Annotated in this window: 91 protein-coding genes, 3 tRNA genes and 4 pseudogenes; 40 read left to right on the forward strand and 58 right to left on the reverse strand. The window is 68.9% G+C overall.

Annotated features, from left to right (window positions below):
- The 9 genes and pseudogenes from GP2_RS09115 to GP2_RS09155 all read right to left on the reverse strand — a co-directional run.
- Positions 1-842 (reverse strand): annotated as a pseudogene (locus tag GP2_RS09115) (hypothetical protein); the annotation flags it as partial.
- Positions 839-1,465 (reverse strand): MspA family porin, encoded by a 627-nt coding sequence (locus GP2_RS09120; protein ID WP_006900208.1) that lies wholly within the window; start codon positions 1,463-1,465, stop codon positions 839-841. The gene GP2_RS09120 and the pseudogene GP2_RS09115, both read right to left, overlap by 4 nt.
- Positions 1,466-1,797: 332 nt before the next feature.
- On the reverse strand, positions 1,798-2,103 hold the full coding sequence (locus GP2_RS22095) for a hypothetical protein (RefSeq protein ID WP_006900209.1): 306 nt from the start codon (positions 2,101-2,103) through the stop codon (positions 1,798-1,800).
- A 558-nt stretch (positions 2,104-2,661) separates the two neighbouring features.
- Positions 2,662-3,126: a hypothetical protein gene (locus tag GP2_RS09130; protein ID WP_051997196.1), complete on the reverse strand. Its 465-nt coding sequence runs from the start codon at positions 3,124-3,126 to the stop codon at positions 2,662-2,664.
- Positions 3,127-3,186: 60 nt separating this feature from the next.
- Complete coding sequence (locus GP2_RS09135; RefSeq protein ID WP_006900211.1) at positions 3,187-3,990, reverse strand: SMI1/KNR4 family protein; 804 nt, start codon at positions 3,988-3,990, stop codon at positions 3,187-3,189.
- On the reverse strand, positions 3,987-4,634 hold the full coding sequence (locus GP2_RS09140) for a hypothetical protein (protein WP_006900212.1): 648 nt from the start codon (positions 4,632-4,634) through the stop codon (positions 3,987-3,989). The genes GP2_RS09135 and GP2_RS09140 overlap by 4 nt, the downstream gene beginning before the upstream one ends.
- Before the next feature lie 87 nt (positions 4,635-4,721).
- Positions 4,722-8,843: pseudogene (locus tag GP2_RS09145) on the reverse strand (type ISP restriction/modification enzyme); the annotation flags it as partial.
- Positions 8,844-8,941: 98 nt separating this feature from the next.
- Positions 8,942-10,987 (reverse strand): CocE/NonD family hydrolase, encoded by a 2,046-nt coding sequence (locus GP2_RS09150; RefSeq protein WP_006900214.1) that lies wholly within the window; start codon positions 10,985-10,987, stop codon positions 8,942-8,944.
- Between the two features lie 203 nt (positions 10,988-11,190).
- Positions 11,191-11,784: a YqgE/AlgH family protein gene (locus tag GP2_RS09155; RefSeq protein WP_006900215.1), complete on the reverse strand. Its 594-nt coding sequence runs from the start codon at positions 11,782-11,784 to the stop codon at positions 11,191-11,193.
- Positions 11,785-11,987: 203 nt separating this feature from the next.
- On the opposite strand from GP2_RS09155, the gene GP2_RS09160 reads away from it, so the two are divergent.
- Positions 11,988-13,292 carry an MFS transporter gene (locus GP2_RS09160; RefSeq protein ID WP_006900216.1) on the forward strand — a complete coding sequence of 435 codons (1,305 nt, stop codon included), beginning with the start codon at positions 11,988-11,990 and terminating at the stop codon, positions 13,290-13,292.
- Here GP2_RS09160 and GP2_RS09165 read toward each other — a convergent pair.
- Complete coding sequence (locus GP2_RS09165; protein ID WP_006900217.1) at positions 13,273-13,851, reverse strand: hypothetical protein; 579 nt, start codon at positions 13,849-13,851, stop codon at positions 13,273-13,275. The genes GP2_RS09160 and GP2_RS09165 overlap by 20 nt on opposite strands.
- Positions 13,852-13,965: 114 nt before the next feature.
- Between GP2_RS09165 and GP2_RS09170 the strand changes: the two genes are divergently transcribed.
- Positions 13,966-15,057: an aminotransferase class V-fold PLP-dependent enzyme gene (locus tag GP2_RS09170; protein WP_006900218.1), complete on the forward strand. Its 1,092-nt coding sequence runs from the start codon at positions 13,966-13,968 to the stop codon at positions 15,055-15,057.
- 75 nt (positions 15,058-15,132) lie between these two features.
- Here GP2_RS09170 and GP2_RS09175 read toward each other — a convergent pair whose 3' ends face one another.
- Both GP2_RS09175 and GP2_RS09180 read right to left on the reverse strand, forming a co-directional pair.
- Entirely contained in the window at positions 15,133-16,674 is a 1,542-nt protein-coding gene (locus GP2_RS09175; protein WP_006900219.1) for a glycerol-3-phosphate dehydrogenase/oxidase, read from the reverse strand.
- A gap of 13 nt (positions 16,675-16,687) precedes the next feature.
- Complete coding sequence (locus GP2_RS09180) at positions 16,688-17,269, reverse strand: TetR/AcrR family transcriptional regulator (RefSeq protein WP_006900220.1); 582 nt, start codon at positions 17,267-17,269, stop codon at positions 16,688-16,690.
- Between the two features lie 44 nt (positions 17,270-17,313).
- On the opposite strand from GP2_RS09180, the gene GP2_RS09185 reads away from it, so the two are divergent.
- Entirely contained in the window at positions 17,314-18,222 is a 909-nt protein-coding gene (locus GP2_RS09185; protein ID WP_006900221.1) for a diacylglycerol/lipid kinase family protein, read from the forward strand.
- A gap of 7 nt (positions 18,223-18,229) precedes the next feature.
- Here GP2_RS09185 and GP2_RS09190 read toward each other — a convergent pair whose 3' ends face one another.
- The gene (locus GP2_RS09190) at positions 18,230-19,714 is read right to left on the reverse strand and encodes a CCA tRNA nucleotidyltransferase (RefSeq protein ID WP_051997197.1); all 1,485 of its coding nucleotides are present in this window, start codon (positions 19,712-19,714) and stop codon (positions 18,230-18,232) included.
- Between the two features lie 192 nt (positions 19,715-19,906).
- Here GP2_RS09190 and GP2_RS09195 point away from each other — a divergent pair, with 192 nt between their 5' ends.
- Genes GP2_RS09195 through GP2_RS09205 form a run of 3 tightly spaced genes read left to right on the forward strand, consistent with a single transcriptional unit; the run spans position 19,907 to position 27,727 of the window.
- A complete protein-coding gene (locus tag GP2_RS09195) occupies positions 19,907-21,124 on the forward strand; it encodes an NUDIX hydrolase (protein ID WP_040526694.1) in 1,218 nt (405 codons plus the stop codon).
- Complete coding sequence (locus GP2_RS09200) at positions 21,117-23,795, forward strand: DUF6049 family protein (protein ID WP_006900224.1); 2,679 nt, start codon at positions 21,117-21,119, stop codon at positions 23,793-23,795. The genes GP2_RS09195 and GP2_RS09200 overlap by 8 nt, the downstream gene beginning before the upstream one ends.
- On the forward strand, positions 23,792-27,727 hold the full coding sequence (locus GP2_RS09205; RefSeq protein ID WP_255218606.1) for a murein biosynthesis integral membrane protein MurJ: 3,936 nt from the start codon (positions 23,792-23,794) through the stop codon (positions 27,725-27,727). Before GP2_RS09200 ends, GP2_RS09205 begins: the two co-directional genes overlap by 4 nt.
- Here the strand turns inward: GP2_RS09205 and GP2_RS09210 are convergent.
- Positions 27,711-28,688 carry a sterol desaturase family protein gene (locus tag GP2_RS09210; RefSeq protein WP_040526704.1) on the reverse strand — a complete coding sequence of 326 codons (978 nt, stop codon included), beginning with the start codon at positions 28,686-28,688 and terminating at the stop codon, positions 27,711-27,713. The two genes, GP2_RS09205 and GP2_RS09210, sit on opposite strands and share 17 nt — an antisense overlap.
- Before the next feature lie 128 nt (positions 28,689-28,816).
- Between GP2_RS09210 and GP2_RS09215 the strand changes: the two genes are divergently transcribed.
- The 6 genes from GP2_RS09215 to GP2_RS09240 all read left to right on the forward strand — a co-directional run bounded on the left by GP2_RS09215 (position 28,817) and on the right by GP2_RS09240 (position 34,813).
- On the forward strand, positions 28,817-29,569 hold the full coding sequence (locus GP2_RS09215; protein WP_006900227.1) for a TetR/AcrR family transcriptional regulator: 753 nt from the start codon (positions 28,817-28,819) through the stop codon (positions 29,567-29,569).
- A 788-nt stretch (positions 29,570-30,357) separates the two neighbouring features.
- On the forward strand, positions 30,358-30,933 hold the full coding sequence (gene sigM, locus GP2_RS09220) for an RNA polymerase sigma factor SigM (protein ID WP_006900228.1): 576 nt from the start codon (positions 30,358-30,360) through the stop codon (positions 30,931-30,933).
- A gap of 130 nt (positions 30,934-31,063) precedes the next feature.
- Positions 31,064-31,825 carry an RsmA family anti-sigma factor gene (locus GP2_RS09225; RefSeq protein ID WP_006900229.1) on the forward strand — a complete coding sequence of 254 codons (762 nt, stop codon included), beginning with the start codon at positions 31,064-31,066 and terminating at the stop codon, positions 31,823-31,825.
- Positions 31,826-32,005: 180 nt separating this feature from the next.
- Positions 32,006-33,019 (forward strand): thioredoxin-disulfide reductase, encoded by a 1,014-nt coding sequence (gene trxB, locus GP2_RS09230; RefSeq protein ID WP_006900230.1) that lies wholly within the window; start codon positions 32,006-32,008, stop codon positions 33,017-33,019.
- Between the two features lie 54 nt (positions 33,020-33,073).
- Complete coding sequence (gene trxA / locus GP2_RS09235) at positions 33,074-33,412, forward strand: thioredoxin (RefSeq protein WP_006900231.1); 339 nt, start codon at positions 33,074-33,076, stop codon at positions 33,410-33,412.
- Between the two features lie 267 nt (positions 33,413-33,679).
- Positions 33,680-34,813, forward strand: coding sequence for an N-acetylmuramoyl-L-alanine amidase (locus tag GP2_RS09240; protein WP_006900232.1), 1,134 nt, complete (start codon positions 33,680-33,682; stop codon positions 34,811-34,813).
- Here the strand turns inward: GP2_RS09240 and GP2_RS09245 are convergent.
- The 9 genes from GP2_RS09245 to rpmH all read right to left on the reverse strand — a co-directional run bounded on the left by GP2_RS09245 (position 34,758) and on the right by rpmH (position 44,149).
- A complete protein-coding gene (locus GP2_RS09245; RefSeq protein WP_006900233.1) occupies positions 34,758-35,630 on the reverse strand; it encodes a hypothetical protein in 873 nt (290 codons plus the stop codon). The two genes, GP2_RS09240 and GP2_RS09245, sit on opposite strands and share 56 nt — an antisense overlap.
- A 146-nt stretch (positions 35,631-35,776) precedes the next feature.
- Positions 35,777-36,817: a ParB/RepB/Spo0J family partition protein gene (locus GP2_RS09250; RefSeq protein ID WP_006900234.1), complete on the reverse strand. Its 1,041-nt coding sequence runs from the start codon at positions 36,815-36,817 to the stop codon at positions 35,777-35,779.
- A 67-nt stretch (positions 36,818-36,884) separates the two neighbouring features.
- The gene (locus tag GP2_RS09255) at positions 36,885-37,745 is read right to left on the reverse strand and encodes a ParA family protein (protein ID WP_244941186.1); all 861 of its coding nucleotides are present in this window, start codon (positions 37,743-37,745) and stop codon (positions 36,885-36,887) included.
- 314 nt (positions 37,746-38,059) lie between these two features.
- Positions 38,060-38,764, reverse strand: coding sequence for a 16S rRNA (guanine(527)-N(7))-methyltransferase RsmG (gene rsmG, locus GP2_RS09260; protein WP_006900236.1), 705 nt, complete (start codon positions 38,762-38,764; stop codon positions 38,060-38,062).
- A 2,470-nt stretch (positions 38,765-41,234) separates the two neighbouring features.
- On the reverse strand, positions 41,235-41,825 hold the full coding sequence (locus tag GP2_RS09265) for a Jag family protein (protein ID WP_040526695.1): 591 nt from the start codon (positions 41,823-41,825) through the stop codon (positions 41,235-41,237).
- A 49-nt stretch (positions 41,826-41,874) separates the two neighbouring features.
- Complete coding sequence (yidC, locus tag GP2_RS09270; RefSeq protein ID WP_006900239.1) at positions 41,875-43,059, reverse strand: membrane protein insertase YidC; 1,185 nt, start codon at positions 43,057-43,059, stop codon at positions 41,875-41,877.
- Between the two features lie 28 nt (positions 43,060-43,087).
- Complete coding sequence (gene yidD / locus GP2_RS09275) at positions 43,088-43,531, reverse strand: membrane protein insertion efficiency factor YidD (RefSeq protein ID WP_006900240.1); 444 nt, start codon at positions 43,529-43,531, stop codon at positions 43,088-43,090.
- Entirely contained in the window at positions 43,528-43,959 is a 432-nt protein-coding gene (gene rnpA / locus GP2_RS09280; protein ID WP_006900241.1) for a ribonuclease P protein component, read from the reverse strand. Before rnpA ends, yidD begins: the two co-directional genes overlap by 4 nt.
- A gap of 46 nt (positions 43,960-44,005) precedes the next feature.
- Positions 44,006-44,149 (reverse strand): 50S ribosomal protein L34, encoded by a 144-nt coding sequence (gene rpmH / locus GP2_RS21170; protein WP_006900242.1) that lies wholly within the window; start codon positions 44,147-44,149, stop codon positions 44,006-44,008.
- A 516-nt stretch (positions 44,150-44,665) separates the two neighbouring features.
- Here rpmH and dnaA point away from each other — a divergent pair.
- The 9 genes from dnaA (at position 44,666) to GP2_RS09325 (ending at position 56,243) form a co-directional block, all read left to right on the forward strand.
- On the forward strand, positions 44,666-46,213 hold the full coding sequence (gene dnaA, locus GP2_RS09285; RefSeq protein WP_006900243.1) for a chromosomal replication initiator protein DnaA: 1,548 nt from the start codon (positions 44,666-44,668) through the stop codon (positions 46,211-46,213).
- Positions 46,214-47,038: 825 nt separating this feature from the next.
- Positions 47,039-48,208, forward strand: coding sequence for a DNA polymerase III subunit beta (gene dnaN, locus GP2_RS09290; RefSeq protein ID WP_006900244.1), 1,170 nt, complete (start codon positions 47,039-47,041; stop codon positions 48,206-48,208).
- Positions 48,209-48,245: 37 nt separating this feature from the next.
- On the forward strand, positions 48,246-49,424 hold the full coding sequence (gene recF, locus GP2_RS09295; protein ID WP_006900245.1) for a DNA replication/repair protein RecF: 1,179 nt from the start codon (positions 48,246-48,248) through the stop codon (positions 49,422-49,424).
- Complete coding sequence (locus tag GP2_RS09300) at positions 49,421-50,011, forward strand: DUF721 family protein (protein ID WP_006900246.1); 591 nt, start codon at positions 49,421-49,423, stop codon at positions 50,009-50,011. Before recF ends, GP2_RS09300 begins: the two co-directional genes overlap by 4 nt.
- A gap of 374 nt (positions 50,012-50,385) precedes the next feature.
- Complete coding sequence (gene gyrB, locus GP2_RS09305) at positions 50,386-52,446, forward strand: DNA topoisomerase (ATP-hydrolyzing) subunit B (protein WP_006900247.1); 2,061 nt, start codon at positions 50,386-50,388, stop codon at positions 52,444-52,446.
- 47 nt (positions 52,447-52,493) lie between these two features.
- On the forward strand, positions 52,494-54,989 hold the full coding sequence (gene gyrA, locus GP2_RS09310; protein WP_006900248.1) for a DNA gyrase subunit A: 2,496 nt from the start codon (positions 52,494-52,496) through the stop codon (positions 54,987-54,989).
- Between the two features lie 116 nt (positions 54,990-55,105).
- Positions 55,106-55,969 carry a DUF3566 domain-containing protein gene (locus GP2_RS09315; protein WP_006900249.1) on the forward strand — a complete coding sequence of 288 codons (864 nt, stop codon included), beginning with the start codon at positions 55,106-55,108 and terminating at the stop codon, positions 55,967-55,969.
- A gap of 67 nt (positions 55,970-56,036) precedes the next feature.
- Positions 56,037-56,110: transfer RNA gene (locus tag GP2_RS09320), tRNA-Ile, on the forward strand.
- Positions 56,111-56,167: 57 nt separating this feature from the next.
- Positions 56,168-56,243 (forward strand) — tRNA-Ala (locus tag GP2_RS09325).
- A 120-nt stretch (positions 56,244-56,363) separates the two neighbouring features.
- Here the strand turns inward: GP2_RS09325 and GP2_RS09330 are convergent.
- Entirely contained in the window at positions 56,364-56,930 is a 567-nt protein-coding gene (locus GP2_RS09330) for a dihydrofolate reductase family protein (RefSeq protein ID WP_006900250.1), read from the reverse strand.
- A gap of 74 nt (positions 56,931-57,004) precedes the next feature.
- Here GP2_RS09330 and GP2_RS09335 point away from each other — a divergent pair, with 74 nt between their 5' ends.
- The gene (locus GP2_RS09335) at positions 57,005-57,574 is read left to right on the forward strand and encodes a TetR/AcrR family transcriptional regulator (protein WP_006900251.1); all 570 of its coding nucleotides are present in this window, start codon (positions 57,005-57,007) and stop codon (positions 57,572-57,574) included.
- 566 nt (positions 57,575-58,140) lie between these two features.
- Here GP2_RS09335 and GP2_RS09340 read toward each other — a convergent pair.
- The 6 genes from GP2_RS09340 to GP2_RS09365 all read right to left on the reverse strand — a co-directional run bounded on the left by GP2_RS09340 (position 58,141) and on the right by GP2_RS09365 (position 67,636).
- A complete protein-coding gene (locus GP2_RS09340; RefSeq protein ID WP_006900252.1) occupies positions 58,141-58,875 on the reverse strand; it encodes a type 1 glutamine amidotransferase domain-containing protein in 735 nt (244 codons plus the stop codon).
- Between the two features lie 66 nt (positions 58,876-58,941).
- A complete protein-coding gene (locus GP2_RS09345; RefSeq protein ID WP_006900253.1) occupies positions 58,942-59,778 on the reverse strand; it encodes an SDR family NAD(P)-dependent oxidoreductase in 837 nt (278 codons plus the stop codon).
- Entirely contained in the window at positions 59,768-60,016 is a 249-nt protein-coding gene (locus tag GP2_RS09350) for a hypothetical protein (protein ID WP_040526696.1), read from the reverse strand. Before GP2_RS09350 ends, GP2_RS09345 begins: the two co-directional genes overlap by 11 nt.
- A 332-nt stretch (positions 60,017-60,348) precedes the next feature.
- The gene (locus tag GP2_RS09355; RefSeq protein ID WP_006900255.1) at positions 60,349-65,832 is read right to left on the reverse strand and encodes an ATP-binding protein; all 5,484 of its coding nucleotides are present in this window, start codon (positions 65,830-65,832) and stop codon (positions 60,349-60,351) included.
- 312 nt (positions 65,833-66,144) lie between these two features.
- Positions 66,145-66,522: a DUF4190 domain-containing protein gene (locus tag GP2_RS09360; RefSeq protein WP_006900256.1), complete on the reverse strand. Its 378-nt coding sequence runs from the start codon at positions 66,520-66,522 to the stop codon at positions 66,145-66,147.
- 934 nt (positions 66,523-67,456) lie between these two features.
- Complete coding sequence (locus GP2_RS09365) at positions 67,457-67,636, reverse strand: hypothetical protein (protein WP_040526697.1); 180 nt, start codon at positions 67,634-67,636, stop codon at positions 67,457-67,459.
- A 123-nt stretch (positions 67,637-67,759) separates the two neighbouring features.
- Between GP2_RS09365 and GP2_RS09370 the strand changes: the two genes are divergently transcribed.
- Both GP2_RS09370 and GP2_RS09375 read left to right on the forward strand, forming a co-directional pair.
- The gene (locus GP2_RS09370) at positions 67,760-68,281 is read left to right on the forward strand and encodes a peptidylprolyl isomerase (protein ID WP_006900259.1); all 522 of its coding nucleotides are present in this window, start codon (positions 67,760-67,762) and stop codon (positions 68,279-68,281) included.
- A 203-nt stretch (positions 68,282-68,484) separates the two neighbouring features.
- The gene (locus tag GP2_RS09375; RefSeq protein ID WP_040526706.1) at positions 68,485-69,198 is read left to right on the forward strand and encodes a rhomboid family intramembrane serine protease; all 714 of its coding nucleotides are present in this window, start codon (positions 68,485-68,487) and stop codon (positions 69,196-69,198) included.
- Between the two features lie 109 nt (positions 69,199-69,307).
- Here GP2_RS09375 and GP2_RS09380 read toward each other — a convergent pair whose 3' ends face one another.
- Both GP2_RS09380 and crgA read right to left on the reverse strand, forming a co-directional pair.
- Entirely contained in the window at positions 69,308-69,766 is a 459-nt protein-coding gene (locus GP2_RS09380) for a PH domain-containing protein (RefSeq protein WP_006900261.1), read from the reverse strand.
- Between the two features lie 118 nt (positions 69,767-69,884).
- Positions 69,885-70,175, reverse strand: coding sequence for a cell division protein CrgA (gene crgA, locus GP2_RS09385; protein ID WP_006900262.1), 291 nt, complete (start codon positions 70,173-70,175; stop codon positions 69,885-69,887).
- A gap of 163 nt (positions 70,176-70,338) precedes the next feature.
- On the opposite strand from crgA, the gene GP2_RS09390 reads away from it, so the two are divergent.
- A complete protein-coding gene (locus tag GP2_RS09390; RefSeq protein ID WP_006900263.1) occupies positions 70,339-70,998 on the forward strand; it encodes an aminodeoxychorismate/anthranilate synthase component II in 660 nt (219 codons plus the stop codon).
- A 37-nt stretch (positions 70,999-71,035) separates the two neighbouring features.
- Here GP2_RS09390 and pknB read toward each other — a convergent pair whose 3' ends face one another.
- The 7 genes from pknB to GP2_RS09425 all read right to left on the reverse strand — a co-directional run bounded on the left by pknB (position 71,036) and on the right by GP2_RS09425 (position 80,865).
- Positions 71,036-72,985 (reverse strand): Stk1 family PASTA domain-containing Ser/Thr kinase, encoded by a 1,950-nt coding sequence (pknB, locus tag GP2_RS09395; protein ID WP_006900264.1) that lies wholly within the window; start codon positions 72,983-72,985, stop codon positions 71,036-71,038.
- Positions 72,986-73,056: 71 nt separating this feature from the next.
- Positions 73,057-74,439, reverse strand: a complete 1,383-nt coding sequence (locus tag GP2_RS09400) for a protein kinase domain-containing protein (protein ID WP_006900265.1) — start codon at positions 74,437-74,439, stop codon at positions 73,057-73,059.
- Positions 74,436-75,935 (reverse strand): peptidoglycan D,D-transpeptidase FtsI family protein, encoded by a 1,500-nt coding sequence (locus GP2_RS09405; protein WP_006900266.1) that lies wholly within the window; start codon positions 75,933-75,935, stop codon positions 74,436-74,438. The genes GP2_RS09400 and GP2_RS09405 overlap by 4 nt, the downstream gene beginning before the upstream one ends.
- On the reverse strand, positions 75,932-77,365 hold the full coding sequence (locus GP2_RS09410) for an FtsW/RodA/SpoVE family cell cycle protein (RefSeq protein ID WP_006900267.1): 1,434 nt from the start codon (positions 77,363-77,365) through the stop codon (positions 75,932-75,934). Before GP2_RS09410 ends, GP2_RS09405 begins: the two co-directional genes overlap by 4 nt.
- Entirely contained in the window at positions 77,362-78,867 is a 1,506-nt protein-coding gene (locus tag GP2_RS09415) for a PP2C family protein-serine/threonine phosphatase (protein WP_006900268.1), read from the reverse strand. The genes GP2_RS09410 and GP2_RS09415 overlap by 4 nt, the downstream gene beginning before the upstream one ends.
- A complete protein-coding gene (locus GP2_RS09420) occupies positions 78,864-79,325 on the reverse strand; it encodes an FHA domain-containing protein FhaB/FipA (RefSeq protein ID WP_006900269.1) in 462 nt (153 codons plus the stop codon). The genes GP2_RS09415 and GP2_RS09420 overlap by 4 nt, the downstream gene beginning before the upstream one ends.
- Before the next feature lie 265 nt (positions 79,326-79,590).
- The gene (locus GP2_RS09425; RefSeq protein ID WP_006900270.1) at positions 79,591-80,865 is read right to left on the reverse strand and encodes an FHA domain-containing protein; all 1,275 of its coding nucleotides are present in this window, start codon (positions 80,863-80,865) and stop codon (positions 79,591-79,593) included.
- Positions 80,866-81,155: 290 nt separating this feature from the next.
- Between GP2_RS09425 and GP2_RS09430 the strand changes: the two genes are divergently transcribed.
- Positions 81,156-81,238, forward strand: a tRNA-Leu gene (locus tag GP2_RS09430).
- Positions 81,239-81,536: 298 nt separating this feature from the next.
- Here GP2_RS09430 and GP2_RS09435 read toward each other — a convergent pair.
- Positions 81,537-82,820 carry a DUF7373 family lipoprotein gene (locus GP2_RS09435; protein WP_051997198.1) on the reverse strand — a complete coding sequence of 428 codons (1,284 nt, stop codon included), beginning with the start codon at positions 82,818-82,820 and terminating at the stop codon, positions 81,537-81,539.
- A gap of 348 nt (positions 82,821-83,168) precedes the next feature.
- Here GP2_RS09435 and GP2_RS09440 point away from each other — a divergent pair, with 348 nt between their 5' ends.
- Genes GP2_RS09440 through GP2_RS09450 form a run of 3 tightly spaced genes read left to right on the forward strand, consistent with a single transcriptional unit; the run spans position 83,169 to position 88,251 of the window.
- On the forward strand, positions 83,169-84,977 hold the full coding sequence (locus tag GP2_RS09440; RefSeq protein ID WP_006900272.1) for a dynamin family protein: 1,809 nt from the start codon (positions 83,169-83,171) through the stop codon (positions 84,975-84,977).
- Positions 84,974-86,425, forward strand: coding sequence for a GTPase (locus tag GP2_RS09445; RefSeq protein ID WP_006900273.1), 1,452 nt, complete (start codon positions 84,974-84,976; stop codon positions 86,423-86,425). The genes GP2_RS09440 and GP2_RS09445 overlap by 4 nt, the downstream gene beginning before the upstream one ends.
- Positions 86,422-88,251 carry an Hsp70 family protein gene (locus GP2_RS09450; protein ID WP_006900274.1) on the forward strand — a complete coding sequence of 610 codons (1,830 nt, stop codon included), beginning with the start codon at positions 86,422-86,424 and terminating at the stop codon, positions 88,249-88,251. Before GP2_RS09445 ends, GP2_RS09450 begins: the two co-directional genes overlap by 4 nt.
- 39 nt (positions 88,252-88,290) lie before the next feature.
- Here GP2_RS09450 and GP2_RS09455 read toward each other — a convergent pair whose 3' ends face one another.
- Complete coding sequence (locus tag GP2_RS09455; protein ID WP_006900275.1) at positions 88,291-88,926, reverse strand: hypothetical protein; 636 nt, start codon at positions 88,924-88,926, stop codon at positions 88,291-88,293.
- A 271-nt stretch (positions 88,927-89,197) separates the two neighbouring features.
- Here GP2_RS09455 and GP2_RS20935 point away from each other — a divergent pair, with 271 nt between their 5' ends.
- Together GP2_RS20935 and GP2_RS09465 are read left to right on the forward strand one after the other, a co-directional pair.
- Positions 89,198-89,572, forward strand: a complete 375-nt coding sequence (locus tag GP2_RS20935; protein WP_051997199.1) for a hypothetical protein — start codon at positions 89,198-89,200, stop codon at positions 89,570-89,572.
- A complete protein-coding gene (locus GP2_RS09465) occupies positions 89,572-90,153 on the forward strand; it encodes an RNA polymerase sigma factor (protein WP_006900277.1) in 582 nt (193 codons plus the stop codon). Before GP2_RS20935 ends, GP2_RS09465 begins: the two co-directional genes overlap by 1 nt.
- A gap of 65 nt (positions 90,154-90,218) precedes the next feature.
- Here the strand turns inward: GP2_RS09465 and GP2_RS09470 are convergent, their stop codons facing one another.
- Entirely contained in the window at positions 90,219-90,707 is a 489-nt protein-coding gene (locus GP2_RS09470; RefSeq protein WP_006900278.1) for an FBP domain-containing protein, read from the reverse strand.
- A 227-nt stretch (positions 90,708-90,934) separates the two neighbouring features.
- On the opposite strand from GP2_RS09470, the gene GP2_RS09475 reads away from it, so the two are divergent.
- From GP2_RS09475 to GP2_RS09490, 4 genes are all read left to right on the forward strand, one after another.
- Positions 90,935-91,690 (forward strand): DUF72 domain-containing protein, encoded by a 756-nt coding sequence (locus GP2_RS09475; protein WP_006900279.1) that lies wholly within the window; start codon positions 90,935-90,937, stop codon positions 91,688-91,690.
- Between the two features lie 38 nt (positions 91,691-91,728).
- Complete coding sequence (locus tag GP2_RS09480; protein WP_006900280.1) at positions 91,729-92,241, forward strand: RrF2 family transcriptional regulator; 513 nt, start codon at positions 91,729-91,731, stop codon at positions 92,239-92,241.
- Between the two features lie 64 nt (positions 92,242-92,305).
- Positions 92,306-93,487 carry a globin domain-containing protein gene (locus GP2_RS09485; RefSeq protein WP_006900281.1) on the forward strand — a complete coding sequence of 394 codons (1,182 nt, stop codon included), beginning with the start codon at positions 92,306-92,308 and terminating at the stop codon, positions 93,485-93,487.
- Positions 93,484-93,918, forward strand: a complete 435-nt coding sequence (locus tag GP2_RS09490; protein WP_040526698.1) for a hypothetical protein — start codon at positions 93,484-93,486, stop codon at positions 93,916-93,918. Before GP2_RS09485 ends, GP2_RS09490 begins: the two co-directional genes overlap by 4 nt.
- A gap of 39 nt (positions 93,919-93,957) precedes the next feature.
- On the opposite strand, the gene GP2_RS22105 is transcribed toward GP2_RS09490, so the two are convergent.
- Both GP2_RS22105 and GP2_RS22110 read right to left on the reverse strand, forming a co-directional pair.
- Positions 93,958-94,815 (reverse strand): FAD/NAD(P)-binding protein, encoded by an 858-nt coding sequence (locus GP2_RS22105; protein ID WP_006900283.1) that lies wholly within the window; start codon positions 94,813-94,815, stop codon positions 93,958-93,960.
- Positions 94,806-95,426 (reverse strand): FAD/NAD(P)-binding protein, encoded by a 621-nt coding sequence (locus tag GP2_RS22110; RefSeq protein WP_006900284.1) that lies wholly within the window; start codon positions 95,424-95,426, stop codon positions 94,806-94,808. Before GP2_RS22110 ends, GP2_RS22105 begins: the two co-directional genes overlap by 10 nt.
- 192 nt (positions 95,427-95,618) lie before the next feature.
- Between GP2_RS22110 and GP2_RS09500 the strand changes: the two genes are divergently transcribed.
- Complete coding sequence (locus GP2_RS09500) at positions 95,619-97,190, forward strand: hypothetical protein (RefSeq protein WP_006900285.1); 1,572 nt, start codon at positions 95,619-95,621, stop codon at positions 97,188-97,190.
- A 60-nt stretch (positions 97,191-97,250) separates the two neighbouring features.
- On the opposite strand, the pseudogene GP2_RS09505 reads toward GP2_RS09500, so the two are convergent.
- Positions 97,251-97,635 (reverse strand): annotated as a pseudogene (locus tag GP2_RS09505) (polysaccharide deacetylase family protein); the annotation flags it as partial.
- A gap of 294 nt (positions 97,636-97,929) precedes the next feature.
- On the opposite strand from GP2_RS09505, the gene GP2_RS09510 reads away from it, so the two are divergent.
- Positions 97,930-98,898, forward strand: a complete 969-nt coding sequence (locus tag GP2_RS09510) for an alpha/beta hydrolase family protein (protein ID WP_006900287.1) — start codon at positions 97,930-97,932, stop codon at positions 98,896-98,898.
- Between the two features lie 36 nt (positions 98,899-98,934).
- Here the strand turns inward: GP2_RS09510 and GP2_RS09515 are convergent.
- Positions 98,935-99,971: pseudogene (locus tag GP2_RS09515) on the reverse strand (cupin domain-containing protein).
- 224 nt (positions 99,972-100,195) lie between these two features.
- Here GP2_RS09515 and GP2_RS09520 point away from each other — a divergent pair.
- Positions 100,196-100,996 (forward strand): SDR family oxidoreductase, encoded by an 801-nt coding sequence (locus GP2_RS09520; RefSeq protein ID WP_006900289.1) that lies wholly within the window; start codon positions 100,196-100,198, stop codon positions 100,994-100,996.
- Positions 100,997-101,009: 13 nt separating this feature from the next.
- Here GP2_RS09520 and GP2_RS09525 read toward each other — a convergent pair whose 3' ends face one another.
- From GP2_RS09525 to GP2_RS09560, 10 genes are all read right to left on the reverse strand, one after another.
- On the reverse strand, positions 101,010-101,969 hold the full coding sequence (locus tag GP2_RS09525; RefSeq protein ID WP_006900290.1) for a phosphotriesterase family protein: 960 nt from the start codon (positions 101,967-101,969) through the stop codon (positions 101,010-101,012).
- Positions 101,970-102,098: 129 nt separating this feature from the next.
- Positions 102,099-103,397, reverse strand: a complete 1,299-nt coding sequence (locus GP2_RS09530) for a TY-Chap domain-containing protein (protein ID WP_006900291.1) — start codon at positions 103,395-103,397, stop codon at positions 102,099-102,101.
- A gap of 173 nt (positions 103,398-103,570) precedes the next feature.
- Positions 103,571-104,176 (reverse strand): hypothetical protein, encoded by a 606-nt coding sequence (locus GP2_RS09535; protein WP_006900292.1) that lies wholly within the window; start codon positions 104,174-104,176, stop codon positions 103,571-103,573.
- A gap of 374 nt (positions 104,177-104,550) precedes the next feature.
- Positions 104,551-105,720 (reverse strand): TY-Chap domain-containing protein, encoded by a 1,170-nt coding sequence (locus tag GP2_RS09540; protein WP_006900293.1) that lies wholly within the window; start codon positions 105,718-105,720, stop codon positions 104,551-104,553.
- 310 nt (positions 105,721-106,030) lie between these two features.
- Positions 106,031-106,360, reverse strand: a complete 330-nt coding sequence (locus tag GP2_RS22400) for a hypothetical protein (protein ID WP_006900294.1) — start codon at positions 106,358-106,360, stop codon at positions 106,031-106,033.
- A gap of 113 nt (positions 106,361-106,473) precedes the next feature.
- On the reverse strand, positions 106,474-107,508 hold the full coding sequence (locus GP2_RS22405) for a DUF6777 domain-containing protein (protein WP_006900295.1): 1,035 nt from the start codon (positions 107,506-107,508) through the stop codon (positions 106,474-106,476).
- A 60-nt stretch (positions 107,509-107,568) separates the two neighbouring features.
- Entirely contained in the window at positions 107,569-107,751 is a 183-nt protein-coding gene (locus GP2_RS22410; protein WP_006900296.1) for a hypothetical protein, read from the reverse strand.
- 242 nt (positions 107,752-107,993) lie between these two features.
- Positions 107,994-109,499, reverse strand: a complete 1,506-nt coding sequence (locus GP2_RS09550; protein ID WP_006900297.1) for a flavin-containing monooxygenase — start codon at positions 109,497-109,499, stop codon at positions 107,994-107,996.
- Between the two features lie 346 nt (positions 109,500-109,845).
- Positions 109,846-110,502, reverse strand: a complete 657-nt coding sequence (locus GP2_RS09555) for a fasciclin domain-containing protein (RefSeq protein ID WP_006900298.1) — start codon at positions 110,500-110,502, stop codon at positions 109,846-109,848.
- Positions 110,503-110,611: 109 nt separating this feature from the next.
- Positions 110,612-111,187: a mycothiol transferase gene (locus GP2_RS09560; RefSeq protein WP_006900299.1), complete on the reverse strand. Its 576-nt coding sequence runs from the start codon at positions 111,185-111,187 to the stop codon at positions 110,612-110,614.
- Between the two features lie 176 nt (positions 111,188-111,363).
- Here GP2_RS09560 and GP2_RS09565 point away from each other — a divergent pair, with 176 nt between their 5' ends.
- Entirely contained in the window at positions 111,364-111,981 is a 618-nt protein-coding gene (locus tag GP2_RS09565) for a pyridoxamine 5'-phosphate oxidase family protein (RefSeq protein WP_040526699.1), read from the forward strand.
- 208 nt (positions 111,982-112,189) lie between these two features.
- Here GP2_RS09565 and GP2_RS09570 read toward each other — a convergent pair whose 3' ends face one another.
- Positions 112,190-113,803, reverse strand: coding sequence for an AMP-binding protein (locus GP2_RS09570; RefSeq protein ID WP_006900301.1), 1,614 nt, complete (start codon positions 113,801-113,803; stop codon positions 112,190-112,192).
- A 94-nt stretch (positions 113,804-113,897) separates the two neighbouring features.
- Here GP2_RS09570 and GP2_RS09575 point away from each other — a divergent pair, with 94 nt between their 5' ends.
- Positions 113,898-114,704 (forward strand): helix-turn-helix transcriptional regulator, encoded by an 807-nt coding sequence (locus tag GP2_RS09575; protein WP_006900302.1) that lies wholly within the window; start codon positions 113,898-113,900, stop codon positions 114,702-114,704.
- 282 nt (positions 114,705-114,986) lie between these two features.
- Here GP2_RS09575 and GP2_RS09580 read toward each other — a convergent pair whose 3' ends face one another.
- Positions 114,987-115,262 (reverse strand): DUF7218 family protein, encoded by a 276-nt coding sequence (locus GP2_RS09580; protein ID WP_006900303.1) that lies wholly within the window; start codon positions 115,260-115,262, stop codon positions 114,987-114,989.
- Positions 115,263-115,343: the final 81 nt, after the last annotated feature.

Consider the following 115,343-nt stretch of genomic DNA (forward strand, 5'->3'; position numbering starts at 1 on the left):
CCGCTATACCCTTCTCTCTCAGGTTTCTGCAATTCAGTGACCTCGGGGTTGGCCAGGGTCTCCTTAATCGACATGTGCATGAGATCCATCCACTTGTCGCCAGTGAGGTCGGCTTTGGTCTCCCACTGATCCCCGTGTTTTCCCTTGATGTGTTCGAACGAGTATTTCTTGTTGCCGCACCGCATGAAGGCCCGCCGATCACCGGCTACTTCGTAGTCCTGGATCTCTTTGCGTTCGTCGGACGACCCGCACGCGGCGAACGGAGGCAGTCCGGAATCTGGTGTCCAGTCACGGGCGAAGGTGCGGCCGGGAAGCGGGATACGCGGCACGGGGGGCAGCGCCGGGGTCATCGACGGTGGGGTCGATCGCGGCACGACTGGCACGTCACGATCTGCGCCCGGTACCGGAACGATCGGCGTTTGGCCGGCTTCGGGGATGTCGGTGGGTGCGTGTGCGCCCACGTTCGGGCCACCGGTGTCGGGGCTGTTGGTCTCGGTCGGGATGGCCGGTGCGGTCACCGAGGGTGGCGGGGTGGTCGACGACGTCGGCGGGCCGGGGTCGACACACACATACGGCACTGGTGGTGGGGGTGCCTGGTCGGCGGGTTTGCCGTTCGACGCCGCCCACGATTGCGCCCACGCGCTGTTGTAGGCGGCGGTCTCCCGTGCGCACCGCTCGGCGGGGGTTTCTGCATTCGCCGACGGGGTGCTGATCAACACCAGCGCCGAGACCGTCGCGATACCGATCGCCACCAGCACCGCCAGGATCGACATCCACCCGGACTGCGGCTGATGCGTCTGCGCCGGTGGCATGGTCGCCTGTTCGCGACCGTTGGTCGTCACAGCCACATCCGTGCCGAGTAGAGGTTGAGGGTGTCATCGGCGGTCGGGGTGGACACCGACAACCGCACGATCACCCGGACGGTGACCGGGCCGGCACACCCATCCACCCGCACGTGCACGCGTTTGGCGCGGATCGACGCCCGATTGGTTTGCAGGGTCTTTTTGCCCAGCGAGATCTCGTTGATGGTGCCCGGTTTGAGTTTCGACGAGATCGACGGCGACACCGATGCCGAACCACCCACCGACACGCCAGGTTGCCCCGAAATGGTGACGTTGGCGTTCGGGCCGAACGACGACCCCAACCCGAACGTCGCCCCATCAGAGATGTCGATCTGGCAGCCGACGACCAGGAACTGTTCCAGCACACCCGAACTCACCGGCTGTGACGGTGTACGCCCGGCGGCGGGGGTGACCAGTGCACCTACCCGCGCTGATACCCAGCCTTCGCGGGAGGCGAAACTGTTGGCGATGTTCGACATCGGGTTGACCACCAACTCCGAGGCCCGCAACTCGATCTTCCACCCGTCATCGGTCACCAGCCGGTCATAGGTCGACGCCAGCGGAGTGGGTGCCGCCGCCGCGGCCCCGGCGCCGGCGATCAGGACCGCCAGGACGGCGCACACTCCCGTCACGAACACCGTGGCAGATCGGCGCAGCGGCCGAACATCCAAATCTTGCACCACCATGTGGCCCCCAAGCCGTCAGGTCGAAACACACTGTTCACCGGGCCGAAGGCGCAGAGAAGCGCCGTACGAGACACGAAAGTCTCAGCGCACCAACAAGAACTGTCCCCGACCCAACCACCGAGGGTCGCCGCGTTATCGAAAGGTCCAGATACCGCGGAATCGACCACCAGATAGTGAATGCACTATGGCACACTCTATCTTTGCCAGCAATGAATGTGAGGGTGGTCACGTCAAGTGTTGCGCCCGATCGCGGCTGCGGGAACCGGTGTTCAGGTGAGGGCGTTGAGGGCGGTGATCGCATCGGCGCGGCCGGCGGCGACGATGGTGCGCCAATCGGATTCGGCGGGTGCGCCGGCGGTGATGGTCTGGGTGAGGGTGGCCTGGATGCGGCCGTGGCCGGCGGCGGTGCGGCCACCGAGGTGCCCCCGGGTGGCGAAGTGCTCGAGGATGTCGGCCAGCAGCGCGTACTCCACCCGGGTGGCGTGGGTGAGGCGGATCTGTCCGGACAGGCGGGTGCCGGCGATGAGAGTTTCGGTGTCGAGGCGGATCGGGACTGAACCCCTCCCCGGCGTCACCGTCGACGGTGACGCCGGCGGCGGACAGGTCATTGCTGTGGCTGGTGGATTCCTGCCCGAGGACGGTGTGCACCGACGCCGGTATCGGAGCATCCGGCGGTGGGGCTGTCGGGAGTAGGTGCAGGGTGTCGGCGGTGACCGGAACAACCTTGGATACCACCAGTTTTCCGGACATGACCCGCGCGTTCGCCGCTCCGCCGAACAGCCCGATCAACGGCACCAACGTCTTGAGTTCGCGTTCGTGTTCTGGGGTCATCTCGCGGGTTGATTTGCGCAGGAACCCGCCGTTGCGCAACAGGTGCGCGGCCGCCGGGGTCAGCTGACCGGCGTAGTCGAGGACCTCGGCGAGGAGTGTTTCGCCGGTGCGGCGCAGGATGCCGCGCCAGGCGTTGCCGGAGATGATCGGCACCACCGCCACCTCTCCGGTCGGGGTCAGAGTCTTTTCGCGGCGGAACAGCGACTGGATCGAGGAGCTGTTGCGGGTGTCGTCGCGGTGCACGATCGATGTCGTGGCGGTGATGTCGACATCGACTACCGCGCTGATCAATGGCTCCCCCATCAGTTCTCCCCTGCGCTCGCAGCTGCGCGGCGATTGTCGGCGACGGTTTCGGCGATGATCCGCACGCGCAGGATCAGGGCGGGTAGTTGGTCGCGGAGCAGGGTGAGGACCGGCGCTGAGGGTTCGGTGAGTAGCTGGGCGACCTCGAGGCGGCGGGCTCGGTCGGTGACCGTGATGGGGAGGGCTTGGGCGAGCAGGGACCACCAGGTGGCCAGGCTGTCGGCGCGGTAGGTCGCCGCCCGCAACCGGGCCGGGAGCAGCTCGTCCCAGTAGCGGTGGCGGTGATCGCCGATCCAGGCGTCCCAGTCCAGGTCGTAATGCACCAGCAGCAGCAACCGTTCGGCGCAGATGGCAGCCGGGTCGGTCAGCGCCGGCGGTTCCGGGACCTCGGCACGCCACTGATCTGTCGGAACAGACAGCGGCGCAGGGGTTTTGGTGGGGTTCACTCGGTGTGCCAGGTCCATGAGTCGATGCGCCACACGTGCTGTTCGATGACGGCGCCGAGGGTGGCGGTGATGGCGGGATCAGCCCAGCCGGGCCGGGTGAACTCGAGGGTGACGGTCGCTGGGGAGGTGGGCGGGTCGGGTACCGGCGCTGTGGGGGTCGGGCGGGAGCCGTGGGGGCCACAGCTGAGTGCGTAGATCGTCGAGCATCTCGATCGGGGCGTGCTGGTCGTAGGTGGCGCGCCAGCGGGCCGACAGACAGCGGCGAGCGCCGACGACGTTATCGACGGTCACCGCGTGCTGGAGCGTCATGATGGTGTCGTGGAGGGAATCGAACGGCGCTCCCCCGTACTCCCGGTCAAACTGTTCGGCCTCCTCCACCCACGACGCGACCGTGCGCTCAAGCGGGCCTGTCAGGTTCGGTTCGCAGCGGCACTCGGCGACCTCACCAGGTTCGGCGTCGGGGTCGTCGAGGGAGAAGTTGCACACCACCTGTGTGGGAGAGCCTTCGTTGTAGCCGAGTGTTACTGGCCGGCGTCCCGCTGGTGGCGGGTAGAACTCGGGTTCGACCATCGTGTCGCCGCGCATCTCAAAGCTCGGGGTGTAGAGCAGGAAGTACTCGAAATACATGAACTGGTGCGCGTCGCGCCAGCGTTGTGAGGTGCCGAGTTCATCGACGGAGAATAGGGTCATCTCTCCGAGGCGTTCGATGCCGTTGCATAGGGTCATCAGTTGCCGGTAGGAGCGGTCGAACCGCACCCCGAGGCGTTGTTCGGCCGCGGCGATCTGCTCGGGTGAGGCCCACAGGCCGGTGCCGGCGCCGACTGCGACCGCCCGCTCAATCAACTCCTCGAGGCTGGGGGTCTCCACCCTTGGCTGGGTCACTGGCGTCTCCTCGATCGTGGATTCCTCAGTGCGGGAGTCTGCGGTGTCGCTGTGGGTGTGGGCGCGGGTGTGGACAGGGCGATCGCGGCGTCCCACCACGCACCAGGGTGGCTGCGCCACACCGCCAGGGCATCCCAGGCCGCCAGCAGCTGGGGCCACTGGTCGGCCGGCACAGTGCGCATCAGCGTCATCGGTGGGACGGGGTCGGTGAGCATGGCCGCACGCACCCCGGGCAGGGCGCGGAGCCATCGCAGATCGGTCAACAACGCCACCGCGGCATCATCCCACCGAACCGCTGTGTCGTCGGTGCAGACATGCCCCCACCGTGCGGTCGGGAGGATGTGGCGGCGACCACGGACCGGCACCACCACCATCCGGTCGACCGGTAGCGGGCCTGCGGCCAGCAACTCCCCCAGCTCGGTGCGCTCCACGATGGTGCGGGCGGTGCGGTGTTGGTCAACGAGGTAGACGCTGCGTCGTAGTTCGGCTGTGCCATACGCCCATCCGCAGGCGGCGCATAACCAGTCCCCGCCGTACACCCAGGATTCGGCGTCGGTGAACTTGCGGGAGACCACCGACAGCGCGGCCACCAGCGCCACGTCGGTGGCCCCGCAGCAACAGCACCACTGTCCTTGCTCGGGCAATTCAGCGGTGGGTGGGATTGGTCGGCCGGCGGCAGTCCAGGCCGTGAACGCCGCAGACCCAGGCGGGACTGCTTGACGCCCTGGGTTTCAGGGAAGAGAGTCGATGATCTTCATTGTTTCCACGGCTACGGTGGTCACCTTGCGGATCAGGTCGACGATGTAGGTCGGGTCGTCGTGTTCGTCGCACCAGTCGTTCGGGTCGTTGGTGATCTTGGAGTCTTTGTCGGTCTTGATCTGGTACCGCTCCAGAATCCAGCCCAATGCTGTTCGGGAGCCGAGGAGGTATCGTTCGGCGTCTTCGGGGATGCCGGAGATGGTCACGTAGGGGTTGTAGATGATGGTGGAGTGGTCGGTCTTGGAGCGCCACTTCATCTTCTGAACGCGCCACGTATCGGGGTCGTCGACGCTGCGGCCCTTCTTCACTGATACCTCTAATGGGTACGGCTCTGCGTCTTCGTAGTCGGCGTGCAAGGCCAGTAGGCGCTGGCCGGCGTTGGTGCAGGCGTCGAAGTCGTCGCGGGATTCTGGTGTGGGGATGCGTGGCAGCATCTTTTTCAGATCGGCGGCGTAGGTGTTGCGGTAGGCCGGCGAGTGTAGGAGGCCGTAAACGAAGCAGAAGATGTCGTCCTTGGTGACTTCTTCGCCAAGTTTCGCACAGTACAGATCCGCGATCTCATCACTGATGTTGTCGACGCGCTCGTACCCCCACTCATCGACAACGGCAGTCCCAGTCGCGAAGTCAAGAGTGCCAGCGTCCTCCTCCGGCTTGCGGTACGTGTACCGAGGGAAGAACTGACCCGTGTCCAATGTGTGAAGGTTTGGCAATTCCCTCGTGGCGAACGGCGTGAACTCGAAGTGCGACGCCGGCGCCGTCAAAACGATCCCGATATTCGTATGGTGTGGGGTGGGAAAGATGGCCGGGAGCTGGTAGGTGCGCTCGTTGAGTTTTCGGTCGAAGTACACCCAGCGTTTCTCAAAGGGACGGTAGGCCCCCAATCGAATTGCCTGGTTGTCGAACGCGTAGGTGACGTTGCGTGCGAGGTCGTGTTTCGTACTCGCGTTCCAGCTGATCTTGGTGGGGTCGGTGTCGATGAACCTGTCAACCGCCTTGGCGCGTTCCTTTCGGTCTGCAGGTGGCGTAGTCTGCGCGAACTCGTAGACCTGCTTGTTGTAGAAGTCGATCATGCGGTGCATGGTGTCTACCAGCGCCTTGCGGGACGCGTTGTAGCACCACACGTCACGGTTCGTCTTCAGCCCCCCGGAATACGTTTCGAAGACACGGACACCTGTCCCGTCCTTGTCGCCGATGACGGGGTAGGTGCTGAAGGTGTCGTCGCGTTGATTGATCCAGTCGCCTGCGATGTTGGGGGTGATGGTGTCCCAGTCGATGGCGGGGAGGGGGTCGGTGTCGAGGATGCGGAGTTTGTCGTCGCGGGTGAGGTAGTCACCGATGTCGCGGTAGTGGATGGTGGCGGGACCGGTGTGGGTGGGGTCTTTGACACCGACGAAGATCGCTACCGTGTTGCGGCTGCCGCCGCCGAAGACTTTGCCGCCCTCTTTTCGGCTGAGTTCGCCTGCGGTGCGCTGGTTTCCGCGGAGGTTGTAGACGTAGATGCTGCTGTAGTCGTCGGCGAGGGTCAGGCGCATGCCGTCGTGGGCGTTGCCGTCGATCCAACCGCCGTTAGAGACGAACGCGACGATGCCCTGGTCGCCAATACGGTCTGTGGCCCAGCGGAATGCGCGGATGTAGGAGTCGTAGAGGCTGTTCTTGTTGGTTGCGGTGGATTTGGCTGCGTAGGTGTTTTCGATGTGGCCGTCGAGGGTTGGGTATTTGAGGTTGGCGTTGTTGTCGTTGGCGCTGTCTTGGCCGACTGAGTAGGGCGGGTTGCCGACGATGACGTTGATCTTGGTGTCGAGTTGGCGGGTGATGCGGTCATTGTTCGCGGGGAACATTTCGGCGTCCATGGTGTCGTCGGCTTCGCTGATCTGGAAGGTGTCAGCGAGTACGATCCCGGGGAATGGCTCGTAGTCGGCGGTGTCGGCTTTACCGGCGAGAGCGTGATAGGTGGCTTCGATGTTCACGGCGGCGACGTAGTACGCGAGCAGCATGATCTCGTTGGCGTGCAGTTCCCGGGTGTATTTGCGGGCCAGGTCATGTGGGGTGATCAGGCCGGTCTGCATGAGTCGGGTGATGAAGGTGCCAGTACCCGTGAACGGGTCGAGGATGTGGACGTTGTCAGCGGTGAGGCCTTTACCGAAATGCTCACGGGAGACGGTGTCGGCAGCGTGGAGGATCCAGTCGACAATCTGGACGGGTGTGTAGACGATGCCGAGGGCATCGGCCTGTTTCTTGAACCCGATCTTGAAGAACCGTTCATATAGGTCAGCGATGATGCGCTGTTTACCCTCGGCGCTGGTGACCTGGGAAGCGCGCAACCGCACCGAGTCGTAGAAGCTGTCGAGGCTGGCAGTTTCGGATTCGAGTCCGGTGTCGTCGAGGGTGTCGACCATGCGTTGCATGACGATCGAGACCGGGTTGTGGGAGGCGAAGTCGTGTTCGCTGAACAGAGCGTCGAAGACGGGTTTGGTGATCAGATGCTGAGACAGCATGCTGATCGCGTCATCATCTGTGATGGAGTCGTTGAGGTTGTCACGCAGCCCAGCAACGAACTTGCCGAACTCGCGTTCGATGGTTGGATCGCCTTGGGCGAGAATCGCTTTGATGCGAGTGATCTGGGCGGCGGAGATGTCGGCAACATCGTGTGCCCAGTCTTCCCAGTAGGTGCGGGTGCCGACTTTGTCGACAATGCGGGCGAAGATCGCTTGGCGCCACTGCGACAGGGAGAACAACGCCAACTGTGAGGTGAAGTCCGCGTCGTTGGTTGTGGTTGCCTGGCTGTCATCGGACGGGCCGATCGTCTCGGTCTCGTCGTCGGCGGTGGGGCCGATATGACCGCCCATCAACGAGTTGGTGCCTGTGCCGAGTTTCTTCGTGTCGGCGGCGTTGAGGTTGATGGCGTTGACGTGGGCGTCGAACCGTTCGTCGTGGGAACGCAACGCGTTGAGTACTTCCCACACGACCTTGAACCGTTTGTTGTCCTGCAATGCCTCCGACGGGCTCATCTCCGCCGGCACAGCCACGGGAAGGATGATGTAGCCGTAGTTCTTGCCTTCCGACAAGCGCATCACCCGGCCGACGGCCTGGACAACATCGACGATCGAATTGCGTGGATGCAAGAACAGAACGGCATCAAGTGCTGGCACGTCCACACCCTCGGACAGGCAGCGGGCGTTGGTGAGGATGCGGCACTCGTTGTCCGACAGCGGCGAGCTGATGCCTTTGAGCCAATTGATCCGTGATGTGCGTTCCAGCGCGTTATGGGTGCCGTCGACATGTTCGACCGAGCAGTACAAATCCGTGTTGTTGGCTGCCGGGTCATCGCTGTCGCCTTCGTCGTCGAGGGTGTCGCGGTAGGCGTCGACCACTGCGGGAAACATGTGGGCAATGGACTTGGAGGTGGCGATGTCCTTGGCGAACGCGACAGCACGCCGCATGGGGTTTTCGCCGGGAGCGAAGGTGGAGCCATCGATCGTGGCGCCGGCACGTTTGGCCAGCCCGTTCCAGCAGCCGACGATCCGGGTCGCGTCATCGAGGTTGAGTTCGCTGTCCGGGCCGGCGAGTTGTTCCTGCATCGGGCCGGCCACCAGTGACTGATCCACGGTCAGGACGAGGACTTTGTAGTCGGTGAGCAGCCCTTTTTCCACGGCTTCGCCGAAGCCGAGGTGATGAAACTCCGGTCCGAACAATTCCTCGTTGTCCATTGACGCCACTTCAGCAGAATGCTCTTCGGCTTTGTCCTTGAGCTTCTGGTCGTAGATGCGTGGTGTGGCGGTCAGATACAACCGACGAGCCGACTTCAGAAAATCCGGGTCGTGCACTTTGACGAAGTTCGACTCATCCGAACCGGTCAGTGTAACGCCGGTGGTGCGGTGGGCCTCGTCGCACAGGATCAGATCAAAATCGGGCAGCCCGAGAGCCTGCGCGTCGGAAACCACCGGAAGGGACTGGTAGGTGGTGAACACCACGGTCAACCCGTCGGCATCGTCATCAATGTGGGTGAGGGATTCGGCCAGTTTCGTGGCGTTGGTGGTCACCGGGATAGCCACATCGTAGGTGCGGGAATCCTCGGCAGCCCGGGACACCGGGGTGTGTGCGGGTGTGTTCGTCGGCGTGATCCCACGCCGCCAGCGTGTCGGCACGCGGCTTGCGGGTGATCGAACCCCCAGCGCCCTCAGCACCGCCGGGCTTATCCGCCGATCGGCTCCGACAACGGCAGGTTCACGAAGCTCGGGCGGCTCGGGTCCAGCTGAATGTGCTGCGGCTTCAACCCCGACTCGTTGAGAAGCGGGCGCAGCGGGAGTGCCCGCGGGAAGTTCATCGCGAACACGTCCACCCGGAGACGATGACCCGGCTTCACGATCGCCTCGGTGGGCAGCAGGCCGATGTCGACGGCCACCGGGCGGCCCGGCGCGACGCGCTGCCGCGACGACAGGGTGAGGTGGTAGACCGGATCGATCACGTCCCCGTTCGGGGCGAACTGCGAAGCGGCGCGGTCGTATCCACGCAGCGAGGCCATCACCTGACCGGAGCTGATCACCTTCGACGTGCCGTCGGGCGCGACGTCGTTGAGGGTAGCCGTCCAATAGCCGTCGGTGGCGTCGAGCACCGCGTTGAGACGGACGTTCGCGTATCCGGACACGCTGCGCGCCTTGGTCAGCGGTGCTGTGGTGAACGACAGCGCCGCGCGTTCGGAGATGCGCGCATCGTCGGAGCAGAACGGGAAGATCGCCAGGGCGCCGGCGAACTGCTGCGCGGCGTCGCGGGAGCACATAGGCGCGAGACCCGGCGACACGGTCAGCCGCGCATGCGACTTCGGGGCGGCGGGGCTGAGGCTGCCGTCGCGGACCGCATGGGGCGCGGTGCCGCTACGACGATCCGACAGGTACAGGCGCTGGCGCTCCATGCCGGCGCGCGGGAACTGCTGCGCGGTGATCCAGGAGTCGCCCACCTGCTTCAGCTGAACGGGCCCGTACTCGTCGATCCCGTTGTCGATTCCCTTGAGCCACTTGTCGAACCACGCCTTCTGCAGGACGTCGAGACGCGGGGGAGTGCCCGCGCGGCCCTGCTGGCCGCCACCGATGGTGAGGTGGTAGCCGTCGCCCATGATCAGCTGCTTCTTGCCCGGCGGCAGCGGGATCTTGTTGTACATCCGGACCTCGGAGTTGGTGAAGAGATCGAACCACCCGCCGTAGATGAACGTCGGGGTGGTGATCTTCTCCGCCCGGTCGAGCCAGGCGGTGCGGGGTTCGGAGTTCTTCTCCAGCAACGCCTTCAGGTTCTCCGGCACCGAGGGGATGTCGGGCGTCAGCAGCGCCGCCATCAGCTGCGGGTAGAAGGTCAGGGGGTCGGAGATCCTGTCCGCCAGCCACTTCCAGTCGAAGGTGCCGTTGAGCATCGACGCGACGTTGGGGATCATCTTGGTGCCGTTGACGAGTCCCAGCCACATCGGCAGGAAGCCGACGCCCAGTCCGCCACCGGGAGCGACGATGTCGCGGATGAGGTCGCCGCCCGGCTCGACCGGGAAGATCGCCTTGAGCGCCTTCGGGTTCTTGTTGGCCGCCTGGATCTGGTTGATCGCCGAGTACGAGACGCCTGACATGCCGACCTTGCCGTCGGACCACGGTTGCCTCGACGCCCAGTCGATGACCTCGACCGTGTCCTGCTGCTCGCGGTTCTGGAAGACGTCCCACTTGCCCTGGGAGAAGCCGGTCCCGCGGACGTCGACCACCACCTGCGTATAACCGCTGCGCACGAGGTCGAAGTCGACGGCGAAGGTCTTGGCGCCGCCGTCGCGGATGGTGTGGGCGATGTCGTTGATGCCGTCGATCGGCGTGCCCCGCAGGTTGATCGACCGCGCGATCTGCAGCAGCCACGGCTCGAGCACCGGGTGCTGGATGACCGCCGCGCTCAGCGCGGTGACCAGCTTGGTGTACGGGGTCATGGTGACGATGACCGGCGTCTTCTTCGAGGTCGGCCGCTCGCGGGCGTCGGCGGGCCGGTAGACGTTGGCGCGCAGGACGGTGCCGTCGCTCATGCGGATCGGGACGTCCCAGGTGGTGTTCACCCCGGCATACGGCTGCGGTCCGTCGTGGCTCGCCTGCCAGCGTGCTGCGGCCGCCCCTCCGGTGGGGCCGGTCGGCGCGGCGCCGGCCACGACCGTCGGCGCCACCAGCACCGCCACGAGCGCCACGACCCCCGCCAGCAGACGGACACTTCTCGACGACCTGCTCATTCACATCCCCCGCGTGTGAGCGCCGCGGCGGCGTTCGCATCGCCGCGGCAGAACCGTTCAAGCGCTCACAACGTAGCACTGGCGGTGACGCGGGTCACGGGTCGGTTTCGGGAGGGGGCGGTTCGGCAGTCGCGGTTGCGACCAGATCGGCTCGTCGCCGGCGATCGGCGCACCTCGGGGAACGACCGGGGACCGGTGGGCGGTCAGTTGAGGCTGAGGTCGATCGGATGGGTCGCGAGCAGCGGCAACGGCCAGGGCTGTCGACGCAGGACGTCGAACCAGATGTCGGTGCCGGGCGGGACCAGCACGTCGCGGGGGAGGGCCGAGGCGAGCATCCAGCTGAACCGGTCGAGTTCGTCGTCGAGCTGCCCCGCACCCCAGCCCGCGTAACCGGCGAAGATGCGCACGCCCTCGAGCAGGTTCTCCAGCGACTCGGGGTCGGCGTCGAGATCGACCAGGACGACGCGGCCGTCGACGGGCCGCAACGCCGGATGGGCCTCGACGTCGACGCCGTGCTTGCAGACGCCGAGGCACAGGGCCGCGTCCTGCTTGACCGGACCCCCCACGTACAGCGCCCGCGGCGACGCGGCGATGTCGGTCCACCGGGGGAGGAGGTTGTGCACCGCGGTCTGGCTCATGCGGTTGAGGACGACGCCGAGGCTGCCCTCCTCGTTGTGTTCGATGATGTAGACGACGGTCCGCGCGAAGGTCGGCTCGATGAGATCGGTCGAGGCGATCAGCAGTGTTCCGGGACGGACGCGCTGCGTCGGATCCTCGTCCCACGGCACGCCGGGCATGCGGCCACCGCCACCGCTTCCCGCCGGGAAGTCTCCGGGACGGAATTCCGGTGTGGGATCGTCTGCGTCGTCACCGCCGGCCACGTCACCATCATCGCACGACCGGCGCCGGAGGGGACCCACACGTTCGGGACGGACCGGTGCCGCTGAGTACGCTTGAACGGGTGAACCGCACCGAGGAGGACCGCCCGAGAGGGTGGTCGGTGTTCGTCGACTCGCTTCGGCATTCCCCGGGCCTCGGACGCCTCCTCTCGGTCCGTCTCACCAGCCAGATCACCGACGGCATCTTCCAGGCCGCACTGGTCGGCAGCATCCTGTTCAACCCCGAGCGGCACGCCGATCCGCTCGCCGTCGCCGGCGGCCTCGCGGTCCTGTTGCTGCCCTACTCGCTCATCGGCCCGTTCGCGGGTGCACTCCTCGATCACTGGGATCGGCGCAACGTGCTCCTGTACGCCAACGTGTTGCGGGCGGCGATCATCGGGCTCGTCGCGATCTCGGTCGCCTCGGGAGCCCCCGACGTGGTGGTGCTGATCTCGGCCCTCGCGGCGACCGGCGCGAGCCGATTCGTGGCGGCCGGCCTGTCCGCGGGTCTGCCACACGTCGCGCGGCGGGAGGTCATCGTCGCGATGAACGCGCTGTTCACCACCCTCGGCGGGGCGATGCTGACCGTCGGACTCGGCATCACCCTCGGGCTGCGGGCGATCTTCGGCGACGACAACTCCGGCAGCGCGCTCACGATGATCGCGGGGATCGTGCTCGCGCTGGTGTCGGGAGCGCTCGCGCACGGCTTCCCGCCGCTGCAGCTCGGCCCCGACGAACCCGACGATCCCGGACGGTCGGCGTTCCATGCGGTCTCGGTCGGGCTGTGGCACGGCGCCCGCGCGGTCGCCGAGCACAAGACGGTCGCCGCGGCGCTGTCGGCCATCGGCGCGCACCGGCTCGTGTTCGGCATGAACACCCTGATGATCCTGGTCTTCACCAAGCAGATGGGACCGGGGGACGGCCTCGACCGGGTCAGCCTGATCATCGGCTTCACCGGTGCGGGGGCGTTGCTCGCCGCCCTGGTGACGCCGATCGCGGTGGACCGCGTCGGTCGCTACCGGACGCTGATGTGCGCGTTGGCTGTTGGTGCCGTCGCCGAGGCGACGGTGTTCGGCTTCGAGTTCGCGGTGCTCTGCGGGTCGGCGTTCGTGCTGGGGCTGATCGGCCAGGTGGCCAAGCTCTGCGGCGACGTCGCGATGCAGGTCGACGTCGGCGACATGGTTCGCGGCCAGGTCTTCTCGGTGCAGGACGCGGTGTTCAACGTCGCCTACGTGGTCGCGGTGACCGCCGCCGCCCTGGCGATCCCGGCCGACGGGCACGCGCCGGTTCTGGTGGCGTTCGGGGTGGTGCTCTACATCCTCGGCATGATCGCCGTGCGCGCCCTCTACCGGCGGGTGACCATACCGGCCCTCACCCCGGAGGAGCCCGCGGCCGACGGCCGGGCCATCACCGACCGCGCCGGCTGAACCTCGGATCCCGGCGGTCGTAGGCGGCATCGGCGGTGCCGTCGCCGTCGCGATCCACCAGCACCACGTCGGTCGTCCCGTCGCCGTCGGAGTCGACGTAGAGCCGCTCGCCGGCCAGGCGCCCGGCCTTCTCCGTCCCGACGAGTTCGGCGTCGGTGGTGCCGTCGGCGTCGAGATCGAGACGGAGCACGCGGTCGGCCGGGCGCTCGGAGGGCTGCGGGCGGTGCTCCGGCGACTCACGCGGCGTGGCGGACGGGGCGCCGGCGCCTCCTCCGCGCACCTCACCGACATCGACCGGACGGTCCCAGAGTCCGGCACCCGAATCGCGGTAGAAGGCATCGAACTGGTCGTCGTCGTCGAGGTCGAGCGCCACCGTGTCGGCGATGCCGTCGCCGTCGGAGTCCCACATCGCATCGTCGCGACGGCCGTCGCCGTCGAAGTCGAGCCGGATGGCGTCGGGACCCGGGGCGTCCACTCCGACGGTGGTGTCGGCGGGGTCGGTCCAACGGGTCGTCGAACCGTCCCCGGGCCCGAAGAAGTACTCGATCACCGGGTCCATGAGAGTTTGGACGCAGCGGGGACCGCTCCGGTTCCACCGGACTCCGCGAACATGCGTGCCGTGACACCCCCGCGCTGTGACCGGGGTCGCCCCGACCCGGTAAGTTGAGGCTTCATGTACGTCAGCGAGCTCGGCGAGCAGTGGCACGCAGCGCGGCTGAAACCCGCCCTGGCGCATCTCGACTCCGCTACTGCGGGACGGTCGTCGTATGCGGTGATCGGCGCGATGACCGCACACCTGTGGCGCGAGACCGAGCGCGGCTCCTACGTCGCCGCCGACGACCGGTCCGAGGAGATCGTCCGCGACACCCGGAATCTCGGCACCCTCATCGGACACACCCCGGACGAGATCGTCTTCCGCGAGAGCGCCCGAGCCGCCCTGCGTGCGTTGCTGACCAACTGGCGACTGCCTGTCACCTCGACGGTGTGGGTGGCGAAGAACGAGTTCGGACCGAACCTCGAGGAGTTCGAGCGCCGCGGCTACGTCGTGCGCACGATGCCTGACGCCGACTACCACGGCCACGTCGACACCGACGCACTGGAGAACATGCTCCAGTTCGAGCAGCCCGACTTCATCCACATCTGCCACATCGGCTCGATGTCGGGCGTGGTGCAACCGGTCACGAAGATCGTCGAACTCGCCCACAACGCCGGGGTCCCGGTCGTCGTGGACATGGCCCAGTCGGTCGGCCACGTCCCGACCGTCACCGGTGCCGACGTCGTCTACGGCACCAGCCGCAAATGGCTGACCGGCCCGCGCGGCGTGGGTTTCGTCGCGGTGCGCCGGGACTCGCTGCGGCCGGTCGAGATCGACGGCTCGGACGCGTTCATCGCCGGCCGCCTCGGACTCGGCGTCGCCATCCGCGAGCTCCTCGACATCGGCCAGCAGCGCGTGTTCCGCGAGCTCGCCAAGATCGGCAAGGCCACTCGCGAACGCCTGCACGGCATCGCCAGCTGGGAGGTGCTCGAGCCGATCGACGAGCCGTCGGCCATCGTGACGCTGGCCCCGCCGCCCGGGTGGCAGTTCGAGGACGTCGCCGCCGCGCGGGACAAGCTCCTCGACCTCGGCATCCTGGTGACCGCCGCCGACGTCTGGCGGGCGCCGCTGTCGACCGAGACCCCGGTCCTGCGGCTCAGCCCGCACCTCGACGTGCAACGTGAGGATCTCGACCGGCTCGCCGACGCCGTGCGGACGATGGGTTACTGAGCGCGGTAGGGGTTCCGGCCCGGGGCAGGCGGCACGCGCCGCTCGTGGTCCGATCGACGTGTGGCGACGGCTTGGTCAGCCCACCCGGTCCAGCGCGCTCGCCACGATCTCCTCGACCGCGGGCCGTGCGGCCTCGCCATCCCGGGCGACCAGGCCGATGCGCGTGCGCCGGTGCAGGACGTCGTCGGCGTCGAGGGCACCCTCGTGGGTCACCGCGAACTCGACCTCCGCACGGGTGACGTCGATGCCGGGCGCGATCGGATCCAGCGGCCGCTCCACCGTCGCCGCGTCGACGACGGTCGGCGCCTCGCCCCCGAAGCGAGCCACCAGCGATGCGGGCAGGCCCTGCTCGCGGGGATCGCGCAGCGCGCCGACGAGGGGTGTCGTGGTGGTGACGCACTCGGACACCGACAGCGCGGTGGTCGACAGCGCCGCGTCGACGGCGTCCTGCGCCATCCGCCGGTAGGTGGTGAGCTTGCCTCCGACCACCGTCACCAGGCCGTCGCCGCGCACGCGCACGTGATGCCGGCGCGACACGTCGGCCAATCCCTCCGACGACTCGCCGTCGAGCGCGGACGGATCGTGGATGAGCGGCCGCAGACCCGCGAAGGCGCCGATGACGTCGGCGCGGTCGAGCGGTCGGGCGAGTGCGGGGTTGATCGCGTCGAGCAGGAAATCGATCTCGGAGTCGTCGGGCGCCGGGATGTCGGGGATGGGTCCGGGTGCCGCGACATCGGTGAGGCCGATGTAGACCCGTCCCAGCTGGGCCGGCAGCGCGAATACGTAGCGCGACAGCGAATCCCCCAGCGGGACGGTGAGAGCGGCGGTCGGGTTGCCCAGCCGCGCCGCGTCGACGACGAGGTGTGTTCCGCGACTTGGTGAGACGGCGATCGACGAGTCGACGGTCGCCGACCACACGCCGGTCGCGTTGACGACCATGCGCGCGCCGACGTCGAGGCTCTCGCCCGTCCGGAGGTCGGTCAGCGTCGCGCCGCGGCCGTCGACCCGGTCGGCCCGCGTGCGGGTGCAGATCAGTGCGCCGTACGCGGCCGCGGTACGGGCGACCGCCACGACGAGACGGGCGTCGTCGACGAGCCGGCCGTCCGTGGTCGAGATGCCCCCGCGCAGTCCGTCGGGGGCGAGTGCCGGGCACCGCCCCAGGGTCTCCATCACCGACAGCCGCGCCGGCGACGGCAACAGCTCACCCGGTGTTCCGGCGTTGCGCCGCAACACATCTGCCGCTCGCATCCCGAGCAGCATGACCCTGCCGCGGCGGCCGCCGCGATCCGGCAGGATCTGACGCATCGGCGAGATCAGGTGGGGTGCGATCGAGGTCATCAGGTGATGGCGCTCGACGGCGCTCTCGCGGGCGATCCGGACGTCCCCCTTCGCGAGATAGCGCAGGCCGCCGTGGACGAGCTTGCTGCTCCACCGGGACGTGCCGGACGCGAGATCGCCCTGTTCGACGAGCGCCACGCGCAGGCCGCGGGTCACCGCGTCGAGCGCGATCCCGACGCCGGTGATGCCGCCGCCGACGACGAGGAGATCGAGGGGCGCGGCCGGATCGGCGAGCGCCTCGAGGGCCAGCCGGCGGGTGCGGGCGGACAGGGTGGCCATCAGCGTCGCCCGGTCATGCGACCGGCCGGAGGTAGCCGGTGATCGCGTCGTGGAGCTCGGCGCTCCAGCCGTCGGCCAGGATGTCGGAGACGAGGGGCTCCGACTGCAGGAAGGACTGGGCGATCAACAGGACCATCGACGCCATGCGCTTGGCGTCGCCGCGCCGGACCCGCCCCTGCTCCTGGGCGTACGCCAACATGTCGGACAGCGTCGCCAGGACACCCTGCTGGCTGGTGCCCAGGCGTTCGAAGACGTAGGGGGACATCAGGTCTCGCTGTTCTCGCCACAGCGACGAGAGGAGTTCGCTGTCCCGCAGCGCCGAGACCACCTCGATGATCAGGTCGGCCAGGGCGTCGAGATCGGCCGGCGGCCCCGCGTCGCCGACGACCGCGTCGACGATGGAGAGCACCTCGCGCGTCAGCAGGCCGCGCAGGATCTCGGAGATGTCCGGCCAACGCCGGTAGACAGTGGGACGGCTGACCCCGGCCCGCCGTGCCACCTCCGAGACGGTCACCCTGCGACCGCCGCTGCGGAGCAGGCATTCCCGCGCCGCGTCCAGTACGAGATCGCCGATCTCTCCGTTACGGATTGACATGATGTGTAAAACTGTAACGGATCACACAACCGGCGGGGGGCTGGATGACCATCCGACACGCCACGATCGTGGCCAGCCCATATGCCAGGCACGGCACGGGCCTGCGACTCGCGCATCGTGCTGCCGATCTCCTGCGCGCCCACGGCGTGGAGGTGGAGGTGATCGTCGGCGAGGACATCGCCGACGCAGCCGAACGCGCCGGCAAGGCCGCCAGGGCAGACACCGACGTCCTGGTGATCGCCGGCGGCGACGGAACCGTCCGCCTCACCGTGGAGGCCGCCTACGGCTCCGGGAAACCCCTCGCCGTCATCCCCGCGGGCAGCGGCAACGACTTCGCCCGCAACCTGGGGATCCCCCTCGACGTCGACTCTGCCGTGCAGGTCGTCCTCGACGGACACCGGGAACCGGTCGACCTCGGACGCGTCACCTTCGCCAACGGCCGCACCGCCCTGTTCAGCACGGTCGCCGCCACCGGATTCGACGCCGCGGTGACCGCGCGCGCCAACGAGATGCGGTGGCCCAAGGGACAGGCCCGGTACACGCTCGCGGCCCTGCTGGAGCTCATCGGGCTACGGCCGCACCACTACCAGGTGCGCGTCGACGACACGACGATCGAGGACGACCTCGTCTTCGCCGCCATCGGCAACACCACCTCCTACGGCGGGGGCATGCGGATCACGCCGAAGGCCACGGTGTCCGACGGGCTGCTCGACATCACGCTCGCTCGGACCCCCGCCCGGCTTCCGCGGCTCACGCTGGCCCGGGTGTTCCCGAAGGTGTTCACCGGCAAGCACGTCGACCACCCGCTGGTGCGGACACTCCGGGGCGCCGAGATCGAGCTGTACAGCGATCCCCCCGCGCTCGTGTCGGTCGACGGCGACCTCGTCGGCGGACTGCCGGCGGTCCTCGAGGCGGTCCCTCGGGCGATCGAGGTGTTCACCCCCGCCCGGTGAGCAGGCGTCAGCCCTGGTTCTCGGGGCGCGCGGCCCACCATTCCCGCAACGCCTGCTCGGCCTCCTCCGGGCTGAGCGGCCCGCGGTCGAGGCGGAGTTCCTTGAGGTACCGCCACGCCTGGCCCACGATCGGGCCCGGCGGCACGCCCAGGAGTTCCATGATCGCGTTGCCGTCGAGGTCGGGACGGACCTTCTCCAGGTCCTCCTTCGCCTTCAGGTCCGCGATGCGCTTCTCGAGGTTGTCATAGTTCTGCTGCAGCCGGCGGGCACGCCGCTTGTTGCGGGTCGTGCAGTCGGCGCGGACCAGCTTGTTCAGCCGGTCGAGCAGGTGCCCGGCGTCGTTGACGTAGCGGCGCACCGCCGAATCCGTCCAGGCGCCGTCGCCGTAACCGTGGAACCGGAGGTGCAGGAACACCAGGTCCGCCACGTCCGAGACGACCGCCTTCGGGTACTTCAGCGCGCGCATGCGTTTGCGCACCATCTTCGCGCCGACGACCTCGTGGTGGTGGAAGCTCACGCCGCCGCCGGGCTCGTGGCGTCGGGTGGCGGGCTTGCCGATGTCGTGCAGCAGCGCCGCCCAGCGCAGGACGAGGTCGGGATCACCGTCCTCGAGGTCGATCGCCTGCTTCAGCACGGTCAGCGAGTGCTGGTAGACGTCCTTGTGCTGGTGGTGCTCGTCGATGGTCAGCTTCATGCCGGGGATCTCCGGCATGATGTGCTCGGCCAGCCCGGTCTCGACCATCGCGTCGATGGCCTCGAGCGGGTGCTCGCCGCAGATCAGCTTGTCGAGTTCGGCGCGGACGCGCTCGGCGGTGATGCGCTCGATCTCGTCGTTCATCTCGGTGATCGCCTGCCACACGCGGGGAGCGAGCTCGAAGCCGAGCTGGGAGATGAAGCGGACGGCGCGCAGCATGCGCAGCGGGTCGTCGCCGAAGGACTGCTCCGGCGTCGCCGGCGTGTCGATGACGCCGGCGAGCAGCGCGCTCATGCCGTCGAGGGGATCGCAGAAGTCCTCGGCGCCCTTCGGGCCGATCCGGACCGCCATCGCGTTGACCGTGAAGTCGCGCCGCACCAGGTCGTCTTCGAGGGTGTCGCCGAAGGTGACCTCCGGGTTGCGGCTCACCTGGTCGTAGGTGTCGGCGCGGAAGGTCGTGATCTCGATGAGGTGTTCGCCCTTGCGGACCCCGACGGTCCCGAACTCGATGCCGACGTCCCAGAACGCGTCGGCCCACCCCTTCAGCAGACGCGTGACCTGTTCGGGGCGCGCGTCGGTGGTGAAGTCGAGGTCGTTGCCCAGGCGGCCGAGCACGGCGTCGCGCACCGAACCGCCGACCAGGTACAACTCGTGGCCCGCCGACGCGAAGAGCTCACCGAGGGGAGCCAGGACGTCGTCGAGCTCCCGGAGCGCGATCGCCGCGGCGGCCAGCAGCCGCACCCTGCGGTCCGGATCCGACGCCGCCGGTCGTGCATCCGACGGAGAAGAGTCATTCACGGCTTGTCACCCTACCGTCGTCGACCTCGCCACCAAGACGCCCTGGACGGCTCCGGCACGCGACCGCGTCCTCGGTGGTCGCCGTGTCCGGTCCCACGCGGCGGACCATCCGCCCGCGCGCGGTTTCCACATCCGCGCCGTACTAGTAGGCGTCCGGGCAAACAGCAGGTGACCAGCCGCTAGCATCGTGGAGTGTCCACCGATTCCTCGACCAACCCTTCAGACGTGAGTGACGTCTCGTCGGGTTCGCGTGGCGAAAACGGCGGACAAGCAGGTCAGAGCGCATCCGCCCAGGGGCGACGGACGCGGCGGGGCCGTCGTCGGCGAGGCCGGCGCAAGGGCGACGGAGGCGCGAACACCACCAACGGTCGCACCGTCGACCCGAAACAGCCCGCTCACGCGAAGAAGCCGGGCGGCGGCCGCTCCGATCAGGCCGGTCACAAGGCCGGCGCCCACAAGCAGGGCGGCCCCGGAGCCGCGCCCGCGCCGCACAAGCAGCACAACCCGGCGTCGCAGCCCGCTCCCACGACCGGCCGCCCGACCCCGAACGACCTCGTCCGCGCCCGGACGAACGACCCCGCGCGCCCGGATCCGGTCGAGGCGGAATCGGTGGAGAAGCTCCCGGTCGATCCCGACCGCGCGCGCCCGCGGGTGACGCCGCCCAAGCCGTCCGACATGGCGGCGGTCCCAGCGACCATCACCACCAAGGGCCTCGCCAAGAGCGGATCCAAGGCCGCGGGCAAGGGCAGGCGTCGGGGACGGCCCGAACGCCCGGGCGGCGAACGCTCCACCGACAAGCTGCGCACCGTGCGCGAGACCTCGGCCGGCGGCCTGGTCATCTCCGACCTCGGACTGCCGATCGACGAGCTGTCCGCAGCTCTCATCGGACGGGTGGACCGTCGCGGCCGGATGATGTGGTCGCTGCCCAAGGGCCACATCGAGACCGGCGAGACCGCCGAGCAGACCGCGATCCGAGAGGTCGAGGAGGAGACCGGCATCCAGGGCACCGTCGTGGCGCCGCTCGGCAAGATCGACTACTGGTTCGTCAGCGAGGGCCGCCGCATCCACAAGACGGTGCACCACTATCTGCTGCGGTGCGTCGGCGGCGAACTCTCCGACGCCGACTACGAGGTCAGCGAGGTCGCGTGGGTGCCGTTGTCCGAGTTGCCCCGTCGTCTCACGTACTCTGACGAACGGCGACTCGCCCGGATGGCCCGCGGTGTGATCGCCGAGCTCGCCGCCGACCCGAACCGGCTGGCCCAGTCCGAGGCCGAGAGCATTCGCACCGAACCCAACGCCTATGAGAAAGCCGCCGCCGCGCGCAACCAGCGTCGCAACGAGCCACTGCCCCCGGCTCGTCCGCGCCGGCGCCGTCGCCGTCCCCGTCGGCCCGCGGCGGGCGATGGCTGAGTCCCGGCTGAGGGTCGCCACCGCACTCGCCGCCGTCCTGGGCGTGCTCGTTCTCCTCATGCTGCCCGCGACGGCCGGGCCGGCCTCCGCGGCCCCCGAGACCACCACCTCCGGTCCGGCGGGTTCCGACGCCGAGGCCCCGTCGCGGTTCGCGCGCATCGACATCGACTCGATGACGCCGTCGATCGTCACCACGACGAGCCGCCCGGTGGTCAGCGTCAGCGGACGCGTGGAGAACATCGGCGACCGCTCGATCAGCAACCTGACCATCCGGCTCGAACGCGGCGACCCGATCGCGTCCGCGTCCGGGCTGCGCACCGAGCTCGCCGACGACGACCCGGCGGTCGCGGTCGCCGGGCCCTTCGAGGAACTCACCGACTCCCTCGAGCCCGGCGAGAGCATCCAGTTCCAGATGTCGATGCCGCTGTCGGACGGGCCCGACGCCACCGTGCCGGGACTCGGCATCTCCCGGACCGGCGTCTATCCGGTGCAGGTGAACGTCAACGGCAAGCCGGACTACGGCGGCATCGCGCAGGTCGCCGGGTCGCGGATGCTCCTGCCCGTGCTGTCGCTGCCGCCCGACGAGAACCGCGCGCGAGACTACGTCGACCCGACCGCGGGTGAGGCGGGTCCCGGCGGCGCACCCGGCCTCGGACCGGACGGCTCGGTGTCGGCGAACCTGTCCAGCCCCGCCCGGATGACCCTGCTCTGGCCGCTGGCCGCCCCGCCGCAGCTGGCACCCGGGGTGCTCGGCGGCAACACCGAACCCGTCCGGCTGGTCAGCGACGACCTCGCGCGCTCGCTGAAGGCGGGCGGACGGCTGAGCGAGCTGCTCACCGCACTGCAGAGGGTCGTCGGCGCGCCGCCCTCGGAGACCGTCGGTCCCGCCTCGGAGGCCCCGTCGGCCGAGACCTCCGCCGAACGATCCCCGGGAACCGCGCTGCCCGGCTCGGAGAAGCTCGCCGAGAGCATGTGCCTGGCGGTCGATCCCGACCTGCTGGTCACGGTCCGCGCGATGTCGCTCGGGTACGAGGTGTCGGACAATCCGGCCGACCCCACGTCGTCGACGCGACCCGGCACCGGCGCCGAGGCCGCGGCCCGCTGGCTCGACACCCTGCGCTGGACCGCGGGACGGATGTGCGTGGTCGCACTCCCGTTCGCCCAGGCCGACCTGACCTCGCTGGCGCGGATCGGGAACCCCGGCCTCGGCGCGGCCGCACTGCAGACCCCGTCGGACGTCGTGGACGCGATCCTCGGCGTCAAGAGCGTCCGCGGTCTGTCGATCCCCGCGCTCGGCGCGATCGACGCCGCCGGCGCCGGGGTCCTCGAACAGGCGCGGGTCCAGGCGACGGCCGTCGCCTCGAGCTCCCTCACCCCGACCGGCCGCCGCGACCAGTCGGGCCGCTACCGCATCGGCGGCCTCGCCGCCCAGACCTACGAGGCGCCCATCACCGCGGCTTTCGCCGCGCTGGGCACGGTTCCGCGCACACCCGCCCTGACCCCGCCGTCGCAGCGCGTGGATCTCGCCGACGAGTCGATCGGCAGCCGCCGTCAGACCGCGGTGGCCGCACTCGCGTACCCGGCGATCTCCGCGCCGCGCGCCGACCAGCCGGACGACACCGACCGGCGCGAACCGATCGTCGGCCGGTCCGCATTCCTCATGCCGTCGACCTACTGGTCCCCGACGATCGGCGACTCCGAGGCCCTGTTCGCCACCGCCCGCCTGCTGCTGGAGTCCGGTGCGGCCACCCCGACCCCGCTGACCGCCGTCGTCGGCGAGCTCGACGCCGCACGGGAGTCGGCCCGGCTCACCGATCCACCCGGCATCGGACCGGTCGGCCGCGTGGGTTCGGCGCTGACCTCCGAGGCGACCGATGCGATCCGCCGGAACGTCGAGGACAGCTGGCAGTTCGAGGGTGCGCTCATGCGGGCCGCCGACGTGGCGGCGACCCCCGCGCGGTACATGTCGCCGCTGCGGGAGGACCAGTTGCGCGCGATCCGATCGCCGGACAGCGCCGGCTCGGCCGTCTACACGCAACTGCGCCGGCAGCAGGAGGAGCGCATCCGGGCGGTGGCGTCCACCCTGCACCGCATGACGCGTTCGGTGAACATCCTCGATCCCGGCGGGCGGTACACCCTGGCGTCCGAACGCAGTCCGGTGCTGCTAGCGGTCCGCAACGACCTCGCGCTGCCCGTGCGCGCCCGGCTCGGCATCTCCGCCCCCGAGGGCGTCGAGATCGGCGACCTCGGCGTGATCGAGATCCCGGCCCGCGGCACCCGCCAGATCCAGCTGCCCACCCGGGGCGACAGCTCCGAGGCCGTCACCATCGACATCCGGCTGGACACGGTCACCGGCGTGCCGCTCGGCGACCCGATCAGCCTGCAGGTGCACACCAACGCCTACGGCAAGCCGCTCTTCTACATCACGATCGCGGCGGGCGTGGCGCTGATCCTGCTGACCGCACGCCGCCTGTGGCACCGATTCCGCGGCCAGCCCGACCCCGCCGACGCCGACCGCCCGGAGCCCGACGAGCTCGAACGCATGCTGGCCGGGAGCGGGTACCAAGAGCGACGCCGTACCCTTCAAGGCGAGGGTGCTCCACCCGGCGAGGATGCCGGGACCGAGCCCCACGACCCACGACGATCCGAGGACGGCGGAAGCAGCACGTGAACTGGAACGATGAGCCGCGGGCACCGCGGCCGGGCACACCCGGAGGGGTGCCGCCCCAGCGTCCGGATCGCGCTGCCCCGCGTCGGGTCCCGCCGAGCCCCGGGCCCCGCCACGCCCGTGGGTCCGTTCCACCGCCTGCCGCCGGTCCGTCGCCGGATCCCGGTCGTGGACCCGAGGGCGGGGTCCGGGTCGAGCCGCGGGCGGATCGGCCGGGCCGGATCGACGAGACCCGCTACCGCCAACGCCACAGCGGCGAGACCGACGCCGTCGACTCCCGCGCGTCGCGCAACGCCGGCGACGAGGAGGCCTCGCCGACGGGTCTGGCCCGCGACTCCGACTCGAGCATCCTGCGCACCAGCGGCTCGATCGCGATCGCGACCCTGTTCAGCCGGATCACCGGCTTCCTGCGCACCGTCCTGATCCTGGCGATGCTGGGTTCGGGGATCGCCTCGGCGTTCCAGGCCGCCGACGTGCTGCCGAACATGATCGCCGAGGTCGTCCTCGGTGCGGTGCTGACGGCGATCGTCATCCCGCTGCTCGCGCGCGCCGAGGCCGAGGACCCCGACGGCGGACAGGGCTTCATCAACCGGATCTTCACGATCACCGTCGTCGTCCTCGGGACGGCGACGGTCTTCGCGGTGATCGCGGCGCCGGCACTCACCTACATGAACCTCGGCGACGGACAGGTCAACCGGGACCTGTCCACACACCTCGCCTACCTGCTGTTGCCCGAGATCCTCTTCTACGGCCTCTCGGCGCTGTTCATCGCGATCCTCAACGTTCGCGGCCTGTTCAAACCCGGTGCGTGGGCGCCCGTGCTCAACAACGTCGTGCAGATCACGACGCTGGTGCTGTACGCGCTCGTGCCCGGCGAGATCACGCTCAACCCCGTCCGGATGAGCGATCCGCAGCTGCTCGTGCTCGGCGTCGGCTGCACGCTGGGTGTCGTCCTGCAGGCGATGGTCCTGGTCCCGTTCCTGAAGAAGGCGGGCGTGCACCTGCGGCTGGAGTGGGGCATCGACGCGCGCCTGCGCCAGTTCGGCAACATGGCCGTGGCGATCGTCGCGTACGTGGCGCTGCTGCAGGTCGGCCTGGTCGCCACCTACCGGATCGCCTCGTCGGCCGAGGCGTCGGGCGTGTCCATCTACTTCACCCACTGGCAGCTGCTGCAGCTGCCCTACGGCGTGCTCGGCGTGACGATCCTGACCGCGATCATGCCCCGGCTGTCGCGCAACGCCGCCGCCGACAACGCGAAGGCCGTGGTCGACGACCTCTCGCTGGCCACCCGCCTGACGATGGTCGCGCTGGTGCCGGTGGTGTCGTTCATGACGTTCTTCGGACCGGCCATCGCGATCGCGGTGTTCAACTTCGGCCGGTTCGAGGCCGCGGACGCCAACCAGCTGGGTTCGGTGCTCGCGTGGGGCGCGTTCACGCTGATCCCGTACTCGATGACGTTGGTCCAGCTGCGCGTCTTCTACGCGCGGGAGGACGCCTGGACCCCGACGTTCATCGCCCTCGGCATCACCGTGGTCAAGGTCGGCTCGTCGTACCTGGGCCCGGTGCTCTTCGACAACCCGTCCAACGTCGTGCGCTGGCTCGCGCTCTCGAACGGCCTCGGGTACCTCGTCGGCGCGATCGTCGGCCACTTCCTGCTGCGCAGTCGCCTCGGCGGCGCACGCATGACGAACGTCGTCCGCACGACGCTGGTGACGTTCGCGGTGTCGATCGGCGTCTCGGCGACGGTGTGGTTCGTCGCGAAGACCACCGGGCTCGACGGGATGATCGGCTGGGCGGGCAAGCTCGGCTCGCTGATCTACCTCGCCCTCACCGCCGCGGTGGTGCTGGCCGTGACCTACGCCGGCCTGGCCGCCGCCCAGGTGCCCGACGTGGTCGCCATCGGCAACTCGGTGCGCCGCGTCCTCGGCCGCTTCATCCCTGCGCTCGCCCCGCCGCCGGAGCCGGAACGCGAACAGTCCCCGGCGATCACAGTTGCATTTCCGCGGGTCTCTGCCGACGAATCGCTCCCGTACTCTGGTCAGGTACAGGTGCTTCGCCGCTTCGACCGGGGAACCGCGACGTGGCAGTCCTACTCGGTACACACCGGTGGTGCCATCGGTGCCGGCCGGGGTCCGCGTCCCATCCCACCGCGCGCACCGGTTCCGCGTGACATCAGATACCGGAGGAAAGGAGTCCGTCGCGTGAGTGACAGCGAGTTCGACACGACTGCAGCCGTCGGGTCGCCCGCCGATTCCGGCCCAGGCAGCACGTCCGGTCATTCACCCACCGACGTCCAGCCTCCCGAGAACCCGGTCCACGCCAACCCCGCCACCGAAGCGACCGGTGCGCCGACGCCGCCCGTCCCGCCGCGCCGCGTGCGTCCGCGCGGACCCCGCCTCGTGCCCGGCGCGGTGGTGGCCGGTGGCCGCTACCGACTCCTCGAGCGGCACGGCGGCTCGCGCGGTCTGCAGTTCTGGCGGGCGCTCGACATCAACCTCGACCGCGAGGTCGCCCTGACCTTCGTCGACGCCGAGCAGCTGGCGCCGCCGCCGGAGCCCGGCCAGGAGATCAGGCCCACCGATCAGGGCCCGCAGGCCGTGCTCACCCGCACCCTGCGACTCGGCCAGATCACCCACGACGGTGTCGCGCGCGTCCTCGACGTCGTGCGCGGCTCGTCGGGCGGCATCGTGGTCGCCGAGTGGGTGCCGGGGTCCTCGCTCGCGGAGGTCGCGCGGACGAAGCCGTCGCCGATCGGTGCGGCGCGGGCCGTGCGTTCGCTGGCCGCGGCCGCCGAGATCGCTCATCGTTCCGGTGGGGCGCTGTCGATCGATCACCCGGACCGCATCCGCATCAGCCACGACGGCAACGCCGTGCTGGCCTTCCCCGGAACACTTGCCGGCGACGACAAGGCCTCCGACGTCCGCGGACTCGGAGCCGTCCTCTACGCGCTGCTGCTGAACCGGTGGACCCTCGACCCGGAGACCGGTTCGCGACTCATCACGACCGACGACGTCACCGAGCCCGTCGGCGGGATCCCGGTGGCCGAGCCCGGAGACGACGGCCGCCCCCGCGAACCCCGCGCCGTCGACCCCGAGATCCCCTTCGAGATCTCCGCCGTGGCCGCCCGCGCACTCGACGGAACCCGCGGCATCCGCACCGCGGCGACGGTCCAGCACGTCCTCGACCAGGCAACCGTCGTCGACCTGAACACGGACATGCTGCCGGCGATCACCGACGCCGACGCGGCTCCTCCGGTCTCGGTGACACCGCGGATCGGCAGCAACGAGGGCTCGCCGAAGCGACGCAACACCGCACTGCTCATCGGTGCCGGGCTGCTCGCGATCTTCGTGGTCATCGCGCTGATCGTCGGGGCGACCAACGTCTTCGGGGGCGATGAGGGCTCCAGCGACATCGACTCGATCATCCCGACCTCGGAGCCGGCTCCGGCCGGTCAGCCGGCACCCGGGGCCGATGCACCCACGGCCGGACCGACCCAGGAGATCCCGCTCCAGGCGGTGAGCGTCCTCGACTTCTCGGCGCAGACCCCGGACAACCCCGCCAACGTGGCGAACGTGATCAGCGGGCAGGTGCCGGTGTGGCAGACCGACAACTATCGGGGCCGGCCCGACTTCGGCGGCCTCAAGCAGGGCCTGGGGCTGATGTTCGATCTCGGCGCCGAGCGTCCGGTGAAGTCGGTGACCATCGACAGCCCGACGCCGGGATTCGATGTGGAGATCCGGACCTCGCCGAGCGCGACGCCCGCCTTCGCCCGCACGACGCCGGTCGCCGCCGCACGTGTCGATTCCGACTCGAAGACCATCGAGCTCGCCGAGCCCGCGACCTCCCGGTACGTGATGGTGTGGATCACCTCGCTGCCGGAGTCGCCGAACGGCGGCTACCAGGCGCAGATCTCCAAGGTCACGATGGAGGGCTGACGAGCTTCTCGTCGGCTCTCCCGGCATCGGTGTCCCGGGACTCGGTCTTCTCGCCGCGGGCCGCCGCCTCGGTGTCGGGGCGGGTGGCGTTCTCGGGCGTCCACCCGGGCGGACCGAGGATGTAGCCGAGGCGTGCGCGCCAGGTGTCGGCGGCCTTCACGTCGCGGGCGATCGACACGTACTCGTGGGTCTCGAGCGTCCAGATGTTGTAGGTGTCGATCGGTTTCGTCAGCCCGTAACGGGGGCGATGGCGCTCCGGGGTGAACGAGCCGAAGATCCGGTCGAAGATGATGAACACGCCACCGTAGTTGCGGTCGAGGTACTCCGGGTCCGAGCCGTGGTGGACGCGGTGATGCGACGGGGTGTTGAACACGAATTCGAAAGGCGCCCACATCTTCCCAATGTGCTCGGTGTGAATCCAGAACTGGTAGATCAGATTCAGCGAGTAGGCGAAGAAGACCAGGGCGGGCGGTACGCCCAACAGGGGGAGCGGCAGCCACATCACGATGGCGGCGCTGATGTTCCACTTCTGCCGCAGCGCGGTCGCGAAGTTGAAGTACTCGCTGGAGTGGTGCGCCTGATGCGTGGCCCACACGATTCGGACACGGTGCGAGATCCGGTGGGTCCAGTAGTAGAGGAAGTCCACGCCGACGAAGGCGATCACCCACGAGTACCACTTGTCCATCGGCAGGTGCCACGGCGCGAGGTAGGCGAAGATCGCGGTGTAGGCGAGGAGGCCGAGAATCTTCCAGAACGCACTGGTGAAGATCGAGACGACGCCCATCAGCACGCTGGCCCGGGCATCCCGGGTCTCGTAGGCGCCGGGTGCGGGCCCATCCTTCTCGTGGTCGTCGTGCTCGAGTTTCGCCGCGGCGAACCACTCGATCGCCAGCATGGTCAAGAAGAAGGGGATCGCGAGCACGGTCGGCTCGCGCATGGGATCCGGCAGCAGCTCCAGCACCGTCCACACCTCTCGAACTATCTGACACGGGGGCATGTCAGTTTGGTTCTGACAAGCTATCGTGTCAGAAGTCGTCCTGTAAAGAGTTCGCTCGACGGAGAGCAGTCCGTCGTCGGAGGGGAGTACCCGTGGTCGTGCCGACATCCGCCAGCTCGGAGACGGCCACGACCGCGTCGACCCCGGCATCGGCGCCGACCGACACATCGAGCCGCGGGCGGCGGTACGGGGGAGTAGACCCGGACGAACGCCGGGCCCGCCGGCGCAGTGCACTCGTCGCCGGCGGCCTGGAGGTGTTCGGGACCGAGGGATACGCGCGGGCCTCGGTGAAGAGCATCTGCGAGCAGGCGGGCCTCACCCAGCGGTACTTCTACGAATCCTTCTCCGACCGCGCCGATCTCCTCGTCGCGGTATACGACGACTGCGTCCGGCACGCACGAAAGGCGACGCTGGCCGCCGCCGCGGAATTTCTCGACGGTGAGGCCGACCTCGGCGACGTCGAGTCGGGCATCGAGCCGACACGTATCCCGGAGGCGGCGCGCGCCACGCTCGGCGCGTTCATGCACGCCCTCGCCGACGACAGCCGACGTGCCCGGGTGATGCTGGTCGAGGTCGTGGGTGTCTCACCCGAGATCGAACGGGTCCGGATGCGTGCGATCCACGACTGGGCCGATCTCGTCCTCACCCTCGCCCGGGGGAATCGTCCGCCGACCTCCAAGCAGCGTCTGGCTTCGGTCGGACTCGTCGGCGCGGTGACCCAGCTGATGGTCGATTGGTACGTCGCCGGACAAGGTGAATCGGACATCGCCCGTGAGCCTCTCGACGACGTCCTCGACGTCTGCGTCGAACTGTTCGTCGCCGCACACGGCCGCTTGCTGACCTGACGCCGGGTGTCGTTCACCGGCTGTCCTGACCCGGGACGCCCTCGCCCGGTTCACGACATTCGTGCAGAGATGGATTGTTGAATCATCAATCCGTTCAACAGATTTGAATGTCGAACGGGGGACGCTCCGCGTGGCCGACGGGCACGAAGGACCTCGTAGGGTCTCGCCGATATTGCTGATCCTCGTGCTGACAACAGCTTTCAGGATTGCGGTGACTCCTGGGCGATCCACGATGTCGGCTGGACCACCCGCCGGTCGTGGATCGACAGCTCGATCATGTGCCGACAGGCGATTTTCGTTGCGATGTCGATGATTTCACGGCGTAGTCGATGCGCAGCGGTAGGAATGCACAGCACCAGAGTGGTTTTCGGCGCGCGAACCGGACCCGGGTGCGAACTGCAACGTGCGATACCAGCCGCTCGCGCGACCGGCGGTTCGATCCGCCGGCACGGGAACCCGAACCACGACGTTCGCGAATGGAATCCACCGCGTCGAGTCCGCCGACGAGATCTCCCGCCGCCGAGGCCGCTCGCCGCCGAGCGGATGTCACGCCACGGAACGTGTTCGGCGGGATCGTCGCGACACCGTGAAAGGCACCGCGGAGATGGCTAGCCACGAAGGCCATACAGTCGTCTTCGAACACCCCATGTCCCCAGAATCGGTGACACCATAACCGAGGGCATCGCGTCGATGGCTTTGCGACAGAACGTTGTCCACACTTCTGCCGCCATTGTTCACAATCGGTCGCCTGTCGCCGGCCGCCCTGACTTCTCGGTTAGTCTCAGCGAATGGCCGGGGGGACAGAAGCAGTGGATCTGCGCACCGACGAGCAATTGCTACGCGCTCACGCAGCGGGCGATCAACACGCATTCACCGATCTGATCAACCGGCATATCGACTATCTCTGGTCGGTCGCCCTCCGAACCAGTCGCAACCCGGAGGACGCGGCCGACGGGCTGCAGGATGCGCTGCTCGCCGCCCACCGCACGGCAGCCGACTTCCGGTCCGACGCGAAGGTCACGAGCTGGCTGCATCGCATCGTGGTGAACGCCTGTCTCGACCGGATCCGGCGCAACAACGCTCGCCGGACGATCCCGCTGCCGGAGTGGGATGACCTGTCGATCGCCGACCCCACCGACGAGATCTCGTCCATCGATCTGTCGGTGTCCATCGGACGGGCGTTGCACGTGCTCCCGAAGGGGCAGCGCCAGGCGATCGTCGCCGTCGACATCGAGGGTTACTCGGTGGCCGAGGCCGCGACACTGCTCGGCGTGGCCGAGGGAACCATCAAGAGCCGATGCGCCCGCGGGCGTCTCCGGCTGGCGCAGGTGCTCGGACATCTGCGAGCACCGGACGACTCGTAATCTTCTCCGCTACAGAAAACTCCGCGAAAACGCAGATTCCAGGGAACCGGATCGGCACCGCGTGCGTCCAAGTACCGAGAACACACCGACGAGCCACCGCCGCCCGAATCCGGAATGGAAGACTGAGACCATGACCCCGCGGGGAACTGACGACGCCGACTTCGGTGAACGACCCGAGCCCCCGTACTCGGCGGAGACACTCGCCGACTTCCACGCCGGACTACTGTCCGCGCGAGCTGCCGAGCACATCCGCTCTCGGATCCAGGACGATCCCGAGGCCCAGCGGATCCTGGCGGCGCTCGACCGGACCGTCGACGACCTGAGAGGCCTGCCGCCCGAACCGGCCTCCATCCCTGACTCGGTGCGCTCCGGCATCCAGGCGACCCTGTCCTCTCTGCCCGCATGTCCACAGGGCACGACTCCCGCGCCCGAGGCCATCCCGGCACCCGTCGACCTCGATACCCGACGGCGCAGCCGCGTCCTGTCGATGCTGCTCGCGGCTGCCGCGGTCGTGGTCGTCGCCGCGGGCACGTTCGGCCTCGTCCGCCAGATGTCGCCGACCACCGACCCGGCGCCATCCACCCTGGCCCAGCCCACCTCACCCGCAGACACGCTCGACCCGGGTTCCTCGGCCTCGGCGCTGTCGGTGATCGGACGCCAGGACGGCGCTCCATTCGGTTCGGTCGCCGCGCTCCGGCGCTGCACCGCCGCCCACCTCGTCCCCGCCCAGGTCGCCGTCGTCGGCTCCGGGCAGATCACCTACCAGGGCAGACCCGCCGCGGCGATCCTGCTGTCGACCGGTGTGGCAGGCCTGTTCGACGCGCTCATCGTCGGACTCGACTGCGACACCGACACCCCGTCGCTGCTGGCGCGCGGAACCATCGGCGGCTGACGCTTGGCCCGACCGCATCGACCAGGCAATACTTTCGGTCGCCACTGCGCGTAAGCTGCGTCACCACGCTGCACGGGCCCGCCCTGACCGGGAACATCTCCGCATAGTCTTGTGTTGAAGCAGCGTGACCGCGCCGGTACGTCCGGCGTATCCCGCACATCCCACCAGCACGGAGGACGTATGAGCCAGGCAGAGACCCCGCAGATCCACGAACTGATCATCATCGGATCGGGTCCTGCCGGGTACACCGCGGCGATCTACGCCGCGCGCGCCGAACTCTCGCCCATCGTCTTCGAGGGGACCCAGTTCGGCGGCGCGCTGATGACGACCACCGAGGTCGAGAACTTTCCCGGCTTCCGCAACGGCATCCAGGGTCCCGAACTCATGGACGAGATGCGTGAGCAGGCCATTCGCTTCGGCGCGGACCTGCGCATGGAGGACGTCGACACCGTCCGCCTCGAGGGCGACATCAAGGAGGTCGAGGTCGGCGGCGAGGTGTTCCGCGCCCGTGCGGTGATCCTCGCCATGGGTGCCGCGGCCCGCTACCTGGGGGTCGAGGGCGAGCAGGAACTGCTCGGCCGCGGCGTCTCCGCCTGCGCGACCTGCGACGGCTTCTTCTTCAAGGACCAGGACATCGCCGTCATCGGTGGTGGCGACTCGGCGATGGAGGAGGCCACCTTCCTCACCAAGTTCGCCCGCAGCGTCACCCTGATCCACCGCCGCGACGAGTTCCGCGCGTCGAAGATCATGCTCGAACGCGCACGCGCCAACGAGAAGATCCGCTTCGTGACCAACGCCGCGGTGCGGAAGGTGATCGGTGACGGCTCCGTCCAGGGTCTCGAGATCGAGGACACCCGCACCGGCGAGGTCAGCACGCTGGACGTGACCGGCATGTTCGTCGCGATCGGTCACGATCCGCGCAGCGAGCTCGTCCGCGGACAGGTCGAGCTCGACGACGCCGGCTACGTTGTCGTGCGGGGCCGTACCACCTACACCTCGCTGCCCGGCGTGTTCGCAGCCGGTGATCTGGTCGACCACACCTACCGCCAGGCGATCACCGCCGCAGGCAGCGGTTGTTCGGCGGCCATCGACGCCGAGCGTTGGCTCGCCGAGCAGGGGGAGGCGCCGGCCCACACCGTCGATTCCGAGGCCGCGTCGGTCTCCGATGTCGACTCGGTCCAGGCCCCTGCCTGACCCGTCCCGACCAGACTTCTTCGAACTTTCCTCGTCCACCAAGGAGGACACATCATGGGTGCACACACCGTCGTCGTGAACGACACCACGTTCAAGGACACCGTCCTGAACGCCGACAAGCCGGTCCTCGTCGACTTCTGGGCGACCTGGTGCGGCCCGTGCCGCATGGTCGCGCCGGTTCTCGAGGAGATCGCGCGTGATCACGGCGACAAGCTGACCGTCGCCAAGCTCGACGTGGACGAGAGTCCCGCCACTGCCCGCGACTTCCAGATCATGTCGATCCCGACCATGATCCTGTTCGAGAAGGGTCAGCCGGTGAAGACGATCGTGGGCGCCAAGGGCAAGGCCGCACTTCTTCGCGAACTCGACTCGGTGGTCGGCAAGACCGCCTGACCTGCAGAGCTCATCACTTCGACGACGAGCGTCCGACGGGTGAACGACCTGGTCGTCCGCCCGCGGGCTCTCGTCGTTGGTAGTCTCGGCCCGGGTCTCACCCGTCGGGGGCGTATCTCCGGCGTCACTGCTGTCGCTCGGCGGTGAGTTTGGTGTAGTGAACTTCAGCTGAGACAATTCTGGCTGATACCGACCGGTGCCGCCGACGCGGACCACCGGACCTCGCGAGCAGGAGATATCTGCGGCGAACGTATGAGGGGTGACGACATGCCATTGTTCCGACTCGGGGATCACGGCTCGGCAGTTGCCGAGATCCGCGCAATCCTGGTCGGGCTCGGACTGTTGCCCGGAGGTGAAGGAGACGTCTTCGACGACGAGTGTGACCGTGCCATCCGTGCGTTCCAGCAGCAGCGCGGCCTGATCGTCGACGGGATCGTCGGTCCCCAGACCTACCGGGTCCTGCGCGAGGCGTCCTACCGTCTCGGCGCCCGTGTGCTCTCGTACCAGCTCTCGGCACCGATGGTCGGTGACGATGTCGCCACCCTGCAGAGTCGTCTCCAGAACCTCGGCTACTACACGTCGCTCGTCGACGGCATCTTCGGCCCCAACACCCACAACGCGGTCTGTCTGTATCAGAGCGAGTACGGCCTCGCGTCCGACGGCATCTGCGGACCGGCCACGCTCCGCTCCCTCGAGCGCCTGGGCACCCGGGTGACCGGCGGGTCGCCGTACGCCATCCGCCAGGAAGAAAAGGTCCGCCGTTCCGGCCCCCAGCTGTCCGGCAAGCGGATCCTCATCGATCCCGGCTCGGGCGGGCTGCACCCGCTGTCTACTGGCGAGCTCGCCGAACGCGAGTCGGATCTGCTGTGGGATCTCGGCGCCCGCCTCGAGGGACGGATGTCCGCCGCCGGCATGCAGACGTTCCTGTCACATGACGGCCGCGGTCGTCCCACGGACAACGAACGTGCTCGCGTCGCCAACCTCATGGACGCGGATCTGATGATCTCGCTGCGCTGCGCGCACTACAAGAACGAGCGCGCCAACGGCGTCGCCAGCTTCTACTTCGGGAACAACCACAACTCGTACTCGACCATCGGGCGCAATCTCGCCGGATTCATCCAGCGCGAGATCGTCGCCCGCACACCGCTGACCGACTGCCGTACCCACGAACGGACGTGGGATGTCTTGCGGCTCACCAGAATGCCCGTCGCGCTCATCGACGTCGGGTACATCACCAATCCGCGCGACGCGGCGATCCTCGCTGATTCGGACTGGCGCAACGTGATCGCCGATGCGATTCTGGTCGCGGTGAAGCGCCTGTACCTGCTCGATCAGGACGATCGCCCTACTGGCACTTACACTTTCGCGGAACTACTGGCCGCGGAGAACGCCTCGCACTGACCCGCGGCCGTCCCGCGCCCACCGGGACCGCCGTGCGCTCTTGGCTGGTCAGCTCGATCTCGGCCATGATCACCAGCTTCTCCAGCGCGCTCTCGACTTCGAACTTCCAGCCGAGACCCGCATCGAGTTCCAGACGGAATCGCGGGAACCTCGGATGCGATGCCACGACATCGAATCCGGAATCCTTCAGGAACGCCGCGTCGATCATGCATTCCGGGCAGAGATCGGACCTCGGACCCTCCAGGATTTCGCGAGCCACCTCGATGATGACCTGATCGGTCCAGAAGTCGAGGTCGGGGAGAGCACCTGTACTGGTGAAGCTCGTAGACGAGATGGAGACATTTTCGACCGAGGCCGATTCGCCCGTCCCGGGGTCGTCGGCGGTACCGGCGTCGGAACCCCCACGCACCAGGCCGAACGACTCCACTGCTCGCACACCGCGGCGGATGAGGTCACCGACCACGGCGTCGAGCAGGATCGGTGCCACCTCCTCATGACCCGGCTCCGTACGAAGACTGGTGAGCAAGACCGCGTCGGGGCTCACCGGGGATGTGGGGAAGTACTGCGACCGTGGCACCCGGCCGGGAGGTGCATAGAACGCAGTTCCGACGACCGCGTTGGTCGTCGACTCGATTGCCACCTGCCCGCACGCGCCCCACTCGAGGAGCAGACCGGAGAACCACGCCTCCTTGTCGAACTCGCTCTCGTACGGAGCTCCGTCGGTGGCCGGCTCGACCTCCCAGAAGACACAACGGCGAGTGTGCTGGGGTAGGGACTCGAAGGATCCGAGTTCCAGGCGCACGATCGACACGCTCATGTCAGCGAACTCCGGCCCGACAGCACGACGCTACGAAAGTCATTGCGTTGCAACCGTTCTGGGCGTACCAGCGGGTGCCGGGTCCATCTATCGTCACAGTGACATTACTTCCGCGTGTGCCTGGTTGGAGAAACCTCGCCGTGAGATCACTTCTTCGGGTTGATGAACTCGACGATGCGCTCCAAGTCATCGACCGACCCGAACTCCACGACGATCTTCCCCTTCCTCTTCCCAAGACTGACTGTAACCCGGGTGTCCAGGGTGTCGGAGAGTCGCTCGGCGAGGTCTTGCAGGCCGGGCATCTGCATCGGCTTGCGCTTCTGGGCCGGCGACTTGGCCTCGGGACCGTCACCGCGGTTCATCAGGGTGACCGCCTCCTCGGTCGCCCGGACGGACAGGCCCTCGGCGACGATGCGGGCCGCGAGAGCCTCCTGCGCCTCGCTTCCCGCGTCCAGAGCAAGCAGGGCACGGGCATGACCCGCAGACAACACACCGGCCGCGACGCGTCGCTGGACCGGAATCGGCAGCTTCAGCAGCCGGATCATGTTGGTGATGAGCGGCCGCGACCGTCCGATCTTCGCGGCGAGTTCCTCGTGGGTGACCCCGAACTCCTCGAGCAGCTGCTGGTACGCGGCAGCCTCTTCGAGGGGATTCAGCTGTGCCCGGTGAATGTTCTCCAGCAGCGCATCGCGTAGGAGGTCGCCGTCGGGAGTCTCACGGACGATCGCGGGGATGGCGTCGAGGCCGACCTCTTGGCTCGCACGCCAGCGACGCTCGCCCATGATGATCTGGTACTTGATGCCCTCCGGAGTCGGCTCCTTCAGGCGGCGCACCACGATCGGCTGCATGAGGCCGAACTCGCGGATCGAGTGGACGAGCTCGGCCATCTGCTCGTCGTCGAAGACGGTGCGCGGCTGCTTCGGGTTCGGCTGGATCTCCGCCGGTGGGATCTCGCGATACACCGCACCGGTCTCCTCGGCCGACAGGGGAGTGGTGGCCGTGGGCACATCGGTCGTCGGTGCGGCGGCACCATTCGCCGTTGCACTCTTGCCCCCGATGACGACGTCGGCAGCCGCATTCCCGAGACGCGGAGCGTTGCTCTGATCCTCCGTCGGACCGGTCGGGATGAGGGCCGCCAGTCCGCGACCGAGTCCGCCACGCCGCGTCGCAGTGTCTCGTTGACTCATGCCTCTACCTCCACTCGGAACAGCAAGACCGGGGTGAACTGAAGTCTCGGACTCATCGGCTCATCGCTCATGCCGAGGTCTCCGAGGCGCCGCGCAGAGCGAGCTCACGTGCGGCGTCGAGGTAACTCATCGCGCCACGTGAACCGGGGTCGTACTCGATGATGGTCATCCCGTATCCGGGCGCCTCCGACACCTTGACGCTGCGCGGAATGATCGTGCTGAGCACCTTGTCGCCGAAGTGGCTACGCACTTCCTCGGCCACCTGATCGGCAAGCTTGGTCCGGCCGTCGTACATCGTGAGGATGATCGTGGAGACATGGAGTTCGCGGTTGAGGTGCGCCTGGACGAGCTCGATGTTCCGTAGAAGCTGACCGACACCTTCCAGCGCGTAGTACTCGCACTGAATGGGGATCAGAACCTCACGCGCGGCAACCATCGCGTTGACCGTCAGCAGCCCCAGCGACGGCGGGCAGTCGATGAACACGTAGTCGATCTCGTACTCGGCGAGAAGCTCGTCCGAGAGGGCATTCCGAAGTCGGTTCTCGCGGGCGACGAGGGACACGAGCTCGATCTCCGCGCCGGCCAGGTCGAGCGTCGCCGGCACGCAGTAGAGCCCCTTCTGGCTTGGGGACTCCTGGATGGCCTCCCTCAGCGTCACCTCGCCGAGGAGTAGTTCGTAGACCGACGCGATGTCCTGCGCACGATGGTCGATCCCGAGCGCGGTGCTGGCGTTGCCCTGGGGATCGAGGTCCACGACCAGAACACGGAGACCGCGGAGCGCGAGGCCTGCCGCGAGGTTGACGGCTGTCGTGGTCTTGCCGACGCCGCCCTTCTGGTTCGCGACGGTCATGATGCGGGTGTGAGCGGGGCGGGGGAGTTGCCCCGCGCCACCGGGAGTCAGCACCTGGCTCGCACGGGCGGCCGCCATCGCGATGGGGGTGTCGGCGTACGTTTCGTCGGCGATCGGCGAGCCTCCGGTGGTCGTCGTTTCACGTGAAACTTTCCGGGTTTTGTCGACCACGCGGGCACTCCTTTGACCGACCAGATGGGCGTGAGGGTCGTCGGTTCCGGCAGTGGTGGCGCCGGCTTCGACGGTTGCAGAATCGTCCACGGGGGCGGGCTGGACCGTGCCTCCGGAACGCTTCTTATTCTGCGCCTTGCGCGGACTCCACACCAATTCGGATCTCCTCTGTGCGCGCCGTCTTCGGGCCGAACCCAGACGGATGGGTCTGTCGGTGTCGGTCAGCGCCGACGCGACTTCTTGGATCGGACGGCTTCGGTCTTCGTGCCGATGACGACCGTGGTCGGCGTCTCCAACGATTCACCGCAGGTTGACACCCGTAGATCGGTGATCCCGGTACGCCCGACAACTGCACGATCGCGCTCGATCTCGTCTGCCGCCGATGACCCCTTGATGGCGATCATCTGGCCGCCGGCGGCCACGAGGGGAGCGCACCACTTCGCCAGACGTTCCAGCGGAGCCACCGCGCGGGACGTGACGACTTCTGCAGTTCCCACCTCGGAACGAACCGCCTTCTCTTCTGCTCGCCCCCGGACGACACGAACGTTCGTCAACCCGAGCGCTTCGACGGTTCGCTCGAGGAACGTACTCCGACGGAGCAACGGCTCGATCAGGGTGATCTCCAGGTCTGGCCGGGCAATCGCGAGAGGCACACCTGGGAGGCCCGCCCCGCTACCGATGTCGAAGATGTTGACGCCGTCGGGGATCAGTTCGGCTACGACCGCGCAATTGAGAATGTGACGATCCCACAGTCGCGGCACCTCTCGGGGTCCGATCAAACCATGGTCGATGCCGTCAGTCGCGAGAATGCGCCAGTACCCTTCAGCCAACTCCAGTCGGTCACCGAAGACGCCTCGGGCACTACCCGGCGGAACCTGCAATGCGTCAAGGTCGGAATGGTCTTCGGGTTGAGCGTCTGCCGACACCGGGCCTCCGTTTCTGATCGGGGTCAGACTCTAGTGTTTCACGTGGAACCGACGGCTCCACAGGGTCCGTCCAGATCCGCACGGAACGGCACTGTTTCACGTGAAACACACGGATGTAAGACGCTCCGGTCGAGGACTCGGTTCCGAGACAAGGATCGACAGAGCGCGGAATCCAACTGCCTGATCAGGCCGCTCGAAGGTCGTCATCTCGCCCACCCTCGGCATCCCATCTCGATGGTCTTGCCCGCGACAAGTCCCACCGCACATTGCTGAATCGACCGCAGTCGCGTGGGACCCGGACCCGTCACTCAGGGAGAGTCCCGCCGAGCACGCTCTTCACATCCAAGCCCAGCACACCGACCGAGTCCTTCCTCGACGATCTGAACCTCAGCCCGGCCGACGTCGGCCAGTCCCCAGTAACCGTCACCTCGGCATCGGGGACAACAAGCGACGCGGGAGCCTTGCCGAGCACCCTCCGGTCCGTGCACCACGGTGCGTCGGTGAACGCTGCGAGGGAGGCCACCGCGCCGGCAACTCGGCGCAGCCACCCCCGCTTGCACAGCCTGCCCGTCGACGGATCGGTCCCCGGCTCTATCACTCGGGGAGGGGAGCTCCCGCTCCGGAACCGTGATGCCGGCGATCTCAGCCGCTCGCCGCGGCGTAGGTGCTCGCGCGATCGGCAAGACAGGCCTGTGCGTCAAGGAGAGCCCGCCGGCGTGGGACCGAGCATGTCCGTCCGAGACACGCGGACGGGAGACATGCTCCGGTTGCGGCGGATCCGACACCCACAGCACGGCAGCGGCGGAACCGCGCGCTGGTCCGCGCTTCTGGTGCCACGCGATCGGCGCCGAGGCTTGACCGTTCCGCCGACGGTGATGGCGTTGCGCGCGCAGCAGTCGTGGCAGGGCTCGGAGTTCACCCGTCCTCTATCCCGATTCCGCCGACTCTGCCATCTCCTGACCTATGTGCTGTCCGCCTGCCACGTGTCGGCACCATGCACTGGAACAGACTCACCCACCGGCAGGGGCGGGTGTTCCCGTCGGCCACAGAGGACGACGCGTAAGTCTTCGGCCGGGCGACGAACCGTCCACAAACGTGACAGCAACTTTCGTCCACCTACTTACACCGATGTGTTTCACGTGAAACACCGACCGAATTCTCCCGGGACGGCCCACTCGACCGGGGGAGGGGAGACCCGGCGCGACAGGTCTCCGAACCCGCCTCAGTCGCCACTCACGCGGCCTGCGGAGAACCCCCGCTGGGCCATCGGCGGGCTTCGACTCATGAAGACACCCACCGACGGGACCCCGGCCAACCGAGCACCAACCGACCCCGGCACCGTCCGAACCGCAGACCAGGGGAGCGGTAGCGCACCACCGCCTTCGCGGTAGTCCCGGGCAGTCGGTGGTGGTATTGCCCATGCCTCACGCCCCGTCGATGCACCACGGTCGCCAGGATCCGCTCGACCCACGCACACCACTCCGCACCGCGCCGCACCGCGCCGCACCGCCCCATACCGCCCCAGGGAGACACGACCGGACGCCAGCGCGTCCGAGCAATCGACGTCGCGCACGGTCGACGTCGGTCATCTACACGGAACCCACCGGCGCCGTCACTTTCGGCAGGTCGAGCCTCCGAGTCGCGGCCCGCAAGCGACCCCGCATCCCGCGATCGTTCGTGCGGACCAGTCCGTCCAATGTCCCGCAGGTCGGCTTCGGTTCCACCGGGACTGCCACCCGTTGACCGGTCGAAGAGTCACGACTTCACGGGACATCATCCTCGAGCCGAGGCCCTCGGGTATCGAAGGTCGGCCGATCTCTGTCGCCCGACATCCTCACCGTTTCAACGGCAGCGGTGTCGCTGTGCCGCCGCGAGAGAAGCGGCCCGCCGCCGTCGCCGGGGTAACCCGGGCACGACGCGCCCTGACGCCCGTCCGTGTGCCGTGCCCGTGTGCCGTGCCAGAGTTCCTTCCGCCCCGACCCGCGCCGACGGGCTTCGTCGACGACTCGGTACGCCGTGCGGTGCGGGCGGCTCACCCGGAGGGTGGGCACCGAGGTCGACCGCCAGGTCGGCATCGACGCGCCTCCGTGTCGCACGCGATCCCCGGTCGCTATCCGAGGAAGGGACTGAGCAATTGCCGGCGACATCTATGCCCGATCTATGTCGCCACCGACGACGATCGCAGAGTCGGCCCACCGCGTTTCGTCACGTGATGATTCGAACCCCTAGTGGTAGGAACACCCGTCAACGGCGCCGAAATGTCCGGTTCTGCGACTCCGGCTCCCACCAATCCCGCTGTGCACAGCCGTGCTGGGGGAGGGAAGCGGTGACAGAGACGACCCCGGTTTCACGTGAAACAAGCCGCCGAACAACACCGATGTAATTCAGCCGCGCACACCCCCTACATACACTTCAGGCCCCGACCTGTTCGGTCGGGGCCTGAAGAGGGCTTCCGGTCAGCCGTGGGACATCACTCGGGGAGGACGACGACTCGGCGCTTCGGCTCCGCACCCTCGCTCTCGCTGATCACTCCGTCGACGGCGGCGACGGCGTCGTGCACGATCTTCCGCTCAAACGGGGTCATGGGATCGAGGGCCTCACGCTCGCCCGAGTCGCGAACGCGCTCGGCAACCTCGCGACCCAGACGCGCCAGACGCTCTCGGCGATCAGCGCGCCAGCGCGAGATGTCGAGCATCAGGCGGCTGCGCTCGCCGGTCACCTGCTGAACCGCGAGCCGGGTCAGTTCCTGGAGAGCGTCGAGCACCTCGCCCTTGCGGCCCACGAGCTTGGTGAGATCGTCACCCCCGTCAATGCTCACGACCGCACGGTCACCGTCCACGTCGAGGTCGATGTCGCCGTCGAAATCGAGGATGTCGAGCAACTGCTCGAGGTAATCGCCGGCGATCTCACCCTCTTCGACGAGCCGATCCTCGTCGTCTTCGAAGTCGTCGTCGGCCACATCCTCGACGCCGGTGTCGGTCGTCTCGTCGATATTGGTCTGGTTCTCGGCGTCCTGCGCCTGTGGCTTCGAACCGGTCTGAGTTGCAGTCTCAGCTGTCATCTCAATCACCTAACTGTGTGCTTCTTCGAACAAGTCTTGTGCGGTCGCGTCACCGCTTGCGTTTGCCGCCGCCGCGCTTCGCGTTGGGCTTGCCGCCCTTGTTGCCGGATTGCTTCTTGGAACCCGGACCGGCTCCCGCGCCGGAGCGGTTCGGTTTCTGACCGGGCTTGGGCTTGCTGCCGGCTGCGCCACTGGTGGGGGAGTCCTCGGTCTTCGACGACGCGTCGGCCTCCGTCGCCGACTCCTCCTCGCCACCCTTGGCCAAGGAGACCGACCCGGACTGCTTCGGCTGGGCGCCGCCCTTCTTCTTCTGCGGATCCGGACGCGCACCCGGCTTGGGGGCGTTCGCCTTCAGCTTCTCCTGCTTGAGGCGACGGGCCTCTTCCTCTTCCTTGGCGATCTTGCCGAAGACCAGGTGCTGCTGGCCGTAGGTCCAGATGTTGTTGCTCATCCAGTAGAGCAGGATCGCAACCGGGAAGAACGGGCCGGTGACGAGGATGCCGATCGGGAAGATGTACAGCGCGAGGTTGTTCATCATCCGGGTCTGCGGGTTCTCGAGAGCGGCCTCCGGCTGGCGGGATACCGACGCACGCGAGTTCATGTGGGTCGCGATCGAGGCGATGATCATCATCGGCACGACGACATACGCGATGTTCATGCGCGTGAAGTCGACCTCGGCTCCCGGCGTCACGAACGCCTGGAACTCGGTGACCGGCTCGGTCAGGTAGGCCGACAGCGGGACGCCGAACAGACGGGCGTCGAGGAAGTTCTGCACCTGGTCGGCACTGAAGACGTAGTTGCCGGTGGAGCGGGTCTCCGCGGCACTCATGCCGAGCTGCCCCATGCCGGTGCCCATGCGGTTGAACGAACGCAGCACGTGGAACAGACCGATGAACACCGGGATCTGCAGGAGCATCGGCAGGCAGCCGAGGAGGGGGTTGAACCCGTGCTCACGCTGGAGCTTCTGCATCTCCTCGGTCATCTTGACCCGGTCCTTGGCGTACTTCTTCCGGATCGCCTGGAGCTGCGGGTTGATCTCCTGCATCTTCTTCGTGGTGCGGATCTGCTTCACGAAGGGCTTGTAGAGGATCGCGCGCAGGGTGAAGACGAGGAAGACCACCGACAGTGCCCAGGCGATGCCGTTGCCACCGGGCGTGTCGGGCGTGACATGGCTGAACAGCCAATGCCAGACCCACATGATCCCGGACACCGGGTAGTAGATGAAGTCGAGCACGGGTCAGATACCCCTCACTTGTTGTTCTCTAGGTGGAATCATCCCGTCGGGACGGGTGCTGTGTGTCGTGGCCGCTCCCACCGGTGCGGAGACGGCTCACCAGGTCATGCCACAGATCGCGAGGCCCCCGTTCAGGGACCGGGTCGTATCCGGGCTTGTGCCAGGGACCGCACTTCAGGAGACGGATGACCGCCAGCGTGGAGCCGTACACGAATCCGTGCCGTTCGAGGGCTTCGACCGCGTAGCCCGAACATGTCGGCTCGAAGCGGCAGGTCGGCAGCCGCATCGGCGAGATCCAGGTCCGGTAGAGCTCTATGAGAAAGATGACCGTCCGCCGGGGCAGGAGACGCATGCCCGTCCTCAGCCGTGCGGCGAGCGAGGGCGTGTCGGTGGACGGATCGTGCCGAGCGGCAGGTGTCGACGAGGAAGTGGGGGAGTGGTCCGCCCGGTCGTCCAGCTCGGCGTCGATCATCGTCCGACACCCACGTCGACCGGGGCGGTCATCGTTCGCGTCAGCTCCGCGACCTTCCGGCCGGTGAGCACCGAACGGAGCTGCTCGGCCAGTTCGTCACTGCTCGACTCGGCCGCACTACGACGAGCCCGGAGCACCACGAAGGTCTCCGGGCTCGGGCAGAGGTGTCGGGTCGCCGCGAAAGCGGCTCGCAGGCGTCGGGCCACCGTGTGACGGACCACCGCGTTTCCCACGGACTTGCTCACGACCAGGCCCAGCCATGGACCACCGGTCATGGCCACGTCGCGTCGCAGACCACTCGGGTCCGGCCAGCGCGGGCCCACCGGGGCGAGGTGGACGACGAAGTCACGAGCGTTCACCCGCGCACCGGACTTCAGGGTGCGTGAGAAGTCGGATCCGCGAGTGATCCGATGAGAAGACGCAGTCATCGATCAGCTGACCGGATCCGCTGCGAATCCGGTGGGAAGCCGACGATCAGGCGGTGAGCTTCGCGCGGCCCTTGCTGCGACGAGCGCTGACGATGGCGCGGCCGGCGCGGGTCCGCATGCGAAGACGGAAGCCGTGCTTGCGAGCGCGACGACGGTTGTTCGGCTGGAAAGTACGCTTGCCCTTGGCCACGGTGACTCCTTGGTGCTCCCTGTGAGCACGGCGGTTGCCCGCACGTGACCCACATGTTGTCGTTGGTCGGTTGATCCAGGACGGTGCCGAACTGGTGTCGGTGATGAACTCGGCGAACATGACAAATCGCCGCGCAAATCCGCAACCTGGATGACCAGTCGAGACTACTGAGAGCGGCCGCTCAAATCAAACGCGGTCCCCGGACCCGGGGAATGGCCCCTCACCAGGTGTGTTCTGCACCACCTCACCCGCGGCGCCCGATCACCCCGGACCAATTGCACCGAACTCTTTGTGACCGTCCCGTCGCTCTGCTAATTTGCTCAGAGCGTCGGCCGCGGTGGACCGCGGGCACTGACAGGGACAGATGCCGCAGGAGCCGGGTGACCGACCGAAGTCCTCAGCTCGTCAACCCTTTGTACACAGGTGTGGATAACTCTGTGGACAGTTGGGTTCGACGACGTCGATGCCACTGCCCTCGTCAACGCTGGTAGTTTTCCGGGTCAGGAGGCCAGCCCCGTGACTTCAGACCGCGACACTTTCGGCGAGGTGTGGCAGCGAGTCGTCGCCGAACTCAACGACGACGAAGCCGCACGCGACCACGAACCACTGACCCGCCAGCAGAAGGCCTGGCTGTCACTGGTTCGACCCCTCACGCTCACCGAGGGTTTTGCACTGCTGACGGTTCCGACCGCTCTCGTGCAGGAACAGATCGAGCGCAACCTGCGCGAGACCATCCGATCGGTGTTGAGCCGACACCTCAACGAACCCGTCGACCTCGGCGTCCGGGTCGCCACCCCGCGCAATGACGAGCCGCCGGCCGATCCGGCACCGCCCACGCCTCCGGATCCCCGGGTGAACGCCGTGGGCGCCGGCATCGACCACTCGGCGGCGCCGCCCGGGACCACTTTCGGCGCCGGCTTCACCGCGGGTGCGGCCGCCGGGCCGACCGCCCCGGGCACCGACGCCCACCGGCCCTCGGGCGATTGGGCGTCCTACTTCGCCGAGCGGCCCACGAGCACACCGTCGACCTCGGGGGCGAACCTCAACCCGAAGTACACGTTCGACACCTTCGTGATCGGTGCGTCGAACCGCTTTGCCCACGCTTCCGCGGTTGCGGTCGCCGAGGCGCCGGCCCGCGCGTACAACCCGCTGTTCATCTGGGGTGAGTCCGGCCTGGGCAAGACCCACCTGCTCCATGCCGCCGGGCACTACGCGCAGCGGCTGTACCCCGGCATGCGGGTCAAGTACGTCTCGACCGAGGAATTCACCAACGACTTCATCAACTCGCTGCGTGACGACCGGCGCGTGGCGTTCAAGCGGCGCTACCGCGACGTCGACATCCTGCTGGTCGACGACATCCAGTTCCTGGTGGGCAAGGAAGGTATCCAGGAGGAGTTCTTCCATACCTTCAACACCCTCCACAACGCGAGCAAGCAGATCGTCATCTCCTCGGACCGTCCACCGAAACAGCTTGCGACACTTGAGGATCGACTCCGCACGCGGTTCGAGTGGGGCCTCATCACCGACGTGCAGCCGCCGGATCTGGAGACGCGGATCGCGATCCTCCGCAAGAAGGCCCAGATGGACAACATCTCGGTGCCCGACGACGTCCTCGAGCTGATCGCGTCGAAGATCGAGCGCAACATCCGCGAACTCGAGGGCGCCCTGATCCGCGTCACCGCCTTCGCCTCGCTCAACGACGCCGCACTCGACAAGTCGCTCGCCGACGTCGTCCTGCAGGCGCTCCTGCCCAACTCCGGCACCCTCGAGGTCAGTGCGGCGAGCATCCTCGCCATCACCGCCGAGTACTTCGACGTCTCCGTCGAGGAGCTGCGCGGACCGGGCAAGACGCGCTCCATCGCCCAGGCTCGCCAGATCTCGATGTACCTGTGCCGTGAGCTCACCGACCTGTCGCTGCCGAAGATCGGTGAGACGTTCGACCGCGACCACACCACGGTCATGTACGCCGAACGCAAGATCCGCAAGGAGATGGCCGAGCGCCGCAAGGTCTACGACCACGTCCAGGAGCTCACCGCCCGCATCAAGCAGCGCGCGATCGGCTGAGACCGCCACGATCGCTTCAGACGTACACGTGCCCATCACCCCGGCGGGGTGGTGGGCACGTCTGTATCGGGCGCCCACGCGCCGCAGAGGCCCAGGGGAGGGGAGTAGGCCCGAGGGCGGGCATCGGCCTGGACGGGGGAGCGCCCCAGCGGGTCCTCGGCGTGCGTGTGCTCACCGGGTTCCGGTGGGACGACGCCCCGGCGGCGCAGGCCTCTCGACGACGACCGCGGGGGTCGACAACGACAACCCTCGCGCTCCACTCGAGACTCCTTCTCACCCGGATCCGCACCGGATCCCGGGTGTCAGCCCCCTCCCGCCGCGATCGGCGACCTGCGAAATCACATCGTTCACAGTTGTGGACAACTCTGGGGATAACCGTGGATGACCTGTGCAACGACAGTGGACGGCCGGCGAACAACGAGAGTTGTCCACAAACTCTTGTGATTCTGCTCGACGTCAGTCCACCGATCATTCACATCGCCGAACCCGCTCCGACTGGGCGGATCCGCCGGTTGTCCACAGATTCCACACTCCCTACTACTGAGATGGATCCTTCTCTAAAGGAAACTCTTTTGTAAGAAGGTCTGTGTACACACCGGCCGCCGCGAGCCGTCCCCGACCGAGCCGCGGCCGGCGAATGACAAGCACCCTCGACTTGGCCCCAACCATCCCGGTCTCGGGGTGGGCGTTCTACAGTGGGATTCCCGGAAGTGGGACGTGATCGACGTTGCGCGGATCCGAGCCGAGTGATCGGGCTGTGGTCGACGCACGTCCCGACCACCGGACACCGGCGATCCGCACGAGAGAGAAGGGCAACCACCCAGCATGAAGTTCCGTGTCGCACGTGACGAGTTCGCTGATTCCGTCGCCTGGGTCGCCCGCAGCCTGCCTTCTCGTCCGCCCGTGCCGGTTCTCGGTTGTGTGGTCCTGAACGTCGGCGACACCGGCCTGACCGTCTCCGGCTTCGACTACGAGGTCTCGGCCCAGGAGAACCTGGGCGCCGAGGTCGCCGAACCGGGTCAGGTGCTCGTCTCCGGACGCCTGCTGGCCGACATCACCAAGGCCCTTCCCAACAAGCCCGTCGACGTCACCCTCGACGGCGCGCGTGTCGCGATCACCTGCGGCAGCGCCAAGTTCTCCCTGCCGACGATGCCGGTCGAGGACTACCCGCAGCTCCCGGACATCCCGGCCATCACCGGCACCATCCCGTCCCAGCTGTTCGCCGAGGCGATCTCGCAGGTGGCGGTCGCCGCGGGCAAGGACGACACCCTGCCGATGCTCACCGGCATCCGCGTGGAGATCGAGGGCAACTCGGTGGTTCTCGCGGCCACCGACCGTTTCCGTCTCGCGGTGCGTGAACTCCAGTGGGAGCCGACGGATCCGGACACCAAGGGCGCCGTGCTGGTGCCGGCCAAGACGCTCGCCGAGAGCGCGAAGACCGCGGGCGCGGAGGGCACCGGCATCGTCTCCCTCGCCTTCGGCTCGGGCGCCAACATCGGATCCGACGGCATCCTCGGCATTCTCGGCGAGACCAAGAAGACCACCACGCGGTTGCTCGACGCGGAGTTCCCGAAGTTCCGCCAGCTGCTTCCCGCGAGCCACACCTCGGTCGCGACGATCGAGAGCGCCCCGCTGATCGAGGCGATCCGCCGTGTCGCGCTGGTCGCCGAGCGCGGTGCGCAGGTCCGCATGGAGTTCACCGAGGGATCCGTGCTGCTCACCGCCGGCGGCGACGAGGCAGGCAAGGCCGAGGAGGAGCTGCCCGTGCAGTTCCACGGCGAGCCGCTGACCATCGCGTTCAACCCGGGTTACCTGCAGGACGGCCTGTCGGCGATCAACGCCGACACCGTCGACTTCGGCTTCACCACCCCGAGCCGTCCGGCGGTCCTGCGGCCGGCGAGCGGCGAGGATCCCGTCGCCGACGAGTCCGGCGCCTTCGTCGCGCCCGAGAGCGCGTTCAGCTACCTGCTGATGCCGGTCCGCCTGCCGGGCTGATCCGCACCGGATCCCCGCCGACCACCCGCACCGACCCGTGTTCGTTCGTGAGCTGCATCTGAGGGATTTCCGCTCGTGGCGGGCCGTCGATCTCGACCTGCGGCCCGAACCGACGGTCTTCACCGGGCGCAACGGCTTCGGCAAGACAAACCTCCTCGAGGCCCTGTTCTACCTGTCGACGCTGCGGTCGCACCGGGTGAGCTCCGACGCCCCGCTGGTCCACGCCGGGGTATCGTCTGCGCTGGTCACGGCGACGGTCGAGAACGACGGCCGCGAGCTCACCGCGGAGTTGCGGATCAACGCCGAGGGAGCGAACAAGGCGTCGATCAACACCAGTCCGGCCCGTCGTCCGCGGGATCTGCTCGGGATCCTGCGCACGGTGTTGTTCGCACCGGAGGACCTGTCCCTGGTGCGCGGGGATCCGAGCGACCGTCGCCGCTTCATCGACGAACTCGTGGCACAGCGGGGACCTCTGTGGGTCGCGGCACGGGCCGACTACGACCGGGTGCTGCGGCAGCGGGCGGCGCTGTTGAAGACGGCCGCCGCCGCTCTTCGTCGCGGCGGCGACCAGGCGGCGTCGGTCATCAGCACACTCGACGTGTGGGACGCGCAGCTCGCCGACCTCGGCGGCCAGGTCACCTCGGCCCGGCTCCAGGTCCTGGCCGAACTCGAACCGCATTTCGCCCGCTCGTACGCGTCGATCGCCCCCCATTCCCGCCCGGCGACGCTGCGGTACCGGGCCGCGGGTGGGGCCGAGTTCCCGTCCGCCGACGCCGCGGACATCCGCGACATCCTGGCCGCCCGCCTGGTCGACCTCCGCGACAAGGAGATCGAACGGGGCATGTGCCTGGTGGGTCCGCACCGCGACGATATCGACATCGTGCTCGGCAAAGATGTGGCGAAAGGCTTTGCCTCCCACGGTGAATCGTGGTCGCTCGCACTGGCGCTGCGACTCGGATCCGTCGAGCTGACCCGCGCCGAGGGCGTCGAGCCGGTCATCATGCTCGACGACGTGTTCGCCGAGCTCGACGCCAAGCGGCGCGAGAAGCTCGTGGCCTTCACCGCGGGGGCGGAACAGCTGCTCATCACCGCCGCGGTCGCCGAGGACATCCCGGCCGAGATCGGCGGACGTCGCATCCACGTCGACGTCGTCGAGGACGAGGAAGGGCGTCGCTCGACAATCGTCGCCGACGAGTCCGCAGGGGGTGCCGAATGAGTGATCAAGGACACGTCCCGCCGGAACCGAACGACACGCCGGACAAGTCGGGCCGCCCGCTCGAGCCCGGTGAACTGGGTGGATACGAGCGCGCGCGGCGTGCGCTGGAGGAGGCGCGGGCGGCGGCGCGGGCCGCCGGCAAGTCGGTGGGCCGCGGTCGCGCCTCCCCGGTGCGTCGCACGAATCGCGGCTCCGGGACCCGTAAGCGGTGGTCGGGGGCCGGCCCCGACGGCCGGGATCCGCAGCCGTTCGGCCGCCTCGTGTCCAGCATCGCCAAGGAGCGTGGCTGGCAGGAGAAGATCGGCGAGGGCACGGTCTTCGGCATGTGGGAGCAGATCGTGGGTGCCGACATCGCTGCCCATGCAAAGCCGGTTGCGTTGCGCGACAACATCCTTCACGTCCAGGCGGAATCCACGGCATGGGCGACGCAGTTGCGGTACGTGCAGTCGCAGATCATCGCGAAGATCGCGGCGGCCGTGGGCGACGGGATGGTCAAGCAGTTGAGGATCAGCGGACCGAAGGGCCCGTCCTGGCGCAAGGGGGAGCGCCACATCCGTGGTCGGGGTCCGCGCGACACCTACGGCTGAGGGGCGGTCGCGACCGACGGCCGGCACCGGCCTAGCAGACTCGGCCGCACATTACTAGTCAATGGCCGCTGTGAGCCGTTTTTCCTCCCCGGACCACGGTCGAATGGGGGCGGACCCGAAAAAATCGGTCTGAGGGCCTGTTAGCGGCCCCGGATGCGCGTTCCAGGGCGGGTCAGGCAGTACAATGGTGGGAGTTGTCCCGACAGGGGCGCGCCACGGCAACCGACACCGCCGCATCCAGCCCGTCCGGGGAGTCCCCCGACGGGGGTCCGCGTGCGCGTGTGAGCCACCGCGTCCCGGGTCGAGTAGATCGACGGCGGATCCCGGGGCCTTCCCGTTTCCGCCGGTGAGCAGAACAGGAGCGGACGCACCTCGTGGCCGACACCAACGACACCGGACCGAAGAAGCAGAAGAAGGCGGCCGAATACGGCGCCGACTCGATCAACATCCTCGAAGGTCTGGAAGCCGTCCGCAAACGACCCGGCATGTACATCGGTTCCACCGGTGAGCGCGGACTGCACCACCTGATCTGGGAGGTCGTCGACAACTCGGTCGACGAGGCGATGGCCGGCTTCGCCACTCGCGTCGACGTCACCCTTCTCGAGGACGGCGGCGTGCAGGTCGTCGACGACGGCCGCGGCATCCCGGTGGAGATGCACCGCACCGGCGTCCCGACCGTGGAGGTCGTGCTCACCCAGCTGCACGCCGGCGGCAAGTTCGACTCCGACTCCTACGCGGTCTCCGGCGGTCTGCACGGTGTCGGCATCTCGGTGGTCAACGCGCTGTCGACCAAGGTCGAACTCGAGATCGAGCGCGACGGCCACCACTGGGAACAGACCTACACCAACGCCAAGCCCGGCGAGCTGATCAAGGGCGAGCCGACCAAGAAGACCGGCACGGTCGTCCGGTTCTGGCCGGACCCGGAGATCTTCACCGAGACCACCCGGTTCAACGCCGAGACCGTGGCGCGCCGCCTGCAGGAGATGGCCTTCCTCAACAAGGGCTTGACCATCACCCTGACCGACCAGCGTCCGCAGGCGGTCGAGGCCCCCGGCGACGGCAACGGCGACAGCGAGCCGAGCACCGCCGAGGTCGCCGAGGCGGTCAAGAGCGAGACGGAGAAGGCGGAGGCAGCGGCCAAGCCGAAGACCCGCACGTACTACTACCCGGACGGCCTCGTCGACTACATCAAGCACCTCAACCGCACCAAGCAGCCGATCCACAACACGGTGATCGGCTTCTCGGCCAAGGGCGAGGGGCACGAGGTCGAGATCGCGATGCAGTGGAACGCCGGCTACTCCGAGTCGGTGCACACCTTCGCCAACACGATCAACACCCACGAGGGTGGCACCCACGAAGAGGGTTTCCGCGCGGCGCTGACCAGCACGGTCAACAAGTACGCGCTGGAGAAGAAGCTCATCAAGGAGAAGGACGGCAAACTCACCGGCGACGACATCCGCGAGGGTCTCGCGGCGGTCATCTCGGTGAAGGTCTCCGATCCGCAGTTCGAGGGCCAGACCAAGACCAAGCTCGGCAACACCGAGATCAAGGGCTTCGTCCAGCGCACCTGCAACGAGCACCTGGGCCACTGGTTCGAGGCCAACCCCGCCGAGGCGAAGGTCATCGTCAAGAAGGCGGCCGACTCCGCGCAGGCGCGCATGGCCGCACGTCGCGCGCGAGAGATGGTGCGGCGCAAGACCGCAACCGACATCGGCGGCCTGCCCGGCAAGCTCGCCGACTGCCGCAGCAACGATCCCACCAAGTGCGAGATCTACATCGTGGAGGGCGACTCGGCAGGCGGTTCGGCCAAGTCGGGCCGCGACTCGATGTACCAGGCGATCCTCCCGCTGCGCGGCAAGATCATCAACGTCGAGAAGGCCCGCATCGACCGCGTCCTGAAGAACGCCGAGGTGCAGTCGATCATCACCGCGTTCGGCACCGGCATCCACGACGAGTTCGACATCTCCAAGCTGCGGTACCACAAGATCGTGCTCATGGCCGACGCTGACGTCGACGGCCAGCACATCTCGACCCTGCTGCTGACGCTGCTGTTCCGCTTCATGCGGCCGCTCATCGAGAACGGTCACGTGTACCTGGCACAGCCGCCCCTGTACAAGCTCAAGTGGCAGAAGTCCGAGCCGGAGTTCGCCTACTCCGACCGCGAACGCGACGGCCTCCTCGAGGCCGGACGTGCCGCCGGCAAGAAGATCAACCCCGACGACGGCATCCAGCGCTACAAGGGTCTCGGCGAGATGAACGCCAAGGAGCTGTGGGAGACCACCATGGATCCGGCGGTCCGCGTGCTGCGGCAGGTGACCCTCGACGACGCCGCGGCGGCCGACGAGCTCTTCTCCATCCTGATGGGCGAGGACGTCTCGGCTCGTCGAAGCTTCATCGCCCGCAACGCGAAAGACGTTCGCTTCCTTGACGTCTGATCACGCCAGTCGCACGACTCGCGCAGTGATCGGAGAAAGAACACATCATGACTGACACCACCCTTCCGCCCACCGGCGGCGAAGGCGACCGCATCGAACCCGTCGATCTCGGGCAGGAGATGCAGCGCAGCTACATCGATTACGCGATGAGCGTGATCGTGGGCCGTGCGCTGCCCGAGGTGCGTGACGGCCTCAAGCCCGTGCACCGGCGCCTGCTCTACGCATCCTTCGACGCCGGGTTCCGTCCGGACCGCTCGTACGTGAAGTCGGCGAAACCCGTTGCGGAGACGATGGGTAACTACCACCCGCACGGCGACTCGGCGATCTACGACGCCCTCGTGCGTCTCGCTCAGCCGTGGTCGATGCGCTATCCGCTCATCGACGGCCAGGGCAACTTCGGTTCCCGCGGCAACGACGGCCCGGCGGCCATGCGTTACACCGAGGCCCGCCTGACGCCGCTGGCGATGGAGATGCTCCGCGACATCGGCGAGGAGACCGTCGATTTCATCCCGAACTACGACGGCAAGACCCAGGAGCCGACGGTGCTGCCGTCGCGCATCCCGAACCTGCTGATCAACGGCTCGGGCGGTATCGCCGTCGGCATGGCGACCAACATCCCGCCGCACAACCTCAACGAGGTCGCCGAGGCGGTCTTCTGGGCTCTGGAGAACCCCGACGCCGACGACGAGGCCACTCTCGCGGCGTGCATGGAGCGCGTGAAGGGACCCGATTTCCCCACGGCCGCACTGATCGTCGGCAGCCAGGGCATCAAGGACGCCTACACCACCGGCCGCGGCAGCATCAAGATGCGCGGCGTCGTCGACATCGAGGAGAACAAGGGCACCACCACCCTCGTCATCACCGAGCTGCCCTACCAGGTCAACCCGGACAACCTCATCCAGTCGATCGCCGAGCAGGTCAACGAGGGAAAGCTCAAGGGCATCAGCCGGATCGAGGACCAGTCCTCCGATCGCGTCGGCATGCGGATCGTCGTCACGCTGCGTCGTGACGCGGTCGCGAAGGTCGTGCTGAACAACCTGTACAAGCACAGCCAGCTGCAGACCAGCTTCGGCGCCAACATGCTCTCGATCGTCGACGGCGTGCCGCGGACCCTGCGCCTCGACCAGATGATCCGCCTGTACGTGGCCCACCAGATCGACGTCATCGTGCGTCGCACCCGGTACCGGTTGCGCAAGGCCGAGGAACGCGCACACATCCTGCGCGGTCTGGTGAAAGCCCTTGACGCGCTTGACGAAGTGATCGCGTTGATCCGCCGCTCGGCCAACACCGAGACCGCGCGGACGGGCCTCATCGAGTTGCTCGACATCGACGAGATCCAGGCCGACGCCATCCTGGCGATGCAGCTGCGTCGCCTGTCGGCCCTCGAGCGTCAGAAGATCGTCGACGAGCTCGCCGAGATCGAGCGCGAGATCGCCGACTACAAGGACATCCTCGACAAGCCGGAGCGTCAGCGCGCCATCGTGCGCGACGAGCTCAAGGAGGTCGTCGACAAGTACGGCGACGAGCGTCGGACCAAGATCATCGCCGCCGACGGCGATGTCACCGACGAGGACCTCATCGCCCGTGAGGACGTCGTCGTCACCATCACCGAGACCGGCTATGCCAAGCGCACCAAGACCGACCTGTACCGCAGCCAGCGTCGCGGCGGAAAGGGCGTCAAGGGAGCCGATCTCAAGCAGGACGACATCGTCAAGCACTTCTTCGTGTGCTCGACCCACGACTGGATCCTGTTCTTCACCACCAAGGGCAGGGTGTACCGGGCCAAGGCCTACGAGTTGCCGGAGGCCAACCGCACCGCCCGCGGCCAGCACGTCGCCAACCTGCTGGCCTTCCAGCCGGAGGAGCGGATCGCCCAGATCATCCACCTCAAGTCCTACGAGGATGCGCCGTACCTGGTGCTCGCCACCCGCAACGGCCTGGTGAAGAAGTCGCGCCTGCAGGACTTCGACTCCAACCGGTCGGGTGGCATCGCCGCGATCAACCTCCGCGGCGAGGACGAGCTCGTCGGCGCACAGCTGTGCAGCGCCGACGACGATCTGCTGCTGGTCTCGCAGAAGGGCCAGTCGATCCGCTTCCACGCCGACGACGAGACCCTGCGCCCGATGGGCCGGCAGACCTCCGGCGTCCAGGGCATGCGGTTCAACGCCGACGACACCCTGCTGTCGCTCAACGTCGTGCACGAGAACACCTACCTGCTGGTGGCGACCTCGGGCGGCTACGCCAAGCGGACCGGCATGGACGACTACCCGGTCCAGGGTCGCGGCGGCAAGGGTGTGCTCACCATCGCCCACGATCGCCGGCGCGGTGAACTCATCGGCGCGATCATCGTCGACGACGATTCGGAGCTCTACGCGATCACGTCCAACGGCGGCGTCATCCGCACCGCGGCCAAGCAGGTCCGCAAGGCGGGTCGCCAGACCAAGGGCGTGCGCCTGATGAACCTCGACGAGGGCACGACTCTCATCGCGATCGCCCGCAACGCCGACGAGCCGGATGAGCAGGAGCAGGAAGCCTCCTCCTAGGTAGGGTGAACATCACGTGCAGCCGACGCGTCGGGGACGGTGCAGACCGACCCCGGCGCGTCGGTCCAAAGTCGACGCAGCCCCCCGGAGGGTGACGCCAGAGTGAGGGATTGCCTGTGAGCACACCGAACGAGCCGAACCAGGACAAGAACGGACGCCCCGCAGAGGGTCAGTCCGGTCCGGGCACGGGCACCCCCGGCGGTGGGCTCGTGCCGCCGTGGCAGCGGGGACCGGCCGAGGACTCGTCCGGCTCGGCGCCCACGGAGGCGTTCGACCGCAGCCCCCAGGAGACCCGCAGTGGCCAGGAGAATCGGGGCGGCCCGCCGCCGCGCGGCATCGTGACGACCGCCGACGGTCCCGCCGCCGGGGGCCCGGGCGGGCAGCAGGCACCGGTCACCAAGCTCGACAGCCCCCGGCGCCCCGCGCCCGCGACGGCCACCGAGGACACCAGGTTCGTCGAGTCGCCCACCAGCACCATCGAGCGCGACGACCTGCCCGAGGACGATCTGCCCGATCTCGACCGGATCCATCACACCGCCGATCTGGCGCGCCCGGCCGGGGCCGCGACCGGAGCGAAGGCAGCGCCGCGGTCGGCACCCCGCCAGGTCGGTGCGGGCACCGCACTGCGCGCGACCGTCCAGGTGCGCCGGATCGATCCGTGGGCGACCTTCAAGATCTCCGCGGTGCTGTCGGTGGTCGGGTTCTTCATCTGGATGATCGCCGTCGCCGTGCTGTATCTCGTCTTCGACGGCATGGGCATCTGGGATCAGCTGAACAACAGCTTCGGAACGCTCGTGGCCGAGGAATCCACCTCGTCCGGGGACATCATCGGGGCGGGCACCGTTTTCGGGCTGGCGGCGCTCCTGGGGGCCGTCAACGCCATCCTCATCACCGCACTCGCGACGGTCGGCAGCTACATCTACAACATCTGTGCCGACATGGTCGGCGGGGCCGAGGTGACCCTCGCCGATCTCGATTGAAACGGGCCTCTGACCAGCCGTTTTGGTTGGTTGGGGATCCGTCGGGTAATCTCACTGCTCGGTTCAAGGGCCTATAGCTCAGGCGGTTAGAGCGCTTCGCTGATAACGAAGAGGTCGGAGGTTCAAGTCCTCCTAGGCCCACTGCGACGGTAGATCCACAGCTCCGATTCGCACCCGTCGACCGATCCCGGTCGGCACGGGGCCTTAGCTCAGTTGGTAGAGCGCCGCCTTTGCAAGGCGGATGTCAGGAGTTCGAATCTCCTAGGCTCCACCACTGAACACGAACCGGCAACGCACCACTTCCCACGGGGTGGTGCGTTTCGCTTTTCCGCTCACCTTCTCCGCTCCCGCTCACGCCGAACGGGTGAGCAGGTACGGAACCGGTGAGCGACGATCAGGCCCGCACGTACTCGGTCATCGACACCCCCGACTCGAAATCGCGGTTGCTCACCCGGCGGAAGAGCGCGGGATCGTACGTCCCGGCTGCGAACACCGGGATGCCCGCACCGAACAGCAGGGGTTGCCGTTTGAGGACGAGACGGTCGATCTCGCCGATCAGCTCCGACGCCAGGGTTCCGCCCCCGCACAGCCAGATGTCCTTGCCGTCGGCCGCCTTCAGTTCGCGCACCAGCTCCACCGGGTCGCGGTCGGTGAACGTGACGCCCTCGGCCGGCGGGTAGGACCGGTGGGTGAGTACGAACTGCTCCAGGTGCCGGTAGGGGCTCGTCACGTCCGGCAGGCCTACCTCGTAGGTGTTGGCGCCCATGAGGACGGTGTCGAACGGCCCGGTGCCCTGGTCGATCCCGAGCACCTCGGCGATCCGGGTGGGGATGGCGTCCGGGAACCGGTCGATGCCGGCGTCCATGTGGTCGCCCTCGACGAGAAAGGCGTCGAACTGTCCCTCGGGTCCCGCGATGAAGCCGTCGAGACTCACCGCCACGTAATAGACGAGTTCACGCATCACGGTCTCCGATCACATCAGGTGTAGTGGTTCTGAAACTACAGCAGATGTAGTGATTCGGCTATCGTTCTCCCGTGGCCAGAAACGACGACCGTCGCCGAGCACTCGCCGACGCGGGGATCGCAGTCCTCGCCGGGGAGGGGGCACGGGGGTTGACGCACCGTGCGGTGGACAGGGCGGCAGGGGTGCCCCTGGGCACCACCACGAACTACTTCCGAACGCGCGCCGCGCTGCTCCAAGGACTCGTCGAGCGCATCGGGGAACGGCTGGCACCGAGCGAGGAGTTCCTCGCCGCGAACGCCCATCGAGAACCGAGCCGGGACCTGTTCGCCGACTATCTGCGGAACATCGTCGACCGGTTGCTGACGAACCGGGAGGTGACCATCGCGCTCCTCGAGCTGCGCCTGGAGGGCATTCGACGTCCCGAGGTCGCCGAGATCATCGGCGAGTGGCGTCGCCGCGGCTTCGCCGCCGACGTCGCGTTCAACGAGCAGGCCGGACTACCGGGAACCGCGCGGGAGATCGCGCTCTTCCACCACGCGATCGACGGGCTGGTCCTGGACTCGCTGACGGGACCGTTGCTCGACGAGGAACCGCTCGAGCGCGTCATCGATGCTCTCGTCGCGGGACTCCTGCCCGGGTGAGGCCTGGGCGGTCTTCGGGGCCCTGAGCGAGCCGTGCTGCTCCCAGCGGTCGAGGAACGTCCTCAGCTGCACACTGCCGAGCCATACCGCCCCGGCGATGAAGAGGACGCCCGCGGTCACCGAGGCGGGCCCATACCACCGGTTGTGCCCGACCTGGTCGTCGTAGGTGTGCCCGGACACCTTCGCGAGGATCTCGGGGTTCACCCGCGAGACCTGAGTTCGCATCGTGGCGCCGTGCGGGACGAGCTGCTCCGAGCCCCGCGAGCCGTGCACGCACAGGTCGCCCCGGTCCATCGGCCGGTTGTCACAGGTCGCGGGATCGATCATCAATCCGATCCCGATCCCGAGGGCGAAGATGCCCAGGATCAGGCAGCCCGGTACCGCCAGGTACATGCGGAGGTTCATCAGCCCGGGCTGTTCGATCCGGAGGCGCCGATCGTCGGCCGCATGATGCCGGCCCGCGCGCCACCGCGGTTCTCGGCGTGTCCGTCTGCTCATCGGGTCGAGGCTAACGGGCCCGCCCACGGGCGTGTCGGTGCGGTCCACAGCCTCCACGCCGCGGCGCGTCAGGACCGTGCGGGAGTCTGTCCCCTCAGCCGCTGGACGACCTCGCGGGCCAGCTTCTCCGACGACGCCGGGTTCTGTCCGGTCAGCAGGTTGCCGTCGGACTCGGTGTGCACGGTCCAGGGCAGGCCGAGGGTCACCCGGAAGCCCTCGTGGATCAGGCGGTCCTCGAGCAGCCAGGGGGCCTTGTCGGCGAGACCCGCTTGTTGTTCCTCGGCGTTGCCGAAGCACGTGACGGTGCGACCGGAGAATGCGTTGACCCCGTCCTCACCCTTCGCGGCGAGCAGGATCGCCGGACCGTGGCAGACGATGCCGATGGTCTTGCGGGCGCGGTCGGCCGCGATCAGCAGTGCACCGGCGTCGGCGTCGACGGCCAGGTCCTCCATCGGGCCGTGGCCGCCGGGGACGAACACCGCGTCGTACTCGGCGACATCGGCGTCGGACAGGGCGATGGGGTTCTGCAACTCGGGCGCGGTCTCGAGGAGCGTGCGGATCTGTTCGGCGCGCTCGGCCGAACCCACGGCGTCGGGCGCGAGGCTGGCCTCGTCCACGGGCGGGCGCACACCGCGCGGCGTCGCCACCGTCACCGCGAAACCGGCCTCACGGAAGACCTCGAGCGGTGCGGCGGCCTCCTCCGCCCAGAATCCGGTCTTGTGTTTCGAGCCGTCGTCGAGTGTCCATTCGTCGGCGCCGGTCATGACGAACAGGATCTTGCCGGTGTTCTTGCCTTCGGTCATCGTGCACTCCTTCGGTGGGATGACCCCCTTCGGCCAAGGGGGAGGCGTTCACGGTCGGTGCGGCGGTCAGGCGATCCCGGTGAGTTCGGCCGACTTCTCCCACAGTCCGTCGATCAGCCTCTGGTCGTGGGCCTGAGGATTCTCGCGGCCGTTCGGCTTGTGGCGGCTGAAGTAGACGCCGTTGACCTCCGGGTCCGGACCGCGCTCGGCCAATGCGACGAGCGGGGCGGCACCCTGCTCGGGGGTGATGGTCACCAGGCGCGCGACCGGGGAGCGGTAGAGCAGCCCGGCCATGCGCGAGTCGCGGCCGAAGCTCGTGGCGGCAGGTCCGGGATGCACTGCGGCGGAATAGATCTTGTCGCCGGTCCAGCGCTGGGCGATGCCGCGGGTGAACAAGATGTTCTCGAGTTTGCTCGTCCCGTAGGGGATGGCGCCGCCGAGCGTCGGGCGCCGCTCGAAGTCGAGATCGTCGAGATCCACCCTGCCGAACAGGTTCCCGACGCTGGCGGTGTTGAGCACCAACGACGAGTCGGCCGCCGCGAGCCGATCCCGGAGCAGGTTGGTCAGCAGGAACGGGGCGAGATGGTTGATCTGGAAGCAGGGTTCGTGACCATCGGCGGTGCGCTGACCGGGCGGGAACATCCCGCCGGCGTTGTTCATCAGGACGTCGATGGACGCGACGCGTTCGGAGATCTGTGCGGCGAGGTCGCGAACCTCGGACAACCGGGAGAAGTCGGCGGTGAAACCGGTCGCCCCGGTGTCCGCGGTGATCTTCTCGAGCTTCTGCGGCGACCGGCCGACCAGGATCAGATCCGTCGACGGGCCCGCGAGGGCACGTGCCGCGATCGCGCCGATTCCGTCGCTCGCCCCGGTCAGGACGATGGTCCGCTTCTCACTGGCCATCGGCGGTCCCCTCCGATCCTCCGACCGCGTGCCCGAGATTCGCCTCGTCGTCCGGGACCGCGGCCTCGTACACGGCCTTCTCCTCGGCGGTCCGCTCGGTCTCGCCGATGGGGGTGTCGTCGGCGGTGGGCAGGAGCGATTCGGGGCCGTCCGCCTCGTCGGGCTGCTCGGGCATGTCCGGATCCGTCCGCAGATCGTCGTCGGTCGTCGTCCGGTCGGGCTTGTCGTTGTCCGCCATGTGTCCACAATGCCTGAGGATCGGCGAAACGTCACCGGCCGGTTGCACCGAGACGTCCGGGGCCGATCGCCGGAAAGCGGTGTGCCGGGCGCCGCCTGCGCAAAACGCGCTCGGGAGTGCGCCTCGACATGCGCACGCGTCGAACGGGTTCGCGTCCCGGAGCCGGCCGGGGGCGTCGTGCAGATCCGTGAATCTTCTGTCCCGCACCGAATTCCACACCTGTGGGCAAAGCTGTGGGTAACCCTCCCGCCGGCCGATCACGCGGAACACGCGCACAGACGGAAATCGCCACCTCCGGGCCGAGCCGGAGGTGGCGATTGTGCTAGTGCTGCCTAGGAACTCACGGCATGCGACCGCGAGCCCCACGCGGGCGAGGACTCGATCGCCCCGATGATCCTCGGCCGCAGCTCGTCGGCGCGGATCACCGCATCGACCGAGCCGACCTCGACGGCGCGCTGGATGCTGTGCACCTTGTCGAACTCGGCGGCGATCTCGCTGATCTTCTCCGCGCGCACCGACTGCCGGACGTCGGCGAGCTCGGCGTTGAGGCTCGACCGGTCGGTGCCGGTCGCGTCGACGGCGCGGGCCTCGAGCTCACGCACCCGTGGATCGGCGGCGACCCGCTTGGCGACCTCGCCGGCGAACACCACCGCGGCCGCCGGCGCACCACCGAGGACCGAGGCGAACGAACCCTCGATCGCCAGCACCGTCATGTTCGGGTTGAGCGCCTTCGAGAACACCACGAAGGCACCGCCGTGGTAACGCGAGATCACGCAGAACACGATCGGACCGCGGAAGTTGACGATCGCGCGGCCGATCTCGGCGCCGTACTCGAGCTGCAACTTGCGCATCGACTCCGGCGACCCGTCGAAGCCCGACAGGTTGGCGAGCACGACGAGCGGGCGGTTGCCGCTCGCGACGTTGATGGCGCGTGCCGCCTTCTTCGACGACTGCGGGAACAGGGTGCCCGCGGTGTAGGTGTCGGGACCGTCGGTCGGCTTGTAGCCGCGACGCGGCACCTCACGCGACTCGATGCCCAGCATGCACACCGGGATGCCGCCCATGTGCACATCGCACACGACGGCGGTCTCGGCGTCGGCCATGCCCGCCCAGCGCTCGAGCACCGGATGATCCTGGTCGGCGACGGCCCGCATCACCGTGCGGATGTCGAACGGCTTCTTGCGATCCGGGTTGTGAACGGCCGAGAAGATCTGACCCACCGTGGTGAAGTCGCTGCCGGCCAGCACGTGCGGGAAGTCGGAGACGTCGCGATCTGACGGGTCGGTCGTGACGGCCCGGCGCGGCGTCGTCTCGCCCGGCGCGATGTAGGTGTGGTCGTAGTGCGACATCAGGACGTCGCGGGCCGCTCCGAGGTTGGGCGCCCAATACTGGGCCTGTCCGTTCGGACCCATCACGCGGTCGTAGCCGCCGATGCCGAAGTTGTCCTCGGCCGACACACCGCCGGAGAAGTCCAGCGACTGCTTGCCGGTCAGCACCATCGCCGAATCCGGGGTCATCACCAGGATGCCCTTCGTGTGCATGAGCATCGTCGCCTCGGCGTTCCAGTACGGCTGCGCACCGACGTTGATGCCCGCGACGACGATGTTGATCTCGCCGCCCGCCTGCGTGTACTCGACCACGCGCTTGAGCGCGCGGGCCACCCAGTCCATGTTCTCGGTGCCCGAGTCCATCGAGATGCGGGCACCCGACGACAGCGCGTACCACTCCAGCGGCACCTGCATCTGCTCGGCGAGATCGAGCGCGGCGATCACCCGGCTGCACTCCGGCTCCGACAGCGCGCCGAGCGACTTGGTCGGATCGCCGAGGAGCACGACGCGCGTGACGCCCTCGGGGAACTTCTCCGTCGGGGTGGTGACGACGCCGGCGACGATGCCCGCGGTGTTGTGGCCCTTCGGCCGGTCGACCGACACCAGGCGGTTTTCGTCGTCGAGATCGTGTTCGGTGAAGTCGCCGATGATCTCGGCCAGCTCGTACGGGTACACGTTGCCGCGGGCCGCGGCGCGCTTGACCTTCTGGCGGTACTCGTCGATCGGCTCGATCGGCTCGTTGCTCGGCACGCCGACCTTGACGTCGAACTCGCCGGTCGCGTTGAGCGAGAAGTGGATCGACACCTTCGTCAGCTCGCCGGTCTCGCGGTCGCGGCGACGCGCGATCACCTGGACCTCTTCGAGACCGATGCCGCGGGTCACGCCCTGGATGTGTTCGGAGATCATGTCCAGGATGTTCGGGTCGCCGTCGATCGGCGGCCAGACGTACAGCACGATCCGGTTCGCGCTCGACGGCCGGGCCGCACCGCGCTGGGCACGGCGGATCGAGTCCGCGCACGAGGCCAGCGCCGTCTCCGCCGTGGGCAGGCTCAACAGGCGGCCACCCTGCTCGCGGACCGCGGTGAGGTCGCGGACCTGGGCAAACGCGATGAGCCGCACGTCGGCCGGGTTCTCCCGCGCGACACAACGGAACAGGTACACCTCTTCGTCGTCGGCCGACGGCAGGCGGGTGAGGTCGAACTTCCGCAGCCGCTCCATGCGCATGCGCTGCGCGATGTGCGGGTGCAGGCCGCGGATGAGGCGCTCCTCGACCATGCCGGTCGACGACGGCCGGAACGTGACGTGATGGTGCATGCGCGCGTCGCCGCGGCCGGCCACGGTGATGGTGACGCGGTGCACCTGCGGGGGCAGCGGCGCGTTCGACACGATCTCGTGCAGCGTGCCGGCTAGTTCGTCGAAGTCGGCGGGCTGCTGCTCCCAGCTCAGGTAGATGTCGGAGTCGACCGACGCGGCACCCTGGGCGAGTTCGCCGAGACCGCTCAGGGCCGCGGCGAGTCCCTCGAAACCGACGGCCGCGGAGGCGAGGCTGCCGCCCTCGCGCTCGGCGACGACGAACGTCGTGCCGCCGGCGTCGACGTTGCGGATGCCCGACAGGCCCTTGTTGCCGTAGTAGCGGCGGGTCAGGACCTCGAGCATGACGTGGTTGTCGGCGATGCCGCGCTCGATGCGCTGGCCGAGCAGGCGCACCAGCGGCTCGGTGCTGCGCACCAGGTTGTCGATGCGCTCCTCGCGATCCGGGGCGTCCGGGTTCTCGTCGAGGTAGCGCAGCTGCTTGCGGACGTTGCTGTAGACGCGGGCGCGGTCGCGCAGGAGGGTCGGCTGGCCGTACCAGGCGTAGACGACGCCGCGGGCGAGGTCGGCGATCGCCGGGTAGCGCATCTGCGTCGCCGCGATGAGGCGATCCAGCGCCGGGCCCACGTCGTCGCGAAGCTCGTCGCGCGGGGTCGGCTCCTTGAGCCACTCACGCAGCAGGGTGGTGATGACGGCGACCGCGCCGGCCGGGTTCTGCAGGGCCAGGAAGATGCGGAAGACCGCCGCCTCGAGCTCGGGGGTGCGCTCGAGGTCGGTGACCCCGTAGTGGCGCAGCGCCCGCAGCAGCTGGTCGTGGAACGACTGCGGGAGCCCGTCGCGCTCGACGTCGAGGCTCTGCAGGTAGGTGTGGAAGTTCTCGCGCGCGCTGTGGACGTGTTCGACACCGAGTTCGTCGCTCGACGGCCGGTTCTGGCTCAGCTCGGCGATGTCGGCGAAGACGGTGATCAGCTCGAGCTCGTCGGCGAGGGGACGTTGGCCTCGGGAGATCACCTCGCGCCGCACGGCGAGGTACTCGTCGAGCAGTCGGGTGCCCTCGCTCGGGTCGACGTCGTAGCCGAGGAGCTGGCTGCGCAGGTCCTCCTGACTGCGGGTGGTGCGGTCGTCGGCCTCGACCTCGGGTTCGGCCGGCAGCTCGAGCTCGACGCCGGCGACCTCCTCGGCCGCCTCGTCGGAGTCGTCGTCGGCCAGCGGCTCGAGCCGCAGCAGCGTGGCGCCCGTCTCCACCTGCGTGCCGACCGACACCGCGCATTCCTTGAGGCGCGAGCGCACCGGGGCGCGCAGCACGGTCTCCATCTTCATGGACTCGAGCACGAGGACCGGTGCCCCGGCCTCGACCTCGTCGCCGACCTGCAGCGGCGTCGCGACCACGAGGGCCGGCGCGGGGGAGCGGACGACGCCGCCCTCGTCGCGGCTCACGCGGTGCGTCACACCGTCGACGTCGACGAGATGGACCGGGCCGTGGGTGTCGGTGACCAGCCGGAAGCGCTCGTGGTTGACGACCAGCTGAGCCGCGTGGTCGTCGAAGCGCTCGAGCTCGACGTCGGCGGTCAGGGTGTCGGGGCCCGCCTCGATCGTGACGCGGAAGCGGTGGGCGCCGATCCGGGCGACCCGCACGCGGTAGGACGCGCCGCGCAGCTTCAGGTCGAGCGGCCGGCCGCTCTCGTGCTGGACCTGCGGGCGGCCGCCGGACGCGGTCGACATCAGACGCTGCTGCTCGACCTTCTCCTGCTCCTCGTAGGCGTCGATCGCCGCCGCGGTCAGCGCGATGGCCGAGTGCTGGTTGGTGACCAGGCCGCCCTCGGCGCGGACGCGGTCGATCCAGCCGGTGTCGGCGCTGCCGTCGATGACCTCGGGCTGGTCGAGCAATTCGAGGACGAAGCTCTTGTTGGTGGCGCCGCCGGCGATGATGACGCGGGTCTCGCGCATCGCCCGGCGCAGGCGGCCGAGTGCCTCGTCGCGGTCGCGGCCGTAGGCGATGATCTTGGCGATCATCGAGTCGAAATCGGCGGGGATCGTGTCGCCCTCGCTGACGCCGGTGTCGACCCGGATGCCCGGGCCGGCGGGCAGCTCGAGCAGGTTGATTCGACCGGGCGCCGGCGCGAAGTCGCGGTCGGGATCCTCGGCGTTGAGGCGGGCCTCGATGGCGTGACCGCGCTCGACGGGCGGCTGGCCCTCGAGCTTGTTGCCCGCGGCGACGTGCAGCTGGGCGCGCACGAGGTCGAAGCCGGTGGTGACCTCGGTGATCGGGTGCTCGACCTGCAGGCGGGTGTTGACCTCGAGGAAGGCGAACAGCTTCTCGCCCGGGTGGTAGAGGAACTCGACGGTGGCGGCGCCGCGGTAGCCCACGGCGACGGCGAGACGCTCGGCCGAGGCCTTCAGGTCGGCGACCTGGTCGGGCGCGAGGACCGGCGAGGCGGACTCCTCGACGACTTTCTGGTTGCGGCGCTGCACGGAGCAGTCGCGGACGCCGAGCGCCCACGCGGTGCCCTGGCCGTCGGCGATGACCTGCACCTCGACGTGGCGGGCGCCGGTGACGAGCCGTTCGAGGAAGACGACGCCGCTGCCGAACGCGCGGGCGGCCTCGTCGCGGGTGCGCTCGAAGGCGTCCCGCAGTTCGTCGTCGTTGTTGATGACGCGGATGCCGCGACCACCGCCGCCGGCGGTGGCCTTCAGCATCAGCGGGTAGCCGATCTCGGCCGCGGCGGCCAGCGCGTCGTCGATGGAGCCGACCTCGCCGCGGCTCCACGGGGCGACCGGCACGCCGACCTCCTCGGCGATGAGCTTGGCGCCGATCTTGTCGCCGAGCTTGCGCATGGCCTCCGGCGACGGACCGATGAAGGTGACCCCGATGCGCTCGCAGAGCTCGGCGAACGCGGGATCCTCGGCGACGAAGCCCCAGCCGACCCAGGCCGCGTCGGCGCCGGTCTCGAGGAGGGCGCGCTCGAGCACCTTGAGGTTGAGGTAGGGACGCGAGGCCGCCGGCCCGAGGTCGTAGGCCACGTCGGCCTCGCGCACGAAGGTGGCGGCGGCATCGACGTCGGTGTGCAGGGCGATGACCTCGATCTGCTGTCCCGTCTCGGCGGACAGGCCTCGGACGGCGTGGATGAGGCGCATGGCGGCCTCACCACGGTTGACGATGGCGATTCGGGAGAACATCACCGGCTCCTTCGGTTCGTCGTGCCGACCGTGTTTTCGGCACACGCGAGGTGGTTCATCAGATCGATAGTTGCGGAACGAGGCCATTACGCGCGAGTACGGTCGCGACACGACGACAATGGGCCACCACCACCGGATGGACCCCATCGGCGGCGAACCCGCAGGAAGGCGACCCTTTTCCGCCCTGCGGATCTTCCTACCGAAAAGGAGTGGATTCGGTGGTGGTTTTCGTGCCACGAGGGCTCACAACCGTGCCTCGACGACGGTGGCGCGGCGTCCACGCAGGTCGCGGCGGTGCCGGATCTGCCCGGGTCACGCGATGAACAGAATCCAGACGTAGACGAGCAGCCCGAAGACGATCACCGACAGGTAGAACCAGCCGAGCCAGATGGCGACATCTGCGTACGGCTTGCCGATCTCGCGGGTCCGCCTGATCTGCGCACACGCGCGGTAGCCGAGGAACAGCCCGAGCAGAAAAGTGATGCCCAGACCGGAGCAGATGAGGGCCCACACCGCGGTCCGGTTGAGGCGGGGAACGCCTCGGGTCTGGGAACCCACGTTGTCCTCCGGTTCGTCCTGGGGTGTCGGATCGGTCTTCGAGTAGGCCTGCGTCGCGGGCGCGGGTGCGCTGCGGCCCTCCGGCCCGGGCGACTCGTCGTGGTGCGGCGGCGGCCGCTTGTCGACGAGCACGGTGTTGTCGGCGGCGTCGAGGCGGGTCGCCTCGTCGGGGGAGTCGGGCTCCGGACGCGACGACGGCGGGGCGGGACGCGCGGGCGGCGCATCGTGACGGGGTGCTGCGGCAGCGGACCGTGACGCCGGTGCGCCCGGCGGGGTCCGACCGGCCGTCCCGGCCGGGGTGGGCCCGACTGGGACGGGCCGGGATGCGCCGGACCAGCCGGTGGCGGACCGGACAGCGGGTTGCCCGGTCGTGTCGGATTACCTTGCGGCGGTAGGTTTTTCGGGTCCATCGGACGGGTCCCCGGAGGTGGGGGGCGGTGACCGGCCGGTGGGCGACCGGGCTGTCCGGGAGCGGGGGGAGTGCCCGGCGGGACGGGATGTGGACGCGGGCCCGTGGTGTGGGCGCCGGTCGGCCTCGGTGCGCCCTGTCCTGGTGCGCCCTGTCCCGGTGCAGGGCGGGGACCGGGGGCGCCGGGGGCCGGCGACCCCTGCGGTGCTCCGGTCTGCGGCGCTCCACTTCGGGGCGGCCCCGGCTGCGGACCGGGATGCGGCGAGGCGGGGCGCGGTGCTCCGGGACCGGGGGGTGCGGGAGGCCCCGACCGATTCGCGGAGGGACCCTGGCGCCCGGCGTCGGACAGTGTGTGGCCCGGGGGTGCGGTGATGGGTGCGCTCGGAATCCGCTCCCACGGAGCCGTCGTCCCCGAACTCGGGACGGCGGATCTGCTCGTCTCCCGGGAGCTCGGGTCCGGTCTGCTCGACGCCGGGTCGTCGGCGTCCCGGATGGCGTCCGGGTCCGACGAGGGCGGCATCGACCATGACTCGCGCGCCCGGTCCGCCGCGCCACCGGGTCGGGTGGGCGGTGTCGGCGGGCGCTCGTCGTCTGAGGTCACGAGTCCAAATTACCCGCGGCGTCCGCGGGCACCGGGATCGACCACACGGCCGTGCGTCACGAGGGCCGGGATTCGGTGCGCTCGGCGAGGGCCCGGCTCACCTCTTCGACACGCGGGACGGTCGGGGAGACCGGCGGCGGTTCCTGGCGCGTCCGGCGCAGGACGAGGACGCCCACACCGGCGGCGACCGACGCCGCGAGCAGTGACAGCGCGGCCACGAGGTACTTCTTCGGCATGGCGTCAAGAGTGCCAGCCCGTCGGAGGCGATGCCAGTTCGCCCCGGCCGCGACGGGACGCATTTGCGCACCCCAGAGGCACGTCTCGGCCATCGGCGGTGGTGCAAGTGGTTGGATGGAGGGGTGACCACACAGAAATCCACCGCAGTCATCCACACCAACCGCGGCGACATCAAGGTCGACCTGTTCCCGAACCACGCCCCGAAGACGGTCGACAACTTCGTCGGTCTCGCCGAGGGCACCAAGGAATACAGCCAGCCGAACGCGTCGGGCGGCAACTCCGGCCCCTTCTACGACGGCTCGGTGTTCCACCGCGTCATCGCCGGCTTCATGATCCAGGGCGGCGACCCGACCGGCACCGGCCGCGGCGGCCCCGGTTACCGCTTCGAGGACGAGTTCCATCCCGAGCTGCAGTTCGACCGCCCGTACCTGCTGGCCATGGCCAACGCCGGGCCGGGCACCAACGGCTCGCAGTTCTTCATCACCGTGGGGCCGACCCCTCACCTCAACCGCCGCCACACCATCTTCGGTGAGGTCACCGACCCGGCGTCGCAGCAGGTCGTCGACGCGATCGCGACCACCGCGACCGATCGCTCCGATCGACCGCTCGAGCCGGTCGTGATCGAGAAGATCGAGGTCAACTGAGCGTCCCCGGACACACCGCCGGTCACACGGCGGTGTGCTACCGGCATCCCGATCGCCCCACCGGACTGTCGTGCAGCCGGTGCGGGCGACCGGCATGTCCGGAGTGCCTGAGGCCGGCGTCGGTGGGACAACACTGCCTCGACTGCCTGGCCCGGGACGGCGTCCAGCGGACGCCGGACTTCGGTGATCGCGGGATCCGGCCGATGGCGACCACCCGGGTGGTCCCGACCAAGCCGTACGTCACCTACGGACTCATCGCGGTCAACGTGCTCGTCTTCCTGCTGTGTGCGGCGCAGGCGGGCTTCGGCGACCCCGGTGCCGCGCCGCTCTTCGCCGAGGGCGACCTCCTCAAGAGCGATGTCGCCTCCGGGGAGTACTGGCGACTGCTGACGGCCGGATTCCTGCACTTCTCCGTGATGCACATCGCGGTCAACATGCTCTCGCTGTACATCCTCGGCCGCGACCTCGAACTCGCGCTGGGGATGTTCCGCTATCTCGCGATCTATCTGATCGCGCTCCTCGGCGGGAGCGCCGCGGTCATGCTCTTCGAAGCCGACCGCGCCGTCACCGCGGGCGCCTCCGGGGCCATCTACGGGCTGATGGGCGCGATGCTGGTCATCATCCTCAAGGCCCGCGTCTCGCCGGTTCCGGTGTTGTCGATCATCGCCTTCAACGTGGTGCTGTCGTTCTCACTCCCGGGCATCTCCGTGCTCGGACATCTCGGCGGACTCGCCTTCGGCGCCGCGGCGACGGCCGCCGTCGTCTATCTCCCGGGACTCGTCCTCCCGCCGGGCGGCCGCACACCCGAAGCCGCGAGCCGCGTCGGCTGGGTCGCGCTCGCCGCGCTGTTTGTCCTCGCGATCGCTCTCGGTGTCGCCGGTGGCGTCGCCTACGACGGGCCCATCTACATCCGCTGACGACCGGCGAGCGGCCGAGCCGTCCTCGACCGGTCGGTTCCGGGATCCGTCGCGATCAGCCATCCGCTCTGAAGCCCCGACGTCGGTCGGCGCTCTGCAGCCGTGTCGATCAGCGATCGTCGTCGACCTCGAAGCCGGCCGCGCGCAGCTCGTCGACCACCGAGATGAGATCGGTGCCCAGATCCCAGCGGGTGAAGACCAGGAGGCGGGCGCCGTCGTCGACGACGTCGATCTCCAGCTGACCGGCGCGGCGTCCGATGCGTCGCATCGTCAGCAGCCGGATCCGTTGGACGTGCTCCGGCGTGTAGGTCCGCCGGCCGGTGATCGTCCGGACGGACAGGGCCGGCGGTGCCCCGGCGGACACCGACAACCGCGGGCGGACGGCGAGGGTGTAGGCGCCGAGGGCGGCCAGCAGGGCCCCGGCTATTCCCAGGAGGACCGAACCCGCCGGGTCGTTGGCGACGACCACCGCCGCGCCGATGAGGATCAGCCCGCCGATGCAGGCGGCGACCCCGGCCGGAACCGGGGTCGCCCACTCGCGTGTTGAAGAATTCCCAGAGTTATCCACAGGAGTTACTCACAGTGGGGAGAAATTACACACATGTTATTTCCACAGTGTGGATAACTTACACACATGTGTTTTCCCTGCTCAGAGTGATCTGGGACGGCAGAACCGGTGAAGGATCTCAACGCCACCGCATGGTCATCAACAGGCCGGCCACCATGAGGGAGAACCCGATGAGGAAATTCCACGAGTTCAGCTCTGCCATCCAGTGCAGGACCTGACCGTCGCCGCCGTAGGTCGTCGGGGTGGCGGCGAGGTAGTAGACGATCAGCCACGCGAGGCCCAGGAGCATCAGGCCGAGCATCACGCCCACGTAGATGGAGCTCGAGGGGCCGGTGCTGACCTTGACCGGGGTACGGCTCGCCGGGTTGATCGTGTAGTCGGTCTTCTTCCGGACTTTTGACTTCGGCATGACATCCTCTGTTGTGCTGCACCGCCCGGGGACGGTCGTACGCGTGCCGGGCCTGCGACATAGAGCATCGACGAGCGGCCCGGGTGTGGATAACACTCGACTTCTACGGTATCTCACCAGGTCGCCGAGGAAGGTACCCGCTTTCGCCGGTAGCCTTTGGTGCGTGAGTCGCATCCTGGTCATCGACAACTACGACAGCTTCGTCTACAACCTGGTCCAGTACCTGGGCCAGTTGGGGGTCGAGGCCGTCGTCTGGCGCAACGACGACCCGCGTCTGCAGCCGTTCGACGCCGAGCACCTGCGCGAGGCCGTGGCCGGATTCGACGGCGTCCTGCTCAGCCCGGGTCCCGGCACCCCGCAGCGGGCGGGCGCCACGATGCCGATGGTCGAGGTGGCCGCCTCACAGGAGCTACCGCTCCTCGGCGTGTGCCTCGGGCACCAGGCGATCGGTGCGGCCTTCGGCGGAACCGTCGACCGCGCGCCCGAACTGCTGCACGGCAAGACGTCGCTGGTGTTCCACGAGGACAAGGGCGTGCTCGCCGGCCTCCCGGATCCGTTCGTCGCCACGCGTTATCACTCGCTGACCGTCCTGCCCGAGACGATCCCCGACGAACTCGTCGTCACGGGGCGCACCGAGTCGGGCATCGTGATGGCGATGATGCACCGCGAACTGCCGATCCACGGGGTGCAGTTCCACCCCGAGAGCGTGCTGACCCAGGGTGGTCACCGCATGCTGGCGAACTGGCTGAAGACCTGCGGCATCACGATCGACGAGGCGCGGGTCGCCGCACTCGAGGCCGAGATGGCCTCGGCCGTGGGCTGAGCCGACTGCTCCCGGTGCGCTTCGGCGCTCAGGACGATCAGTTCGGCAGGAGGCTCGCCTGGCCGACGATGATCGTGATCGCGCCGCTCTTGCGCGCCTTCGATCCGGCCGGCGGTTCCTGACCCACCACCTTTCCGTTGTCGGGGCTGTTCAGCGGGACGTTGCGGGTCTGCCGCGTCAACGTCGACCGTTCCCATCCGGCCTGCTCGAGCGCCGCCTGGGCCTCGGCCGGCGACTTGCCGCGCAGGTTCGGGACGGTGAACAGGTTGCCTCGCGACACCGAGATCTGGACCGTGCTGCCCTGCTCGGCGGTGGAGCCGGGGCCGGGCGAGGTCGAGATGACCGTGCCGGCGGGCTGCTCGCCGTCGACCGCGACGACGTCGACGACGAGACCGAGTTCCTCGAGGACGGCTCGGGCGCGGTCCTCGGACACGCCGACGACGTCGCGGACCGTGACCTCCTTGGGGCCGTTGCCGACGTTCAGCACGACAGGACCGTTGACCGGGACCTCCGTGCCGATCTTCGGGGCCGTGGACACGACCTTGTCCTTCATGTCGGCCGGCGAGTCGACCCGCTCGGTCTTGACGTTGGTGAAGCCGAGCACCTTCAGGGCGTCGAGCGCCTCCGCCGGTGTCTTGCCGACCAGGTCAGACGGTATCCGGTGGCGTTGTGGGCCCGTGGAGATGTACAGCGCGACCTCGGATCCCTGGCTCGCCAGCACACCCTCACCCGGCGTCGAGCGCGTCGCGAGACCGGCCTTGACGTCGAGACTCGGTTCCTCCAGGACGCGGACGGTGAATCCGGCCCGTTCCAGCGCGGTCTGTGCATCCTCTGAGCTGAGCCCAGCGACGGCCGGGACGGTGACGTCGGGGTTCGAGCCGGAACCCCACGGCGACCACACCAGCAGCGCGGCGATCAGCACCAGCACGGCCGCGACCGCGCCGACCATCAACTTGCGGGAGCGTCGCCGCGGCGGGAGATCGCCCGCATCGGCGTCGTACGAGTCTTCCCGCCGGTGGCCACCGCCGGACCGAAGCGGCATGGCGCGCCGCGGGCCGGTGGACTCCGAGCGGGTGGGCCGCCGCGGCCCGGTGTCGATGAGCTCGGCGCGCTCCTCGTCGGTGAGCAGCATCGGGGCCGACGGCTTGCCGCCGGCGAGGACCTTGATCAGGTCGGCGCGGAGGTCGGCGGCCGACTGATAGCGGTTGTCCTTGTTCTTGCTCATCGCCTTGAGCACGATCGAGTCGAGCTCGCGCGGGACGTCGGGGTTGACGTGCGACGGCCACGGCGGGTCCTCGTGCACGTGCTGGTGGGCGACGGCGACCGGCGAGTCACCGGTGAACGGCGGCTCTCCGGTGAGCAGCTCGAACAGCACGCAGCCCATCGAGTAGATGTCGCTGCGCGGATCCACCTTGATGCCGCGCGCCTGCTCGGGTGAGAGGTACTGGGCGGTGCCCATGACCGCCGAGGTCTGGGTCATCGTCGAAGTCGAGTCGCTCATCGCGCGCGCGATGCCGAAGTCCATCACCTTCACCGCGCCGGACTTGTCGATCATCACGTTCGCCGGCTTCATGTCGCGGTGGACGATGCCGTTGCGGTGCGAGAAGTCCATCGCCGCCGCCACGTCGGCCATCCAGGTCATGGCCTGCCGCGGCGCGATGGGCCCGTTGGACCGCAGGATGTCACGCAGCGTCTCGCCGTCGACGAACTCCATGACGATGAACGGCAGTGGACCGTCCTCGGTCTCGGCCTCGCCGGTGTCGAAGACCTGGACGATCGTCGGGTGATTCAGCTTGGCCGCGTTCTGGGCCTCGCGGCGGAACCGCAGGTAGAACGACGGGTCACGGGCCAGGTCGGCACGCAGCACCTTGATCGCCACGTCCCGGTGCAACAGGAGATCCCGGGCGTAGTGCACCTCGGACATGCCTCCGAAGCCCAGCGTTTCGCCGAGCTCGTAGCGGTCGGAGAGGAGGTGTGGTGTCGTCATCGGCCTCGGGGGTCAGCCTGTCATGTCGACAGGAACGCTTCTCGCTGATGCGGGTCGGGCATGGATCTGATCTAACACAACGGGAACGGCACACCGGGGAAGCACGGCGTTCCGGGCGCCGCGCCGGTGTCGGGGTTCTCCTCGGTCGTGTTGTCCGTCGGTGGCTGCGGCGGTGTGGTCCTGGTGGTGGTCTCCTCGCTGGGGCTCGTGGTCTCCTCGGAGGTGGTCCGGGTCGTCCGTTGCGTGGTGGTCGTCGTGTCGTCGGGCTCCGGGGGCGGGGCCACGGTCGTGGTGAACGTCTGCGTGACCGTCGACGAGGTCGACGGGGCCGGCGGCGAGGTGTCGTCGCCGCTGCTGCTCACCAGATAGAAACCGATCAGGCAGATCGCACCGACGAGCAGCGCCCCGGCCACTCCGGCCAGCACCTTCTGGCCCGTGGTCCAGGAGTCGTCCGGCGGCGGTGCCACCGGGGTGCGGCCCGTCGGCCGGGGTGTGACCGGCCTCGACGCGCTCGCCGGAGCCGTCGGAGGACGGGAGGCGACGGTGTTGCCCAGCACGGCCGTACCGGCGGCGGCCCCGGCGACGGCGGCACCCGCCGCTCCCGGACGCGGTGGCCGGCGGCCCGCCCGGACCGCGGCCACGGCGTCGGCGAACTCTCCGCCGTTGGCGTACCGGTGGCGGGGATCCTTGGCCATCGTGATCTCGATGAGCTCGCGGACGTTGGCCGGCAGGTTCGTCGGCAGCGGCGGCGGGGCCTCGCGGATGTGCTTCATCGCCACGGTGATCGCCCCGTCGCCGAGGAACGGACGCCGGCCGGTGAGGGCCTCGTACCCGACGACGCCGAGCGAGTACACGTCGGATGCGGCGGTCGCCTCGTCGCCGGTCGCCTGCTCGGGCGAGATGTACTGGGCGGTGCCCATCACCATGCCGGTCTTGGTCACCGGGGCCGAGTCCACCGCCTTGGCGATGCCGAAGTCGGTGATCTTCACCTGGCCGGTCGGGGTGATCAGGATGTTGCCCGGCTTGACGTCGCGGTGCACCAGGCCCTGGCTGTGCGCGGCCTGCAGCGCGCGGCCGGTCTGCTCGAGCATGTCCAGGGTGTTGGTGAGCGAGAGCCGGCCGAGCCGGGCGATGACCGAGTTCAGAGGCTCGCCGTCGACCAGCTCCATCACCAGGTACGCCAGCGGCTCGCCGCCGTTGTAGTCCGGGGTCTCGCCGTAGTCGAAGACGTTCGCGATGCCCGGGTTGTTCAGCTTCGCCGTCGTCTGCGCCTCGGCGCGGAACCGGGCGATGAACTCCGGGTCGCTGGTGTACTCGGCCTTGAGGACCTTCACCGCGACCCGACGGTTCAACCGGGTGTCGAGCGCCTCCCACACCTGTCCCATGCCGCCTGTCGCGATCAGGCGGATGAGCCGGTAACGATCACCGATGGTGGTGCCGTTCTGCAGGGTCATCGACTGCCACCTCCCACCAGTGCATTGATCACTTCTCGCCCGATCGGCGCGGCGACGGTCCCGCCGACGGAATCCGCACCGAACCGTCCATTCTCCACCACGACGGCCACCGCTATCTGCGCGTTGGACGACGGACCGAACGCGATGTACCAGGCGTACGGGGTGTCCGTGCTCGAGCCGCTCTCGGCCGTGCCGGTCTTCGATGCGATCGAGACCGGCCCGCCGGCGCCCGCGGTGGCGCGCTCGGATTCGATCATCATCGCCGTCAGCTCGGCGGCCTGCTCCGGCGTGATCGGCTTGTTGGCGGTGGTCGGCGGGGTGGTCTGCAACGTGCGCAGATCCGCCGACTGAAGCTTGTCCACCAGGTACGGCTGCATACGCACCCCTCCGTTGGCGACCGTTGCCGCGATCATCGCGTTCTGCAACGGGGTGACGCGCACGTCACGCTGTCCGATCGATGCCTGGGCCAGGACGTCGAGCGATGGGATCGGCCCCACGGTCGAGTCGGCGACGGGCATCGGGATGTCGGGGCCGGGCTGGTCGAGTCCGAAGAGGCGCGCGGTCTCGGTGAACTTCCCGATCGCGTCCGACATCTTCTCGGTCACCAGCTGTGCGAAGGCGGTGTTGCACGAGTACTTGAACGCGGTCTCCAGCGAGACGGTTCCCCCCGAGGAGCCCGGGCACGTCTGGCCGCCGTAGTTCGGCAGCGACACGTTGGTGCCGGGCAGCGGGTACGACGGCGCCGCGGTGAGGCGGATCGACGGCGTGATGTTATCGCGCAGCGCCGCCGCGGAGGTGACGACCTTGAACGTCGAACCCGGCGGGTAGAGCTGGTTGATCGCGCGGTTGAGCATCGGCTGGGAGGTGTCACCCGGTCGGTTCCAGGCCTCCCAGGCGCGCTCCCGGACCTCCTGGTCGTGGCTGGCGAGCTTGTTCGGGTCGTAGCTCGGGGTCGAGACCATCGCCAGGATCTTGCCCGTGTTCGGCTGCAGGGCCACCACCGCGCCGCGGCACGGCCCGTCGCACGGACCGTTCAGCATCGCCCGGTAGGCCGCCATCTGGACCTTCGGGTTGATGGTGGTGACGACGTTGCCGCCGCGCGGATCGCGCCCGGAGAACATGTCCATGAAGCGCTGACCGAAGAGCCGGTCGTCCGAGCCGTTGAGGATGGCGTTCTCGTAGTGCTCGATCTGGCTGGCGAGGTACTGGAACGAGTAAAACCCGGTCACCGGCGCGAACGCGTCGGCGCCCTCCCGCGGGTACTGGCGCAGGAACTTCAAGCGCGTGTCGGTCGGGACCGACAGGGCGATCACCGTGCCGTCGGCGGTGGTGATCAGCCCGCGCTGCCGCGAGTACTCGTCGAGCAGGACGCGGTTGTTGCGCGGATCGGTCTTCAGCGCGTCGGCCTTGAACACCTGGACATAGGTGGCGTTGGCCAGCAGCGCGACGATCATGACGATGACCGCCATGGAGACGTTGCGGATCGGCTTGTTCATCGGCGCCTCACCACCTGGGTGGGCAGCGCGTCGACCGGCTTGGGGGCGGGTCGCTTCTTGGCCGGATCCGGCTCGCGCGCGGCGTTGGAGATACGGATAAGCAGTGCGACCAGGATGTAGTTCGCCAGCAGCGACGAACCGCCGTAGGACAGGAACGGCGTGGTCAGACCGGTCAGCGGGATCAGCTTGGTGACGCCGCCGACCACCACGAAGACCTGCATCGCGATGGTGAACGCCAGGCCGGTGGCCAGCAGCTTGCCGAAGCTGTCGCGCACGGCGATGCCGGTGCGCAGTCCCCGGTGGATGAAGATCAGGTAGAGCAGCAGGATCGCGGTGAGACCGGCCAGCCCGAGCTCCTCGCCGATGGTCGCGACGATGAAGTCGGTGTTGGCGAACGGCACGATGTGCGGACGGCCGGAGCCGAGGCCGGTGCCGAACAGGCCGCCGGTCGCCAGTCCGAAGAGGCTCTGTCCGATCTGGTAGCCGGAACCGTCGAAGTCCTCGAACGGGTCGAGCCACACCGACACACGGGTCTGCAGGTGCGAGAAGATCGACCAGGCCACCACGGCGCCGATCGCGAACAGGCCGATGCCCAGCACGAGCCACTCCACGCGGGACGTCGCGACGTAGAGCATCGTCAGGATGGTCGCGAAGATCAGCAGGGACGTGCCGAGGTCCTTCTGCACGATCATCACCACGATCGCGATACCCCAGGCGGCCAGCAGCGGACCGAGGTCCCGCGCGCGGGGCAGGTCCACGCCCAGCACATGCGGGCCGGCGGTGATGAAGAGGTCGCGCTTGGAGACCAGGATCGCCGCGGCGAAGATGATGATCAGGATCTTCGAGAACTCGCTGGGCTGGATGGAGAAGAACGGCGTGATGATCCAGTTCTTCGATCCGTTGATCTCCGAGAACGAGCTCGGCAGGATCGCCGGGATCGCCAGGAAGACCAGTCCGCCCAGGCCGAGCGTGTAGGCGTATCGCGACAGCGTGCGGTGGTCCCGGATGAGGATCAGGATCGCCGAGAACGCGATGATGCCCAGCGTCGCCCACAGCAACTGCTGGTCGGCGTTGCGGGTGGCCTCGGTGGGGGTGATCGACTCGCCGGTGTTGCCCGACCCGAGGTCGAGCCGGTGGATCAGCACTAGTCCGAGTCCGTTGAGCACCGCCACGACCGGCAACAGGATCGGGTCGGCGTGCGGTGCGTAGCGACGGACCACCACGTGCGCGACGCCGAACAGCACGGAGTACGCGGCGATGTACTTGAGGATGTCCCACGACAGGCTCTGGTCCTGGGCGGCCTGCACGATGAGCAGGGCGACCGTCACCAGACCGATCGCGAACCCGAGTAGGAGCAGCTCGGCGTTGCGGCCGGTGCTCGTCGCGGGCCGGCGCGGCGGTGCGTGAGGGGCGGGTGCGGCTTGGGTCATCTCACCTGCTGCCGGCAGCTCTTACCGGCGTCCTCCGGTGGTGCGGGTCTGTCGGCGGGAGCGTCGCCGGGCGCGGGCGGGGCCACCGACTCGGTGGCGCCGCGCTGCGGGATGCCCGACGGCGCGGGGGTCGCCCGCGGGGCGGGCGGTGCGCTCGAGGCCGGTGCCGGGGAGGCCGGCGGCGTCGAGGAGGCCGGCGGGACCGGGGGAGCCGAGAGCGCGTTGTCGCACTTGAACGTGAGCTCCCTGGTGACCACGCCCTCGATCTCCTCGGAGCTGCGGTCGCGGATCATCACGTCCTTGACCGACTGCGCCGGACCCGACACGAGGTCCTCGAGGTTGAGCGGGAACTCGCACTCGTCGGAGTACGAGATGAACGTGTACCTCGGCTTCTCCTGATCGAGGTCCTCCACGCACACCCGCGTGACGGGCTCGGACAGGGAGAACGACAACACATCGGCGGGGGAGCCGCGATAGATCAGGACGTCCCCGGCAGAGTCCGCGGCGACGTAGTAGTTGTTGCGCACGATCGCGCGGACGACGAAGACGCCCGCGACGAGTGCGGCGACGACGGCGATCACGACACCCGCGACGAGCCAGCGGCGCAGCGGTGATCGAGGTCGCGGCTCCTCCACGGCATCGGCGAGGACGGTGGGCCGCTGCGGTTCGGCGGGCGGGGGACGCAGCGCCGCGGCGCGGCCGGCGGCGGTCGCGGGGTCGGGCGTGTAGTGCTCCTCGTTGCCCCCGGCGGCGCCGCCGACGATCGGCCGCGAATCGCCGTACTCGGTGTCGACGACGTCGGCAAGGACGACGGTCACGTTGTCGGGACCGCCGCCGCGCAGGGCGAGCTCGATCAGACGGTCGGCGCACTCCTTGGGGTCGGCGATGGAGCCGAGGGTCTCGGCGATCGTCTCCTCGCTGACGACATCCGACAGGCCGTCGCTGCACAGCAGGTATCGGTCACCGGCGCGCGCCTCGCGCATCGTCAGCGTGGGTTCGACCTCGGTCCCGGTCAGCGCCCGCATGATCAGCGAGCGTTGCGGATGTGTGTGCGCCTGCTCCGGGGTGATGCGACCCTCCTCGACGAGGGTCTGGACGAAAGTGTCGTCGCGCGTGATCTGGGTGAGGACGCCGTCGCGGTACAGGTATCCGCGCGAATCGCCGATGTGGCACAGGCCGATCCGGCTGCCGGCGAAGAGGATCGCGGTGAGCGTGGTGCCCATGCCGTCGAGTTCCGGCCATTCCTGGACCTGGGCCGCGATGGCCTCGTTGCCCGCGCGGGTCGCACGGTCGAGCTGACCGAGCAGGTCGCCGCCCGGTTCGTCCTCGTCGAGTGCGGACAGGGCCCGGATGACGAGCTGGCTGGCGACCTCGCCCGCGGCGTGTCCGCCCATGCCGTCGGCGAGCGCGAGCAGGCGCGGACCGGCGTAGAACGAGTCCTCGTTGTTGGACCGGACCAGACCACGGTCGCTGCGCGCGATGTAGCGCAACACGAGGGTCACGGGCGCAACTCGATCACTGTCTTGCCGATGCGGATCGGCGTGTTGAGCGGGACCTTGACCGCGGTCGTCACCTTGGACCTGTCGAGGTAGGTGCCGTTGGTGGAACCGAGGTCTTCGACGTACCAGTCGTCACCGCGTCTCGACAGCCGGGCGTGACGCTCCGAGGCGTAGTCGTCGGTGAGGACCAGCGTCGAGTCGTCGGCGCGCCCGATGAGTACGGGCTGTTGGCCGAGACCGATACGGGTGTTCGCCAGCGCGCCGTGGGTGACCACGAGATAGCGGGCGGTGCCGCGACCGGAACCGCGCCGGCGCTTGTCCGAGCCGCCGGAGTAACGCGGGATGCGCATGCCGCCGGCCGTCGCGATGTCGGCCCGCAGCGTGCGGATGACGGCGAAGACGAACAGCCAGAGCAGCAGCAGGAACCCGATACGGGTCAGCTGCAGTACCAAGCCCTGCATGTCGTGTGTTCACCTCCAGCGCCGTCACATCTCGGTCCGGTCATCGAGAGATCCGCCGCGCACCGTGTCGGTGCCGATCGAACCGGCGGACCCGTGTGCATCTTATGGGCAGTTCTCCCGAAGCCGGTCATTCACATATGACAGTTCAGTATCAACGAGCCACTGAACCGGCATCCGGAAGTCACTCACAGGCGACCCGACGCCGCCGCGACCGACGGCGTCCGGCCGGGCCGATCGCGTACGCGGGTCCCGGCAGCGGTGTCGCCTAGGAGAACCGGACGGTGATGTCCGAGTGGCCGACCCGGATGCGGTCGCCGTCGGCGAGCTCCCAGGTGTTGACCTGCAGATCGTTGACGGTGGTGCCGTTGGTCGAGTTGAGGTCGGTGAGCAGCGCGGTGGTGCCGTCCCAGCGGATCTCGACGTGCCGGCGCGAGACACCGGTGTCGGGAAGACGGAACTGCGCGTCCTGGCCGCGCCCGATCACGTTGGAGCCCTCGTGGAGCTGGAAGGTGCGGTTGCTGCCGTCCTCCAGGTAGAGGGTGATCGTCGTCGGCGCGTAGCCGCCGGCCGGGCGTCCGTAACCCTGGTCGTAGCCGCCCTGATAGTCGTAGCCCGCCGGCTGCTGGCCGTAGCCCTGCTGGCCGTAGCCCTGGTCGTAACCGGGCTGCTGGCCGTAGCCCTGGTCATAGCCCTGCTGGCCGTAACCCTGCTGGTAGTCGTAACCGGGCTGCTGGCCGTAGCCCTGGTCGTAGCCGGGCTGCTGACCATAACCGGGCTGCTGGCCATAGCCCTGCTGCTCGTAGCCCTGCTGGCCGTACCCCTGGCCATAGCCCTGCTGGCCGTACCCCTGGTCGTAGGCCGGCTGCTGTCCGTAGCCCTGCTGCTCGTAGCCGCCCTGCTCGTACGCGGGCTGCTGCTGGTCGTAGCCCTGCCGACCGTACTGGTCGTAACCCTGCTGGTCATACGCCTGCTGGTCGTAGGCTGCCTGGTCGTAGGCGGGATCGGCGCCCCTGCGCTGGTCGTATCCGGGGTTCTGAGTCATGTTCGGGGCTCCTTGGTCTGGGTTGGCCTGGAGAGGATTCGGGGCCGGCTGTCCGGCAGGGTGGTGCGGGGCCTTCGGGGGCGGGGCGTCGTGTCCCGGACGTGACGGCACCGGTCGGGGCCGCGCATCCGGGTTGACCGCCCCGCGGACACGGAAGATCCCGGTGTGCAGGGTCGGCGATTGTTCGAACTCTACGACCACCTGGCCGTAGGTCTGCCAACCGTTGTCCTTGATGAAGTGTTCCAGATGCTTCGAGAAGGTCTTGCGGTTCAGTTCGTATTCCGCGGCGATGTGCTCGTGGTCGGACGGGCTCAGGAGCAGTGTGTAGCTGTTCGCCGCAAGGATCGCGCCGTCGCCGAGGTTCTCCAGCGACTCCTCGGCTTCACGCTGCAGTCCGTGTTCGATCTCCTGCGGGGCGACCTGACCACCGAAGACCCGAGCGAATCCGTCGTCGACGGCGCCCTCGAGCTTGCGTTCGATCCGTTGCAGTATCCCCACCGAGACCTCCTTTCGCGGGCTGGACGAGCGTGTCGCCGTGCATCTGGCCTTGTTTGATGATAGCGACAAGAAAGGACAACTGTGCCACCACGACAACTGGTGCACCGTGTGTAACACCTGTACCAGCACTGTGGCCAGTCTCTCCCTGGATCTGTCGGTTCCCAGCTCACCGGCGGTGCCGGAGCCGGTCCGCCCACCCGGTTTTGAATCGACGGCGGAGTGCTGTTATCGTCGTCCAGGCGTTGGAGGAAAACATCCGACGACATGCTCGCCGGGAGACCGGCGGCCACGGGCGAGTGGCGGAATGGCAGACGCGCTGGCTTCAGGTGCCAGTGTCCTTCGGGACGTGGGGGTTCAAGTCCCCCTTCGCCCACCGAGAGCGCAAGCTCACCGGACGAGACCGGATCGCGGACAAGCGATCTGGTCTTTTTCGTTTGGCGTCCGCCGGCGCCGCGGGAGGACGAGGCGTCGTCCACTGCCGGCTGATCGGCGGTCGCCCGGATCGGATACCGGCGCGGGATCTGTTGCTGGGCCGCCTCCCTGTCGCCGTCGCCGGCTTCTCGACGAGCTCACCGCTCCTACCCGCGCTGGCGGAGCGGAACACCGGCGAGCCGGCCACGTCGCGGGCGCGACCGCTGCGGCTCCCGACGCCGATGCCCCACTCCCCGCTCCTAGTTGGCGTTCTGATCGGCCTTGGTGAGGATCAGGTACTGCGCCGAGGTCTGCTGGTAGACGTCGCGTTTGCTCGACGAGCCCAAAATCGCGACGTATCGCCCCACCTGGACCGCGCACTGGTACGCGGTCCGGTCGCCCCCGGTGGGGGTGGCCTCGCACCGTGCGGCGGGGAGTCCGGGCGGCGGGGCGATGGCGGTGGTGCTGTCCGAGTCGTCCGCCTTGGGCATCAGGTACTCCTCGGCCTTCTCCGGGGTCTCGGCCCGGAAGACGATCGAGCGGTCGACGGCGGTCGCGAGGGAACCGGCCCGCTCGGCTGCGTTGAGGGTCATGGGCGGGTCGGCCGCGAAGTGCGCGAGTCCGCGAGGACCGTAGACGGCACGGACGGCCAACGGGTTGAGTCCGGTCTTCTTCTCGGCGATCTCCTGGTCGGAGTAGGGGAGCGCGTAGATGAGGATCTTGTTCTCGTCCATGCGGGGCCGGCCCGCCACCGGGGCCCGACCCATGTTCCTGTTGTCCTGGGCCGACGGCGTGCGGGGGAACTTCGAGATCAGATCGGCCTGTCGGGTCAGCGCGGTGCGGATCAGCGACTCCGACTGCGCCGCCGCCTCCGCGGTGCTCACCCTCGTCCACGCGTAGACCGCGTACACGTCGCGCTGGGTGTAGCCGGCCGCGTGATGTCCGCCGTGGCCGGGCGACACGGCGTTGAGGAAGACGCCGCCCGGGACTCCCTGCAGCGGCGTGATCGGCGCGTTGTTCCAGTCCCGCGAGGTGATCCGGGCGAGTTGGTCCACGGCGGCCCGGGCATCTCCGGGGGTCAGGTAGCGCAGGACGACGATCTGGAGATTGCGCTGTTCCCGCGGTCCGCTCGCCGGCGTCCGGGCACTCGTCGAGAACCCGCCGAGGAACCGCTCGTTCGCGGGGATGGTCGCGGCACCCTCGCCGAAGAGCACGCCGAGCGCCGCGCGGCTGGCGATGGGGGCCGTGAAGAGGGCGTTCGGCTGCGTCACGTCGGGTGCGAGCTCGAACGGAGGGATGATGAACTGGCCCATCCGCTGGCCCTCCACGCGGAGGAACTCGGCGTCGTCGGCGGGGTAGTCGAACGGCGGCCGCGGCTCCGTCGGGTAGTCGCCGGTGTCGAGCGCGGCGAGATCGACGGAGGACGTCGCGGCCTCGGCGTCCTTCGCGGAGGGGACCGGTTGGCCGTCGGTGGTGCATGCCGCGGTCCCGGCGACCACCAGGGCCGCCGTCGCCACGGCGACGATCGGGCGCCAATCTTTCATCTCGGAGTCCTCCCCTGCAGCCCTGCCCCGCGGAGAGTTCCTCCGAGCGGCGGCGTTCATCGATGTTTCTCACCGGATGTGTTGCCGCGCGAACCCCCGCTGGTTCCCCCGAGACCGAATCTGCACGATTCTGTGGTGAATGCAGGATAGTGCCGGATGTCCGCCGGTCGCCCAGCCGGTCCGCCGCGCCCCGACCATCGGGCGGTCACCGGCACTCGCGTCCTCTGTTCGGAGGACTGGCTGGGGGAGACGCGTCGGCCCCTTTTTTGCGCTCAGGCGTCCGGTCGATCAGCATGATCGCATGACCGGGTGGGGTGGTGGCGGTGGCGCCGCAGGGCGGCGCATCGCATGAGCGCGCCGCTCGCATCGGTCCCCGAGTCCGCGCGGACGGTCGTCGCCGATGCCGTCAAGGTGTTGCGCGCATACCAGAAGGACGCGGTCGCCGATCTGGCCGAGGACCGGCTGAACCGACGGCCGAAGCGCATCGTCGTCGTCGCCGGAGAGGTCCAGCGGGGCAAGAGTTCCCTGGTCAACGCGCTGGTGGGTCGTCGCGACCTCTGTCCGGTCGGGGTCGACGTGACCTCCTCGGTCACGGTGTCGGTGACCGCCGGGCCGGAGGCCGACGCCGAGCGCGCCGAACTGTACTTTCCGTCCGGGCCGCGGCCGGTCTCGCCGGCGGAACTGGCCGACTGGGTCACCGTCGACGGGCAGAAGGTGCGCGACCGGACCGTCGACGAGTTGCCCACGGCCGCGGCCATCGCCCTCCGGGACGCGCGGGTCGCCGACGTCACCCTCGTCGACACGCCCGGCGTCGGTGGACTCGACCCCGGCCTGGCGAAGCTCGCGTCCGAGTCCACCCGGCAGGCCTGTGTGCTGGTGCTGGTGTGCGATGCCTCGTCCCCGATCACCGCGCCCGAGATGGAGTTCGTCCGGCAGGCGGGGTCGACGGTCGATGCGGTCGTGGTCGCCGTGACCAAGACCGACAAGAACCTCGGCCGCTGGCGGGAGGTCGTCGTCGAGAACCGGCGGCTCATCGCCGAGCACCTGGGCCGGGAGGTCCCGGTGATCGGGGTGTCGAGCCTTCTCGCCGTCCTCGGCGCCGAGAGCCCCGACCCCGGCCTGCGCGACCGTCTGGAAGCCGACTCGGGGATCACCGAACTACGCGACGCCGTCGTCACCCGCCTCGACCGGGCGGTCGCCTCGCCGCACATCGACGCGGTGCGTACCTGTCTGGAAGGACTGCGCGTGGTGCGTGCGTCCATCGCGGACGAACTCGCGGCGGTCGAGGCCGGCGAGGCCGCGCTCCCGGATCTCACGGCCGAACGTGACCGCCTCACCGAACTGCAGGCCCAGTCCCGTCAATGGGAGCAGTATCTCGCCCGCGATCTGACCCTCCTGCGACAGGAGGCGATCGACGACCTCGAGCGTCGGCTCGACGCGATCCGCGACAAGTGGACGACCCACATCAACAAGAACGGCATGGAGGTGCTGCGTCGGAGTGAACAGAAGTTCGCCGCCGACATGCAGGCCGACCTGCAGATGGCGATGGCCGAGACCCTGACCGGCTTCCTGCGGCGGTTGCACGACGTCGTCGTCGCACCCCGCTTCGCCGACGACCCGACGGTGTGGGCCGAGGTGAGCAGTCGGATCGTGAACTCGTTGCAGGACAAGAGGATCGAGACCCACCAGGTCGCGAGCAAGACGCAAGGCCTCCTCGACCCGACGCTGTTGACGATGGGCGTCGTCGGATCGTCCACTCTCGGAGGGCTTCTCGGGTTGTCGGCGTTGCTCGGCGTGGGCATCGTCGTCGGCACCGTGTGGGTGGGGGTGAACCTGAGCTTCCGGGCGATCCGGGCGGGCAAGACCAACCTTCTGTCCTGGCTGCGGGAAACGCTCGCGACCACCAAGACCGCGACCAATCGCCTGCTCGACAGCGCGGTCGCGCAGGCGCGACCGGAGATCGTCATCCACTACCGCGACCACCTGCGCACCGGCATCGAGCAGTTGCAGACGACGATCAACGAGGTGCAGGAGGCCGCCGCCGCGTCGGCCGCCGCCCGGCAGAAGACGACGCAACGGCTCACCTCGAATCTGGCCATCGTCGACAAGCGCATCGTCGCCGCCGAGACGATCCTGAGCGGGGGCGATCCCACGTGACCGCGTCGAACGATCCCATCCACGTCGCGCTCGACCGCGGGCTGCGTCAGCTGGCCGCCCTGGGCGGTGACTGTGTCGCACAAGCGAATTCGATCGGAGCCATTCTCTGGTCCCCACCCCGTGTCGTGGTCGTCGGCCGCCTCAAGGCGGGTAAGTCGACGCTGGTGAACGCGCTGATCGGGGCGCCGGTGGCCGAGACCGCGGCGCTGGAGGCGACCAACGTGGTCACCGTCTACCAGGACGGTGCGCCGTCGCGGGCCGAGGTCGTCGGCCTCGACGGCACCCGTCGACCCGCCGCCCTGGGGCCGGCCAGCGGCGTCGAATCCCCCTTGTTCGCAGGCGACATCGCCTATGTCGACCGGTGGCTCCCGTCGGCGGCGCTGCGCGAACAGACGCTGATCGACACCCCCGGCCTGTCGACCCTGACCGTGGCCAACGACGCGGCGACCCGCCGTGTGACGATCGACGGCTTCGAGCAGACCCGGAGCGCGTCGGTCGACGCCGACGCCGCGGTCTTCCTGTTCGACGCCGCGCCCCGCGCGGACGAGATCGAGTTCCTCAACCGTCTGCCGTTCACCCCGCTGACCACGCTGGGGGTCCTCTCGCGTGCCGATTCCTTCGGCGAGGGTGCCTGGGGCAGAAGAGATCCGCTCGATCACGCACGACAGCACGCGGTGCGGCTGGCCGCCCGCCTCGGCGATGTCGTCAGCGAGGTCGTCCCGGTGTCGGGACTGATGGCGCAGACCAGTCACACCGGGATGCTGACCGAACGTCACGCCGCGTCGCTGGCGCGGTTGCACGGTGTGGGCCGGCTGGACGTGCTGCGCATCTTCGACTCCGCCGATCCCGCGGCCGGTCCGATCCCGCCCGCGGAGCGGGTCGAGCTCCTCGGCCTGCTGGGGGAGTACGGGGTGCTCAACGGTCGCGGGATCGCGGCGGGCGGAGGGGCGGCCGCGCTGAACGCCTGGCTGGCGGATCGCTCCGGCCTGGCCGCGCTGCGTCGCGCACTCCGGGCCTCGACCACGCGGTTCGCCGTCCTCCACCGGGCGCACCGCATCCTGGCCCGCCTCGACCGGCTGGCCTTCGACCATCCTGCGCGCGACCACATCCGGACCATCGCGGCGACCCTGCGCGCCGATCCCGCGCTGCTGCCGGTGACCGTCCTCGAGGACTATCAGCGCATGCTCGACACCGACCCGCAGTCGCCGGTGACCGACGAGTTGCGCACGATCCTCACCGCGACCGGACCGGCAGGCCGGGTCGGCCTCGCGGAGACCACCCCGCCGGGGGAGATCGCCGTCCGGGCACAGCGACTCCTCGCGGCCGCGCAACAGCGCACGCTCGCGACCCGCTCGGCCGCCGAGGACGCCGCGCTGGTCACCCTCATCCGGATCTACACGATGTTGGCCACAGGCCACCAGCCACCGAGGAACATCCCCACGCCATGACAGCTGCATCCCACACGTGGTCTCTGGCCATCGATTTCGGCACCTCCAACTCGGCGGCCGCGCACTCCGGCGCCACCAGCGGCAGCATCGAGGCACTGTCGCTGAGTCACACGAGCAACCTGATGCCGTCGGCGGTGTTCGTCGACGGGCCCGCCGGCATCCTGGTCGGGGCGGCGGCGCTCAACGCCGCCGCGCAGAACCCGGCCGGGTTCTGCGCCTCACCCAAGCGGCTCATCGGACAGCAGCCGGGCGTCCGGGCGAACGGGTTCGACGTGCCGACATCCGCACTGGTGGCGGCGGTGATGCGCGCCATCGTCGGTCGCGGTCTCGCCGCACATGCCGGCGTCATGCCCGACCGGGTCGTCCTCACACACCCGGAGGCGTGGGCGCCCCGGCAGATCCAGGTGCTGGTCGACGCCGCGATGGCCGCCGGAATCCCGCGCGAGCGGATCACCACCGTCTCCGAGCCGCGCGCGGCGGCGGGACACTACTCGCGCTCCCACGCACTCCAGCACGGCGCGCGGATCGCGGTGTTCGACTTCGGCGGCGGCACCCTCGACGTGGCGGTTCTCGAGGTGACCGACACGAACGGCTTCCGCGTGATCGCCGCGCGCGGCGACAACGGCCTGGGCGGCAAGAACTTCGATGCGCTGCTGCAGCGCTGGGTGGAGGATCGCGTCGCCGACCGGGACCCCGACCATGCGTCCTGGCTGCGTCGCGGGGCGCCGATCGACGCCGTCCAGGCGCTCCAGGCATCGGTGCAGCAGGCGAAGGAGTTGCTGTCGGAGACACCGTCGGCCACCATCACCGTGCCCGGACCGGCAGGACGGATCACCCTGCAGATCACGCGTGACGAGTTCGACGAACTCATCAGCCCCGCGGTCGAGGCTGCGCTGCATCTGACCCGTGCGACGTTCGCCGATGCCGGCCTGACCCACCCCGGTCAGCTCACGGCGCTGTACCTGACGGGCGGGTCGTCGAGGATCCCGCTCGTCCAGCGACGCCTCGGGGAGGTCGGTCCGGTGGCGACCCTCGACGATCCGAAGACCGTTGTGGCCCAGGGCGCCCTGTTGACCGTGCTGGCCGACTCGGCGCCGACGCAGCCGCGCCCGGTGCCCGCGCCGGCCGAGCTCATGCCGTCCTGGCACACCCGGCCCGAGTCCGGGGGTCAACAGCCCGCGGCCACCCGGGGCCGATGGAAGCGGATCGCCGCGGCGGGTGTGGCCGCGGCGGCGGTCGTCGCGGCGGTGGTGGGAGTCGTGGCCGCCACCCGCGGCGGCGACGAGCCGGTGCCGCAGGCGTCGACACCGACCGAGACCATGGAGACCGACCCGCGGGACTCGTGGCCGACGGGAGAGGACGAGGGTCCGATCCTCACCGACGTCGAGCAGGCGCGGCGTCAGCTGCCGGCCACCCTGCAGTCCTACCTGACCGGATGCGAGCGCAACCGGGTGAACGGGGCGAACGGGAACGGCGCGACATCGGTGAGCTGCGAGATCTCCAAGGACAGTCCCCTCGCCGGACTCGGCGAGGGATTCCTCACGGGGATCATGAGTTTCACCTTCAACGTCGACGTCAACGAGGCGAACCGCGACATCATCGACATCCGCAACCGCACCTACTGTTTCGACGATCGCGAGCGATGCGAACTCGTGGAGGACACAGCCCGGTCGGCCGCCGCGGAGGTCACACAGGTGGCACCGGGGTCCGAGCGGTACTCGTTCCGGTACGCCAACCCCAAGAGCGGCGTCGTCATGAGGATGTCGGACCTCAACTCGTTGGAGGACGCGCGCGCCTTCCTGACCCGCTCGGGCCTGATCAACTGATCGTCCGAGTGGGGACGGAGACCTCTCCGGTGGGATCGGTCAGACGTCGATGTCGTCGTGGCCGTGAGCGTGGCCGCCGCTGTACGGGTCCGACGGCTCGCTGCCGTACGCGCCGTCCTCGTCGATGAACACGTCGATCCGGCCGTCGCCGTCGAGGTCGCGCCCGAGCACGTCGACGCTGCCGTCGTGGTCGGTGTCGACGGCGAACGTGTCGTAGCGTCCGTCCGCGTCGGTGTCGACGGCGACCGCGTCGATCCGGCCGTCGGCATTGCTGTCGACGGACAGGGTGTCGGGGGAGCCGTCGCGGTCGGTGTCCTCGAGGAGCGTGTCGGCGCGACCGTCCCCATCGGTGTCCAGGGTCTGCGCGACGAGGCGGCCGTCCTCGTAGTGGTCGACCCGGGTCCGGTCCCCGGACGCGTCGTAGTGCACGACCCGGTCGACGGTGCCGTCGCGGTCGTCGTCGGTGGCGACGACGGATCCCCCGTCCGCGGTGGGAGCGGCAGCCGTGTCGGCGCGCCCGTCCCCGTCGGTGTCGGCCTCGACGAGGATCACGTTCCCGTCCTCGTCGTAGTGGACGTCCACGTGGTTGCCGGCGCTGTCGGTGGTGTGGAGGACCCGGCCGCCGTTCGGTGCGGACGGAGGGGTGCTGCTGCTGGTACTGGGGTTCCCGGACATGCTGTGGCGCCTTTCGGACTCGGTGGTGAGCGTGTCGGGTATCTGTTGCCACCGGGTGCGAGAAAGGTTCCCCCGACCCCGTATGGCGCGTCGATCCTCCCCCGCGAACGCGCATCTCTCCTGTTCGCCGAGTACATCACGGGCCGGTGGAACCTCACGGACCGACCCGGGCATCAGACCCGGGACGGCCGTCGTCGAGGACGTAGCATCGTTTCAGCGGTGGCCGCGGCGTCGGACACCCGCGCGGGACCTCCCGCACACGATTGGAGCTGTGACCATGCACGACGACGAGTCGGCCATCCTGGCCTCGTTCGGTGTCGACGCCGGGGCGCTGCCGGAGCCGCCGTCGGACGTCTGGGAGGCCGCCCTCGCCGCGGCGTTCGACCCGCACGCGACCGCCGATCCCGACACCGTTCCGGAGATGGACGACACCCTGCCCGACGAGGACGGCCTGCAGCTCGCGGCCGACGCGCCCGACGACCTGTCGACGGTTCCCGGCGCAGGTGTGGAATCGGAGGCGGTGGACCTCGGCGGCATCGACGACGCCGGGACGGACCTGTCAGAGGACGTCGGCGGCGCCGAGTCGGGATCGGTGTGGCTCGTCGACCCGGGCGACGATCCCGGCGCCGGAGGTCATGACCTCTGATGGACACGACGCCACCGGCGATCGACGAGACCGCCCTGCTCCTGGCCGCCCGCAACGGCGACCAGCGCGCCTTCGCGCAACTCGTCGGCGCGCACCGCACCCATGTGTGGGCGGTGTGCCTCAACATCTGCACCGACCAGCACGACGCCGAGGACGCGCTCCAGAACACGCTGGTCGCGGCGTGGCAGAACCTGCACAAGTTCCGGGGCGAGTCCCGGTTCTCCACCTGGCTGCACCGCGTCGCCGCGAACAACGCGCTCATGGTGGTGCGCAAGCGCAAGCCCAACACCCGGAGCACCGATTTCACCGACCCGGACCAGCCGGTGCAGCTCGTCGACGACGACGGCGGTGACCGGTTCGACGAGAGGATCGCCCTGCGCGACGCGGTCCGCCAGGCGCTCGGCAGACTGTCCGAAGACCAGCGGGAGGCCGTCGTCCTGCGGGAGTACGGTGACATGAGCTACGCCGACATCGCCGCGCATCAGGGGGTTCCGGTCGCGACGATCAAGTCGAGACTCAACCGCGCGCGGACTCACCTGGCGGAGCTGTTGCGGGATCACGCTGCCGCACAACCGGAGTAGACCGGGCGATCCGGTCGCGCCCGTGCCCGATAATCCGGGTCGGACACCACCGGATCCACCGCGACCTACCGATCCAGCACCCGCCGGGCGAAGCCCTCGAGGTGAAGCTGCAGGGTCAGGATCCGCTCCTGCCGAAGGGCTTCTGGGTCCGAGCCGGCCATGTGGGCGGGCGGCTTCATCCGGACGTGCTTCGAACACGCGAAGTCCGAGCAGACGAGGGTGCCGATGGTGTCGCCCTTGCGGCCGGCGGGGCCGGCGAGCTTCGCGCTGAAGAAGGCGACGTCGCTGGGCAGGAAGACGTCCTCGCAGAACGAGCAGAGCTGGCGGTTGCGCGGCTGGCGTCCGCCGAGCCGCAGCATGACGCCCACGGCCTCGTCGTCGACGGGGATCACGAGGTAACCGATCTGCGGCTGCCGTGGATCGCGCCAGCCGAGGAAATCGAGTCGCCCCCAATCCAACTCGTCGAGGTCGGATGGGAGTGCCAGTGCCTTGCGTTCGCGCAGGGTCACGTTGACGAAGGATCCGCGGATCGCGGATTCGCTGAGGGCATGCATGGGAGAACACCTCTGGTGTCGTGGGAGGAAATGAGGGTGCGCGTCGACCGGCGCGGGCCGCGGTGCGGTCACTCGCGCCTGTCGGGGCAGGTCACTCAAGCGTCGGCGCGCACGGCGCCGACGACCTCCTCACGCCCGGTGGGCGACGACATCTCCAGAAGCACGTCGACGATGGTCACGGAAAGACGTTGTGTCTGTCAACGGCATATCTGCGTAGTATCGGCGAGGTGCTCCATATCGGCACCTCAGGCCGGCAGTACAAGGACTGGCGCGGCGCGTTCTATCCCGAGAAGCTGCCGCAGAAGCAGTGGCTGGACTTCTATGCCCGGCACTTCACCACGGCCGAGGTGAACAACACCTTCTACCGCCTACCCGAGAAGCAGGTGTTCGAGACCTGGGCGGAAACCGTGCCTGCCGGCTTCCGGATGGCAGTGACGATGAGCCGTTACCTCACGCACATCAAACGCCTGCGCGATCCGGCGGAACCGGTCGATCGGTTCCTGACCCGCGCCGCCGGCCTCGACGACCGCCTCGGTCCGGTCCTGATCCAGCTCCCGCCCGATCTGCCGGCGCGGGTCGAGGCCCTCGAGGCGACGCTCGGGCTCTTCCCACCCCACGTCCGCGTCGCTGTCGAACCCCGTCACGAGTCCTGGTGGACCGACGGGGTCGAGGAGGTCCCGGTCCGGCACAATGCCGCGCTCTGTTGGGCCGACCGCCGCAACCGGGTCCTCACCCCGCTGTGGCGGACTGCCGACTTCGGTTACCTCCGTCTCCACGAGGGCACCGCGCGTCGTCGGATGAGCTACGGCGCGCGTGCCCTCGACGCCTGGCTCGGACGGCTCACGGAGGTCTTCGACGAGGACGCCGACGTCTACGTCTACGTCAACAACGATCCCGGGTGTGCCGCCGTTGACAACGCCAAGACGCTGATCACCCGCGCCCGTGCCGCCGGTATCGCAGTGAGGCAGAACACGTCTCATTAATTGGTATCACCAGTACCAATTTGTGTTTTACTTGCGGCATGCAGCTGACCCGCTTCACCGACATCGGCCTCCGGGTCGTGATGCGGCTTGCGGTGGCTGCCGAACAGACCTCTGCCCCGGTCGTTCTCACCACCAAGGACCTCGCGGCCGAACTGTCCGTCCCTTACACGCATGTCGCCAAGGTCGTCGGCAGGCTGTCGGAGATGGGCGTCGTGCACGCGCGCCGAGGACGGTCGGGTGGGCTCACCATCACCGAACTCGGACGCGAGGCGCGGGTGGGCCGGCTCGCCCGTTCCCTCGAAGGGGACGGGGAGGTCGTCGACTGCGAGGGGCCGCAGCCGTGTCCGCTTCGGCACGGTTGCCGGTTGCGCGGAGCGCTCGCCCGCGCGGCGCAGGCCTTCTACGAGAGCCTCGACGGCCTGACCGTCGCCGAGCTGGCGCAGGAGCCGACCTCGGCCGTGCTGCTGTCGTTGTCACCGAGGGTCCCGACGGGCCCGACCGGCGGCGACGGACCGAGCTCGACCGGCGCGATGCCGGCAGCCGACTCGTAGCCACTCCCAAGACTTCCGGCGACCGCCGGGTCATCACCCACGAGCAGTGAACAAAGGAGTTCTCATGCTGTCCGACACCCAACGTGCCACCATCGCGGCCACCCTGCCCGCCGTCGAAGGCGCCCTCCCGCAGATCACGCCCCGCTTCTACGAAGGCCTGTTCACCGCGCATCCGGACCTGCTCGACAACCTCTTCAACCGGACGCACCAGAAGTCGGGCGAGCAGCCGCAGGCCCTGGCCGGATCGATCGCCGCCTTCGCGCGGCTCCAGCTCGAGCCCGACGTCCGCCGCCAGCGGTTCATCCTCGGGCGGATCGCGCACAAGCACGCCTCGCTCGGCGTGACGGCCGCCCAGTACGACGTCGTCCACGAGCATCTGTTCGCGGCCATCGTCGACGTCCTCGGCGAGGCGGTCACCCCCGAGGTCGCCGACGCGTGGGATCAGTTGTACTGGGACATGGCCGATCTGCTGATCGCCGAGGAGGCCGGGCTCTACGCCGACGCCGGCGTGCCCGCCGGTGACGTCTGGCGGAAGGCACGCGTGACCGACCGGACCCAGGTCTCCCCGGACACGATCGCCCTCACTCTCTCCGGCGTCGCCGATGACCTGCCGGGTTTCCGTCCGGGACAGTACATCTCGGTCCAGGTGCCGCTCGCCGACGGCGCTCGCCAGATCCGTCAGTACAGCCTCACCGGATCGCCCGCCGAGCCCACCTGGAGGTTCAGCGTCAAGCTCGCCGGCGAGGTGTCCGAGCACCTGCACGAACACGTCTTCGAAGGCGACGTCCTCGATGTGAGCACGCCGTTCGGCGATCTCGTCCTGCCCGACGACGATGCGCCGTTGCTGCTCGCCTCCGCCGGCATCGGCTGCACGCCGGTCATCGGCCTGCTGACCGCGCTGAGCGAGCGCAGGGACGACCGGCCGGTCACCGTGCTGCACGCCGACCGCTCGCGCAACCGGCAACCGCACCGCGGAATGCTGGCGGCACTGGTGGATTCGCTGCCCGACGCACGACTGGTCCAGTGGTATGAGAACACCTCGCCGCACATCGTCTCCGACACCATCCGGGTCGGGCGGATGTCGCTGGACGACATCGAGATCCACCCCGAATCCCGTGTCATGCTCTGCGGTCCCGGCGGATTCCTGACGTCGATGCGAGACGCCCTGCTCGACCGCGACGTCGACGAGACCCGCATCCACTACGAGACCTTCGGTCCGGAACTCCTGCGGGCGGGTGCGCGATGAGCTCCGTAGGAGCGGTGGTCACGGCCGTCACGTTCGTGTGGCTCGGCATGGTGCTCGCCATCTCGTTCCTGGAGGCGCCGCTGAAGTTCCGGGCACCCGGGATCACCCTCCCGCTCGGGCTGGGGATCGGCCGCCTGGTCTTCCGCGCACTCAACGCCGCCGAGGCCGTGTGGGCGGTCATCGTCGTGGTCGCGGTGATCGTCGGTTCGTGGGCGGGGCCGGCCGTGCCCGTCGCCGCGGGGATCGCCGTCGGCGCGCTGCTCGTGCAGCTCGTCGCGGTGCGCCCCGCGCTGACCCGGCGTTCGGATGCCGTGCTGGCCGGGCACGAGGGGCCGCGCAGCTCGGCACATCTGGTCTATGTGGCGATCGAGGTGGTGAAGGTCGCGGCGCTGATCTGGCTCGGCGTCGCGGTGTTGATCAGCGCCACCTGAGCACCGGCGCGACGGATCACCGTGTCGTGGCGGAGTCCCTCAGCGACGCCCGTCGCTGAGGGACTCCGCCACGTCGCGCGCCTGCTCCCGGATCTCCGGGACCGCGGTGGTCTCCCACAACTCACCTCGGCGCAGCGAGCCGAGCGCCCAGATCGGTCCGGGCCGCCCGTCGGCGTCGAGCACTTGCCCGCCGTCGGTGAGCAGGCCGAGCCCGAGGGCGTCGGTCCTGGCCAGGTCGTTGGCGAACAGGGAGTCGAGCACCGGGTTTCCCAGGCGCCGCAGATCGGACTGCGGCCCGGTGCAGTTGACGACCCACGAATGGGTGCGCACGTCGTCGGCGGTGCGAATCGTGATGCCGTCGGGTCCCGGCTCGACGCCGGTGATGCGTCCGGCGCGAATCACCAGGCGTCCCGCCGCACGCGCCTCGTCGACGAGGACGCCGCTCGACGGCGGCATCCGGTGCCGGTGGATTCCCCAGCGCCCGGCCAGTTCTCGGACGAACAGGGTGCGATCGTCGTGGCCCAGCCGGCCCCACAGCTCGGCGACCCGGTAACGCACCCCGTCGACGCCGGGCCGCCAGTTGCCCAGGAGCCGCTCGACCCTCGCGACATGGGTGGCGACCGCGGCCCGGATCTCGTCGAGGCTCTCGCCCCAGGTCGCGATGTCGGGGACGACCTCGCCGAGGTAGCGGTCGGCGTGCCTGCGGGGCAGGCGCCCGTTGCGGGAGATCGCCTCCACACGACGGTCGGCGCCGGACCTCAGCAGGCTGATCGCGACATCGACCATGGTGAGGCCGGTGCCGATGACGAGCACGTCGCCGTCGTCGGCCAGCACCTCGTCGAGGGCACCCGGCCGCCACGGGTCGCCGACATAGCGGGGTTGATCGCTCAGTCGCACGGCGACCACCCGTCGCCGACGCCGGGGAGTCCGGTCGCCAGGACCAGGCGGTCGCCGACGACGGCCGAACCGTCGGCAGTGGTCACCCGGACGCCGGATGCGTCGACGGATATCCCGGTCGCGGTGGAGCGCACGTGCGTGACCCGCAACCGGTCGCCGGTGGCGGCACGGGCCTCGTCGAGCCGGGTGCGCAGGTACCGCGCCCAGCGGTTCCGGGGCGCGAAGAAGTACGTTGCATCGTCGGGGGACGTCAGGCCCTCGTCGACGCACCACGTCACGAAGTCGAAGCGCTCGCCGGGCACCACCGACATCCCCGACGCGGGCACGTTGAGCAGGTGCGCGGCGTCGGCCGTCCCGAACGCGGGGCCCGACACGGGGTCGAGCGGGTCCACGACCGTGACGTCGACGGACGGCCGGTCGCCGCCGCTGCCGGCGGTGTTGCTGTTGCCGGCGGTGTTGCTGTTGCCGGCGCTGCCGGCGGCGACGAGTCGGGCGATATGGAAGACCACGAGCGATCCGGCGGCACCGGCGCCCACCACGACGATACGGAGAGGTCCGCTCCCGGCGGTGGGGGCCGAAGCCGACGGGTGGGCGGTGCTGCGTGCGGACACCGATTCTTCATACCGGCGGGCGGGTGCGGGCACGGGGCCGGGGAGTGATCGTCGCGCCTGTGGCGACAGCGTGCTCGTCGGGGAAATGTGGCCGTATTTCATACCGACAATTCCGGGACGAGAATGTCCGGGAGAAAGTCAGATTCGTGAAGCCCTGAACGATTTGCCGCATAAGTCGGTTAATGTTCGGCAATGCGCATCGGAAAGTTGCATTCGCGGCCGTCGGTTCGTCTTTCTGCCGCAGGCCTGGCGTTGGCCGCGGCCGCGACCCTCACCGTCACCGAGACCGGGGCCGCCGACGCCGCACCCGTCGTCGACCCGACCGCCGGAAAGGTCGTCGCACACAGCGGGTTCGACGTCAGGCGCGACGGGTTCTCCTTCGAGAACTGGGGAGACAACGGTCCGCTGCACCGGCGGGGCCTCACCATCGACGGTATGCGTGCGGTGTTCGGCGACGAGGTGTGCGCCCGCATCGTGCTCGGCATCTGTTCCCCGACCACGGTCTCCGAGCTCGTGCAAGACGTGTACAACGACATGATGACCGGCGGCCACTGCTACGGCATGGCCGCCCTGGCAGGTCTCTACGCCACCAAACGCCTCGACAAGTTCCCGTTGGCGATGCCCTGGCAGACCGTCTACAGCATGCCGCCGTCGGCGCCGCTGGACGAGCTGATCGCCCGCATGTTCGTCACCCAGGGTTTCCCGCCCAGCGACCAGTACGAGGACGGGGTCGGCGTCTCGGAGGCGCTGAGCAAGCTCCGGGCGGCCTGGAAACGCAACGACAACTACATCCTGGCCGTGTACACCGACGACGAGCGCACCGCGGGGCATGCGATCAATCCGATCGCCATCCGCGACCTGCGTGACGGCAAGTACGGGATCGTGGTCTACGACAACAACTTCCCGGGCCAGGAGAAGATGGTCGTCGTCGATCCCGCCGCCGACACCTGGTACTACTCGACGGCCACCAACCCGTCGGAGCCGACACTGCTGTTCCAGGGATCGCAGAAGAACAGGTTGATCCTGATCCCGGTGGCCTCGGCGCTCGCCCGCCACCACGACCCCGACCTGAGCAGCGACGACACGTTCGTCATGGTGACCGACACCAACGGCGGCGCCCGAGGCGCGGGTGACGTCGACTGGAAGGTCCGGGTGACCGACCTGTCGGGCAACCCCATCCGCGGGGTCGAACAGCGAGTGCTGCTCAACAACGACAACGCGGCGCAGTTCACGGTGCCGGCCGGCAAGAAATTCCGGGTCGTCGTCGACGGCGTCGAGGCCGGGAAGACCGCGGACATCCGGGCCGTGGCGATGAGCGCCGGCGGCGCGGTCGGCGTCGGCGACCTCGAGGTCCCCTCCGGGGCCACGGCGGCTCTCGACATCGACCCGGTGCGCCACTCGGTCCGGGTGACCTCCTCGGCCCCGACGACCGCCGACTTCGAGGTGGCGACGGAGGATTCGCTGCGCTCGGTCTCGGTGGACACCTCGCAACTGGCGATCGGTCCCGGTTCCGCGGTCTCCGTCGGCGCGAACTCCCTGACGGGTGTCACCTTGCAGACGCAGGGACGCGCCCAGAAGGTCTCGATCGCCGTGGAGCGCAGCGACACCATCGCCGACCGGAACGCCGTCACGCGGGCCCCGATCACCCTGCGGCCGGGGGCGAAGGTCGATGTCCCGGTGAACCTGTGGACCGGCTGGAACCCGATCGCCGCCACGGTGCGCGCGGGCAATTCCACCACGATCGTGCCGCTGACGATGAAGTGAGGCCGTCGCGCCGGGGGGACGCGCCGGGTGAGGGTCGGCGACGACGACGTGCCGGGTGGCCTATCGGTGGGCGTCCACCGCCACCGGCGCCATCGACCGCCACTTCTTGAGGACCGCGGGGTCCTGCAGCTCCATCCACGCGATGACGTCCTGGTGCGTCGCGCAGATGACGTCCGGCTTGGTGCAGGCACGCTTCATGAACGCGGCGGTCGCGGGGTTGAAGGCGTTGCCGTTCCACGTGTTCAGATGGTTGGCGATGACCAGTGGGGCACGATTGCCCTCGTAGGCGCGCCGGAGCATGTTTCTGTCGCTGCTTGAGCGCCGGCGACCACACATAGGGCACCGGGAACTCCCAGATGCCGTTGATCTTGGTCGGCCAGTACACGCCCGGCCGGGATGCCGGCATCGACGAATCCCAGGTCATGTCGAAGGCGCGCAGGGCGGGTCGGCGGCGGCGGAGGGGCCGGCGAGGTGCTGGTCTGGATGCTCGGGGTCGACTCGCTGACGACCGAATGGGCCGATGTCGCACAGCCGGCGAGAAACAGAGAGAGAACCGCGGCGACGGCAGTTGTTGCGATCGTCCGCGTGTCGCGCATACTGATCAATCGAGTTTCCCCTGGTATTGCGTTCGCTTTACCTTAGGTGTGCAGACGGAAACGGCCTGTTGGCCGGAGAGGCAGGCACGGATTTGTTCTCCTCGTTGACATTTCGCAGATCTCGACGTGATCGCCGCCCGTCGGTGGCCTACGGCGTCGTGGGCGCGGTGTCGCTCGCGCTTCTCGGACTGACCGCATGTGGGGGCGAGGACCCGGCGCCGGCCGCGCCTCGCGCCGGGGATTCGGCCGCCGCGAACCCCACGACCTCGGAAAAGGTCGAGGTCCTCGACGAGGTGACCGTCCAGCGCATCCAGTACCCGACCGAGGACGCCGACCCGGAGCAGAACTGGGCCGACCTGTACCTGCCGGCCGGTGAGCAGCGGGTGGACTCGATCCCGCTGGTGGTGCTGATCCACGGCGGCGCCTGGCAGAGCCAGCTGGGTGCGCAGATCTTCGAGCCGCTGGCGCGCGACCTCGCCGGCCGCGGGATGGCCGTGTACAACGTCGAATACCGCCGCGTCGGGTCCGGCGGCGGGTGGCCGACGACGTTCCGCGATGTCGCCAATGCCCTGGACCACGTCGTCGCCGTCGACCGCCGTTTCCCGCAGCTGACCACCGACGACGAGCTCGTGGTCGGGCACAGCGCCGGCGCTCAGCTCGCCGTGTGGGGAGGCACCCGGCACAAGCTGGAGGACGACGAGGTCGGTTCGCGGCCGGCCTTCCGGCCGACGCGCGTGGTCTCGCTCGCCGGGCCGCTCGACATGGTGTACGCCGCCACCCACGGCGACGACCGCATCGTGAAGGTCCTCGGCGGGACGCCGAAACAGGTTCCCGACCGGTACACCTCGGTCGACCCGATCCAGAACATCGACCCCGACACCCCGGTCATCGCCATCCACGGCACCGCCGATCGGATGGTGTCGCCGGAGAACTCGCGCCGCTACGTCGCCGCCGTGCAGAAGAAGGGCGGCGAGGCGAAGGCCGTGCTGATCCCGAACGGCGACCACGGGTCCGTGGTCACCTCGACCGCGCCCGAGTACCCGAAGGTCCTCGACATCATCACCGATGCGTCGGCGGCCGACATCGACGACGTCGACGACGTCCAGGGGTGAGTGCGGCGGCCCGCCCACGGGACCGCCGGTTCACCGTCATCTGTTGCGGCGCTGCACGATCAGCGGGTCGATCGGGGTGAACGGGAACTCGGGCAGCTCCCGTTCCGGGATGTCGAACGTGGCGGCGAGGACTTCGCGGGAGAACGCGCTCGCGGTCGCGCGGTAGCCGAATGTCGCCGGGTGTGGGCCGATCGAAGAAGATGACGAAGTGGAAGCCCTCGGCGCCGAGCACCTCGATGTGGTGGGGGTAGGCGCGCGGCACGAAATACACGTCGCCCGGGTGCAGTTCGTAGTCGTCGCACGTCAGGTCCGGGGCGAGGACGCGCATCCGAGCCGCCCCGCTGACCACGTATCCCATCTCCGCGGTGACCGGATGCCAGTGCGGTTCGCGCATGCCGTCGTCGGCGATTCGCAGCGAGTACATGGAGATGTCGTCGAGCGCCGCCCAGAACTGCCGGCGGGCCAGGTGCGCCGAGCCGTAGGCGTAGGACAGCGGCGCGTTCTGCCCCTCGACGTCGAACAGATGGGCGTTGGGCAGCCGATCGGTCACCGTGGGTGTGGTGCCGCTGCGCCGGGACACGATCTGTTCGGCCGGTGGCCGCGCGAAGGCGGAGAACGCCGACGCCGGCAGGTCGTAGGTGTTGCCCAGTACCGCGTCGGTCATCGCGGACATGCTGTCCCGCAATGAGAAGTGATGGGGGCGTTCGCTCCTCAGCGCGAGGACGATCTCGGCCGTCTCGTCGCCGACGTTCTCGATGTGATAGACCGCGCCGGACGGCACGTGGTACATCTGCCCGGGCTCCACGATGAACGAGCTGAACTCGTCGACGTCGCCGAGCATCGCGACGAGCACCTGTCCGCGGACCACGTAGGCGAGTTGGTTGGCGTCGACGTTCCACTGCGGTTCCCGCATCGCCCCCCGGACGCAGCACGATCCGCTTCGCCGAGAGGCGGCGCAGGATCGGGAGCGTCTCCGCGTCGACGACCTGCACACTGCCCAGGTCGTTCTCGAAGGCCGGGGCGGCGCGACCCAGAGACGTGGTGTGGGGAGAGGTCGAGGTCGGACCCGTCATCGGGCCAGTGTGACACCGCCATACGATCTCCGGCCCGGATTCGGGCAGATCGGCGCTGATCAGCACGGGTTCGGGCACGCCGGCTCGCAGCTCGTGCCCCGCGTCGGAAGCGCTCGCCGGGCGGAACCGAACATCAACCGACCGACCGTTCGCTCGGCCCGGTGGCAGCGGGCCCGGAGGAGTCTGGTAGGTCTGTACAGAACCGAACGATCGAGGGAGAGCGCATGGACGTCGCGGGCAAGGTCGCCATCGTCACCGGTGGTGGAGGCGGAATCGGTGGTGCGCTCGCACGCGCACTGGTGGAAGCGGGCGCGAAGGTCGTGGTCACCGACCTCGACGCCCCGTCGGCACAGCAGGTGGCCGACTCGCTCGGCGAGTCCGCGGTCGCGATCGCGGGCGACGCCTCCAGCGACGAGCACATCGACGCGACGGTCCGCCTCGCCGAGAAGGAGTTCGGCCCGGTCGACATGTACTTCGCGAACGCGGGCATCGGCCGCGGCGGCGGCCTCGACACCGACGAGTCGCTGTGGGATCTCGTGCTCGACGTCAACCTGCGCAGCCACGTCCGCGCGGCGCGGCGCCTGGTTCCCGAGTGGATCGAGCGGGGGAGCGGCTACTTCGTCAGCACCGCCTCCGCCGCCGGCCTGCTCACCCAGATCGGCAACGTGCCCTACTCGGTGACCAAGCACGCCTCGGTCGGTTTCGCGGAGTGGCTCAACATCACCCACGGCGACGACGGTGTGCGCGTCAGCTGCCTGTGCCCGATGGGCGTCGACACCAAACTGCTGCGGCCGGAGGCCGAAGAGGTCAACCCCGACCAGCAGTTGATGCAGAAGGCCGTGGAGACCGCTGGCGCGGTGCTCACCACGGACGAGGTCGCCGCGATCGTGCTCGAGGCCGTCGCCGAGGAGCGGTTCCTCATCCTGCCGCATCCCGAGGTGCTCGACATGTACCGGCAGAAGGGCGCCGACTACGACCGCTGGCTGCGCGGCATGCGCCGTTACCAGCGCTCGCTGAAGGGGTAGCCCGCTCGCGGTCCTAGTCGAAGTAGCGGCGCGGGACGTCGACGAGCATCGTCGTGATGTCGGCGTCGGAGACCCCGCGCTCGCGCAGGGCGGGCAGCACGTCCTCGCTGATGTGGCGGTAGTTCCACTTCGGCAGCGCCGCGACCTTGGCGTCGTGGTCGAACCAGTCGATGAAGCACGACGCGTCGTGGGCCAGCGCCATCCGGTCGGCGTAGCCGCGCCGGCAGAGCTCGGCGACGGTGTCGACTCGATTCTCGAACGGCAGCAACAGGTCCAGGCCGAAGCGGTCCATCCCGAGGATCGATCCGGCGTCGGCCAGCTTCATCAGGTAGTCGAGGTCGACGCTGTCGCCGGAGTGCCCGATGACCACCTTGGTGAGATCCGCGCCCTCCTCGGCGAGGATCTTCTGGGCGACGAGTCCGGACTGCGTGTGCGGATTTGTGTGCACGGTGATCGGTGCCCCTGTCTCGGCGCTGGTCCGCCCGACCGCGCGCATCACCCGCTCGACGCCGGGCGTCAGCCCCTGCTCCTCGATCGCGCACTTGAGGAACGCCGCGCGCACGCCGGTGTCGGCGATGCCCTCGGTGAGGTCCTTGGTGAACAGGGTGACCAGCGGTTCGGGGACGTCGAACAGCAGTCCGGGGCCGGCGTAGTGGAACTGGAACGGGATGTCGTTGTAGGTGTACAGCCCGGTCGCGACCACGATGTTCAGCTCGACCTGCTCGGCGATCCGCTGTATCCGCGGGATGTAGCGGCCGAGACCGAGCACGGTCGGATCGAGGATCGTGTCGATACCCAGCTGCTCGAGCTCGGTCAGGGCGGTCACGGCCTCGGCGACCTTCTCGTCCTCGTCCCAGTCGTCCTGATAGTTCTGCCGGAACTCCTCGCCCACGATGAAGATGTGCTCGTGGACCAGGACCTTCCCGAGGTCTGCGGAGTCGATCGGTCCGGTCACGGTCTGGACGGTGGCCATCGGTCGTGAACCTCCTCGGCGAGACGCGTCGTCGCGATACCCGTTGCGCCGAACCCTAGTGGAACCACACGCGCGCGGGGCGGCTTTCGTGATCGCCGCGACGACGGTTGCCGGACAGGGGAATCCGCGTCAGATGAGCTCCATCGCACTGAGCAGCAGCTGTGCCACCTCGGCGTAGGCGCGGTGCTCGGCGATGCAGGCCGCGATCTCCTCCTCGCCGAGCTCGTTCTTCCGGGCGGCCTCGAGATTGTCCATCCATTCGCGCATCTCGGCGGCGCAGATGTCGAAGTACTCGTAGACGCGGTGGGGATCGCGCCGGCAGGCGGCGAGGATCGTGTTCGTCGTCAGCGGGGAGTTCGGGTTGTTGCGCTTCGATTCGACCAGCAGGCGCAGCACGATGGGCAGCTCCTCGCCCCGGCACCGCACCGCGGCATGCCGGCCGCCCTCGATCCGCTCGATCATCTCGGTCCGTGCGGTCTGCACGAACCTCTCCCAGTGGCGCAGCGCCGCTTCGAGATTGACGGGACTGAACACCGCGACGTCGAGGAGTCGCTGCGCGTAGACGAGGCCGTTTTTCACGACCACCGAGATCTCCGGCCAGCGCGGCGAGAACTCGGTGACGAGCAGCCCCAGCACCGACGGCGGCGGGACCGACGAACTGAGGATGGTGACGATCTCCAGGGCCTTCAGGTTGTGTGCGGGACGCATGAGGGTGGTCACCGACGTACGCAGGGAGATCGTGTTGCGGGGACTGATCACCACCGGCCGGCCCGCCGCCTCCATCGCCGCGCGGACCAGTTCGACGAGGTGCTTCTTGGACCTGGGCACGACCCCGCTGTCGACCGGTCCGTCGGAGGGCCGGGGCAGGGGCTGGAATCGGATCGTGTCGGCGGTGGGTGACTCCGGGTCGAGGGCGTGTGCTCCGCCACGCCGGGCCTCGCGGGCGATGGCGCCGGTGTCGACGGGACCGGTGGCCTCCGGGTCGGTGGCCTCCAGATCGGGGGTCGGCGTCAACTGGTGCCGGGCATAGGACGGATCCCCGATGCTCACGAAGGTCGGGTGGATGACGCCCCACACATCGCGCAGCGCGCGCACCGCCGCCCGCGCGAGGTCGCCGTGGACCCGTGTGTCGACCTCGTAGCAGAACGAGCTGCGGCCCTCGAGGCGGCACCAGCCGCGGTCGACGATGTGGGTCGCCTGACGCATCCACCGGTCCTTGTCGGTCCATGTCAGGTCGCCCGCGGAGATGGTGCACCGGAGCCGGTCGGGACCCGCGACGGCGAAGGTCATACGCCGACGCCAACCGCCGGCGGCGGCCTCCATCACGGTGAGGGTCTGTCCGGGGACGAGCTGGAGGACGCGATCGGCCAGGGTGTCGGTGAAGTCCCGCCATGCCGCTTCGACGACGGCATCGAAATCGGGGGACATCCGTGCTCCTCGTTGTGTGTGGTCTTCGGCGCTTCCGGGCTTTTCGTGGCTTCCGGGGCTTCTCGGCGATCGGTGTCCGGCGGGTCGAACGCCGTCCGGCACACGCGTGGAAACCGAATACTACGACGCCTTCCTGACACCCACGTGAGATCCGCGGAGGGCCCCGACCCTCGTCAGATGGGCGACGAGAGCATCGGTGTCTCACTGTAGGTGGGATGCCACCGGAGGCGGTGGGCGTCGTAGTCCGTCGAGGTCAGCGGGTGGTGCCGAGGGGACCCGCCGGTGAGCTCGCGCCACGTGGCCGAGTTCACGACCAGGACGGCGCCGGAGCGCGAGAGCGACGGTTGCCAGGTGTCGGGCGACTCCAGCGGCCCGAGCACCCGCGAGGGGGTGGCCCGCGGCACGGCTCGCATCCGTTCGGCCCGCGAGATGTCACACAGCACGCAGTCCGGGCGGTCGGCGGCGTGGTGTCGCCGTCGGGCCCACGCCTCGGCGCGCATCGGCGTGACGGTGAACTGAAGGAGGTGCCCCTGGGATGCGGCGTCCGGGCCGACGTGGACGGACGGCGGGACGAACTGACGAAGATCTCCGTACGGGCGGCGGTGCGTGGCGAGTGCCTGCTGCGTCGGCACCTCGATGTAGTCGTCGGCGTCGAAGTCGGGTTCGCCGGTGAACGGCGTGCCGGTGATGGCGTTGACGCCGTCGACGCCGATCATGACCAGGAACGGGTGCAGGTGCGGGGAGGAGAAATCGATCCACATCGCCTCCGACTGCCACATCGGGAGCACCGCGTCGGCGTCGCCGGTGGGGGAACCCTGTGCCAGGGGCAGCGTGGTGTCGGAGGTGAGCCGGGAGGTCGTCGAGATCGGCCGTGCGCGGCGTGCGCCGGAACGTCACGTGCAGGCGGGCGTCGGAACCGAGATCCGGGAACGCGAACGTGAGGGCTCGTCGGTCGGTGATGAGGGTCATGCGATCCTCCGATCGGTGACGCGTGGTCGCCACGAGGCCGGTTCCCTACCGATATAGCGGAATCGACGCGCCCCGGTCCGGGCTCCGGACCGGAATCGTCCGTGCGGACTACCTCAGCGGATGGACGACGCCGGGCGATCGGTCACCGGGGGGATCGCCCGTCGTGGGCCCACCCCACCGGCCGTCACTTGGTGGAGGGCCGACGATCGGGTGCGTCGTCGGAGAGCACGACGACGCGCAGCGCCGCGCGGAGGTTGTGCGTCGTCGCCCGCCAGGCGTCGGCCTCGTGACGGCAGGCGTCGGCCTCGGCGGAATCGGCCGCCGCTGCGGCGTCGACCGCGGAGCGACGCCACGTGAGGTACTGCTCCTCGCAGGTGTGGATGTAGGACAGGATGTCGGCCTGGCTGTACCGGCAGATCTTGGCGACCTCCCGGGCACTCAGCGATCGGCCGTCGGGGTCGAGTTCGAGGAGTGTCTGCAGCGCGTCCGGGAGCCGCTCGTCGGTCTCGGCCCGGACCGGCTCGGTCTGCGTGATCTGCTCGATGATCTTCGGCGCGCAGTCGGCGAGGAAGCTGAACCACTCGGCGAGAGACGCGCTCAGGTTGTGCGGGTGGTAGACGGCGCACTCGAGCGTGAGCGTCGCGAACACCTCGTCGTTGAGCAGGTGCAGGCGCACCGCCGACCCCATGGTCGGCTGCGCGGCCACGATGTCGGCGGCATGCCGGGTGTCGGCGATGTCGCCGGCCAGGCGTGCGAAGAACTCCAGACGAGGCGAGTCCGATCGCGGGCTCAGCCACGACGACACCGGCTTGGTCGGCAGGGCGATGTCGCCGTCGGCGTCGGTTCGGATCTCGCAGCCGGTCAGGTCCTCCAGAGAGCTGACGAGGAGCGCGCGCAGGTGATCGATGTCGTGTGGCTGGACCGCGACCTCGATCTGCGGCTCGGCCCGCGCCGAGGGCGAGTGGTCGAGGAAGGCCGGGTGGACGACCTCCCAGACCCGGCGGAGGGTGGCCACCGCGACGTGGGCGAGTTCGTCCACGCGGCGCCGGCCCACCTCGTAGATGTGGGTGCCGTTGCGCAGTCGCCGCCAGCCGAGTTCGTCGAGCATCTGCAGATGCTCGGTGAAGTACTCCTCGGTCGGGTGCAGGTCGGAGTCGCGGATCGTGCACCGCAGGCGGTTGGCCCCGGTGACGGTGAACGTGAGCCTGCCGTGGGGACCCTCGGGGATGTCGGGATCCTGCTGGATGGTCAGGGTCGAGCCGGGCTCGAGCCCGGAGAGGCGGTCGCCGACATGGTGCTGGAAACGCCGCCAGGAGTCGTCGATGTTCGAGTCCACGGTGAAGTCGGGCGTCATGCGACTTCCTTTCTCCTGCGCGGGTGGTGCGGGTTCGCGCAGTGCTGCGGGGTGTGTGCGGGCGCCGCAGGGGAGCGGCGGTGTGTCGGGGCGTCGATGCGATTCCTCGGGGATGGGGCGCACGATGGCCGACGGGCGAAGCTGCCTCGTGTTCAGGTTAGGTGACCGGGACGACATCGTCGGTCGGTTGATCAGACCCGAACGATGATCCTCTGATCGAACGGTACCCCGGTGTCGGGCTTACGTCCGAGTCAGAAAACGGTTCTCCCGGGCGCCGGGGAAGAACCGCAGCTCACGGGCGGTGCGCCGCTCAGTTCGAGGGGTCCGCAGGAGGGGAATCCGCGGGAGGTTCCGGCGCCGCGGGGGACTCGGGTGCGGGTGCCTCGGACGTCGACGGCATCTCGGACGTCGGCGGTGTCTCGGAGGTGGCGGGGGATTCCGCAGGGGTCTCCTCCGGAGCCGGGGCCTCCTCGGTCCCCGCGGGCGGGGGCGTCGTCGTGGTGACCGCCGGCAGCGGGACGATCCACGATGCTGCCACGACCGCCACGGGTTGCGCACCCGCCGGCCCCGACAGGGTGAGCGTCCAGACGCCGCCCGGATCGGTCGCGGCCAGGACCGCAGGGCGGAGCAGCGCCGACATGTCGACGGTTTGCGGGACCCCGTCGCCACAGGTGAGCGTGACCGTCCCGGTCCCGTCCGCGGGGACGGTGCAGCCGACGGACGCCCCGGCGTCGCGGAACTCGAAGCTCCCGATCAGGTCGCCGGTTCCGCTGAAGGCGGTCGGGGTGGGCGCCGGCGGTGCTCCCGAGGCCGAGGGCGCGCCGGGAACCTCCGAACCACCGGGAACGGACCCGGCGGCCGGGCTCTGGGGTGCCGACGGCTCGGCACCCGGGGCGCCGCTCTCGGCGCCGGCCGCGGGAGCCGAGGGGTCGGTGCCATCGGCACCGGAGGCCGGGACATCGGACTCGGGCGCGCCGACCGGCAGCCCACCGTCCTCGACGGACCGCTGCTCGACGGCCGGTGCGGCGGCCGGGTTGTGCGCCGCGGCGAGGCCGTTGCGTTCGGCGTCGTCCTCGGTCTCGGCCGCGAACGGGTGTTCAGCGACGCCGGCGTCGGCAGCGGCTCGGTCAGCGGAGGCAGCCCGGAGAGGTCGAGTGATCCGCCGGCCGGCAGCTCGACGAGGAGTCCGGTCAGGAAGTTCAGCACCTGCAGGACCGGCGCGCCCGGCGCGGGGGCCGGGGCGCCGGGCACGAGCGTCGTCGTGCCGGCGACGTCGGTGACGTGCTGATCGGCATAGGCGACACGGGTCACCGAGCGGGTCTGGTAGCTGGGCCACGGCTGCCCTTCGAGTCGGTATCCGCCGATCGGGGCGGCCGCCGGCGGGGCCAGCGGATTGCTGCACGAGCAGACCGCGCGCGGCACGCCGGCGGCGTCGACGTAGACGGCGGTGCCCCGCTGCAGGATCGCCTGGAACGGATTGGCGCGGCCCGAGGCGAAGGTGTGGTTGGTGACCCAGGTGTCGGCGGTGAGGACCACCGGGGTCAGCGTGTTGAGGTAGTAGGGGATCGACGCGGTGCTGATCCCGAAGACACCGGCCCAGGCCGCTGCGGCGGCGGGATCGGCCATCAGGCGGTTGCTGAGTGCGGCGGTGTCGCAGGCGGCCGAGTCGCCCGTCGCGTAGAGCCCGGGTTCGGTGCCGTTGACCGCGCGGCCGCCCATGTCGGGCGCCCCGACGTTCGCGGTCAGCGCGACGTTGCCCGGGAGTTCTCCGGCGCCGGCGGCGACCACGGGGTCGGTGAACGGGGCGATCCCGGGATCGTTGGCGGCGGTGAGGGTCAGCCCCGGGATCTAGATGTCACCCTTGCGGGCCTTGACCACGAAGACGATTCCCGCCGCAAGCACGAGGGCCAGCACGACGACGACCGCGGCGAGGGCGATCGTCAGAGTGCGCCGGTTGTCGGGCTGCGGACCGTTCGCAGCGAACGGCGCGGTGAAGTCGGGCGGGGTCGGGGGACCGGGCGGATGGGTCATGGCACGAACTCCTCCTGCCGATGCGCCGGGCGTCACGGCCCGATCATGGCGAGCGGAGCGGCCCGCTCGGCCCAAGTATCAGCAGGTGGTCGGCACCCGGCAAGCGCTGACCAGCGAGAATCATCCGATCGGACGTACGCCGCGGCCGGCCGGGCCACGGACCTTGCCGCGGTGGCGGCGACCGGTGCCGCGGCGCGACCGAGCCGCAGGCGTCAGAACCGCGGGTGTCGGATCCGCGGGTGTCAGACGCGACCGAAGACCATGGAGTCCTCGACCTTGCCGAGGTGGTGGTCGATGGCGTCGCGGTAGTAGTTGTGCCGTACCTTCCAGTGGCCGCGCGTGCCCGACTTGGGGAGCGCGTCCGGCGACCGCTCCACGTAGCCGGCCTTGAGATCCCACAGCGGTTGCGCCGGCATCGGCTCCGGACCGAGATGCGGATAGGCGTGTGTGTAGCCGTTCTCCCGCATGTACCGGACCAGGTTCGCCACCGCGCGCGCGGTCATGTCGGCGCGCAGCGTCCACGACGCGTTCGTGTAGCCCACCGACCAGGCGAGGTTGGGGACGTCCTCGAGCAGGTGGCTCTTGAACACGAACCGGTCGTGGGGCTTGACCTCGTCGCCGTCGACGCGGAGTCGCGTGCCGCCGAAGCCGAGCAGTTGCAGGCCGGTCGCGGTGACGATGATGTCGGCGTCGAGATGCCGGCCCGAGGCCAGTCGGATGCCGGTCTCGTCGAAGCGGTCGATGTGGTCGGTGACCATCTCGATCGAGCCCTCGGTGATCCCGTTGAACAGATCCGCATCGGGCACCAGGCACATCCGCTGGTCCCACGGGTTGTAGGTCGGGTTGAAGTGCACGTCGATCGGATAGTCGTCGGGCAGGTTGGCGGCGACGTTGAGACGCAGCAGTTTGCGCCCGAGCTTCGGGAACTTGTGGGTCAGGTGCACGATCGCCGCGGTCTGCGTCGAGTAGCGGAATCGGATCGCCTGGTGGGCGGCCTTGGGCGGCAGGACCTTCTTGAGGAACGGCGCGAGGTACTGCTTCTGCTTCGAGGAGAAGATGTAGGACGGCGAGCGCTGCAGCATCGTCACGTGCGCGGCCTGCTCGGCCAGGTTCGGGACGAGGCTGACCGCGGTCGCCCCGCTGCCGATGACGATGATCCGCTTGCCGCGGTAGTCGAGGTCCTCCGGCCAGTGCTGGGGATGCACGATCGTGCCGCTGAAATCCTCGGCGCCGGCGAACCGCGGCGTGTACGGGTTGTCGTAGTCGTAGTAGCCGGTGGCAAAGACGACGAACCGGCTGCGGTGGGTCTCGCGGCGCTTGCCCTCGCCCTCGCCGACCTCGACGTCGAACGTCCAGGTGTCGGTCGTCGAATCCCAGTCGGCGCCCAGGACATGCCGGGAGAACCGGATGTGGTCGGTGATGCCGTACTTGTCGGCGGTGTGCTCGATGTAGTCCCGGATGTCGGCGCCCTCGGCGAGCGCCGCGACCTTCGGCCACGGCTCGAACGGGTAACTGAGCGAGTAGATGTCGCTGTCGGACCGCACACCGGGGTAGCGGAAGAGGTCCCAGGTGCCGCCGATCCGCTCCCGGCGTTCGAGGATCAGGTAGTCGACGTCGGGGTTCTCTTCGCGAAGGCGGTATGCGCAGTCGATGCCGGAGAGTCCGGCGCCGATGATGATGACGTCCCGCAGTGGGGTCTCGGGCTTCTCGCCGGACCGGGTGTCGTCGATGGCGTCGATCTCGGTCACGCGGACCTCCTCGCCTCGGTGGGGTGGCTCGGTGGTCATCATGCAACAAACGTTGCCCGGTGTGAACGGAATCACTTCGAAAGGTCGCGGGCACGAGGTCGCGGCCGTCGGCGTGCGGGTGGGGAACGTGCGATGACGCGAGAAAGCCGGCTCCCGGGTTCCGCGACGTCGCGGGGCCGGAGAGCCGGCAGGTCTCGCCGATCAGGTCCGTCGGCGTGGGTGCATCGGTGCGTCATCCCGACTTCGGAGAATGTGCTCTTCCGCGTTCGGGGCCTGACCGGATGCGATCGGTTGGTACCCGCCCGGTGGGCGGGTCAAACCTGTTCGGGGATAGTCGGGGTCGGCGTCACTCCGCCGGCGGCATGAGCACGGCGTCGATCAGGTACACCTGAGCGTTGGAGGTGGTGACCCCACCGCAGACGATGCCGGCGTCGTTGACCTTCAGGTTGTCGCCCTCGCCGCTGACGGTGAGCTTCTGGCCCTCGAGGGTGGTGTGCTCGCCGAGCGCCTTGTCGGGGGTCGCCTGGCCGTCGACCACGTGGTAGGTGAGGATCTTGGTGAGCAGGTCCGTGTCGGTCTTCAGCTGCTCGACGGTCTCCGGCGGCAGCTTCGCGAAGGCGTCGTCGGTCGGCGCGAAGACGGTGTACTCGCCGGTGTTCAGCGTCTCGACGAGGTTCACGTCCGGGTTCAGCTTGCCGGAGAGCGCCGCGGTCAGGGTGGTGAGCTCGGGGTTGTTCGACGCGGCGGTGGCGACCGGCACGGTGGCCATGCCGGCGATCGAGGCCGGTCCGGTGGGGTTGGCCTCGGCGTAGGCGGCGCAGCCGGGACCGACGAGGTTCGCGGCCGGATCGGCGGCGGTCTCGCTCATCGAGGTCATCCCGCTTGCCGCGCTGGTGGTCGTGGTGGACGAGTCGGTGTCGTCGCTCGAGCATCCGGCGATCACGCCGACGGCGAGGACCAGACCGGTCACCGCTCCGGCCACACGGGGAACACGCTTGATCATCGTTGATCCTTGTCTCTTGGAGAGGTTCGGCTGTGCGGGTACGCCCAGCCTCACAAGCGCATTCGCCGCCGTGTCCGAACCGGATGGGTGACCGGCCGACGGGAGCGGATCAGCTCTGTTCCCACCACTCGCCCTCGGCCCAGGCCTGCCCTTCGGAGATGGCGCCCATCGTGGTCTGGCCGTCGAGCGCCTCGCGGATGATGTCGGCGTGTCCGCAGTGGTGGGCGGTCTCGCGGAGGAGGTTCAGGATCATCGTCCGGATGCTCGCCCACTCGTGCTCCGGCTGCCACGGCGCCGTCGGTTGCGGGATGAGGTCGTCGAGGTCGGCGGCCTCGGCGATCACCCGGTCGAAGCCGGCCGCGTTGCGTTCGTAGGCCTCCAGCCATCCGTCGAGCGTCTCGTCGGTGCCGAGTTCGTATTCGCCCGCCAGGCGGCTCATGTCGAACTCGGCGTTCTCGTCCCGTTCGACGATGACGCGTGCGGCGTTCTCCTCGCCGCGGGCGAGGTGCTTGACGAGGGCTCCGATGGTCAGGGCGCTGACCGTGGTCTGCTTGCGCGCCTGGTCGTCGGTCAGGTTCCGGGCGGCGACCCTCAGCATGTTCCGCTGGTCCTGCAGGAGCGTCAGCAGTTCGCGCTTCTCGCCGCTGACGTCGACGCCGAGTTCGGGGGTGGTGTAGGTGGCCATGGTGTGCTCCCTGAGGTGGTGTTCTGGCTGGTGAATGCCACGCTACGAGCCAACGGGGACATCTTCGGTCCTCGTTCTCCTCTGTTCTCCCCGTGAACCATTTGCGTCCGGAAATGGGCCTGACGGTTGGTGAAATCCGTTTGCGGGGCGAGCTTTTCGCGTCGACAATGCACTCCATGACCTCAGTGCTGAACGCCCTCACCCGGAAACCCGACCGCGCGGGTGACCGCGCCATGCTCGACGCCCTGCTCGACGAGGTGAAGGTCGGCACGCTCAGCACGGTCGTCGACGGGCTTCCCTGGTCGGTCCCGATGCTCTTCGCGCGCGACGGCGACGCCATCCTGCTGCACGGCTCCACCGGTGCCGGGGCATTGCGGCATGTGGCCGCCGGGGCACCGGTCACCTTCACCGTGTTCGCGATGGACGGACTCGTGGTGGCGGACAGCCTGTTCGATCACTCCGCCAACTACCGGTCGGCGGTCGTGCGGGGGGCGCTCGAACCCGCCGACGACGCGAAGGCGGTCCTCGAGGTGTTGTCGGACAAGCTGATCCCGGGCCGCGTCGCCGAGGTGCGGGACATGACGTCCAAGGAGCTCGCGGCGACGATGGCGCTACGACTCCCGATCGTCGACGGGCAGTGGATCGTGAAGGGGCGCCAGGGCGGCCCGAGTTCGCCGTCGACGGAGTGGACGGGCGTGGTGCCGATGCGGACCGTGTACGACCCGCCGGTCACGCACTCCGGCGAGACGCCGCCGGATTCGGTGCTGGCGCTGGTGGATTCGACGAGACGATAGAGCACTCGGCCGGCGGACCTCAGGGGGGGCACGGTCCGCCGGCCGAGTCGTTCGCGTCATTGCGAACCTCGGTCGAGACACCCGGAAGGGCCGGTTTGCGACTACCCGGCCGGGGTGTTCGACGAGTGACGCGGCCCGCGGGTGGGGGCTCTCGGCGAGCCGCGTGTCAAGGTGCCGTGCCCCGGGATCGCCGGGGCACGGCAGGTTCTCATCCCTTGCGCAGCACGAATCGCTGGATCTTGCCGCTGGGGGTCTTCGGCAGGGCGTCGACGAAGTGCACCGTGCGCGGGTAGGCGTGGGCGGCGAACTCGGTCTTGACCAGCTGCTGCAGTTCCTTCTCGAGCTCTTCGGTGCCCTCGACGCCGTCGGCGAGGACGACGAACGCCTCGATGACCTCGCCGCGCAGCTCGTCGGGACGACCGACCACCGCCACGTCGACGACCGACGGATGGGTGATGAGCACGCTCTCCACGTCGAACGGGCCGATCCGGTAGCCGGCCATGATGATCACGTCGTCGTCGCGTGCGTTGAAGTAGTAGCGGCCGGACTCGTCGGCGCGACCGGTGTCGCCGGTCAGGTACCAGCGTCCGTCCTCGGTGAACCGCGCGGCGGTCTTGTCCGGGGCGTCGAGATAGCCGGAGAACCACATCAGAGGGCTCGCCGCGACCTCGATGGCGATCTGGCCGTCGACGATGCCGGTGGCGAAGCCCGGCATCGGCTTGCCCATCGAACCGGGGACGAGCTCCTCGCGGACGTCGTCGTGCCAGTGGTTGTTGATGAACATGCCGTGCTCGGTCTGCCCGTAGTGGTCGCGGACCTCGGTGCCGAGGGCCTCCTTGGCCCAGCCGATCACGTCGGGGGTCAGCGGCTCGCCGGCCGACGACGCGCGGCGCAGGGTGAAGCCGGAGATCCGCGGGTCCTTGCTGAGCGAGCGGTAGACGGTGGGTGCGGCGGCGAAGTTGGTGACGCCGAGGTCGCCGAGGATCTGCGCGGTCAGCTCGGGGGAGAAGCCCGCGTGCAGCAGCAGGTTCCGTCGACCGGTGACCAGCGGTCCGAGGACGCCGTAGTAGAGGCCGTAGGCCCAGCCCGGGTCGGCGGCGTTCCAGAACACGTCGTCCTCGCGCACGTCGAGGCCGTAGTGCATGTAGGCCTCGAACGAGGCGAGCGCCTTCAGCGGCACCGGCACGCCCTTGGGGGCGCCGGTGGTCCCGCTGGTGAACAGCAGGATCAGCGCGCCGTCGCCGCCGACGGCGACCGACTCGGAGACCGGCTCGTGCGAGCTGATCAGGTCCTCGAACCGCAGTGCCGAATCCGGCCCGCTCGCCTCGCTCCCGGCGGCGGAGCCGGCGACGATCTTCTCGATGCCGTCGACCCCGTCGAGCTTGGCCGCCTGGCTCGGCTCGGTGATGACGACCTTCGCGTTGCCCGACCGCAGGCGCGTCTCGATGGCGGGGGTGGCGAACGCGGTGAACAGCGGGATGTAGACCGCGCCGAGGCGGGCGATGGCCAGCAGCGAGACGACGAGCTCCTCGCGCTTGCCCATCAGGACGCCGACGGTGTCGCCGCGGCCCACGCCCAGCTCGGCGAGGGCGGCCGCGAAGCGCTTGGAGCGCTCGGCCAGCTCGCCGTAGGTGATGTCGGTGGTGATCGGCTTCGGCGCCGCATCTGCGTCGGCCGAGTCCTCGACCTCGATCACGGTGAACGCGACCGCGTCGGGATCGTGACGATCGACGAGGAGCGCAGCGGCATCGGCGTCGGCGGCGCCGTAGATTCCCAACCAACGGTCGATCATGTCGGTCGGGGACAGGGTGGCCTGTGTCATCGTGAACCTCGCTGTGAACTGGGTAAGCTGGATCACAGTGTGACCAGCCCTGTGAGGCCCTACCACCCTCCGAAGAGGGGGAGAGCGAGGTGAGATGCCCGAGAAGGTGAACGGCATCGTCGCCGACGCCATCCGTCGCGTGCGTACCTCGAGCGGGGTGCCGTTGGCGTTCGCGGGGGTGGTCACCGGTCCGACGACCCTGCGGCTGCAGCACTTCGTCGGTCAGCACGTGGGCGCGCTGAGCGGACTGTCGGTCGACGTCGGACACGGTCTGGGCGGCAAGGTCGTCGCCCTGAACAGGCTCCTCGCCGTCGACGACTACCTGCGCACCCCGCAGATCACCCACCGCTACAACACGCTCATCGAGCGCGAGGGACTGCGGGCGGTCATGGCCGCACCGGTCATCGTCGACCGCTCGCCGGTCGCGGTGATCTACGGGGCGATGCACACGCCGACGCCGATCGGCGGACGCATGCTCGACGCCCTCGCGAGTGAGGCGCGAGCGGTCGAGCAGGAGATCGTGGCCGCCCGGGCGCGGATGGAACACGCCGCTGAGGGCGAGAACGAGATGCGCGACCGCATGACCGCGGCGTTCGCCCGGCTGCGCGACCTGGCCGGCACGGTCGACGACGCGCGCATCGCCGAAGAACTCGAGGCCATCACCCGGGTGCTGATCGCGGGAGAGGAACCCGCAGAGGAGCCCACGGTCGAACTCACCGGACGGGAGCAGGACGTGCTGTCGCTGGCCGCACTCGGGTATCCCAACGCGCGCATCGCCGAGACGCTGGGCATCACCGTCCACACGGTCAAGGGCTACATGAAGGACGCGATGCGCAAGCTGGGCGCGTCGTCGAGGCTCGAGGCCGTCGTGACCGCCCGCCGATCGGGCCTACTGCCCTGACCCTCCGGCGATTCGTAGCGAACAACGGGTCATGGCGCGTGTTCCTTCTACGATCGCCGTGTCGGAGATCACGTCGGCGGCATCGGAATAGATCCGGCGCGGGTGCCGTTGACAGACCCGACGGTGGCGGATTCAAGCCCCGGGCCTCACCCCTTCGCCGCTTCGAGCGGCCACTCGCCGAGAGGCGCATTGACCGGCATCGTCCACACGTACCGAAGCCGCCGACCCCACAAGGGACGGCGGCTTCGGTCTTCGTGTGGATCCGGATGAGTGCGTTCCGGCTCAGTGGTTACGCAGCTTCTCGATCAACTCGTCCTTCTTCAGATCCGAGTAGCCGCTGATGTCGAGCTCCTTGGCCCGCTTCTTCAACTCGTCGACGGTCCAGTCCTCGTAGGAGCCCGAGGTGCCGCCGCTGTGGCCCACCTCCGACCGTGAGCTGTTGGCCGCCGCGTTGGCGATGCGTGCGGACTTCTCCTTCGAGTTGCCCTCGTCGCGCAGCTTCTCGTACAGCTCGTCGTCCTTGACCGACGGGCCGGGGTCGCGCTTCTTCTCCGCCATGGTCGCCTCCTTCGATTCGACGACGGTCCACGTCTGTGGTCGATCTCCGACGGGGTGCCCGCTTCCCGATGCCGCGAAACC

It is taken from the genome of Gordonia paraffinivorans NBRC 108238, assembly GCF_000344155.1.
In the GTDB taxonomy this organism is placed as follows: Bacteria; Actinomycetota; Actinomycetes; order Mycobacteriales; family Mycobacteriaceae; genus Gordonia; species Gordonia paraffinivorans.

What these genes read in the sequence shown, in the direction of transcription:
- GP2_RS09130 (WP_051997196.1), bottom strand. Translation starts at nt 3,126, where the DNA reads ATGGACCTGGCACACCGAGTGAACCCCACCAAAACCCCTGCGCCGCTG.
- GP2_RS09150 (WP_006900214.1), bottom strand. Translation starts at nt 10,987, where the DNA reads ATGAGCAGGTCGTCGAGAAGTGTCCGTCTGCTGGCGGGGGTCGTGGCG.
- GP2_RS09155 (WP_006900215.1), bottom strand. Translation starts at nt 11,784, where the DNA reads ATGCCCGGCGTGCCGTGGGACGAGGATCCGACGCAGCGCGTCCGTCCC.
- GP2_RS09165 (WP_006900217.1), bottom strand. Translation starts at nt 13,851, where the DNA reads ATGGACCCGGTGATCGAGTACTTCTTCGGGCCCGGGGACGGTTCGACG.
- GP2_RS09170 (WP_006900218.1), top strand. Translation starts at nt 13,966, where the DNA reads ATGTACGTCAGCGAGCTCGGCGAGCAGTGGCACGCAGCGCGGCTGAAA.
- GP2_RS09175 (WP_006900219.1), bottom strand. Translation starts at nt 16,674, where the DNA reads ATGGCCACCCTGTCCGCCCGCACCCGCCGGCTGGCCCTCGAGGCGCTC.
- GP2_RS09180 (WP_006900220.1), bottom strand. Translation starts at nt 17,269, where the DNA reads ATGTCAATCCGTAACGGAGAGATCGGCGATCTCGTACTGGACGCGGCG.
- GP2_RS09185 (WP_006900221.1), top strand. Translation starts at nt 17,314, where the DNA reads ATGACCATCCGACACGCCACGATCGTGGCCAGCCCATATGCCAGGCAC.
- GP2_RS09200 (WP_006900224.1), top strand. Translation starts at nt 21,117, where the DNA reads ATGGCTGAGTCCCGGCTGAGGGTCGCCACCGCACTCGCCGCCGTCCTG.
- sigM (WP_006900228.1), top strand. Translation starts at nt 30,358, where the DNA reads ATGGCCGGGGGGACAGAAGCAGTGGATCTGCGCACCGACGAGCAATTG.
- GP2_RS09225 (WP_006900229.1), top strand. Translation starts at nt 31,064, where the DNA reads ATGACCCCGCGGGGAACTGACGACGCCGACTTCGGTGAACGACCCGAG.
- trxB (WP_006900230.1), top strand. Translation starts at nt 32,006, where the DNA reads ATGAGCCAGGCAGAGACCCCGCAGATCCACGAACTGATCATCATCGGA.
- trxA (WP_006900231.1), top strand. Translation starts at nt 33,074, where the DNA reads ATGGGTGCACACACCGTCGTCGTGAACGACACCACGTTCAAGGACACC.
- GP2_RS09240 (WP_006900232.1), top strand. Translation starts at nt 33,680, where the DNA reads ATGCCATTGTTCCGACTCGGGGATCACGGCTCGGCAGTTGCCGAGATC.
- GP2_RS09245 (WP_006900233.1), bottom strand. Translation starts at nt 35,630, where the DNA reads ATGAGCGTGTCGATCGTGCGCCTGGAACTCGGATCCTTCGAGTCCCTA.
- GP2_RS09250 (WP_006900234.1), bottom strand. Translation starts at nt 36,817, where the DNA reads ATGAGTCAACGAGACACTGCGACGCGGCGTGGCGGACTCGGTCGCGGA.
- GP2_RS09255 (WP_244941186.1), bottom strand. Translation starts at nt 37,745, where the DNA reads ATGGCGGCCGCCCGTGCGAGCCAGGTGCTGACTCCCGGTGGCGCGGGG.
- GP2_RS09265 (WP_040526695.1), bottom strand. Translation starts at nt 41,825, where the DNA reads ATGACAGCTGAGACTGCAACTCAGACCGGTTCGAAGCCACAGGCGCAG.
- yidD (WP_006900240.1), bottom strand. Translation starts at nt 43,531, where the DNA reads ATGATCGACGCCGAGCTGGACGACCGGGCGGACCACTCCCCCACTTCC.
- rnpA (WP_006900241.1), bottom strand. Translation starts at nt 43,959, where the DNA reads ATGACTGCGTCTTCTCATCGGATCACTCGCGGATCCGACTTCTCACGC.
- dnaN (WP_006900244.1), top strand. Translation starts at nt 47,039, where the DNA reads ATGAAGTTCCGTGTCGCACGTGACGAGTTCGCTGATTCCGTCGCCTGG.
- GP2_RS09300 (WP_006900246.1), top strand. Translation starts at nt 49,421, where the DNA reads ATGAGTGATCAAGGACACGTCCCGCCGGAACCGAACGACACGCCGGAC.
- gyrA (WP_006900248.1), top strand. Translation starts at nt 52,494, where the DNA reads ATGACTGACACCACCCTTCCGCCCACCGGCGGCGAAGGCGACCGCATC.
- GP2_RS09330 (WP_006900250.1), bottom strand. Translation starts at nt 56,930, where the DNA reads ATGCGTGAACTCGTCTATTACGTGGCGGTGAGTCTCGACGGCTTCATC.
- GP2_RS09340 (WP_006900252.1), bottom strand. Translation starts at nt 58,875, where the DNA reads ATGACCGAAGGCAAGAACACCGGCAAGATCCTGTTCGTCATGACCGGC.
- GP2_RS09345 (WP_006900253.1), bottom strand. Translation starts at nt 59,778, where the DNA reads ATGGCCAGTGAGAAGCGGACCATCGTCCTGACCGGGGCGAGCGACGGA.
- GP2_RS09350 (WP_040526696.1), bottom strand. Translation starts at nt 60,016, where the DNA reads ATGGCGGACAACGACAAGCCCGACCGGACGACGACCGACGACGATCTG.
- GP2_RS09355 (WP_006900255.1), bottom strand. Translation starts at nt 65,832, where the DNA reads ATGTTCTCCCGAATCGCCATCGTCAACCGTGGTGAGGCCGCCATGCGC.
- GP2_RS09365 (WP_040526697.1), bottom strand. Translation starts at nt 67,636, where the DNA reads ATGCCGAAGAAGTACCTCGTGGCCGCGCTGTCACTGCTCGCGGCGTCG.
- GP2_RS09375 (WP_040526706.1), top strand. Translation starts at nt 68,485, where the DNA reads ATGGCGACCACCCGGGTGGTCCCGACCAAGCCGTACGTCACCTACGGA.
- crgA (WP_006900262.1), bottom strand. Translation starts at nt 70,175, where the DNA reads ATGCCGAAGTCAAAAGTCCGGAAGAAGACCGACTACACGATCAACCCG.
- pknB (WP_006900264.1), bottom strand. Translation starts at nt 72,985, where the DNA reads ATGACGACACCACACCTCCTCTCCGACCGCTACGAGCTCGGCGAAACG.
- GP2_RS09400 (WP_006900265.1), bottom strand. Translation starts at nt 74,439, where the DNA reads ATGACCCTGCAGAACGGCACCACCATCGGTGATCGTTACCGGCTCATC.
- GP2_RS09405 (WP_006900266.1), bottom strand. Translation starts at nt 75,935, where the DNA reads ATGAACAAGCCGATCCGCAACGTCTCCATGGCGGTCATCGTCATGATC.
- GP2_RS09410 (WP_006900267.1), bottom strand. Translation starts at nt 77,365, where the DNA reads ATGACCCAAGCCGCACCCGCCCCTCACGCACCGCCGCGCCGGCCCGCG.
- GP2_RS09420 (WP_006900269.1), bottom strand. Translation starts at nt 79,325, where the DNA reads ATGCAGGGCTTGGTACTGCAGCTGACCCGTATCGGGTTCCTGCTGCTG.
- GP2_RS09435 (WP_051997198.1), bottom strand. Translation starts at nt 82,820, where the DNA reads ATGAAAGATTGGCGCCCGATCGTCGCCGTGGCGACGGCGGCCCTGGTG.
- GP2_RS09440 (WP_006900272.1), top strand. Translation starts at nt 83,169, where the DNA reads ATGAGCGCGCCGCTCGCATCGGTCCCCGAGTCCGCGCGGACGGTCGTC.
- GP2_RS09450 (WP_006900274.1), top strand. Translation starts at nt 86,422, where the DNA reads ATGACAGCTGCATCCCACACGTGGTCTCTGGCCATCGATTTCGGCACC.
- GP2_RS09455 (WP_006900275.1), bottom strand. Translation starts at nt 88,926, where the DNA reads ATGTCCGGGAACCCCAGTACCAGCAGCAGCACCCCTCCGTCCGCACCG.
- GP2_RS09465 (WP_006900277.1), top strand. Translation starts at nt 89,572, where the DNA reads ATGGACACGACGCCACCGGCGATCGACGAGACCGCCCTGCTCCTGGCC.
- GP2_RS09470 (WP_006900278.1), bottom strand. Translation starts at nt 90,707, where the DNA reads ATGCATGCCCTCAGCGAATCCGCGATCCGCGGATCCTTCGTCAACGTG.
- GP2_RS09480 (WP_006900280.1), top strand. Translation starts at nt 91,729, where the DNA reads ATGCAGCTGACCCGCTTCACCGACATCGGCCTCCGGGTCGTGATGCGG.
- GP2_RS09485 (WP_006900281.1), top strand. Translation starts at nt 92,306, where the DNA reads ATGCTGTCCGACACCCAACGTGCCACCATCGCGGCCACCCTGCCCGCC.
- GP2_RS09490 (WP_040526698.1), top strand. Translation starts at nt 93,484, where the DNA reads ATGAGCTCCGTAGGAGCGGTGGTCACGGCCGTCACGTTCGTGTGGCTC.
- GP2_RS09500 (WP_006900285.1), top strand. Translation starts at nt 95,619, where the DNA reads ATGCGCATCGGAAAGTTGCATTCGCGGCCGTCGGTTCGTCTTTCTGCC.
- GP2_RS09520 (WP_006900289.1), top strand. Translation starts at nt 100,196, where the DNA reads ATGGACGTCGCGGGCAAGGTCGCCATCGTCACCGGTGGTGGAGGCGGA.
- GP2_RS09525 (WP_006900290.1), bottom strand. Translation starts at nt 101,969, where the DNA reads ATGGCCACCGTCCAGACCGTGACCGGACCGATCGACTCCGCAGACCTC.
- GP2_RS09530 (WP_006900291.1), bottom strand. Translation starts at nt 103,397, where the DNA reads ATGTCCCCCGATTTCGATGCCGTCGTCGAAGCGGCATGGCGGGACTTC.
- GP2_RS09535 (WP_006900292.1), bottom strand. Translation starts at nt 104,176, where the DNA reads ATGTGGCAGTCGGAGGCGATGTGGATCGATTTCTCCTCCCCGCACCTG.
- GP2_RS09540 (WP_006900293.1), bottom strand. Translation starts at nt 105,720, where the DNA reads ATGACGCCCGACTTCACCGTGGACTCGAACATCGACGACTCCTGGCGG.
- GP2_RS22400 (WP_006900294.1), bottom strand. Translation starts at nt 106,360, where the DNA reads ATGTCGGCGCTGCTCCGCCCTGCGGTCCTGGCCGCGACCGATCCGGGC.
- GP2_RS22410 (WP_006900296.1), bottom strand. Translation starts at nt 107,751, where the DNA reads ATGACCCATCCGCCCGGTCCCCCGACCCCGCCCGACTTCACCGCGCCG.
- GP2_RS09555 (WP_006900298.1), bottom strand. Translation starts at nt 110,502, where the DNA reads ATGATCAAGCGTGTTCCCCGTGTGGCCGGAGCGGTGACCGGTCTGGTC.
- GP2_RS09560 (WP_006900299.1), bottom strand. Translation starts at nt 111,187, where the DNA reads ATGGCCACCTACACCACCCCCGAACTCGGCGTCGACGTCAGCGGCGAG.
- GP2_RS09565 (WP_040526699.1), top strand. Translation starts at nt 111,364, where the DNA reads ATGACCTCAGTGCTGAACGCCCTCACCCGGAAACCCGACCGCGCGGGT.
- GP2_RS09570 (WP_006900301.1), bottom strand. Translation starts at nt 113,803, where the DNA reads ATGACACAGGCCACCCTGTCCCCGACCGACATGATCGACCGTTGGTTG.
- GP2_RS09575 (WP_006900302.1), top strand. Translation starts at nt 113,898, where the DNA reads ATGCCCGAGAAGGTGAACGGCATCGTCGCCGACGCCATCCGTCGCGTG.
- GP2_RS09580 (WP_006900303.1), bottom strand. Translation starts at nt 115,262, where the DNA reads ATGGCGGAGAAGAAGCGCGACCCCGGCCCGTCGGTCAAGGACGACGAG.